Source organism: Streptomyces sp. NBC_01515, assembly GCF_045040345.1.
In the GTDB taxonomy this organism is placed as follows: Bacteria; Actinomycetota; Actinomycetes; order Streptomycetales; family Streptomycetaceae; genus Streptomyces.
Window position 1 is genome coordinate 10,965,047 of sequence record NZ_CP109416.1, and the last position, 115,343, is coordinate 11,080,389.

Annotated in this window: 103 protein-coding genes and 8 pseudogenes (2 of these 111 running past the window's edge); 58 read left to right on the forward strand and 53 right to left on the reverse strand. The window is 68.3% G+C overall.

All coding sequences use genetic code 11. From position 1 onward, the window contains the following. Positions 1 to 3,454: the 5' portion of a LamG-like jellyroll fold domain-containing protein gene (locus OG407_RS48435; RefSeq protein ID WP_405867748.1), read on the reverse strand. It extends 206 nt beyond the left edge of the window; only the first 3,454 of its 3,660 coding nucleotides appear in the window; it begins with the start codon at positions 3,452 to 3,454; its stop codon lies beyond the left edge, outside the window. A gap of 369 nt (positions 3,455 to 3,823) precedes the next feature. Here OG407_RS48435 and OG407_RS48440 point away from each other — a divergent pair, with 369 nt between their 5' ends. From OG407_RS48440 to OG407_RS48465, 6 genes are all read left to right on the forward strand, one after another. Beyond that, positions 3,824 to 4,852, forward strand: coding sequence for a LacI family DNA-binding transcriptional regulator (locus OG407_RS48440; protein WP_405867750.1), 1,029 nt, complete (start codon positions 3,824 to 3,826; stop codon positions 4,850 to 4,852). Between the two features lie 159 nt (positions 4,853 to 5,011). After that, positions 5,012 to 6,259, forward strand: a complete 1,248-nt coding sequence (locus tag OG407_RS48445) for an extracellular solute-binding protein (protein WP_405867752.1) — start codon at positions 5,012 to 5,014, stop codon at positions 6,257 to 6,259. A gap of 20 nt (positions 6,260 to 6,279) precedes the next feature. Next, positions 6,280 to 7,251, forward strand: a complete 972-nt coding sequence (locus OG407_RS48450) for a carbohydrate ABC transporter permease (RefSeq protein ID WP_405867754.1) — start codon at positions 6,280 to 6,282, stop codon at positions 7,249 to 7,251. Continuing rightward, a complete protein-coding gene (locus tag OG407_RS48455; protein WP_403604715.1) occupies positions 7,248 to 8,087 on the forward strand; it encodes a carbohydrate ABC transporter permease in 840 nt (279 codons plus the stop codon). The genes OG407_RS48450 and OG407_RS48455 overlap by 4 nt, the downstream gene beginning before the upstream one ends. 85 nt (positions 8,088 to 8,172) lie before the next feature. Further along, positions 8,173 to 9,927 (forward strand): amylo-alpha-1,6-glucosidase, encoded by a 1,755-nt coding sequence (locus OG407_RS48460; RefSeq protein WP_405867756.1) that lies wholly within the window; start codon positions 8,173 to 8,175, stop codon positions 9,925 to 9,927. A gap of 128 nt (positions 9,928 to 10,055) precedes the next feature. Beyond that, positions 10,056 to 11,849 (forward strand): RICIN domain-containing protein, encoded by a 1,794-nt coding sequence (locus OG407_RS48465; protein WP_405867758.1) that lies wholly within the window; start codon positions 10,056 to 10,058, stop codon positions 11,847 to 11,849. 82 nt (positions 11,850 to 11,931) lie between these two features. Here the strand turns inward: OG407_RS48465 and OG407_RS48470 are convergent, their stop codons facing one another. Together OG407_RS48470 and OG407_RS48475 are read right to left on the reverse strand one after the other, a co-directional pair. After that, a complete protein-coding gene (locus OG407_RS48470) occupies positions 11,932 to 12,237 on the reverse strand; it encodes a zinc-binding dehydrogenase (protein ID WP_405867760.1) in 306 nt (101 codons plus the stop codon). Positions 12,238 to 12,578: 341 nt separating this feature from the next. Beyond that, positions 12,579 to 12,794, reverse strand: a pseudogene (locus OG407_RS48475) (hypothetical protein); the annotation flags it as partial. Here OG407_RS48475 and OG407_RS48480 point away from each other — a divergent pair. The 3 genes and pseudogenes from OG407_RS48480 (at position 12,795) to OG407_RS48490 (ending at position 13,460) form a co-directional block, all read left to right on the forward strand. Further along, a complete protein-coding gene (locus OG407_RS48480) occupies positions 12,795 to 13,031 on the forward strand; it encodes a hypothetical protein (RefSeq protein ID WP_405867762.1) in 237 nt (78 codons plus the stop codon). Positions 13,032 to 13,050: 19 nt separating this feature from the next. Beyond that, a pseudogene (locus OG407_RS48485) lies at positions 13,051 to 13,140 on the forward strand (IS5/IS1182 family transposase); the annotation flags it as partial. Between the two features lie 137 nt (positions 13,141 to 13,277). Next, positions 13,278 to 13,460 (forward strand): hypothetical protein, encoded by a 183-nt coding sequence (locus tag OG407_RS48490; protein WP_405867764.1) that lies wholly within the window; start codon positions 13,278 to 13,280, stop codon positions 13,458 to 13,460. A 320-nt stretch (positions 13,461 to 13,780) separates the two neighbouring features. Here the strand turns inward: OG407_RS48490 and OG407_RS48495 are convergent. Beyond that, positions 13,781 to 14,598, reverse strand: a protein-coding gene (locus OG407_RS48495) for an IS5 family transposase (RefSeq protein ID WP_405867766.1) whose coding sequence is annotated in 2 segments (ribosomal slippage) — positions 13,781 to 14,250 and positions 14,250 to 14,598 — 819 coding nt in all. Because the reading frame shifts where the segments join, the coding sequence is not laid out codon by codon here. A 62-nt stretch (positions 14,599 to 14,660) separates the two neighbouring features. Between OG407_RS48495 and OG407_RS48500 the strand changes: the two genes are divergently transcribed. Together OG407_RS48500 and OG407_RS48505 are read left to right on the forward strand one after the other, a co-directional pair. Continuing rightward, a protein-coding gene (locus tag OG407_RS48500) for an IS5 family transposase (protein ID WP_405867768.1) occupies positions 14,661 to 15,505 on the forward strand; the annotation gives its coding sequence in 2 pieces (ribosomal slippage) (positions 14,661 to 15,030 and positions 15,030 to 15,505; 846 coding nt in all). Between the two features lie 94 nt (positions 15,506 to 15,599). Then, positions 15,600 to 15,803: pseudogene (locus OG407_RS48505) on the forward strand (DUF4158 domain-containing protein); the annotation flags it as partial. 89 nt (positions 15,804 to 15,892) lie between these two features. Here OG407_RS48505 and OG407_RS48510 read toward each other — a convergent pair. The 5 genes from OG407_RS48510 to OG407_RS48530 form a co-directional block, all read right to left on the reverse strand. Next, positions 15,893 to 16,042 carry a hypothetical protein gene (locus tag OG407_RS48510; protein ID WP_405867770.1) on the reverse strand — a complete coding sequence of 50 codons (150 nt, stop codon included), beginning with the start codon at positions 16,040 to 16,042 and terminating at the stop codon, positions 15,893 to 15,895. Positions 16,043 to 16,422: 380 nt separating this feature from the next. Next, positions 16,423 to 17,160, reverse strand: coding sequence for an NADPH-dependent F420 reductase (locus OG407_RS48515; RefSeq protein ID WP_405867772.1), 738 nt, complete (start codon positions 17,158 to 17,160; stop codon positions 16,423 to 16,425). Between the two features lie 104 nt (positions 17,161 to 17,264). Beyond that, positions 17,265 to 17,858 carry a TetR/AcrR family transcriptional regulator gene (locus OG407_RS48520; protein WP_405867774.1) on the reverse strand — a complete coding sequence of 198 codons (594 nt, stop codon included), beginning with the start codon at positions 17,856 to 17,858 and terminating at the stop codon, positions 17,265 to 17,267. A gap of 208 nt (positions 17,859 to 18,066) precedes the next feature. Next, positions 18,067 to 18,906 carry a helix-turn-helix transcriptional regulator gene (locus OG407_RS48525; RefSeq protein ID WP_405867776.1) on the reverse strand — a complete coding sequence of 280 codons (840 nt, stop codon included), beginning with the start codon at positions 18,904 to 18,906 and terminating at the stop codon, positions 18,067 to 18,069. A 508-nt stretch (positions 18,907 to 19,414) separates the two neighbouring features. Further along, a complete protein-coding gene (locus OG407_RS48530; protein WP_405867778.1) occupies positions 19,415 to 20,164 on the reverse strand; it encodes an SDR family oxidoreductase in 750 nt (249 codons plus the stop codon). A 745-nt stretch (positions 20,165 to 20,909) separates the two neighbouring features. Between OG407_RS48530 and OG407_RS48535 the strand changes: the two genes are divergently transcribed. After that, positions 20,910 to 21,284 carry a hypothetical protein gene (locus tag OG407_RS48535; RefSeq protein ID WP_405867780.1) on the forward strand — a complete coding sequence of 125 codons (375 nt, stop codon included), beginning with the start codon at positions 20,910 to 20,912 and terminating at the stop codon, positions 21,282 to 21,284. Between the two features lie 367 nt (positions 21,285 to 21,651). Continuing rightward, the gene (locus tag OG407_RS48540; RefSeq protein WP_405867782.1) at positions 21,652 to 22,092 is read left to right on the forward strand and encodes a hypothetical protein; all 441 of its coding nucleotides are present in this window, start codon (positions 21,652 to 21,654) and stop codon (positions 22,090 to 22,092) included. A gap of 36 nt (positions 22,093 to 22,128) precedes the next feature. On the opposite strand, the gene OG407_RS48545 is transcribed toward OG407_RS48540, so the two are convergent. Continuing rightward, on the reverse strand, positions 22,129 to 22,335 hold the full coding sequence (locus OG407_RS48545; RefSeq protein WP_405867784.1) for a hypothetical protein: 207 nt from the start codon (positions 22,333 to 22,335) through the stop codon (positions 22,129 to 22,131). 459 nt (positions 22,336 to 22,794) lie between these two features. Here OG407_RS48545 and OG407_RS48550 point away from each other — a divergent pair, with 459 nt between their 5' ends. Continuing rightward, a complete protein-coding gene (locus tag OG407_RS48550; protein ID WP_405867786.1) occupies positions 22,795 to 22,983 on the forward strand; it encodes a hypothetical protein in 189 nt (62 codons plus the stop codon). A gap of 17 nt (positions 22,984 to 23,000) precedes the next feature. On the opposite strand, the gene OG407_RS48555 is transcribed toward OG407_RS48550, so the two are convergent. Next, positions 23,001 to 23,243 carry an integrase core domain-containing protein gene (locus OG407_RS48555; protein ID WP_405867788.1) on the reverse strand — a complete coding sequence of 81 codons (243 nt, stop codon included), beginning with the start codon at positions 23,241 to 23,243 and terminating at the stop codon, positions 23,001 to 23,003. After that, positions 23,240 to 23,842: an IS3 family transposase gene (locus tag OG407_RS48560; RefSeq protein WP_405867790.1), complete on the reverse strand. Its 603-nt coding sequence runs from the start codon at positions 23,840 to 23,842 to the stop codon at positions 23,240 to 23,242. Before OG407_RS48560 ends, OG407_RS48555 begins: the two co-directional genes overlap by 4 nt. Positions 23,843 to 24,012: 170 nt before the next feature. Here OG407_RS48560 and OG407_RS48565 point away from each other — a divergent pair, with 170 nt between their 5' ends. Further along, a complete protein-coding gene (locus OG407_RS48565; RefSeq protein ID WP_405867792.1) occupies positions 24,013 to 24,186 on the forward strand; it encodes an ISAzo13-like element transposase-related protein in 174 nt (57 codons plus the stop codon). A 231-nt stretch (positions 24,187 to 24,417) separates the two neighbouring features. Here OG407_RS48565 and OG407_RS48570 read toward each other — a convergent pair whose 3' ends face one another. Continuing rightward, the gene (locus OG407_RS48570; protein ID WP_405867794.1) at positions 24,418 to 24,864 is read right to left on the reverse strand and encodes an RICIN domain-containing protein; all 447 of its coding nucleotides are present in this window, start codon (positions 24,862 to 24,864) and stop codon (positions 24,418 to 24,420) included. 84 nt (positions 24,865 to 24,948) lie between these two features. Further along, positions 24,949 to 25,716, reverse strand: a complete 768-nt coding sequence (locus tag OG407_RS48575) for a peptidoglycan DD-metalloendopeptidase family protein (RefSeq protein ID WP_405867796.1) — start codon at positions 25,714 to 25,716, stop codon at positions 24,949 to 24,951. A 162-nt stretch (positions 25,717 to 25,878) separates the two neighbouring features. Here OG407_RS48575 and OG407_RS48580 point away from each other — a divergent pair, with 162 nt between their 5' ends. Beyond that, positions 25,879 to 27,156 (forward strand): SH3 domain-containing protein, encoded by a 1,278-nt coding sequence (locus OG407_RS48580; RefSeq protein ID WP_405867798.1) that lies wholly within the window; start codon positions 25,879 to 25,881, stop codon positions 27,154 to 27,156. 105 nt (positions 27,157 to 27,261) lie between these two features. Further along, positions 27,262 to 28,155, forward strand: coding sequence for a M23 family metallopeptidase (locus tag OG407_RS48585; RefSeq protein WP_405867800.1), 894 nt, complete (start codon positions 27,262 to 27,264; stop codon positions 28,153 to 28,155). 43 nt (positions 28,156 to 28,198) lie between these two features. On the opposite strand, the gene OG407_RS48590 is transcribed toward OG407_RS48585, so the two are convergent. Beyond that, positions 28,199 to 29,617 carry a serine/threonine-protein kinase gene (locus OG407_RS48590; protein ID WP_405867802.1) on the reverse strand — a complete coding sequence of 473 codons (1,419 nt, stop codon included), beginning with the start codon at positions 29,615 to 29,617 and terminating at the stop codon, positions 28,199 to 28,201. Continuing rightward, entirely contained in the window at positions 29,614 to 30,399 is a 786-nt protein-coding gene (locus tag OG407_RS48595) for a serine/threonine protein kinase (RefSeq protein ID WP_405867804.1), read from the reverse strand. The genes OG407_RS48590 and OG407_RS48595 overlap by 4 nt, the downstream gene beginning before the upstream one ends. A gap of 1,201 nt (positions 30,400 to 31,600) precedes the next feature. Here OG407_RS48595 and OG407_RS48600 point away from each other — a divergent pair. The 12 genes and pseudogenes from OG407_RS48600 (at position 31,601) to OG407_RS48655 (ending at position 43,333) form a co-directional block, all read left to right on the forward strand. Then, a complete protein-coding gene (locus tag OG407_RS48600; protein WP_405867806.1) occupies positions 31,601 to 31,732 on the forward strand; it encodes a hypothetical protein in 132 nt (43 codons plus the stop codon). A 504-nt stretch (positions 31,733 to 32,236) separates the two neighbouring features. Beyond that, positions 32,237 to 32,512, forward strand: a complete 276-nt coding sequence (locus OG407_RS48605; RefSeq protein WP_405867808.1) for a hypothetical protein — start codon at positions 32,237 to 32,239, stop codon at positions 32,510 to 32,512. 88 nt (positions 32,513 to 32,600) lie between these two features. Then, entirely contained in the window at positions 32,601 to 33,290 is a 690-nt protein-coding gene (locus OG407_RS48610; RefSeq protein WP_405867810.1) for a restriction endonuclease, read from the forward strand. 49 nt (positions 33,291 to 33,339) lie between these two features. Further along, positions 33,340 to 33,450 (forward strand): annotated as a pseudogene (locus OG407_RS48615) (transposase); the annotation flags it as partial. 17 nt (positions 33,451 to 33,467) lie between these two features. Beyond that, positions 33,468 to 33,635: a hypothetical protein gene (locus OG407_RS48620; RefSeq protein ID WP_405869012.1), complete on the forward strand. Its 168-nt coding sequence runs from the start codon at positions 33,468 to 33,470 to the stop codon at positions 33,633 to 33,635. A 161-nt stretch (positions 33,636 to 33,796) separates the two neighbouring features. After that, positions 33,797 to 34,009 (forward strand): IS3 family transposase, encoded by a 213-nt coding sequence (locus OG407_RS48625; RefSeq protein WP_405867812.1) that lies wholly within the window; start codon positions 33,797 to 33,799, stop codon positions 34,007 to 34,009. A 4-nt stretch (positions 34,010 to 34,013) separates the two neighbouring features. Then, the gene (locus OG407_RS48630; protein ID WP_405867814.1) at positions 34,014 to 34,244 is read left to right on the forward strand and encodes a DDE-type integrase/transposase/recombinase; all 231 of its coding nucleotides are present in this window, start codon (positions 34,014 to 34,016) and stop codon (positions 34,242 to 34,244) included. Positions 34,245 to 35,298: 1,054 nt separating this feature from the next. Then, positions 35,299 to 37,491: a ThiF family adenylyltransferase gene (locus OG407_RS48635; protein WP_405867816.1), complete on the forward strand. Its 2,193-nt coding sequence runs from the start codon at positions 35,299 to 35,301 to the stop codon at positions 37,489 to 37,491. Beyond that, a complete protein-coding gene (locus OG407_RS48640) occupies positions 37,488 to 38,495 on the forward strand; it encodes a 3-oxoacyl-ACP synthase III family protein (RefSeq protein ID WP_405867818.1) in 1,008 nt (335 codons plus the stop codon). The genes OG407_RS48635 and OG407_RS48640 overlap by 4 nt, the downstream gene beginning before the upstream one ends. 441 nt (positions 38,496 to 38,936) lie before the next feature. Then, positions 38,937 to 39,539, forward strand: coding sequence for a type I-E CRISPR-associated protein Cas5/CasD (locus OG407_RS48645; RefSeq protein ID WP_405867820.1), 603 nt, complete (start codon positions 38,937 to 38,939; stop codon positions 39,537 to 39,539). Between the two features lie 64 nt (positions 39,540 to 39,603). Next, positions 39,604 to 40,671 (forward strand): hypothetical protein, encoded by a 1,068-nt coding sequence (locus tag OG407_RS48650; protein WP_405867822.1) that lies wholly within the window; start codon positions 39,604 to 39,606, stop codon positions 40,669 to 40,671. Continuing rightward, on the forward strand, positions 40,664 to 43,333 hold the full coding sequence (locus OG407_RS48655; RefSeq protein WP_405867824.1) for a lectin: 2,670 nt from the start codon (positions 40,664 to 40,666) through the stop codon (positions 43,331 to 43,333). Before OG407_RS48650 ends, OG407_RS48655 begins: the two co-directional genes overlap by 8 nt. Before the next feature lie 185 nt (positions 43,334 to 43,518). Here the strand turns inward: OG407_RS48655 and OG407_RS48660 are convergent, their stop codons facing one another. Next, positions 43,519 to 43,689 (reverse strand): hypothetical protein, encoded by a 171-nt coding sequence (locus OG407_RS48660; RefSeq protein WP_405867826.1) that lies wholly within the window; start codon positions 43,687 to 43,689, stop codon positions 43,519 to 43,521. 202 nt (positions 43,690 to 43,891) lie between these two features. Here OG407_RS48660 and OG407_RS48665 point away from each other — a divergent pair. After that, positions 43,892 to 44,349, forward strand: a pseudogene (locus OG407_RS48665) (transposase); the annotation flags it as partial. Positions 44,350 to 44,357: 8 nt separating this feature from the next. Here the strand turns inward: OG407_RS48665 and OG407_RS48670 are convergent. Continuing rightward, the gene (locus tag OG407_RS48670; protein WP_405867828.1) at positions 44,358 to 45,476 is read right to left on the reverse strand and encodes a fatty acid desaturase family protein; all 1,119 of its coding nucleotides are present in this window, start codon (positions 45,474 to 45,476) and stop codon (positions 44,358 to 44,360) included. A gap of 7 nt (positions 45,477 to 45,483) precedes the next feature. Further along, positions 45,484 to 46,539 (reverse strand): ferredoxin reductase, encoded by a 1,056-nt coding sequence (locus OG407_RS48675; protein WP_405867830.1) that lies wholly within the window; start codon positions 46,537 to 46,539, stop codon positions 45,484 to 45,486. An 86-nt stretch (positions 46,540 to 46,625) separates the two neighbouring features. Between OG407_RS48675 and OG407_RS48680 the strand changes: the two genes are divergently transcribed. Both OG407_RS48680 and OG407_RS48685 read left to right on the forward strand, forming a co-directional pair. Then, positions 46,626 to 47,765 (forward strand): PucR family transcriptional regulator, encoded by a 1,140-nt coding sequence (locus tag OG407_RS48680; protein ID WP_405867832.1) that lies wholly within the window; start codon positions 46,626 to 46,628, stop codon positions 47,763 to 47,765. Between the two features lie 431 nt (positions 47,766 to 48,196). Beyond that, a complete protein-coding gene (locus tag OG407_RS48685; protein WP_405867834.1) occupies positions 48,197 to 48,535 on the forward strand; it encodes a thioredoxin family protein in 339 nt (112 codons plus the stop codon). Positions 48,536 to 48,623: 88 nt separating this feature from the next. On the opposite strand, the pseudogene OG407_RS48690 reads toward OG407_RS48685, so the two are convergent. Beyond that, positions 48,624 to 49,054: pseudogene (locus tag OG407_RS48690) on the reverse strand (IS5 family transposase); the annotation flags it as partial. A 222-nt stretch (positions 49,055 to 49,276) separates the two neighbouring features. Here OG407_RS48690 and OG407_RS48695 point away from each other — a divergent pair. Both OG407_RS48695 and OG407_RS48700 read left to right on the forward strand, forming a co-directional pair. After that, the gene (locus tag OG407_RS48695; protein ID WP_405867836.1) at positions 49,277 to 51,244 is read left to right on the forward strand and encodes a PASTA domain-containing protein; all 1,968 of its coding nucleotides are present in this window, start codon (positions 49,277 to 49,279) and stop codon (positions 51,242 to 51,244) included. Positions 51,245 to 51,584: 340 nt separating this feature from the next. Then, the gene (locus OG407_RS48700; protein WP_405867838.1) at positions 51,585 to 52,496 is read left to right on the forward strand and encodes a DUF2993 domain-containing protein; all 912 of its coding nucleotides are present in this window, start codon (positions 51,585 to 51,587) and stop codon (positions 52,494 to 52,496) included. 76 nt (positions 52,497 to 52,572) lie between these two features. Here the strand turns inward: OG407_RS48700 and OG407_RS48705 are convergent, their stop codons facing one another. The 5 genes from OG407_RS48705 to OG407_RS48725 all read right to left on the reverse strand — a co-directional run bounded on the left by OG407_RS48705 (position 52,573) and on the right by OG407_RS48725 (position 56,099). Continuing rightward, positions 52,573 to 53,190: a TetR/AcrR family transcriptional regulator gene (locus OG407_RS48705; protein ID WP_405868970.1), complete on the reverse strand. Its 618-nt coding sequence runs from the start codon at positions 53,188 to 53,190 to the stop codon at positions 52,573 to 52,575. A gap of 941 nt (positions 53,191 to 54,131) precedes the next feature. Then, positions 54,132 to 54,728, reverse strand: a complete 597-nt coding sequence (locus tag OG407_RS48710) for a PIN domain-containing protein (protein ID WP_405868972.1) — start codon at positions 54,726 to 54,728, stop codon at positions 54,132 to 54,134. Further along, positions 54,622 to 55,326 (reverse strand): hypothetical protein, encoded by a 705-nt coding sequence (locus OG407_RS48715; RefSeq protein ID WP_405867840.1) that lies wholly within the window; start codon positions 55,324 to 55,326, stop codon positions 54,622 to 54,624. Before OG407_RS48715 ends, OG407_RS48710 begins: the two co-directional genes overlap by 107 nt. A gap of 49 nt (positions 55,327 to 55,375) precedes the next feature. Continuing rightward, entirely contained in the window at positions 55,376 to 55,693 is a 318-nt protein-coding gene (locus OG407_RS48720) for a hypothetical protein (protein WP_405867842.1), read from the reverse strand. Positions 55,694 to 55,742: 49 nt separating this feature from the next. Beyond that, positions 55,743 to 56,099 (reverse strand): DoxX family protein, encoded by a 357-nt coding sequence (locus OG407_RS48725; protein WP_405867844.1) that lies wholly within the window; start codon positions 56,097 to 56,099, stop codon positions 55,743 to 55,745. Between the two features lie 1,333 nt (positions 56,100 to 57,432). Here OG407_RS48725 and OG407_RS48730 point away from each other — a divergent pair. Next, entirely contained in the window at positions 57,433 to 58,101 is a 669-nt protein-coding gene (locus tag OG407_RS48730; RefSeq protein ID WP_329351895.1) for a TetR/AcrR family transcriptional regulator C-terminal domain-containing protein, read from the forward strand. A 159-nt stretch (positions 58,102 to 58,260) separates the two neighbouring features. Here the strand turns inward: OG407_RS48730 and OG407_RS48735 are convergent, their stop codons facing one another. The 5 genes from OG407_RS48735 to OG407_RS48755 all read right to left on the reverse strand — a co-directional run bounded on the left by OG407_RS48735 (position 58,261) and on the right by OG407_RS48755 (position 63,494). Next, positions 58,261 to 59,067 (reverse strand): amidohydrolase family protein, encoded by an 807-nt coding sequence (locus OG407_RS48735; RefSeq protein ID WP_329351897.1) that lies wholly within the window; start codon positions 59,065 to 59,067, stop codon positions 58,261 to 58,263. A gap of 13 nt (positions 59,068 to 59,080) precedes the next feature. Next, a complete protein-coding gene (locus OG407_RS48740; RefSeq protein ID WP_405867847.1) occupies positions 59,081 to 60,259 on the reverse strand; it encodes an alpha/beta hydrolase in 1,179 nt (392 codons plus the stop codon). A gap of 488 nt (positions 60,260 to 60,747) precedes the next feature. Then, positions 60,748 to 61,356, reverse strand: a complete 609-nt coding sequence (locus OG407_RS48745; protein WP_405867849.1) for a TMEM175 family protein — start codon at positions 61,354 to 61,356, stop codon at positions 60,748 to 60,750. Positions 61,357 to 61,482: 126 nt separating this feature from the next. Continuing rightward, complete coding sequence (locus OG407_RS48750; RefSeq protein ID WP_405867851.1) at positions 61,483 to 62,985, reverse strand: FAD-dependent monooxygenase; 1,503 nt, start codon at positions 62,983 to 62,985, stop codon at positions 61,483 to 61,485. 263 nt (positions 62,986 to 63,248) lie between these two features. Next, positions 63,249 to 63,494, reverse strand: coding sequence for a hypothetical protein (locus OG407_RS48755; protein ID WP_405867853.1), 246 nt, complete (start codon positions 63,492 to 63,494; stop codon positions 63,249 to 63,251). Positions 63,495 to 63,783: 289 nt separating this feature from the next. On the opposite strand from OG407_RS48755, the gene OG407_RS48760 reads away from it, so the two are divergent. The 4 genes and pseudogenes from OG407_RS48760 to OG407_RS48775 all read left to right on the forward strand — a co-directional run bounded on the left by OG407_RS48760 (position 63,784) and on the right by OG407_RS48775 (position 67,866). Continuing rightward, the gene (locus OG407_RS48760) at positions 63,784 to 64,644 is read left to right on the forward strand and encodes a rhamnogalacturonan acetylesterase (protein WP_405867855.1); all 861 of its coding nucleotides are present in this window, start codon (positions 63,784 to 63,786) and stop codon (positions 64,642 to 64,644) included. Positions 64,645 to 64,711: 67 nt separating this feature from the next. After that, complete coding sequence (locus OG407_RS48765) at positions 64,712 to 65,752, forward strand: pectinesterase family protein (protein ID WP_405867857.1); 1,041 nt, start codon at positions 64,712 to 64,714, stop codon at positions 65,750 to 65,752. 245 nt (positions 65,753 to 65,997) lie between these two features. Further along, positions 65,998 to 66,868 (forward strand): annotated as a pseudogene (locus OG407_RS48770) (N-acetylneuraminate synthase family protein); the annotation flags it as partial. A gap of 548 nt (positions 66,869 to 67,416) precedes the next feature. Beyond that, on the forward strand, positions 67,417 to 67,866 hold the full coding sequence (locus OG407_RS48775) for a hypothetical protein (protein WP_405867859.1): 450 nt from the start codon (positions 67,417 to 67,419) through the stop codon (positions 67,864 to 67,866). Here the strand turns inward: OG407_RS48775 and OG407_RS48780 are convergent. From OG407_RS48780 to OG407_RS48795, 4 genes are all read right to left on the reverse strand, one after another. Next, positions 67,797 to 69,167 carry an MFS transporter gene (locus OG407_RS48780; RefSeq protein ID WP_405867861.1) on the reverse strand — a complete coding sequence of 457 codons (1,371 nt, stop codon included), beginning with the start codon at positions 69,165 to 69,167 and terminating at the stop codon, positions 67,797 to 67,799. The two genes, OG407_RS48775 and OG407_RS48780, sit on opposite strands and share 70 nt — an antisense overlap. 241 nt (positions 69,168 to 69,408) lie before the next feature. Then, positions 69,409 to 70,107 (reverse strand): TetR/AcrR family transcriptional regulator, encoded by a 699-nt coding sequence (locus OG407_RS48785; RefSeq protein WP_329351912.1) that lies wholly within the window; start codon positions 70,105 to 70,107, stop codon positions 69,409 to 69,411. 222 nt (positions 70,108 to 70,329) lie between these two features. Beyond that, positions 70,330 to 71,889 (reverse strand): carotenoid oxygenase family protein, encoded by a 1,560-nt coding sequence (locus tag OG407_RS48790; RefSeq protein WP_405867863.1) that lies wholly within the window; start codon positions 71,887 to 71,889, stop codon positions 70,330 to 70,332. A 105-nt stretch (positions 71,890 to 71,994) separates the two neighbouring features. Then, positions 71,995 to 73,458, reverse strand: coding sequence for a benzaldehyde dehydrogenase (locus OG407_RS48795; RefSeq protein ID WP_329351914.1), 1,464 nt, complete (start codon positions 73,456 to 73,458; stop codon positions 71,995 to 71,997). 184 nt (positions 73,459 to 73,642) lie between these two features. On the opposite strand from OG407_RS48795, the gene OG407_RS48800 reads away from it, so the two are divergent. The 3 genes from OG407_RS48800 to OG407_RS48810 all read left to right on the forward strand — a co-directional run bounded on the left by OG407_RS48800 (position 73,643) and on the right by OG407_RS48810 (position 76,570). Next, entirely contained in the window at positions 73,643 to 74,536 is an 894-nt protein-coding gene (locus OG407_RS48800) for a nuclear transport factor 2 family protein (RefSeq protein ID WP_405867865.1), read from the forward strand. A gap of 39 nt (positions 74,537 to 74,575) precedes the next feature. Further along, entirely contained in the window at positions 74,576 to 75,184 is a 609-nt protein-coding gene (locus OG407_RS48805; protein ID WP_329351917.1) for an NAD(P)H-dependent oxidoreductase, read from the forward strand. Between the two features lie 282 nt (positions 75,185 to 75,466). Beyond that, complete coding sequence (locus tag OG407_RS48810; protein ID WP_329351918.1) at positions 75,467 to 76,570, forward strand: FAD-dependent monooxygenase; 1,104 nt, start codon at positions 75,467 to 75,469, stop codon at positions 76,568 to 76,570. A gap of 125 nt (positions 76,571 to 76,695) precedes the next feature. On the opposite strand, the gene OG407_RS48815 is transcribed toward OG407_RS48810, so the two are convergent. Then, complete coding sequence (locus OG407_RS48815; protein WP_329351919.1) at positions 76,696 to 77,454, reverse strand: IclR family transcriptional regulator; 759 nt, start codon at positions 77,452 to 77,454, stop codon at positions 76,696 to 76,698. Between the two features lie 370 nt (positions 77,455 to 77,824). On the opposite strand from OG407_RS48815, the gene OG407_RS48820 reads away from it, so the two are divergent. After that, positions 77,825 to 79,267 carry a carotenoid oxygenase family protein gene (locus OG407_RS48820; RefSeq protein ID WP_329351921.1) on the forward strand — a complete coding sequence of 481 codons (1,443 nt, stop codon included), beginning with the start codon at positions 77,825 to 77,827 and terminating at the stop codon, positions 79,265 to 79,267. A 261-nt stretch (positions 79,268 to 79,528) separates the two neighbouring features. Here OG407_RS48820 and OG407_RS48825 read toward each other — a convergent pair whose 3' ends face one another. The 4 genes from OG407_RS48825 to OG407_RS48840 are packed head-to-tail and all read right to left on the reverse strand — an operon-like array spanning position 79,529 to position 83,523. Beyond that, positions 79,529 to 80,317 (reverse strand): IclR family transcriptional regulator, encoded by a 789-nt coding sequence (locus OG407_RS48825; protein WP_329351922.1) that lies wholly within the window; start codon positions 80,315 to 80,317, stop codon positions 79,529 to 79,531. Between the two features lie 43 nt (positions 80,318 to 80,360). Next, complete coding sequence (locus OG407_RS48830; RefSeq protein ID WP_405867869.1) at positions 80,361 to 81,203, reverse strand: fumarylacetoacetate hydrolase family protein; 843 nt, start codon at positions 81,201 to 81,203, stop codon at positions 80,361 to 80,363. After that, positions 81,200 to 82,984 (reverse strand): bifunctional 3-(3-hydroxy-phenyl)propionate/3-hydroxycinnamic acid hydroxylase, encoded by a 1,785-nt coding sequence (locus tag OG407_RS48835; RefSeq protein ID WP_329351925.1) that lies wholly within the window; start codon positions 82,982 to 82,984, stop codon positions 81,200 to 81,202. Before OG407_RS48835 ends, OG407_RS48830 begins: the two co-directional genes overlap by 4 nt. Before the next feature lie 44 nt (positions 82,985 to 83,028). Then, a complete protein-coding gene (locus tag OG407_RS48840) occupies positions 83,029 to 83,523 on the reverse strand; it encodes a VOC family protein (RefSeq protein WP_329351926.1) in 495 nt (164 codons plus the stop codon). A 575-nt stretch (positions 83,524 to 84,098) separates the two neighbouring features. Here OG407_RS48840 and OG407_RS48845 point away from each other — a divergent pair. The 3 genes from OG407_RS48845 to OG407_RS48855 all read left to right on the forward strand — a co-directional run bounded on the left by OG407_RS48845 (position 84,099) and on the right by OG407_RS48855 (position 89,406). After that, complete coding sequence (locus tag OG407_RS48845; RefSeq protein WP_405867872.1) at positions 84,099 to 85,337, forward strand: sensor histidine kinase; 1,239 nt, start codon at positions 84,099 to 84,101, stop codon at positions 85,335 to 85,337. Continuing rightward, positions 85,334 to 86,008: a response regulator transcription factor gene (locus tag OG407_RS48850; protein WP_329351929.1), complete on the forward strand. Its 675-nt coding sequence runs from the start codon at positions 85,334 to 85,336 to the stop codon at positions 86,006 to 86,008. Before OG407_RS48845 ends, OG407_RS48850 begins: the two co-directional genes overlap by 4 nt. A gap of 182 nt (positions 86,009 to 86,190) precedes the next feature. After that, positions 86,191 to 89,406: an efflux RND transporter permease subunit gene (locus OG407_RS48855; protein WP_405867874.1), complete on the forward strand. Its 3,216-nt coding sequence runs from the start codon at positions 86,191 to 86,193 to the stop codon at positions 89,404 to 89,406. A 519-nt stretch (positions 89,407 to 89,925) separates the two neighbouring features. On the opposite strand, the gene OG407_RS48860 is transcribed toward OG407_RS48855, so the two are convergent. From OG407_RS48860 to OG407_RS48895, 8 genes are all read right to left on the reverse strand, one after another. Beyond that, positions 89,926 to 91,110: an FAD-dependent monooxygenase gene (locus tag OG407_RS48860; RefSeq protein ID WP_405867876.1), complete on the reverse strand. Its 1,185-nt coding sequence runs from the start codon at positions 91,108 to 91,110 to the stop codon at positions 89,926 to 89,928. 29 nt (positions 91,111 to 91,139) lie between these two features. Further along, positions 91,140 to 92,060 (reverse strand): fumarylacetoacetate hydrolase family protein, encoded by a 921-nt coding sequence (locus OG407_RS48865; RefSeq protein WP_329351933.1) that lies wholly within the window; start codon positions 92,058 to 92,060, stop codon positions 91,140 to 91,142. A gap of 44 nt (positions 92,061 to 92,104) precedes the next feature. Beyond that, complete coding sequence (locus tag OG407_RS48870; protein WP_405867878.1) at positions 92,105 to 93,175, reverse strand: cupin domain-containing protein; 1,071 nt, start codon at positions 93,173 to 93,175, stop codon at positions 92,105 to 92,107. A gap of 118 nt (positions 93,176 to 93,293) precedes the next feature. Next, positions 93,294 to 94,196, reverse strand: coding sequence for a MarR family winged helix-turn-helix transcriptional regulator (locus OG407_RS48875; RefSeq protein ID WP_405867880.1), 903 nt, complete (start codon positions 94,194 to 94,196; stop codon positions 93,294 to 93,296). Positions 94,197 to 94,294: 98 nt separating this feature from the next. Next, positions 94,295 to 94,462: a hypothetical protein gene (locus OG407_RS48880; protein ID WP_329351939.1), complete on the reverse strand. Its 168-nt coding sequence runs from the start codon at positions 94,460 to 94,462 to the stop codon at positions 94,295 to 94,297. 377 nt (positions 94,463 to 94,839) lie between these two features. Next, positions 94,840 to 95,049 (reverse strand): hypothetical protein, encoded by a 210-nt coding sequence (locus tag OG407_RS48885; RefSeq protein WP_329351941.1) that lies wholly within the window; start codon positions 95,047 to 95,049, stop codon positions 94,840 to 94,842. Between the two features lie 96 nt (positions 95,050 to 95,145). Continuing rightward, the gene (locus OG407_RS48890) at positions 95,146 to 96,750 is read right to left on the reverse strand and encodes an MDR family MFS transporter (RefSeq protein ID WP_405867883.1); all 1,605 of its coding nucleotides are present in this window, start codon (positions 96,748 to 96,750) and stop codon (positions 95,146 to 95,148) included. 71 nt (positions 96,751 to 96,821) lie between these two features. Beyond that, positions 96,822 to 97,433, reverse strand: coding sequence for a TetR/AcrR family transcriptional regulator (locus OG407_RS48895; protein WP_405867885.1), 612 nt, complete (start codon positions 97,431 to 97,433; stop codon positions 96,822 to 96,824). 168 nt (positions 97,434 to 97,601) lie between these two features. On the opposite strand from OG407_RS48895, the gene OG407_RS48900 reads away from it, so the two are divergent. Continuing rightward, positions 97,602 to 97,805 carry a hypothetical protein gene (locus OG407_RS48900; protein ID WP_405867887.1) on the forward strand — a complete coding sequence of 68 codons (204 nt, stop codon included), beginning with the start codon at positions 97,602 to 97,604 and terminating at the stop codon, positions 97,803 to 97,805. 234 nt (positions 97,806 to 98,039) lie between these two features. Here the strand turns inward: OG407_RS48900 and OG407_RS48905 are convergent, their stop codons facing one another. Beyond that, positions 98,040 to 98,870 carry an IclR family transcriptional regulator gene (locus OG407_RS48905; RefSeq protein WP_329351948.1) on the reverse strand — a complete coding sequence of 277 codons (831 nt, stop codon included), beginning with the start codon at positions 98,868 to 98,870 and terminating at the stop codon, positions 98,040 to 98,042. 162 nt (positions 98,871 to 99,032) lie between these two features. On the opposite strand from OG407_RS48905, the gene OG407_RS48910 reads away from it, so the two are divergent. The 10 genes from OG407_RS48910 to OG407_RS48955 all read left to right on the forward strand — a co-directional run bounded on the left by OG407_RS48910 (position 99,033) and on the right by OG407_RS48955 (position 108,682). Next, the gene (locus tag OG407_RS48910) at positions 99,033 to 99,920 is read left to right on the forward strand and encodes an SDR family NAD(P)-dependent oxidoreductase (protein ID WP_405867889.1); all 888 of its coding nucleotides are present in this window, start codon (positions 99,033 to 99,035) and stop codon (positions 99,918 to 99,920) included. 1 nt (position 99,921) lies between these two features. Continuing rightward, entirely contained in the window at positions 99,922 to 100,815 is an 894-nt protein-coding gene (locus OG407_RS48915; RefSeq protein ID WP_329351950.1) for an SDR family NAD(P)-dependent oxidoreductase, read from the forward strand. A 111-nt stretch (positions 100,816 to 100,926) separates the two neighbouring features. Then, positions 100,927 to 102,045 carry an LLM class flavin-dependent oxidoreductase gene (locus OG407_RS48920; RefSeq protein WP_329351951.1) on the forward strand — a complete coding sequence of 373 codons (1,119 nt, stop codon included), beginning with the start codon at positions 100,927 to 100,929 and terminating at the stop codon, positions 102,043 to 102,045. Further along, the gene (locus tag OG407_RS48925; RefSeq protein ID WP_329351952.1) at positions 102,042 to 103,025 is read left to right on the forward strand and encodes an alpha/beta hydrolase fold domain-containing protein; all 984 of its coding nucleotides are present in this window, start codon (positions 102,042 to 102,044) and stop codon (positions 103,023 to 103,025) included. The genes OG407_RS48920 and OG407_RS48925 overlap by 4 nt, the downstream gene beginning before the upstream one ends. Positions 103,026 to 103,410: 385 nt before the next feature. Beyond that, positions 103,411 to 103,932: a flavin reductase family protein gene (locus OG407_RS48930; RefSeq protein ID WP_329351953.1), complete on the forward strand. Its 522-nt coding sequence runs from the start codon at positions 103,411 to 103,413 to the stop codon at positions 103,930 to 103,932. Between the two features lie 31 nt (positions 103,933 to 103,963). Then, positions 103,964 to 104,731: an IclR family transcriptional regulator gene (locus OG407_RS48935; RefSeq protein ID WP_405867893.1), complete on the forward strand. Its 768-nt coding sequence runs from the start codon at positions 103,964 to 103,966 to the stop codon at positions 104,729 to 104,731. A gap of 280 nt (positions 104,732 to 105,011) precedes the next feature. Next, entirely contained in the window at positions 105,012 to 106,265 is a 1,254-nt protein-coding gene (locus OG407_RS48940) for an acyl-CoA dehydrogenase family protein (RefSeq protein ID WP_405867895.1), read from the forward strand. A gap of 188 nt (positions 106,266 to 106,453) precedes the next feature. After that, positions 106,454 to 107,155 (forward strand): hypothetical protein, encoded by a 702-nt coding sequence (locus OG407_RS48945; protein WP_405867897.1) that lies wholly within the window; start codon positions 106,454 to 106,456, stop codon positions 107,153 to 107,155. A 145-nt stretch (positions 107,156 to 107,300) separates the two neighbouring features. Continuing rightward, positions 107,301 to 108,482, forward strand: a complete 1,182-nt coding sequence (locus tag OG407_RS48950; protein WP_329351957.1) for a cytochrome P450 — start codon at positions 107,301 to 107,303, stop codon at positions 108,480 to 108,482. A 5-nt stretch (positions 108,483 to 108,487) separates the two neighbouring features. Then, positions 108,488 to 108,682, forward strand: a complete 195-nt coding sequence (locus OG407_RS48955) for a ferredoxin (protein WP_329351958.1) — start codon at positions 108,488 to 108,490, stop codon at positions 108,680 to 108,682. Between the two features lie 87 nt (positions 108,683 to 108,769). On the opposite strand, the gene OG407_RS48960 is transcribed toward OG407_RS48955, so the two are convergent. The 5 genes and pseudogenes from OG407_RS48960 to OG407_RS48980 form a co-directional block, all read right to left on the reverse strand. Further along, positions 108,770 to 108,985: a hypothetical protein gene (locus OG407_RS48960; protein ID WP_329351959.1), complete on the reverse strand. Its 216-nt coding sequence runs from the start codon at positions 108,983 to 108,985 to the stop codon at positions 108,770 to 108,772. Positions 108,986 to 108,988: 3 nt separating this feature from the next. Then, positions 108,989 to 109,639: pseudogene (locus OG407_RS48965) on the reverse strand (ISAs1 family transposase); the annotation flags it as partial. Positions 109,640 to 109,937: 298 nt separating this feature from the next. Next, positions 109,938 to 110,852, reverse strand: coding sequence for a PDR/VanB family oxidoreductase (locus OG407_RS48970; protein ID WP_405867900.1), 915 nt, complete (start codon positions 110,850 to 110,852; stop codon positions 109,938 to 109,940). A gap of 301 nt (positions 110,853 to 111,153) precedes the next feature. Next, the gene (locus OG407_RS48975) at positions 111,154 to 112,233 is read right to left on the reverse strand and encodes an MFS transporter (protein WP_405867902.1); all 1,080 of its coding nucleotides are present in this window, start codon (positions 112,231 to 112,233) and stop codon (positions 111,154 to 111,156) included. Between the two features lie 239 nt (positions 112,234 to 112,472). Beyond that, a complete protein-coding gene (locus tag OG407_RS48980; RefSeq protein WP_329351962.1) occupies positions 112,473 to 113,912 on the reverse strand; it encodes a carotenoid oxygenase family protein in 1,440 nt (479 codons plus the stop codon). A gap of 249 nt (positions 113,913 to 114,161) precedes the next feature. On the opposite strand from OG407_RS48980, the gene OG407_RS48985 reads away from it, so the two are divergent. Further along, positions 114,162 to 115,343, forward strand: partial view of an aromatic ring-hydroxylating dioxygenase subunit alpha gene (locus tag OG407_RS48985; protein ID WP_405867904.1) — the 5' portion only. The gene runs 48 nt beyond the window's last position; only the first 1,182 of its 1,230 coding nucleotides appear in the window; it begins with the start codon at positions 114,162 to 114,164; its stop codon lies beyond the right edge, outside the window.

Sequence of the window (115,343 nt, forward strand, 5' to 3'; positions counted from 1 at the left end):
AGCTGTGGGGGAAGCCGACGCGCCGTGTCTCTCCTCCGTTGACGCCGATGTCGGCGTGGCGGGCGAGTGGGTCGGGGTTGTAGTGGGTCGCCTCGGCCTGCTCGGGGTTGGAGTATCGGATGCGCAGTGCGTACAGCTCGGTCCGGTCGGCGGTGACGGTGAATGTCGCGGTGTTGCCGTTGCCGGGCTCGCCTCCGATGCCGGTGATCGCTGTGCCGTCGGTGGCCAGGGAGAGCGGGGTGAGCGTGGCCGAGCCCGCGAGCCTCGCGTCCTGTGCCTCGTATGTGCGGGCCGGGAGCGCGCCCTCGGTCGGTGTGACTGTGAGGCGGTCGACGAGGGTGGCGGACGAACCTCCGGTCACCGTCACCTTGTTGACGCCGCCCGAGAGGGAGACCGCGATGCCGCGCTTGCTGTTGGCCAGGCGCAGGACGTCGTGCCCGTTGACGGAGAGGCGGGCGTTCGCGGCGCCGAGGGTGTTGACGCTGAGGGTGGCCTCGCGGTCGGTGGGGGAGTAGACCCAGAACGTGGCGGTCTGGTCCTTCTTGAGCTGGACAGCGCCCGAACCGGTGGCCGGGGTGCCGGCCTGTTTCGGCAGGTTGTAGACGGGACGCGCACCATCGGAAAGCCAGGCCAGCTCGCCCTCGTACACCTGCGCGTCGGCCGAGGCGTCCGGTAGGGACAAGGTGAGCCGGTCGACGATGGCGTCGCCCTTGGTGGCGCCCTTGCCGTCGAGGCTCTTCGCCGCGAGTGTCAGGGTGTGCTTGCCCTTGGTGAGCTTCACCTCGGTATCGGTGTGATCCCACACCACCCACTTGTAGCCCAGCGGCAGGTACAACTCCTGCTCACTGTCCGCCTTGCCGTCCACGCGCAGGAAGACGTTGGTCGGGCCCTGCTCCTTCACCTTGTCGAAGGTGTTGAGGGAGTTGGCGAAGACGCTCAGATCGTAGGTACCGTCCTGCGGCACATCGACGGTGGTGTCGAGGGTGACGTCCGATCCGGTGCGCAGGCCGCCCACGTCGTAGCCGCCGGAGGTGTAGAACTTCGACACGTCGCGGGGCGAGCCCTCCGGGCCGTTCCTGGAGTAGCCGGACCCGGTGTGGGCGGCGTCCTCAGCCTCGTACGAACCCTGCCAGCGCACGGGTGGCGACTGCGTCCTCTTCGCCTTTCCGGCAGGGCTGAGGACGATCTCGTAGGCCGAGGACTCCTTCAGCTTCGGCAGTGCGCCGTCGCCGAAGTCGACGACGACCGTGCCGTCGTCGGCGACCCTCAGGTTCTGCTCGGTGAGCAACTTCGGGCCGGGCGAGTCGCCCAGCTGCCCGGTCCACTCGATCTCCCGCACCCACGCGTGCACGCGGTCCCCGAAAAGCCTCTTCGGGATGTTGTCGAAGGTGATGTGGCCCTTGCCGGTGGAGCCGCCGAAGATCAGCCGGGCCTGTTTCTTCGTCCGGTCGAGCGTACCGACGCCCTGCATGGTGTAGTTCTCGCCGGGGAACGGCGGGGTCACCCTCACGGTGTGTCCGCTCATCGAGGCATACGAGTTCAGCAGCCACCACTGGCCGTTGCCGCGGTTGGACTGCACCGCGGAGTCGGAGAGGTTGCCGTCGATGTTCCAGTAGGCGATGTCGGCGTCCACCTTGGACTCCTCGATCGCGGACACCCACTGGATCATCTGGCCGGGAACGGAGGTGTGGTAGTTGAAGGCGTACTCGTTGATGTTGACCGGGAGCTGTGTGCCCTCACGAGAGGTGCCCTTGAACAGCTCCTTCTCCCACGCGCGGTAGGTGGCGACGCTCTCGCGCACTGCCTCCGGGTGGCTCAGTTCGTGCCAGGTGATGACGTCCGGGAGGGTGTCGGCGGCCAGTGCGTGCGTGAGGAAGCCCTTCACCTGGTCGTACAGGACGCTGGTGTTGGGGCCGGCGATGCGGGCGTCGGGCATCTTGCCCTTGATGAGCTTGTACGCGTCGTCCCAGGCGGCGAAGTAGGCGTCCGGGTCGGTGAGCCAGCTGACCTTGTCGTAGCTCCACTCGCCGGTGCCGAACATGTTGCCCTCGGGCTCGTTGAACGGCACGAAGACGATGTTGTCCTGGTACTTCCGCGGCAGCCGCAGGACCTGGTCGACCTGCTTGGCGATCTTCTCCTGGTAGAGCTTCAGCTTCTCCGCGGGGGTGTCGCCCGGCCACTGGTAGGGGAAGCCGCGGTGGATGTCCGTCATGTAGATGTACACGTCACCGTCGGTGGAGTCGGCCAGCGGTCCGACCACGTCCAGCGCGTCGGCACCGGGGTGTTGCGGGCCGTCCTGAGCCTTCGTGGAGACCGTGCGCAGGCCCATGCCCTCGATGAGGTTGTTGGTGGGGACGTCCGGTCCGTACACGCCGTAGAGAGTGCCGGAGGCGCCCCCGTGGAATGCGCCGGTGTCGGAGCCGAGGTCGACGGTGAGCTGTCCCTCCCGAACCACGGTGACGGTCGCCTTCACCACGTGACCGGACGCGGTTCCGGGCACGGTGAACGTGCCGGGCCGACTGTATTTGTCGGACGGTACGGCGTCCCAGGTGATGGGTGTGTCACGGTCGTATCCGTCGGAGAAGGTGGCGCGGACGGTGTCCGGGAGCGAGGGGGCGATTCCCGTCGTCGTACGGATATCGAAGGACGTCTGCGAGATCTCCTGGAGGGTGGGAAGCCCATCGACCGTGCCGGCCACCTGGTCGGCGCTGAGCGCCGTGTGCCACACGGTGAAGTCGTCGATCGCGCCCTTGAGCAGCGGGTCGGGGTAGAAGGACTTGCCTATGTAACCGGCCGACGTCGCCGAACCGTCCAGCAGTTCCTTGGCCTTCACGTCGGTCTCGGCGGAGGAGACCGGTACGCCGTCGAGGTAGGTGGTGACCCGGCCGGCCGAGGTGTCGAGTGTGACGGTGACGGTCCGCCACTGGTCCGCGGGAAGCATCGCGTAGCCGTGGACCTGTGCCTCGGCTCCGCCTCCGCCGGTGGTCACCGAAGTCTGCAGCAGCCCGCCGTTGTTGGACGGGGTGGTGAAGAGGTACTTCGTGGTGTCGGTCCCCAGATCGAAGATCCGCTGCCAGGGCGACGTGTCACTGCTCCACTTCACGCGGGCCGAGACGGTCAAGTCGGTCGCGTCGCCGAGCACTTCGCGGGGAAGGCGGACGTACGCCCCGTTCGAGGTGGGTGTCCCGCCGGGCAGGCCGAGCGCCTTTCCTCCGCCGGTGCCCACGACGGACTGGGCGGTGTCGCCGTTCACGAGGCTCGCCGTGAGGCCGTTGCCGGAGCTGTCGGTGATCGTCCCCGAGGCGAGGTCGTCCTGGTCGAAGGTGTAGCGGGCGGCGGGCCGGGGCGCCTCGGCCGCCTGCGCGGGGACTGCCGGTGCGGCCAGCAGGCCCGCGCCGAGCGCCAGGGCTGCGGCTGCGGCTCGGCGGCGGTGGGATCTGTGAGCGGATGGCATGGATTACGTCCTCATCCTTGAGGGGGGCACGGTGCCGGTTGACGCACGCCTCTCTTCCAGCCCCGGCCGGGCCGACGGCCGCCAGGGCGAGTACCGCGGGACAGGAGGGCGGCCGTACCGTGCGGAGGGCGGGGTGCAGGGAGTCGAACCGGTTCGGCGAAGCTAGCACCGAGGAAACCGGCCAGCAATCCCCCCGACATCCGGAACCTGCGCCGTGTACGGCGGGTTGCAGGGTCTTTGCGGAAACCGCGGTCCGAAGTGTTGACAGGTGCCGGGCTTGTTCCTACCTTCACTTCACGCGAACCGGTTCGACAGTTGGCTCCGGGTCGCGGTGTCTTCGAACCGGTTCGACCCAGCCAAGGAGTGCCTGTGAACATCGGTGAGATCGCCCGCCGGGCCGGTGTCTCGCGGAGCACCGTGTCCGTCGCGCTGAGCGGCAAGCGCCCGGTGTCGGAGGAGACCCGGCGGAAGATCCAGGACGTCATCGACGAGCTGGGCTACCGGCCCAACGCCAGTGCGCGCGCCCTGGCCAACGGCCGGACCAGCACGATCGGCCTGGTCTTCCCGCCGGCCGGCAACCACTACACCGGTATGCAGCTCGACTTCATCGGCAGCGTGGTGGAGGCGGCCGCCGCCCAGGACTACGACGTGCTGCTGTCTCCCAGTGGCGTCGACAGCGACCGTTCGTTCCAGCGGATGCTGGGGGAGCGGCGGGTCGACGGCGCGATCCTGATGGAGATCAGACTGGAGGACGACCGGGTCGATCACCTGGCCGCCCTCGGCTTCCCCTCCGTCGCCATCGGCCGGACCGCGCATCCCGAGGGCACCTGGTGGGTCGGCCTGGACCACACCGCGCTGGTGGCGGCATGCGTGCACCACCTCGCGGATCTCGGCCACCGCAGGGTCGCCTTCGTCAACCGTCCCGAGCAGTTGCTGCGGGCCGGATACGAGTCCGCCCACCGCGGGCTCGACGGCTTCACCAAGGCCGCGGCCGAACGCGGGCTCACCGTGCGGACGTACTGCTGCGGGGACGACGCCGCCTCCGGCCAGGCCTGTCTGGAGCAGATCCTGCACGACGACCCGGCCACCACGGCCCTGGTCACCCTCAACGAGGCCGCGCTCGGCGGCCTGTACCGCGGGCTGGCCCAGGCCGGCCGTCATGTACCGCGCGACTTCTCCGTCACCGGCGTCGTGGCCGGCCGGTGGGCGGAGACGGTGACGCCGCAGCTCACCGCGGCGGACGTACCGGCGGAGGAGATGGGCCGACACGCCGTCGACCTCCTCGTCGAGCGGCTCGATCACCCCGACGCACCGCCCCGACACCACCTGCTGGCCCCGCCCATCTCACTGCGCGCGAGCACAGGGCCCGGCACGCCGTCGTCCACCGAGGCCCGCTGACCCAGCCCCCTGACCCAGCCCAGCCCCGCACCACCTCCTCACCACGGATCACGGGCACCGCCGTCCCCTCATCGCCGCCGTGGCTGTCCGGCATGCCCGCTTCCCCCCGCCCGTCACCCTCCCTCGGCACACCCGTGCCCGAAAACGAAGGAACGCGCCATGCACAGCTCCCTCGGACGGCTCCGCCTCACCGTCGCGACCGTGACCGTCCTCGCCGTCGCGGGCACCGCCACCGCCTGTTCCTCCGGTTCCGGCAGCACCGGCACCAAGGCGGCGGACAGCGGCACTTACACCATCTGGGACCCGTACCCGCAGTTCGACAAGAGCTCCGCGTGGGCCAAGCTGCTCGACGCCTGCGGCACCAAGGCCGGGGTGAAGATCAAGCGGACCGCGTTCGACACCAGCGACCTGGCGAACAAGGCGCTGCTCGCCGCCCAGCAGGACAACTCCGCCGACGTCCTCATCGTCGACAACCCGGTGGTGTCGACCCTGGCCGAGGCCGGCGTCCTCACCACGACCGCCGACAACAAGCTGGACACCTCGAAGGTGAACCCCAACCTTCTCGCCGCCGGACAGGCGGGCGGCAAGACGTACGGCACACCGATCGGGGCCAACACCCTCGCCCTCTACTACAACAAGAAGGTGCTGAAGCAGGCCGGGGTGGACATAGCCACGGTCAAGGACTGGGCGTCGCTGACCGCCGCGCTGGCGAAGGTCAAGAAGGCCGGCAAGAAGGGCATCACGTTCTCCGCGATCGGCACGGAGGAGGGCACCTTCCAGTTCCTGCCCTGGTACTGGGGAGCGGGCGCCCAACTGACCGCCCTCGACTCGGACAAGGCCGTCTCCGCGCTGACGCTGTGGAAGGACTGGCTGAAGGACGGCTACGCCCCCAACTCGGTCCTCAACAACACCCAGACCACCAGCTGGCAGGAGTTCGCCACCGGCGACTACGCGTTCAGCGAGAACGGCACCTGGCAGCTCGCCAACGCCAAGAAGGCCGGCTTCGACTACGGCGTCATCCCCGTCCCCGCCGCCGACGGAGGCAACGCATCCGCCCCGACCGGCGGCGAGTTCGTCACCATCCCGGTCCAGGGCAAGACCGACCGCTACGCCACCTCCCAGAAGATCGTCACCTGCCTGACCAGCACCGACAACCTCCTCACCACCGACACCACACTGTCCTACGTGGCCCCCACCACCGAGGTCCAGGGCAAACAGGTCGCGGTGAACGCCGAGTTGAAGCCCTGGGTCGACGCGGTCAAGGCGGCCAAGGGACGCACCAGCGACGACCTGGGCACCAAGTACCCCAAGATCTCAGAGCAGTTGTGGAAGGCGGTCCAGTCCGCGCTCAGCGGCTCGAAGTCGCCGAAGGACGCGCTGTCCGCTGCTCAGTCGGCAGTCAAGTAACCAGAGACCAGGGCCGGTTGATGAGCCACATGACCCAACTGCCACACCGGCGGCCCGTGCGCCACCACAGCGGTGCGGCCCCCACCGCACCGCCCCGGGCACGGCGTCGCCCCACCTCCCAGCAGTGGGCCGCCTGGGGCTTCCTCACCCCGGTGACCCTCTACCTCGTCCTCTTCTACGCCTATCCCCTCTACCGCAACATCGACCTGAGCCTGCGCAACTACACGGTCCGGTCCTTCGTCCAGGGCGACGCACCCTTCACGGGTCTGGCCAACTACCGCACCGTCCTTGACGATCCGACCTTCGCCCCGGCCCTGCTGCACACCGTGGTCTTCACCTTCGTGTGCCTGTTCTTCCAGTACGCCATCGGCCTGGCCCTCGCGGTCTTCTTCAACCAGCGCTTCCGGCTCTCCGCGACCCTGCGGGCGCTCTTCCTCGTCCCCTGGCTGCTGCCGCTGATCGTCTCCGCGTCCACCTGGTCGTGGATGCTCAACAGCGACTCCGGTGTCGTCAACGCGGCCCTGCACGCCGTCGGCATCGGACCGGTCAACTGGCTGACCACACCGGGCTGGTCGCTCGCCTCGGTGATCATCGCGAACATCTGGATCGGCGTCCCGTTCAACCTGGTCGTCCTCCACAGCGGCCTCCAGTCGATCCCCGCGAGCCTCTACGAGGCCGCCGCCCTCGACGGCGCGAACGCCTGGCAGCGGTTCTGGCGGATCACCTTCCCGCTGCTGCGCCCGGTGTCCGCGATCACCCTCCTCCTCGGCCTCGTCTACACGCTCAAGGTCTTCGACATCATCTGGATCATGACCAAGGGCGGCCCGGCCGACTCCTCCACCACCTTCGCCACCTGGTCCTACCAGCTCGGGTTCGGCAACCTGCTGCCCGCCTTCGGCCCGGGAGCGGCCGTCGGCAACCTGCTCGTGGTCGCCGCCCTGGTGTTCGGACTGGTCTACGTCAGGGTCCAGCGGAAGCAGGCACTGTCATGAACGGCACCGTCACGAACCCACGCACCAACCGCACGTGGTGGCAGACGGCCATCGGTGTCCTGCTCACCGCGGTGATGCTCTTCCCCGTCTACTGGATGCTCAACGTGTCCTTCACCCGCGACCAGGACATGCGCAAGAGCCCGCCGGACCTGATCCCCGTCCACGGCACCCTGGAGGGCTACCGCGCCGTCCTGGACCAGCAGTTGCCCTACCTCGGCACCAGCCTCGTCATCGGTCTTGGCACGGTCGTACTGACGGTGGCCCTGGCCGCGCCGGCCGGCTACGCCCTGGCCAAACTCCGCCCACGCGGCGGCGGCGTCCTCAGCTTCCTCTTCCTGGTCGCCCAGATGATCCCCGGCATCATCATGGCGATGGGCTTCTACGCCATCTACCTCAGCCTCGGCCTGCTCCAGTCGGTGCCCGGCCTGATCGTCGCGGACTCCACACTGGCCGTGCCGTTCGCCGTGCTGATCTTCACCGCGTTCATGTCCGGCATCCCCGGCGAACTGCTCCAGGCCGCGAAGACGGACGGCGCCGGGCCCGTGCGTACCTTCCGGTCGATCGTGCTGCCGATGAGCCGCAACGCCGTCGTCACGGTGTCGCTGTTCGCGTTCCTGTGGTCCTGGTCCGACTTCGTCTTCGCCAGCACCCTCGCCAACGGCGGCGCCCACGAGCCGATCACCCTCGGCATCTACCACTACATCGGCAACAACAACCAACAGTGGAACGCCATCATGGCGACCGCCGTCGTGGCCTCGCTGCCCGCCACGGTGATCCTGGTCCTCGCCCAGCGCTACGTCGCCGCCGGCGTGACCGCAGGCGCCGTCAAGGACTGACGTCCCCCTGCTTCCCGCTCGCCCGTCGGCCGATCACTCCTGCCCACGTGCCGATCACCCCTGCTCCAGAAACGAGTCACGCTGCATGACCGCCGCCCCGTCCGGCCCGGCCTTCTCCGTCCACGACATCCCGTTCAGCACGAGCGGGTCATGGTTCGGCATCTCACCCGTGGTGGCGGAGAAGACGTACGCCGAAGACCTGCACCTCGTCTCGCACCAGAACGGCATGCACGCCGTGCTGCGCCTCGTCCCGCTCGACCCGGCCACCGGCGACCGCGCCGTCACCAGCCCGCACGCGACACCGAGCCTGCTCACCTGGACCGGCACCGAGGGCCGCATCGACCTCACCTACGAATCGCCGGACACCGTACGGCTGCGCGGTGCCGGGTTCGGCCTGCGCATCGGCGCGGCGGCGGCCGTACTGACCCCGTTCAGCGGCACCTACTTCTACCCCGAACCCGGCACGGGGGCTTATGTGTTCACCTCGTACGAGACGGGTCGGCGCTACCGCGTCAGCGTGCTGTCGGGAACCGTGACCGAGGCGTCCGGCACGCAGAGCCTGGGCAGCGCGGCGCGAGGTGTCACGATCGGCGCCGGGGGCGACGCGGCCTGGGAGGTCGCGGTCGAGGAGTACGAGACCGCGCGCCGCCCTTACGCCTCGTCGGCGCCCTTCAACCAGGTCGTGGACACCGCGCGCAACGCGTTCGATGCTTTCGCCGATTCGGTCGCACCTTGGCGTACGTCCGAGACGCCCGCCGCGGAACTCGCCGCTTACGTGCTGTGGTCCGCGACCGTCCGGCCGCTGGGCTTCGTCACCCGGCCCGCCGTGCTGATGTCGAAGCACTGGATGGACAAGGTGTGGAGCTGGGACCACTGCTTCAACTCCCTTGCCCTGGCTGCCAGAAGCCCCGCACTCGCCCTGGACCAGTTCTCGCTGCCCTTCGACCACCAGGACGAGACCGGCGCGCTGCCCGACTCGGTGACCCACTCGGAGGTCCTCCACAACTTCGTCAAGCCGCCCATCCACGGCTGGGCCCTGCGCCACCTGCGCCGACGGCTCCACAAGCCGCTCAGCCAGGCCGAGTTGACCGAGGTGTACGACCGGCTGGTCCGCTGGACGGACTTCTGGCTCACCATGCGGCGGGCACCCGGGTCCGCCCTCCCGTACTACCAGCACGGCAACGACAGCGGCTGGGACAACGCCACCACCTTCGACCCCGAACGCGTGATCGTCAGCGCCGACCTCGCCGCGTTTCTCGTCCTGCAACTGCGTGAACTCGCCGAGCTGGCGGGGGAGTTGGGGCTGCCGGACGACATGCGCAAGTGGACGCGGACGGCCGACGCGACCCAGGCGGCGCTGTTCGACGAGCTGTGGACCGGCGACCGGTTCGTCGCCCGCTCGGCACACAGCGGGGCCACGTGGAGCAGCTCCAGCCTGCTCGACCTGATGCCCGTCGTACTCGGCGAGCACCTGCCCGTCTACATCGGCGACGCGCTGGCCGACCGCATCGAGGCCCACCTCACCGCGCACGGCCTCGCCACCGAACTGCCCACCTCACCGCACTACTTGGACGACGGCTACTGGCGCGGCCCCATCTGGGCCCCGTCCACCGTCCTGATCGAGGACGGCCTGCGCCGCGCAGGCCACGAGCGCCTCGCGGACGAGATCAGCGCCCGTTTCCGTGCCCTGTGCGAGACCTCGGGCTTCGCCGAGAACTTCGACGCACTCACCGGCGCGGGCCTGCGCGACCGCGCCTACACCTGGACCGCCAGCAGCTACCTCCTCCTCGCCGAGGCCCACGAGCTGAGGCGTGCCGAGGCCACGGAGGCCGTCGGCTGACAGACCCCTGGGCGAGCCGCGCCCAGGAAAGTACCCCTTCGGGAGACCCGCACATGCGCATACCTCGCTTCCTTTCCCCAGCCGGACGCACCGGCAGACCACCCGTCCGGAGAGGCCGCAGGACCGCCGTGATCGCGGCGCTCCTCGCCTCCTTCGCCGCCGTCACCCTCCCCGCGACCACGGCCCACGCCGCCGACACCTCCGTCACCGTCGACTTCTCCACCGCCGGAGGCGCCCCCACGTACCACGCCTCGGGGATGATCTACGGGATGACGCCGGACGGCTCGCTGCCGCAGGACCACTTCTTCACCGACATCAAGTGGCACTTCATGCGAGCCGGCGGCGCCCAGCTCAACAGCGGCGGCTACGCCACCAGCCTCGCCGACTACCAGACCCGCTGGGCCTCAACTCTCGCCCAGTACAAGCGCGCCGCAGCCCTCGGCGGCACCTTCGTCCTCCTCCCGCACGACCTGTGGGGCGCCGACGGCACCACCAGTCAGGGCTGGCCCGGCGACAACGGTGACTGGACCCAGTTCGACGCCTTCGTCACCCAGCTCGTCAGTGACGTCAAGGCCAACAACATGACGGTCCAGTGGGACCTGTGGAACGAGCCCGACGGCAGCGGCTTCTGGGGCGCCTCACAGACGCAGTACCTGGCCATGTGGTCGCGCTTCTACGCCAAGGTGCGCGCCGCGTTCCCCGCCCAGCTCATCGTCGGCCCGAGCATCGCGGGCCAGCCCAACTCCTCCAACAGCTGGTGGACGACGTATCTGACGTACATCAAGGCGAACAACGTCGCGCCCGACATCTACAGCTGGCACGATGAACCCGGCGACCCGGTCACGGACGTGGGCCGCGCCAACTCCACGCTCGCGGCAGCCGGGTTGACCAACACCCGTGCCTACCAGATCAACGAGTACGCCACCCTGTCCATGCAGTCCCCGGGCGGCGGCGCCTGGTTCATCGGCCGCCTGGAACGGGCCGGCGCCGACGGCCTGCGCGGCAACTGGGCCTCCGGCACCGCGCTGCACGACAACGAGGCCAACCTGCTCACCAAGAACAGCGCGGGCCAGTACCTGCCGCTCGGCGAGTGGTTCATGTACCGCTACTACGGCTCCCAGACCGGCAACATCGTCAAGCTCACGCCGGGCACCGGCACCGACGGCCTGGCCACCAAGGACAACTCGGCAGGAAACGCGAAGGTGTTGCTCGGCAGCAGCGGCAACACCGGCACCGTCACCGTCAATCTGACGGGGCTCAACACCACGTCGGTCGTGGAGAACAGCCAGGTCCGCGCCGTCGTCCAGCGCGTCCCGTACAACAGCGGGGCCGCCGTGACCGGCCCGGAGACCATCTCCGACACCACTCTCACGGTCAGCGGCAACGCCGCCTCGGTGAGCCTGCCGTGGACGAACGCCAAGGACGGCTACACCGTCACGCTGCTGCCCCCGTCCAACACCACTGTCTCCACGGTCGCCGTGAGCCAGAACAGCGGCCAGTGCCTGGACGACACGAACCTCTCCACCGCCAACGGCACGCAGTACCAGCAGTACTACTGCGAGGGCGGCTACCAGCAGATGCTCGACCTCAAGCCGGTCACCGGCAAGACCAACACCTACACGGTGGTCGACGAGTTGAGCGGCAAGTGCCTGGACGTCTCCGGCGCCTCCACCACCGACGGCGCCGCAGTCATCCAGTACACCTGCAACGGCGCCACGAACCAGCAGTTCACCCTCAACCCCGTCACCGCACTCGGCAACAGCCACGACTACCAACTGGTCGCCGTCCACAGCGGCAAGTGCGTCGACGTCACCGGCGTCTCGACCACCGCCGGCGCGCTGATCCACCAGTGGACCTGCGACGCGGCGAGCGTACTGAGCACCAAGAAGAACCAGATCTGGCGCCTGATCGGCAAGAGCTGAAGTCCGCTCCAGGACCCCTCGTGAGGCAGGCCGAGGGGTCCTGGGGCGCCCAGGGCAGGAGTGCGATCTTGCCGCCGACGTGTCACGTACGGCTCAGGTCGAGTGCGACAGCTGCCACCGCGAGGGGGTTGATGTGCGAGATCTGGACCTGCAGTCGTCCCGGTTCGACCAGGGCGAGGACGTCGTGCAGGGCCTGGACCCCGCTCCCGCTTGCGCCGCCCGTGCGGACTTGGATACCCAGGTTGCCCGCGTCGAAAGCCACAAGGGTGACGACCCGTCCTGGGCCTTCCGCGAGGTCGATGGACGCCGGGATCTCTCCCCTGCCTGAGGCGTCGAGAACGGCGTTGACTCCCTCGGGGCGATCGCTCGTACCCGGTCGGCGAGGCACTCTCCGTACGTCACGGGGATACACCGAGTGAGCGCAGGCGTTCGTGGTTGTCCTGGTTCGCGGTGCCGATCACGCGCGCGTCCCGGGCCACGGCGAGTTGGGCGGCGAGCGCGCCCACGCCACCGGAAGCGGCATGGATCAGCAGGGTCTCGCCCTGGATGACCTTGAGGCGTTCGAGGACCGCCCAGGCGGTTCACCCGGAACCCGCGACCGTGCCGGCCATCTCCCAGGGAAGGCCGGCCGGCTTGGTGACCAGCGCGTCGGCGATCGCGGCCTCCGCGTACCGAGGACTTGCCACTGCCGGAGGCACCGGACACCGCCGCGCACCGGTGTTCGCCCACCAGCTTCCGGAGCGCCGCGACCATCCGGCCCCGACCGAAGAACAGTGCGCGGTCGTCCGGTTCGAAGCGGGCCAGGTCTCGGTGCGGCGAGGTCGTCTCATCCGCCACCGTGCGTGCCGCGTTCCAGGCGCCCTCCGCCGCCGCCCGAGCCTCGCGGCACCGCAGCTCCCACTCCGCCGGATCGCCGCCGCAGGCTCGTGCACACCCCTGAATCACGTGAGTGACGGCAGCCGCTCGTCGGCCGTGGCCTGGGACAACGTTGTTGCCGAGAACCTCGTCGCCTCCGCCATGGCCCGGTATGTCGGGCTGTCGGCGGCTCGGCGCGACTTCCACAACTCCACGGTCTGCGGGGTGTTGCGAGCGCGTGGCTACGTTGGGCTCGACGCCGACGAGGGCGGATTCAGTCGCTGGATCGACCGGGCTGAGGGTGAGGTCGTGGCGGATCCTCCGTGAGCGCGTTGAGACCCCTCGTCGCTGGGAACGCAGAGCCGACATCCACGAAGCGTTCCTCAGACTCGCCTGCTGTCTCATCGCCCACCGACAACTCAGGTCCCTGTGCTGATCCCGGGAAGCAACGGCTGGTGGCCGTCGCCTTGACGTCCTAGGCGCGTGCCATGATCCGGCTTCATGAGTGGACCTTCACTGTCGCCTGCCTGGGTGGCCGCGTGGATCAGCAGGGTCTCAGGCTCTCTGCAGACCATGACAGCAGAGTTCGAGCGCCGGCACGGGTTTCCCCCGGGCACCAAGCAGGTTCGGTCGGCCGACCCCGACGACCAGGCGGTGGCCCGCGCTCTGGCCGAAGTGGGTCTCGCCTCCGCCGACCTGGTCACCCTCTACGACAGCATCGACGACATCGCCTGGGCGGACGTCGGCAACGGCTAGTTCGTCGACCCGGTACCTGACGTCCTTCTGCGGCTCAGAGAGTATGGCGCTGTCGGTGATGGCACCTGTGAGGAGGCTCGTGGCCTGGTCATCGGCTCGAACGGTGGCGGACTGCGTTAGCTCACTGGCCCCAGCGGGGTGGTCCACCGGACGCGCACAGCATCACTGGACGAACCCGAACTCGACAGGGTGGCAGATGATCTACGGCACTTTCTGGAGCTGCTGGAGCAATCTCTGACACGGTTCGTGGCCAACGGGGAGCCGGGATATCTGTTGGCGCGGTTCCCGGTTCGTCCTTGTGCAAGCCCTTAGACCGTGTCCTATGTGGTGAGGCGGACGAACCGTTTGTAGCAGCAGAGGGCGGCGGCGAGACCGAGGAAGGCCAGGTAGTTGCGGGGATGGCGCTCGTAGCGGGGGCTGAGTCTGCGGTAGCCGGACAGCCACGACATCGTGCGCTCGATCACCCGTCTGCGGCGCCCCAACCGTTCGCTGGACTCGATGCCTTTGCGCGCGATCCGGACTCCGATGCGCTTGCCGCGCAGCCATTTCCGCAGACTGGCGTGGTCGTAGGCTTTGTCTGCGTGGAGGCGTTGGGGCTTGAAGTACCGGCCGCGGTGGGGGTCGTGTCTCGTTTGGTGACCGGCGATCATGGGCTTCAGCCCTTCGCTGTCGTGGACGTTGCCGGCCGAGACACCGACGAGGAGGGGCAGTCCGTTCGCGTCCGACAGGACGTGCATCTTGGAGCCCGGCTTGCCCCGGTCCACGGGGCTGGGACCTGTGTGTTCGCCCCTTTTTTAGCCCTGACGTGGGCGGTGTCGAGGACGACGCGGGTGACATCGATTAGCCCGGCGTCGTCGAGGCGGTGCAGCACGGCTTCGTGCAGGCGGCCCCAGACGCCGGCTCTCGACCAGATCAGGAACCGGCGGTGGGCGGTCGACTTCGATATCCCGAAGCACGGCGGCAGTGCGCGCCAGGCGCAGCCGCTGACCAGCACGTAGACGATGGCCGCGAACAGCGTCTCATCAGGTGTGTCCTGCGTTCCGCCGCCCTGCGGCCGCCCTCTCGACGGCGGGATCAGCGGCTTCGCGATCTCCCACAGCCCGTCCGGAACAATCCAACTCCACGTACCCCGCCCCATGACCAGTCCAACGAATGATCACCACATAGGACACGGTCTTAGAGGATGTCTCACGTGGTGTGATGTGCGTGCGGCATGATGCCGGTCGTGGGTGTGTCGATCTGTCGCAGCGGCTGGTTCCTGATGAACTGTGGGAGCTGGTCGTCCCGTTGCTGCCGTCGTTCGCTGCTCGTCCGCAGGGTGGTGGGACTGCTCCGTGTGATGAGCGGGCCGTGTTCACCGCGGTGGTGTACGTGCTGAGCAGCGGTTGTGCCTGGCGGCATCTGCCGCCGACGTTCGGTACGTCTCCCGCTACGGCGCATCGCCGGTTCGCGGTGTGGACCGAGGCGGGCCTGTGGCGTCGGCTGCACCGGGCGGTACTGGACGAACTCGGCGCCAGGGGCGAGGTGGACTGGACCTCGGCGATCGTCGACGCGGCCTCCGTCCGGGCGAAAAGGGGGGCACTCTGACCGGGCCGAATCCGGTCGATCGCGGCAAGAAGGGCAGCAAACTGCACGTCCTGTCCGACGCTCAGGGCATCCCGCTGGCTGTTGCGGTGTCCGGGGCGAACCTGCACGACAGCCAGGCGTTCAAGCCGCTGATCCTGGCGATACCCGCCATCCGCTCCAGACGCGGACCGCGACGACGGCGACCGGTCAAAATCCGGGCGGACAAGGCGTATTACTCTGCCGACCACCTGGCCTGGCTCCGCGGCCGCGGCCTGATCCCGCGGATCGCGCGGCCAGGAATCGAGTCCGGCGAACGGCTCGGCCGCCACCGCTGGAAGATCGAGCGGTCGATCTCCTGGCTGTTCGGCTACCGCCGGCTTACGGTCCGATACGAACGCAAGGGCAGCCACTTCCTCGCCTTCCTCGGCCTCGCGGCAGCCCTGACCTGCTACAAGAAGCTCGCAAAACTCACCACGTGAGACATCCTCTAAGCATTGGTCTTGGATCTCGGTTCGATCACTGCTGGGACTGGTGAGGTGTCTGTTGCCTAGCGTCACGAATTGTGGCAGTTGACTGTCTTTCAGGAGAGCAGAAGGCCGGTACGCATGCTTCGCCGGTGAGCCGTCCATTCAGGAGCTGGATGAGCTTTTCCGGTTGGACGTGGTGGCCTTGGAACAGGCCCGGGCCAAGCGCCGGTCTCATAGTCGGCTGGGCTGGGCGGTGCAGTGGGGCACCGTACGGATGCCGGGCACCTTCTTGTCAGCGCTGGCCGACATGCCGCCGGGGGTGGCGGGTTCGGCGCGTAGCAGCTGGAGATGGAGGCGAGATACGAGGGCGCGGGTCATCGCGTCAGCCCCCGTCCCTCCTCACATGGAAATTGCGCGGTTCAGGCGGACAAGCCGTTCCGCGTCCGGTTGCGTGCCGGCCCCGAAGCGTTCCTGGATCACGGCGAGCCCGAGGTCGCGCCGTTTCGGTGATCGCGCCGCGTCGGCCACTGCCAGTGCGTCCTCCAGCACGCCGCGGATGTCCGAGGGGGACAGGGCGGTGGGCAGGAACCGCCGGGGGAGCGTCGGGAGCGTGCTCTGTCGGTGGAGGGTGACGCGGTGCCGAGCAAGGCGGTTCCTCTCCGCGGCGCGCAGCCACCGCCACGGAGGCCGCGGCACAGCGCGGTACGGCAGGCCGTGCGGCGAGGCAGCTGACGTATGGGCCGGGCGCGGGACGCACCATTAGAGGGCGGGTAGCGGCAGGCATGCGGATGCTCGCAGGCAACGGCATGCCGAGACTGCGGGTCGCAGCGTGGGGGACCGTGCGCTCTTCGTGTTCGTCTTGTGTGTTCGTGGGCTGCCGGCGCCGCCGCTCTCGTGCCGTTGGGTGAGCGAGCGTCGCGTCGGGTGACTCAGCGGTGGGCGGCGCGGTTCATCTCGACGACGTCGTCGACGGTGGGGTTGGCAGGGAGGGCGGCGAAGCGTTCGGGGAGGCTGTCGCGGATGGCCGCGTCCTTGACGCGGTCGGCCGCGGCCAGGGCCGCCGGCAGCTCGTCGAGGGTCAGCTCGGTGCAGTAGGCGGGGCCGTTGGGCTGCTGGCGCCAGGAGTCGGCCAGCGTGCCGGCGTCGTAGGGGTCGAAGCCGGTGTCGTCCACCAGGCTCATGGCCACCTTCCGCGCCTCCTCGGAGTCGCCGGCGACGGGGATGGCGAGGCGGCCGGGTGTTCCGGCCGGAACACCCTTGGTCCGCTGGGTCTCTGCCAGCGCGGCGTTCCACGCCTTGACCACGGGGCGGCCGAGCAGCTCGGCGGTGTACACGCTCTCCACCTGGCCGTTGTCCACCGCCTCGATCGGCTCGGTGAGCATGCCGGGGTAGTAGTTCGCGGTGTCGATGACCACCGTCTCGGCAGGCACCGACGCGAACAGGTCCGCCAGCTGGCCCGCCACCCCGAACGGGATCGACAGGACAATGACGTCCCGGCCCTGGACGGCGTCGGCGAGGCCCGCCGCGCGGGCCCCGGACTCCAGCACCTCCGACCGGACGGCCTCGGGGCCGCGGGCGTCGGCCACCTGGACGTCGTGACCGGCCGTGCTGAGCTTGGCAGCGAGGTTCCCGCCGATGGCACCGGCGCCTATGACAGTAATTTTCATTATTTGTCCCTTGGGAGGTTGTGCCGCCCCTGAGGGCAGCGCGATGTGATGGCTGTGTGGTGGTACCGCCTGGCGTTGCGAGGCGGGGCAGGATGTCGGGCGGTTTACGCCTGGGTGTCCTGCTGGCGGTAGCCGCTCGCGATGAGCGTGCGGAGCCGGTCGAGCGGCTCCTCCTCGGTACCGGTGCCCTTGATCCAGGCAACGGAGCAGGCCGCGAGGAACAGGTCGTGCCCCCGCACCGACGCGCGCACGCGCCCCGCGAGCTGGGCGGCTCGCACGTACTGATCGGTGGCGGAGATGAGGATGCCGCAGGGGATCGTGAGCGGGTTGTCCGGCTTCTGTGCCCGGGCCGCGGCCATGAGCGGGTCGGGCAGCCCGCTGAAGGCGCTGAAGTACTCCTCCATCGCCCGCAGCCACTGGTCCAGCGCCTCGGCCGGGTCACCGAGTTGCTCGATGTCCGCCTGGCGGGCCACCAGCTCCTCGGAGCGGGTCTGCAGCACGGCCGCCAGCAGCGCCTCCCGGGTGGGGAAGTGCCGGTACAAAGTGGCGGGCCCGACGCCCGCCTCCTTGGCCACCGCCTCAAGGGAGGTGCCGACCCCGTGCCGCAGGAAGTGACGCTGTGCGGTCTCCAGAAGGGCGGCGCGGTTGCGCTGGACGTCCGCGCGGGGCTTGCGTCCCCGCAGTTCACCGGCGCTCATGCGCCCTCCTGCCTGCCCTGATCGTGCGGCCGCATCAAAACGGATGCTGCCTCCGTATGTATTCGAGAGTAAAACGGAGACAGCATCCGGTCAAATCGGCGGCCTGAGCGCGGAGCCCGGACAGAGCGGGGGCCGACATCATTGGCCGTAGGGTGCCCTTGTCCGGCCCCTCCCGCGCCGCGCCAGGTGCCCGGTCCCCGGTAGGACGTCAGGGGGTGAGCTGTTGTTGTCCGATGACGGAGAGCAGTTCGAGCTTGCTGTGGCTCTCCGTGCCGGGGCGAGTGGTCAGGACCACCAGGGTCTGGGCGCGGTTCTCGGTGAACAGGAGCTGCGCGTCGACGTCGATGCGGCCGAGTTCCGGATGGAGGACGGTCTTGCAGTCGTCGTAGCGTCGGGCGACCTCCTGAAGTTCCCACATGCGGACGAACTCGGGGCTGTGTTCCTGGAGTTCGGCGAGGATCCGGGCGGCCCGGGGGGTGTCGCTGCCGGCTGTCAGCGCGGCCCGCAGGCGCGCCGCCTGGGCGCGACCGTGGCGCTCGCGGCTCTCCTCGGGAACCATCAGACGTTCGGCCGGGTCCATGAACCAGCGGTAGTAGGCGCTGCGGGCCAGGCCGGTGTGGCGGGTCTGGTCGCCGAGCAGCGCGACGGCCAAGCAGTTCATCGCGAGGGTGTCGACCAGATCGGTCTGCACCATGGCCGGCGAGTCGTCCAGACGGTCCAGGACCCGCATCAGCGTCGGGCTGACATGTTCGGAGCGGTGGAAGCGGGCCGGGGCGTTGTGGCCGATGAGGACGAAGAGATGGTCGCGTTCGTCCAGGGTCAGCCGCAGTGCCCGGGCGAGAGCCGCGGTGATCTGGACGGAGGGCTGCGGAGCCCGCTGCTGTTCCAGCCGGGCGTAGTAGTCGGTGGACATGCCGGCGAGCTGCGCGACCTCCTCGCGGCGCAGCCCCTGCGTACGCCTGCGCGCCCCCTCGACCAGCCCGACGTCACGCGGGCGCAGTGCCTCACGTCGGTGGCGCAGGAATTCCGCCAGTTCCTTTTTGTCCATGTCCCCATCCTCGCCGCTTCCCGCCCGGCTATCCAGAGACCGCCGATCCATGGCTGAGCCCTCCTCTCCCACCCGCGCGAAGCCGCTCATGCGGCCGACGCCGAGAGCGCTTGCATCAAGACGTCCCAATAGTCACCTGACCTGCCTGACCCGCTGGGAATTGCGCCGACCGTCGGCGGCGCGCCGCAGGCCGTCGGTATGCAAGACGGCCCGCCGCGACGGTCCTGCGTCGAGGACGCCCGACACCTTGGACGCGCCCCGGGCCTCGTCGCCCGGCTGGCCGGCACGACGATGTTCGTTGTGTGACGGGCGCTCGCGTGCCCGTCGGCGCTCAGGACGGAGCCGGTCGCCTCCAGTGCGACGACCGGGGCGAAGCCGAAAACGCTTCCTTACCGTTCCGCGTCGTCGGTGAGGACCTTCCCGAGGCGATCCAGTTCGCGTTCGTCCATGACGTGGCCCCACAGTGCCCGCTCCCGTGCTGCTGCTCCGCGTCGGTCCCTATAGGTCGTCAGCTGCTGGTGATCATGGCGAGGACGTCGTCGTAGGAGCCGTTCGCCGTCGCGTCGCGGATGAACCTGGCGCGCTCGACGACAAGCTCCTTCGCGTCGGGCTTCTCGCGCAGCAGGTCGAGGGTCTCGCTGAGGAAGTCGTCCAACGGCATGGACTGGTCGCTGTCCTCCTGGCCCAGCAGGGTCGTGCGCACGCCCGGCGGGACCACCTCTATCACCTGGACGCCGGCGTCAGCACCGGCGAGTTGGCTGCGCAGGCTCTCGGAGAAGGAGTGCAGCGCGGCCTTGGTCGCGCTGTAGGTCGGGGTGCTCGCGTACGGTACGAACGCCAGCGCGGAGGTGACGTTCATGACGACCGCGTCGTCCTTGCCCACCAGCAGCGGCAGGAAGGCGTACGTCATCCGGATCGTGCCGAGCAGATTGGTCGCGACGTGATCCTCAGCGACCGGGAGTTCGGCCGGGTCGAGAAGGTTCTCCCGCAGCATGATGCCGGCGTTGTTGACCAGCACGTTCAGCTCGGGGTGGCTCGCCGCCACGGTCTCACGGGCCCGGGTAATCGAGTCGGGGTCCGCGACATCGAGGACGAGCCCGTCGATGCCCGGGTGCTCGGCCGTGATCTCGTCGAGGAGTTCCTTGCGCCGGCCGGCGACGACCACCTTGTTGCCGGCCTCGTGCAGACGCAGGGCCAGACCGAGGCCGATGCCCGAGGTGCCGCCGGTGATCAGGATCGTGTTTCCGGTCATCTTCATGAGGATCTTGCTCCTTCGGTACGGCGGGCCGGTGAGCGCCCGCAGCCTCGACCGTAGGAGCGCCCGCGCAGAGGCGGGAGAGGAAGGTTTATCCATGGATCGGCGGTCTCTGCCTGGCGGAGAGGTCCCACCCAGCGGATCCGGTGTCGCTTCGGCGTCGCGGCCTCAGAGGCCGGCCCTTGCCGCGCCCACGCCGGCTTCCCCTTCTGAATCAGGGAACTGAACGGTCCAACCATTCTGGGGCCCAAGCCCGTCGGACAACCCGCACAGACGCACATCCGCCGGGCCGTTCCTGGTCGGCGTCGGTGAAGAGTGCCTCCACGGTCGACCGCCGCATGTCAGCCCCGAAGGCGAAGCCTTTGGTGACGCCTTCGGCGGCACCACTGACGACAGCTGATACACGCTCGAATGCCCGGCGACCCCGGCGACCCCGGCGACCCGGGCGTCCGCGCAGACCCGGAGGTCGGTGCGGCTCGTTGACGATCACATGGTCCCACCATCCATGTGCGCCCTCATGTGGTGAAAGCCGGGCCGTCCGCGACGTGACAGCGCAACGTGCCGACGATGCTCGTTCTGGATATGGGAGCGGTGCCTGGCCAGAGACGATCCGCGAGGTGCGCCCCTTGCCCGGGTTCTACTCCGGCGCCGAGACCTGGTCCCCGGGTGAGCGCACAGCTGTGGAAGGACGCTCGAATGCGCCCTGTTCCGAGCTGAGCCCGTCCAACAGGAGGTCGCCGAGCAAGGCTTGACCCGACGGGTCGGCCAGCGGGCCGCTGCTCTGCACCTGACCGACGACGCTCGCACAGATGCTGAGGACCTGGTCCGCCGCGCCTACGCAGCGCGGTCCATCTACGCCCACGGGGCGTCACCGCCCGCCAAGGAGAAGGACCGGTTCCCCGAGAGCGACCTTCCGCGCCTGCATCAACTGACCTACCGGGTGCTACTGCGCTGGCTTGTGCTCTGGGCGCCAGATGAAAAGGACCAGACCCAACCGCACCAGCACCAACTACTGGACCGGTCTTTGATCTCCCGCCAGGCAGCCAGCAAGAAGATCGAGGGGCCGCTGCGCCGGTTCTACGCCGCTACGCCTTCCGCGGATCTGCCCGCCGACGCGTGCTGAGGTGAACCGCACGGGTTGGATGGGCTCCAGGGAAAGTACTGGGCTGGGTCGCAGTGATCGGATCACGCCCGTGGGATCTGCTGGCTGCAGTCGTTTCCCGACGAGTGCATCTGAGCGGTGAAGCCGGCCTTGCCCCTTGACCCGGATGCCGCTGCCCGCCCTGCTGCGCCGCCACGCTCACGGTGAAGGGCCGCCGGGCCCGTGTGGTCGGGCCGTCAGGCCGGTGGTGTCCCGGCCGGGGTGCCACCGTCGTGGAGCGGGCAGTCGAGAGATCTGGGTGTGGTGCCGGTGCCGGGGGTTGACAGGCCGCCCTGTTTCTCAAGCACCTGGTGTGCGGGGTGGTGGCCGGGCAGGCTAGTTTGCTCGGGTGAGTCTCCTTGATGATGTGGCCGAGCGTGACGGCTGGCGCTGCTGGGTGTGTGACGAACCGGTCGACCCCGGCGAGTCGGTGAACGACCCGCGGGGGCCCAGCGTCGACAGCAGGACCGCCGACCGCAAGGCCAAGGTCGCCGAGCGGCTCGCGCACCGTGGGTGCAACACCCGTAAGGGCGCGGTCAAGGTGGTCATCGCCTGGCCGGACCGCTTGTACGTGGTCGAACCCGCGCCGCTGATCACCGTTGCCGGGAGGCTGGAGCGCAAGGGGGGCCGCGAGATGGTGGGCCGTTGTCCGACCAGGCGGGACGCCCAAGAGGCGGCGGATTGGCTGGTGGATCGGTTCTCCCGACTGGTACCGGGGCTGCCGGTGACCGCCGATATCGAGGCGGGCGGTGGCCAGTTCCTCGTCATCCTGGCCACCGGCCGCCGCTGACCGCGGCGGCGGGACCGGAGCTCCGCTGGCTGGTGGCTAGCCGATCTTCTTCCAGGCCTTGCAGTCGGTGGTCTGGAACGCCTTGTCACCTGCTGCGATCTTGACGACGGCCGGGCCCTGGGCGTTGCCGTTGGCGATGATGGCGCTGCTCTCGCCGGTCGTGTCGCTCAAGCGTGCCCAGTAGCAGCCGTACGTGTTCTTGCCCTTGCTGCCGTAGGTGCCGGCCTGGATGTCTTTGCCCACCAGGAACGTTCCATCGCCGGGAATCCCTCCCTTGGGCGCGGCCTCCTGCTACGGCCCGGCACTAGCGCTGGGGGAAGTGGCACCCGCCTGTACGTCTACGCCCGTCGCGGTGGCGGTCACGGTCACCGTTGCGGAAGGAGAGTCCTTGGCCCCTTCAGACCCGACGATGTCGATCAGTACTCCCATCAGCCAGTCCGCCGAGGGCGACCGCGGTGTGAGTGATCCATCCGCGGAGGGATGAGGCACGGACGGCAGGGGACGGCGTGTGATTCGACGGCGGTCCCGGAGGCGGGCCTACGGGTCTGTTTCCGCTCATGTCCACAGAGTGCGCCTGCCTTCTGCGAGGTGCACGACGGCACTTCTTCGTCGCAGGCGACGGCAACGGCCACAGGCCCCGGCGCGCGGCTGGCGCCGCGAGCAGCCAGCTGCATGCTCGGGGCACCCATACCGTCCTGCTCCATGACCACCACCGACACGATCGCGGCCTTGACTCTGGCCATGGCGATCGTCGCTGCTGTTGCCGCTGTCGGATCCTGGAAGGCGGCGCCCGACTCCAACGATGCCGCAGCGACCCTGTCCCGGATCGAGCAGCAGCCCGCCTCGCCATCACCGAAACCCACGCCCCGGACTGACGGGGCTTTCCCCTGAGTCGTGGACACCGTTTGCTATGCGGCAACGGTGAGCGTAACCGTTGGCTGTTCGAAGGCGATCGGGCTGACCTCGCTGATCGCTGAATGCCTTCTCCTGGTGTTGTAGCGGCTGATCCAGCGGAAGACCGCGAGGCGAACCTCACGCACTCCTGGCCAGCGTTTCCTGCCTTGCAGGGTCTCCCGTTTCAGCGCCGCGTTGAAGCGCTTCGCAGCGGCGTCGTCCGCGCTTGTCCCGACCGCTCCGCGCGTACGGATCACGCGGAGTTCGTGGCATGCCTTCGCGAGTCCTTCGAGGCGTACTGGGCTCCGTTGCCGTTGTGGAAGACCGCCCCGGCCAGGTCGCCGCCGCGGGTGCGAGCTACGGCGGCGAGTGCGTCGGTGACCAGCTCGGTGCGCATGTGATCGGCGATCGCCCAGCCCGCCAGGCGCTTGCAGCAGAGGTTCAACACCGTGGCCAGGCAGAGGAATTGGCCGTCGCCCACGGGCGGGTCGGTGATGTCGCCGACGTCCTTGGTATTCGGTTCGCGCGCGGTGCCGTCGCGCTGCAGGAGGGCGGGGACCTGGGCCGCGTCCGGGGCGGGCACCGTGGTCGTGACCTTCGTGCGCAGGTGCACGCCGACGACGCCGGCCTCGCGCATTACGCGCTCGACGCGCTTGTGGTTGACCCGCCGTCCCTCGGCCCGCAGGTCGGCGGTGATGCGCGGGGAGCCGTAGGTGCCGTCCCATCCGGTGTGGATCTCGCGGATCTTCGCGGTCAGCTCGGCATCGGAGAGGGCCCGCCCGGTACGGGCGCCTGCGGCCCGCCACCGGTAGTAGCCGGAGCGGGGGACTGCCCCGACCCGGCACAGCCGCTCCACCCCGAAGGAGTTGGGGGATGGCGGGATCGCGGCCGTGGTCAGGCCGGCGGAGATCTCGGAGTCGACCGTCCCACGAGGGCGTGAGGAACTCGCAAGCGGAGCAGGGATGTTGAGGCGGGTGCGCAGCTGGCGGCGGGCGCAAGTCGACCGCCGAGTGTGACCCTGGTCCGGTGGCGGCTCTTGAGGTGTTGATCCGGCCGCGTGAGGTGGGTGATCCGGTGTCCCCGCTGCGCTGGACCACTGCCTCGTTGCGGGATCTGTCCCGGGAGTTGACCGATGCCGGCCATCCGGTCGGTGCCCCGGTGATCGGCGGCCTCCTACGTGCGATGGGCTCCAGCCTGTAGCGCATGGCCAAGACGCGGGTCGGCAGTCAGGTGCCTGACCTGGACGCCCGGTTCCGGCACATCAACACCGTCGCCGAACGCTTCCTGGCGCGGGGCCTGCCGGTGGTGAGCGGGGATGCGAAACAGTGTGCGTGTGCCGGATGCCGCGCTCCCACACCGGCGCGCTCCGGTGCCGCCGTCGGACAACGGTGGCACCGGAGCGCGTGGGGGATCGGGATGGGCGGGCAGGTGTCAGAACCAGCTCTGGTTCTGACCGGAGTTGCACGTCCAGGTGCGGAAGCCGGCGTTGCTGTCGTCGATGCAGCGGTTGGTCGCCTGGTTCCTGAGCTCGATGGTGTTGTCTCCCCACTTGTGCACGAGCCAGCTCTGGTTGGTGCTGGAGTCGCAGGACGCGGTCTTGAACCCCTGGTCGCTGTCGAACATGCAGCGGTTGGTGAAGGCGTTCTTCAACTGCACGGTGCCGTCGCCCCACTTGTGGACGATCCAGTTCTGCGGGGTGGAGCCGTTGCAGTCCCAGGTGCGGAAGCCGGCGTCGGTGTCGTCGATGCAACGGTTGGTCGCCTGGTTCTTGAACGTGTTCACGGCGTCGGCCGCCGAGGCTGTCGCGGCGGGCAGCAGTGCGATGGCGGCGGCGGTGACGCCGAGCGCCGCGACGCGGGTCAGGACGGAGACGGACATGGGTGTTCCCTTCGGTGGGGTGGTGGTGCCCCGCGGCAGAGCGCGGCGGGGGAGTCTGGTGTGGGCGGTCGGGCCGGGGAGCGGTCAGCCGCACTGGCGCGCGACGTTGCCCTTGTCGTCGCCCTTGAGGTAGATCGCGCTGACGTAGCCCACGCCCCCGGAGTTCAGGGGGAGTTCGATCCACTTGTCGTTGCTGTAGCCCTCGGCCGTGACGAGCTGGCCGGTCTTCCAGCAGTTCGCCGGGTAGTTCTCGTTGGGGTACACCTTGCTGACGGCGTCACAGCTGGTGGCCGCGCAGGAGCGGACGTTGGCCTCCGCCCAGGCGGTCACGGTGGCGCTCTGCCCACCGCCGCCGCCGGGCGTGCAGGGCAGGTTCACCCCGCGGTCGCGCAGATACGGCACCGGGTCGATGCCGCGCACCGTGGTGGACGTGCCGATCCTGACCCGCAAATGCAGGTGCGGCCCCGTCGCCTCGCCCTCGCTGCCCATCAGGGCGATGCGCTGACCTGCCTGGACATACTGGCCGACGACGACGTCCCGCTGGTACATGTGCCCGTACTCGGTCACCGTGCCGTCGTCGTGCAGGATGCGGATCCACTGCCCGTAACCGCTGGCGGGACCCGAGTTGATGACCTCGCCGGCGCCCACGGCGTAGATGGGCGTGCCCTGGGCGTTGGCGATGTCGACGCCGTCGTGGCTGTCGCTGTACCCCTGGGTGATGACCCCGGCGGTCGGGCACGAGGCGGCGAACGCGGCCGCGGTGGACGGTGCCGCGGCGGCGGGCAGGGCCGCCGTCAACGGCAGCAGGACGGCAGCGGCCGTGACGAGTCCGGCGTACGGGAACAGGCGCACGAGGCTTCCTCTCCGGTGAGTTCTGGTGGACGGCACGGAAGCTATCCGCGCCCCCGGGCCGGCGGCATCCGGAACGTTCCGGAATGACGGAACGGCGCGCGGGCCGATAGGGCTGTGGACCGACAACCGCACTGTTTTCACGACCAGTTGGAGAGATGCGACATGCGATCCACCACCAGGAGACTGATACGGGGCCTGTGCGCCCTGCTGGTTCTGGGCGGGCTGCCGCCGGTCGCCGCCGCTGCCGCCGACGGCCCCGGCCACGAACGCCCCGCCGCCCGGCCGACGACCGACTGGCGCATCGATCTCGCCGCCGCGTCGGCCGATCAGCACAACATCGGCCATCGCGGGAACGGCGCGCTGACCATCGCCGACCGCCGCGCCCGCACCACGTCCGCTCCCGGCAGGGCGTTCGCCGTGTACACCGCCCCGGCCCGCAGCCTCGGGCGGCAGGCCGACGCGCTTACCGTCCGCCCAAGGGCCCACGTGCCGGCGGGAACTCAGGTGGTGACCGAGGTGAGGGGAAGCGATCACCCCGGACGGTGGACGCAGTGGACCACCCCGGATCGCGCCGGTCGGCTACGGCTGGCTCAGGCCGTCTCCGTCGTCCAGGTGCGGCTGACCCTGCTCGGCAGCCGCACCGCCGGCCCCGTGGTCTCGGCCGTCTCCGTCCACGCCGACCTTGCGCAGCCTGCTCCCCGGGCACCCCGCGCGCTGACGGCGGCCTCGCCGACGTACCGGATCTTCGCCACCCGGGAGGGCCTGGCCGGGCAGACCACCGCCAACGGCCATGTCATCCAGCAGCGCGACCACTTCGTCGCGCTGCCGTCCCGGCGGATGCTCGCCTCCAACGGCGGCCAGGAGTACCAGGTGCGGTTGTGCTACCAGCGCACGGGACGCTGCGAGACGGCACCGGTGTGGGACGTCGGCCCCTGGAACACCCAGGACGACTACTGGAACCCCTCCGCGCAGCGGCAGATGTGGCGTGACCTGCCGCAGGGCACGCCCGAGGCGCAGGCGGCCTACCAGTCCGGCTACAACGGCGGCCTGGACGAGTTCGGGCGCGGGGTCGCCAATCCGGCCGGCATCGACGTGGCCGACGGCACCTTCTGGGACGGCCTGGGGATGACGGACAACGACTGGGTGGACGTGACCTTCCAGCCGTCCGGCGACACCGGCGGGCAGACGAGCGTCACGGCGTGGACGGAGGCCAACGTCCGCTCCTGCGCCTCCACCTCCTGCGGCGGGGTCAGCAAGGTGTACGCGAACCAGAGCTACCCGGCGAACTGCTGGAAGACCGGCCAGGTCGTCACGGCCGAGGGCTACACCAGCGACAAGTGGATCGAACTGCCCCTGAGCGCGGGCGGTGTCGGCTACGTCAGCGGCATCTACCTCAAGGGGGATGCGACCGGCGGTGTGACACGCCAGTGCGGAACCTGAGCCGTCCCGTGCCGGCAGCCACCCCGTAACGTGCCGGAGTCCCTTCCGAGCCGCGGTACGGCACCGTCGTTGCCTGCACACCGAGGCGAAGAGAGGGCGAGGACCATGAGGTTGAGGCCGAGGGGAAGAACGGGTTGGGCGGCGGCACTGTCGGCGCTGCTGATGACGGCGGGACTGTGCGCGAGCGCACCGGCCGCGTCGGCGGCGCCCACCGCCCGCCCCGACTTCCGGCTGCCGTTCCCCTGCGGGCAGACCTGGCAGCTGCAGACGTACCTGGGCCACGAGCCCGACGACAAGAAGCTCGACATGTACCACGTCGACGGCCCGACCCTGGGCGCCACCGTCACCGCGTCCGCCGCCGGGACGGTCACGGAGTTCTTCGAGCCCGGCGGCATCGAGATCAACCACGGTGGCGGCTGGTTCAGCGTCTACCTGCACATGGACCGCATCGACGTACACCTGGGCCAGCAGGTCGCGTCGGGGGAACCGGTCGGGCGGCTGGGGCTGGTCGGTACGGAGGAGGCGCATCTGCACTACGAGCAGCTGTACGACACGAACGGCGACAACGACGGCGAGACGGACGAGATGGTCCACCCGGTGCTCCAGGGCACCGAGTACCGGCTCACGCCCGACGGCCCCTTCCCCCGCGTCACCAGCACCAACGCCTGCGACGGCGGGGGAGAACAGCCGGCTCGGTACTGGGTGGACACCTTCGCCGACGCCACCGGCTATCCGGACGCCGACTGCGTGAACGGCGGCACACCGCGGTGCGCCGCTCAGGGCACGCTGCGCAAGGGCACCAACTACGTCCTGTGCAGGAAGTGGGGCGACGAGGTGCGGGTCGGCACGGCGTACAACCACTGGTGGCTGCTGACCGACCTCGACGAGGTCACGCCGGGCGGCCGGGGACGGGCGTACGTCTCCGCCTACTACCTCGACCGATGGGGCAACGACGAGGCGAAGGACAACGACGGCCGGGACATCCCCGCGTGCACCTGAACCGGCCGGCGGCGGAGGCACCGGCCGGCCGGATCGGGAGGGCTCACCGGCACGTGGGCAGGGCAGGCCGGTCCTTCGTGCGCACAGCGGGGAACCACGCGGTGGAGCCGGACGCGCCGGCCGGCAACCGGACGCGATACCACTGGGTGGAACGGTGACCGAACTCGTCGGTCACCGGCAGCCCTTGAGGCAACCGGCACTGCGCCGTGAGGACGTCTCCGTGCCACACGCGGGTGGCCACCACGTTGTCGACGGTGTACGGCGACAGGGGGTCGATCGCCAGACCGAGGCTGCACTGCTGATCGCGGTCGGCCGCATGGGCCCGGCAGGTCGGCTCCACGTTGTACACCGTGATGGGGGAGGGTCCGGCGGTCTCGGAGACGTTCTCGGCATGAACCGGGTCGTCCCGCGTCGCACCGTCGTCCGCGACGTACACCCATACGGCGGCCGTCGCCGCACACAAGGCGGTGGCCACCGCGGTGCCGAGGACGAGCCGTCGGCGGCGCTGACCGCCGCGCGCACGCGCCGCACCTGTGCCACCGGCCGCAGCGCCTTGACCTTGGGCCGATGCGCCGATGCGGGCCAGCAGGCCTCCCGCTGTGCAGGCGGCGCGTGCCTCATGAGTGGGGGCGAGGCAGTCGGTGGCCAGATCGCGCCAGAACCGCGGCACGGCGGGATCCAGCCGCAGCGACGCCCGTCCGCCGGCGTACTCCTGCGCCGCGGCTCCCCGCGCGGCCGGGGTCGCGCCGGGGAAGGGTGAGGTGCCGCCGGTGAACATCTGGTGGACCATGATGCCGAGCGCCCAGATGTCGGCGCTCGGCCGTGTCTGCACGCCGCGTTCGCCCAGCGGGGCCTTCCAGCGTTCGGGCGGTAGATAGTCGGGCGTGCCCAGGGGCGGGATCCACGCATGCGTGCCGTGGGTGCCGTCGAGTTCCGCGGCCAGCCCGAAATCCGACAGGCGAACCGATCCGTCCGCCATCAGGAGAACGTTGTCGGGCTTGAGATCGCCGTGCACCCAGCCCAGGCCGTGCAGATGGGCCAGGCCTTCGCAGATCTGCGTCAGGATCCGGTCGGCCTGACCCTCCGTCAACTCGCCTTCAGCGCCGATGAGTTGGCGCAGACTGTGCTCGGCGCGCTCCATCACCAACACGATCGCGCCGTCGAGTTCGGGATGGTCCGGTTCGTTCAGTACGAGTGAGTCGAGCACCCGGATCAGACGGGGATGCCGTGTCCGGCGCCCGAACTCGCTCTCGCGGTGGGCGGACTCCAGCAGCCCACGCGCCTGCCGAGGGGCGAGTCCGGACGTGGGCAGGAACTTCAACGCGACGAGGGTCGGCCCGTCCGTCTCGCGCACGCTCCGGCCCTCGTAGACCCACCCCCAGCCCCCGTCCGCGATCGGCTCCCCGACCTCCCAGTCGCCGACCCGATAGCCGGTCGGAACACGCTCGGCCTTCCCGCTCACCGGGCTGCCGCCTGCGCCTGTGTGCCGTGGCAGGCGGCCGCCGAACGTGACGGAAGCAGCCCCAGATGGGTCTCGCCGACCAGCCCGAACCGCAGGGCGATGCCGACCAGTGCCTCGCGCTTGCCGTTGCGGCGGGCGCCCCGGCCCGCGTCACGCTGCTCCGGCAGGACGATGCGGAGTTTCTCCTCGGCGAGGTAGTCGATGTGCGCACTCACCCCGCGGGCGGTCAGGCGCGCGCACTGCGGAAGCGGCCGCAGGCGTTCGACGATCTCGGGTGTGGTGGGAACAGCCAGTGCGGACTCGTCGCGCAGTCGCGGCTCGCACAGGGCGACCAGGACCAGGAAGTACGTGGCGGTCTCGTCCAGCGAGTAAGCGGTGAGGGTCTGGGTGCCGCGACGGCCGCCGGCGGGCCCATGAGGGTCCAGGTAGGCGTGGTCGGGGGCGAAGACCTGGAAGCTCACCACGTGGTCCCGCGTGGGCAGGACCACGCGCGCGAACTCGAAGGGAATGGGTGCCGCCAGGCGGCGCGGTGGCACCCGCAGGTACTCGCCCGCGCCCTCCGGGTTCTCCACCAGATAGCTTTGTGTGGCGCTGTGGTTGCTCAGCAGCCAGTGGTCCTCGCTCACCCGGATCTCCCCGGCCAACCGTGACACCGCCGGATCGTCCAGCCGCAACTCCACGGCGACCGTGTCCGAGCCGCGGCCGAAGCGGGCGACCTCGCCCGCGCCGAGCCGTAGCGTCTGCGGCGGGTCCTGTGGCAGATGGATCAGTACGCCGCTCATCGTCCCCCGATTCCGGCCGCGGCCAGCTTTCCCGCGCAGGCCGACTGCTTTTTGCCAACCCCCACTTCCCGGTCCCCATTCCGGGCAGTTCGTCTTTCAGATAAGGCAGGCACACAAGCGCTGGTCATTGCGCACACCCTCTTTACCCCGATTACTTCCATTTTTTCGCATGCAGGTCGAAGGAGCACACGAGCCCCATTGAATAACACCCCTGACGGAGTGCGGAGGTTGCCTGCGCGAGGACTTTTGCACAAAGGTCATCAAGTAAGCATCCGAGTAGTCGCCGACCGGTGATCTGCCCTGTATGCCCACCGGCGCTTGAACCCGGGGAGAGTGCTCGGCGCCGGTCGCGCACCGCGTTCGGGAAGGAGGCGTGTGGCTCGCGCGGCTGCTGCCAGAGTTGTCGGGTAGGTGCGAGTGCCGCGGCGCCTCCGGTCGAGAGGCGTCGGGGCAGGCGAATCCTGCTTCCAGCACGACGGTCGCGTCGGCCAGGAGCTCGCCGACCCCGCGTTCGCGCGTGAGGTGCGCCGGCTGTGCGACCGCATCAGGGCCGTCCTGTTCCTCGTCGAAGTGCGCACCGGGCTTCGCCTGGACCTCGGAGAGAGCTGGAGCCGCTGGGGGTGCGCCCGGACCTGAGAGGGTTCAGCAAGGCTCTTGGAACCTGCTGTGCCATCTCTGCCGCCACCGGTAGGGACCCTCTCCGCGACGCGGTTGGGTCCATCTTCGTCACCGGCTCCTTCTGGTTCCCGGCGGTGGCGATGGCGGCGTGGCTTGCCGCTGTCGCCCGGGAATCGGGCCGCTTGCCGACATCCATCGGGGAAGCGCGGGGGCCGGCTGCACGGACACGGCGCGCAGTGGAATGGTCAGTGAGGCAAGTCCCGGTTGGTCGACGACGTCGCCTGTCAACGGGTACGGCTAGCGGAGAACCGGCGCGACATTACGGGCGACGCCCGCCAGTGGGCCCTGCAGGCAGCTGAGGCGGAACAAAGCGTGCGTGAGGCCGGGCTCGTCCCTGAAGGGCGTTTCCGGGGGAGCGAGGCCCCTGGACTGTCCGGTGCAGACGGCGGACGTGCCGCCGGATCAGCCGCATCCGCTACGCGGACTTCATCGCCGGTGCCGGCGGCTGTCGAGCCTGCGCCGGGCACGCCGCCTGACCCGAGCTCTTGCCTTCGTGCTCTGAAGGAACCCCAAGGAGGGCCTTTTGAAGAGGATCTGGGTCTGGCTCCGCCGCCGCTCGCAGACGATGCTCTCCAGCGCCCTGCGCGGCGCCGCTAACGCCTCCCGGGCCGGCGTCGGCGGCCTGATGTTCTGGTGGATTCAGCACAAGCTGTAGCGGCCTGGTCCCGAGCAGGCCGTGCTGTCGACGGACGGCCACCCGTCGGGGATTAGCCACGTGGCGGCGGTTCTTGGGCCGCATGAGACAGACGGCCAGACGCCTGTCCGGAAAACGCGAGCCCCTCAGCTCTCCCTCTGTCACGAGGCTGAAGACCTTGCCCTCGAAGAAGTCGGTGCATCCCAGGTGGGTCTCCAGCTGGTACGAGTCCAGGAACGCCGTGCCCTCCTTCGAGCGCGGCTCGTACCCATCGTCCCGCAGGTTCCAGCCGCTGCCTGTACGGAAGGTGCAGACCGCGAACTCCCGTCGGGCGCAGCTGAGTTCAGCTGATTCGATACGCCGCGTCATAGAGAGTGCCTGGTCGCTGCTGTCCGCCAGCGGTGCGCTGGACTTGCTTGCGCCCGGATTGCATTGCTTCTGGCGGTCGACTCGTGACGGGTTGTCAGTGTCGGGTGATGTCCTTGTCCAGCAGGCAGGCGTGGTGATCGGGAGGGAGCAGCACGTATGCCGTGGGTCGAGGAGCATGAGCGCGGCGGCACGAAGGTGCGCCGGTACTTCCGGTGGGCGCCTGGAGCGCGGCGGGACTTGTCGGTCCTGGTTCTGCTGGGGATCGCGGTCGCGGGCTACGGCGGCACGACCAGTGCATCTGGCGGCGGAAGTTCGGGGCCGGTGCCCCGGCCGCGATCGACGGCCACCTACCCAGTGCACTTCGAGGGCTGGAACGACCCGAAGCCCGCGCCGCGGCCGACGGTCTCGTACCCGATCCGGTTCGACCGGTGAGCACGGCGGTCTCGGGGTGAGGACCTCTTGCCGGGGCCGAACAGGGTTTTCACACTGCGGTTCACGGGCGGGGAGAGCAGGGGGAGCGATGGCAGCACGACGACGGCGCCGACGCTTGAAGAAGCGGACGCGCAGGCAACTACAGGGCTGGGGTGCCGTGGCTGCGGTGGCCGCTGCGATCTGGGTGGCCGGGAACTGGGCGGCGGTGTGGCCCGTCCTTGTGACGGTGCTGGCCATGTCCGTGGCGGGCGGGGCCGGCTGGGGACTGTGGCGAGCCCACCGCCTTGCGGTCGGCCAGGACCAGCGGTGGCGCGTGCAGGAGGAGGCGAAGGCGCGGGAGCTGTCGATGACCGAGGTTGACGCATTGTCCTGGCAGGATTTCGAGCACTATGTCGCCGAGTTGTGCCGCCGGGACGGCTGCACGCAGGTTGTCGTCAGCGGCAAGAGCGGCGACTTGGGCGCCGACGTCGTCGGCTATCTCGCCGACGGCCGCAAACTGGTCGCTCAATGCAAGAAGTACGCGCCGCACCGCAGCGTTTCCTCGCAGGACATGCAGAAGTTCGTCGGCACCGCCCGCCTCGAACACGGCGCGGACGTCGCCCTGTTCGTCACCACCTGCCGCACGTTCACAAAGGCCGCGCTCGGCCTGGCGGTGCGTCAGGACATCGTGGCCATACATCGGGACCTGCTCGGATCGTGGGTCAAGGGGGCTCGTCTGGAGACGCTGATCCCGTTGAACGGGCGCGGAGACGGCACGAGACGGCGCTCGCCCGCCTGACCTTTCCCTCGTAGCGTTGAGGCCTTGACTGCAGAGGAAGTTGAGAGCCATGGCGGAGAAGCGACGGACGTGCGATGCCGAGTTCCGTGAAGGGGCTGTGCGGATCGTGACCGAGACGGGGAAGGCGATTGCTCAGGTCGCGGAGGACCTCGGGATCAGGGGGACCACCCTGGGCAGTTGGCTGGCGCGGGCGCGGAAGTCCGGCGGGACGGAACGCTCGCCGAGGTGGAGCGCGAGGAGCTCGCCCGGATGCGTCGGGAGAGCGTGGAGAAGTCCAGGCGGATCAAGGAACTTGAGATGGAGCGTGATGTCTTCAAGCGTGCCATGGCTTTTTGGGTGAAGTGACCGAGAAGGAACCGGAGGCGCTCGTCGCCTTCATCGGTAGCCAGAGGGCCGAGCACAACATCCCTTACCGTGTCGCCTGCTGAGTGCTCCAGGTGAGCGAGGCGTGGTTCTACAAGTGGCGCCGGTGTCCCGCTTCGCCGACGAAGCGCAAGGTCAGGCGCATGGAGCTGGGAGAGCGGGTCACGTACTTCTTCCGCCTCTCGGGCGACACCTACGGTTCGCCGAGGATCACTCTGGACCTGTGGGCACAGGGCTGGAAGGTATCGGTGAACATGGTCGCGGAGATCATGGCCGGCCTTGGGCTGCGAGGCCCGCAAGCCCCCGCGCCGGACGAAGTAACTGCCCCGGCAGGGCAAGCGGAAGGCATCTCCTGACCTGGTGCATCGACGTTTCGTCGTCGCGCGCGACGTGCTCTGGTACGGCGACATGACCGAGATGGAGACCGGCGAGGACAAGATCTACCTGGCCACGGTCATTGACGCGTTCTCGCGCCGCTGCCTCGGCTGCGCCATGGGCGCCCGCCACGACGTGGCCCTGGCCGGGGCATCGTTGCAGATGGCGGCCGCGACCCGGGGGCAGCGGGCTGGACGGCACGATCTTTCACAGTGACAGGAGCAGCGAGGGTGGATTCAACTGGTCGTCGCAACACTTTGATCTCGGAGGTGTGCGACGTGGCCACGGCGGACTGGAGTTTGAAGACCAGCGATGTTCCGGAGGGTCGGCGTCGGCAGTGGCGCGCTGATCAAGGTCGAGTACATCCACCGCCGCCGGTTCACGTCCCGTACCGCGGCCCGTCTGAACATTGCCACCTGGATCACCGGGTTCTACAACCCGGGCCGAAGGCACAGCGCGGCTGGCGGGCTGCCGCCGGAGGAGTTCGAACGGATCATCAGCCAGGAATACCGGGTGATCTGCGGCAGGCCCCTACATCAAGGGGCCTGCCGACGCCCCGCTGATGATGGGGGAGGAGGCCTACCTCGTTGGCTCATGACACCCGCGCTTGATGCTCGACGACGTGGAAGGCCGCAACGACGGCGACTGAGCGTAGTGGACCCGACAGGCGCAATGCGCAGGTGGGCGTAGAGATGTTCCGAGCGGCCCTGGTAGCGGTACCTGACCGTGGTGCCGGGTGGCACCGGGCTCACCCGGCCGGGTCCGATGGGCTGCGCTGGGCCCTCGACAGTCAGTTCTGCTTCATATCTGTCGAGGTGAAGGTGTCACAGCTCAGGGAGCCTGAAGACATCTGTCCGGTTGGCGACTTCGTGCACGCCGACTCCGATGTTCACCACGACGGGTGGTTCGCCGAGGTGGATCTCTCTCACGCACGGTGAAAAATGACCAGCAGTTGCCACGGCCCGTCTTCGTCACGCCGCAGCCGCCACCGCGAAGCGAAGACCACCGGCGTCGCGTCTTCATCCCGCGCTCAGCGACCCGCACCACCACAGGCAACGCTCCACTCCACCATCGTGATCGTGTCGTCACCACGCTGTGAGCCCAGCACCGTCCGGCTTCGGAAAGCCAAGATCGATGTCTGTCATTGCGGCGCGCAACCGATCAAGGGGGCGCTCGTTGTGATCTCGGCGGCGCTGGATGCGACCTGCCGGAACACTGCCGGGCGATGTGCGTGAGCCGAAGAGGGTTGCTGGTCATGAAGAGCGTTCCGATGACTGAGGGCGTGCCGTGGCACGTGTCCGCGTTCCGTCTCGGGGGAGCGGAGTCGGCTGAGGCGGAGCTGGTCGGCGGGGTTCGGGAGCTGAGGGCGAGGATCCTGTTCGACCGGGGCCGTCGCCCCGACTTCCGGACGTCCGGCGGCGGGTACGCCGATGATCAGGACCTGGACTTCGGTGCCTGGCACTTCATCGGGCGGCGGGAGGCGGGCGGCCCGCCGCTGGGGTATGTGAGGTTGTCGACGCCCGAGACGGGCGAGTTGTTCCAGACCCGGGCCTATCTGGGTGCGGAGCGCTTCGAGGAGTGCCTGCGGGAGCACGGCCTCGGCACGGCGGAAACGTTTGAGCACAGCCGTCTGGTGGTGGAGCACCAGGCGCGCAAGCTGGGTCTGGGGATCCATCTGAACGCCTTCGCCATCGCGGCCGCGCGCTGTCTGGGCGCCAAGGCGATGATCGGGACTTCGGGTACTGCCGACGGGCAGGACCGGTTCCACGAGCGGTTCGGCTTCCGTCCCGTGGCGGGCACGCGCCGGTTCGTCGAGCGGTACACCGAGGACGTGGTGATCATGCTGTATCGATCCGCCCTGCCCGCAGGCGAGTTCGCCGGGCTGGTCGAGCACCTGGAGGATGCCTTCCCGGCTGCCGTCGTCTCCGCGGAGCAGGCCGGACTCGACCGTGGCCTCGGGGCGGACCGGCCGCAGCGGGAGGGGGCCCGTCCTCCTGCCGTTGCGCTCAGGGCCGCAGCAAGGCGCGGTGACGCCGCTTCCCGTGAGGGCTGGCGGCCCGTGCTCCTCGACCTGGCGCGCGAGCAGGACCGGCTCGGTGTGCAGGACCTGCTCGATTCGGGTGAGGTGCGCGAGGTCATGGACACCATCGAGGACCAGCTGAAAGAACTGGTCACCAGTCGTGAGCCCCGGCTGCGTTCCTCGCCGGAGGCAGTGGAGCGGGCCGTGGCCGAGCAGCTGGACGGGGCCGGCCGGGACGAGTACGGAACATGGGCCTGGTACCCGTGGTCGGGACGGCTGGTGCATCTGCTGCCGCGCGAGGAGTTCCGGCTGGTGCGCACCGATCGCAACCGTGGGCGGATCGACCGCGCCCAGCAGCTCCGGCTGCTGGGGCGCCGGGTGGGCATCATCGGCCTCTCGGTCGGCAGCAGTGCTGCCCTGACCTTCGCGATGGAGGGCATCGGAGGATCGTTCAAGCTCGCCGACTTCGATTCCCTCAGCGTCTCCAACCTGAACCGGCTGCGGGCCGGCGTGCATCATCTCGGCCTGAACAAGTGTGTGCTCGCGGCCCGTCAGATGCTGGAACTCGACCCCTGGCTGGACATCGAGATCTACCAGGGCGGTCTGACGGACGACACGATGGAAGAGTTCTTCTCCGGTGGTGCGGGTCCCATCGACCTCCTCGTCGAGGAGTGCGACACCCCGTATGTGAAGCTCGCCGCCCGTGAGCGGGCCCGGGCGCTCGGCGTCCCCGTCGTGATGGACGCGAACGACCGGGGCTTGCTCGACGTCGAGCGGTTCGACCTCGAACCCGACCGGCCCCTCCTGCACGGCCTGCTCGGCGAGACCACCTCCGCCGACCTGGCAGACCTCACCCACCAGGAGATGGTCGACGTCATCCTCACCATGGTCGACCGGGAACGCATCAGCCCGGAACTGACCGCTTCCATCACCCAGATCGGCACCACGCTCAGCAGCTGGCCGCAGCTCGCCTCGGGCGTCGCGCTCGGCGGGGCACTGACCGCCGAGGCCGGCCGCCGCATCCTGCTGGGCCAGCCCCGCCCGTCCGGACGCTTCTACACCGACCTGGAAGTCCTCACCGCCGCGGACCGGAACACGCTCGCCCCACCCGACTCCGGGCAACCACTGACCCTCGTCGCGGAGGCAATGTCCTCCCGGCCCCAAGCAAGGAACTCCCACATGACCACAGTCACTGACATTCTGACCCGGATGACCGCCCTCGTCGCAGCCGTCGCCGAGCTCCCGGCCGACGAGCTCGCGCCGCAGAGCCGACTCGTCGAGGACCTCGACCTGGACTCGCTCCAGGTCGTGGAGATCGCGGTGCGGGCCGAGGAACTGTTCCAGACACCCGTCGACGACTCGCTGCTCGCCGGGCCGGAGACCACCGTAGCGGGGTGCGCTGCTGTGGTGGAGGAGTCGATGGCCCAGGCGGTCCGCCCATGAGCGGCCAGGCATCGGCGCCTGCCGCGTGGGGCATTCACGGGCTGGGCGTGCACATCCCGGACCGCTGCGTCCCCAACGCGGAGATCGCCGAGCAGTACGGGGTGGAGCCCGCATGGATCGAGCGCATGACCGGCATCACCCAGCGCCGCTGTGCGGAGCCGGCTCAGGCCACGTCCGACCTCGCGCTGGCAGCCGCCGAGCAGGCGCTCGCGGATGCTCAGCTGTCTGCCCGGGACATCGACGTCATCCTGCTGGCCACGAGTACACCCGACCAGCTCGCGGTCGCCACGGCCTGCCGGGTGCAGCACCGGCTCGGCGCGGACCGGGCCTGGGCCACCGATATCGGCGGAGCGTGCGCCGGATTCCTCTACGCCCTGAAGCTGGCCCGCGACGTCCTGGCGGCGTCCTGCCCCGGGGGCCGGGCGCTGGTCATCGGGGCTGAGATGTTCTCCAAGTTCCAGAACCCCGGCGACCGCTCCACCGGGGTGCTGTTCGCCGACGGCGCGGGCGCGGTCGTCGTGGGTCCCACACCTGCGGGGGAGGGAATCCTGTGCAGCGCGCAGGGATCGGATGGCGGACTGGCCGACATCGTCGGGATCCGCGCCGGAGGCAGCGCCCGTCCGGCCAGTGAGCTCACCGTCGCCGAAGGCGGGCACTACCTGCACATGAACGGGAAAGCCGTCGCGGCCTACTTCCACGAGGTCTTCCCGCAGATCATCGAGAGGCTCACCCGGCTGTCCGGCCTGAACCTGGACCAGATCGACCTGGTCATCCCGCATCAGGCCAACGCGCGCATGCTGCGCACCCTGGGCGCCGAACTAGGCATCTCCATGTCCCAACTCGTGGTCACCGCCGACACGTTCGGCAACACCGGGGCGGCTTCGATCCCCATGGCCATGCACGCGGCACGGTCCCAGGGAAGGCTCAAGCCGCAGAGCACCGTCCTGCACGCCGCCGTCGGCGCGGGGATGAGCTGGGCGGGTTCTGTACAACGCTGGCTGTGACCCCACACCGCCGGCGAGCAGGATCCCCAGCGTCCGGCGCCGTGACCAGGGGCGTCCGCCAGCCAGTTCGCCGGCGCACCGTACGCCCGGCCCACAGCTGTGGCACGGCGGAGAGCTCTGACCCGCTGCTTTCCCCCCCGTAGCGGCGGGCCAGAGCCGCGCTCAGCGGGCTCTGCGTTCTTGATCGGGTTGATCGAGCCATTCGAGGGTTGGAACAGGGCGTCGAACTCGTTGTCATTAAGGAGCTGTTGGGCCATGCCCACATCGGCGTGACCGCGACTGTGTACGCCAACGTCCGACTCTGCCTCCAACGCGACGCCATCGACCTCCTTGGTCGCGCCCTCCGCGACCCCAACCAGTCCGCCACCCGACCCGACGACGGCGACGAACCATCGCTTTGCGCAACACCCGTCCACTGACGTTGCCGTCAACTACCCGGGATTGCCCGGCATCCCCAGTCATCACGACCTGGTCTTCACCTTGCGCATCGACCTGCCCGGCACCCGCCACCGCGACCTCCAGACCGCAGGCGGCGGACACCCCCGCGGCACGGGCCTGCGCGCCGCCGTCGGCGAATACCGCAGCCAGAACACATCGACGCTCGTCACCTACCGCGACTACCTCGCCGGAGCAGTCTTCACCGTGGCGGTGCAAGGCCCCCCGCCGCTGCTGCAAAACATCGCCGACACCCTGGCCGAGCCGCACTTCTCTTCCTACCTCGGCAAACGCAACTGCCTGCCCGACGAACCCCTGATCATCCACACCGATATGCCAGACCCGGTGGCCGTGCTGCACACCGCGGTACCGCTGAGCCTTCCGCGTCCACCTGCTCCAGGTGCCACCCACGTCCCGGTCACCTTTGTCCATGAACACCCACCGGCACCCGGCGACGCCCAGTGCGGAGGGTGCGACCGTCACTCAACTCGCCTGGCCTGCGGTGTGTTCGCCCCACACTTTCGACGGGGCGGGGCGGACCTCATGAGGTTTCTTCCGCATCACGGCTGTACGGCGTTGGCGCGACGGCAAGTTGTTACCGGGGCGTAGCGGAGGGACATCTGTCCCCTCTAGGCTCTGCGCGACCACCGAGCACTGCGGGAAAGAGGCTGGCATGGGCATGATCCATCGGCGACTGAGGATTGCGCTCCTGTCCGTCTCGGCCCTGTTGCTCGGTGCCGTCGCGTTGCCCACCGCGCACGCCGCCGACGTCAACGGGCAGACGCTGGCGGGCGTGTCCGGGAGCGGCATCCACAACACGTACGACGACAAGTCCACATACACCTACCTGGGCAACGCCCTGGACACGGGTACCTCCCTGGTCGAACTTGACACCTGGCACAACGTGTTCAACGGGAAGTGGGACGTGAGCCACAGCAACCCGCTGGGCAGCGACGACAACTGCGTTCAGGCGAGCACGGCTGCCGACCTCTACACCGGCAACCGCAACCAGAACCTCGACAGCTGCCTCGACGACATCCGGATCTGGCTCCAGGCTCACCCGACGAGCCACCCGGTCATGGTCAAGATCGAGATGAAGAATGGGTTCTACGACACCCTCGGCATGAATCCGACCGAGTTCGACGGCTACGTCAAGGCACACCTCGGCAGCGTCCTCTACACCCCTGCCGACCTGCTCACCAAGAGTGACGGGACGCGGTACCCGGACCTGGACACCGCCGCCAAGGCGAACAACTGGGCGAACTACGGCTCTCTCGCGGGCCGGGCGATCGTGGATATCATCCCCGGTACCTTCGAGCAGGCGGTCAGCCCCGCCTCCTCGTGGTCGGACGTCGTCTACGCCCAGCACCTCAAGGACCTCGCCGCCGCGGGGAACATCGGCCAGGCGGCGGTCTTCCCCAGCGTCCTCGGCGCCCAGGCCGCCGACCCGCGCAAACGCTACAGCGACACCACGCTGCGCCCCTGGTTCGTGGTGTTCGACGCGGACGCCGCCGCCTGGGTCGGTGACGGCAACACCGAGTGGTACGACACCAACCACTTTCTGACGGTCGTCACCGACGCATACGGCGTCTCACCCGCGCTCAGTTCCTCCGCCCCGTCGCTGGCCGATGCCCAGGCGCGGATCGCCCAACTCGCCGCGGACGGAGCCTCGTACGTCTCCAGCGACTGGATCACCGCCCCGGCCGACGGTGTGCTCGGGGAGGTGCTCACCCGTGGCTGACGCCCTGCGCCCTCGCGCGCTGCCGCGTGTCCTGGCCGTCGGGGTCGCGGCCCTGGCGCTCGCGGTGTCCGGCCAACTGGGCGGCACGGCACGGGCGGCAGCCGGGACCGATCCCGTGTCGCTGGTCAACACCTACGTCGGCACCGGTGGCAACGGCGACTTCAGCGCCGGGAACACTTTCCCGGGTGCCGACGTGCCGCACGGCATGCTCCAGTGGTCCCCCGACACCACGTCACGTCCCAAGGGCGGCGGCTACAACTACTCCGACTCGGCCGTCTCGGGCTTCAGCCTCACTCATGTCTCCGGCGTCGGCTGCGACGCGGCCGGAGATCTGCCGATTCTGCCCGTGGTCGGCTCGCTCGGCTCGGACCCGGCATCCACGACGGAGTCGTTCTCGCATTCCGACGAGACCGCTTCGCCAGGCTCCTACGCCGTCAGCCTGGGCAACAGCACCAGCGTCGCGCTGACCACCAGCACACACGCCGGCATCGGCCAGTTCACCTTCCCGTCCACCAAGCAGGCGAGCCTGCTCCTGAAGGTGCAGGACACGCAGACGCCGTACACCTCCGCGACGCTCGACCTGAGCGGCGGCAACACCGTGACCGGGTCGATCACCAGCACCGGCTTCTGCGAGGACACCACCCCGATCACGCTCCACTACGCGATCACCTTCGACCATCCCTTCACCGCCACCGGCACCTTCACGGGGGGCGAGTACCTGACCTTCGACACCACGAGCAGCAGAACCGTGGAGGCCCGGGTCGGCATCTCCTACACCTCGGTGCCGGAGGCCGCGGCCAACCGCGACGCCGAGGTGACCGGGAAGACCTTCACGGCCGTCAAGTCGGCGGCGTCCTCGGCATGGAGCTCCGAGCTGTCCAAGATCGCCGTCACCGGCGGAACCTCCGACCAGCAGCACGTCTTCTACACCGCGCTCTACCACGCTTCGCTCTTCCCCTCCGTCATCAGCGACGCCGACGGCTCCTACCGGGGCTTCGACGGCGCGGTGCACACGGTGGGCAGCGGGCATTCGGCGAAGTACGCCGACTTCTCCACCTGGGACACCTACCGCTCACAGGCCCAACTCACCACTCTGCTTGACCCGTCGGTGGCGTCCGACATGGCGCAGTCGATCGTCGACGACTACCAGCAGGGCGGCACGCTCACCAAGTGGGGCATGGAGACCGCCGAGACCCACATCATGGTGGGCGACTCGGCCGTACCGCTGCTCGCCGGCTACTACGCCTTCGGTGCCCGCGACTTCGACACGTCGACGGCCCTGTCCGCCATGGTGAAAGAGCAGACGACCGACACCGACGTCACCCCCGGCGTGACGTACCTGGACTCCTTCGGCTACCTGCCCACCAACTCGCTCTACGGCTGCTGCCACGAGTACGCCACCACCTCCACCCAACTCGAGTACGACACCGACGACTTCGCCCTGTCGGTGCTCGCGGGCGCGCTCGGCGACACCGCGACGCAGAAGAAGTTCCAGGACCGGGCGCAGGACTGGGAGAACATCTACAACTCGTCCTCCGGCTACATTCAGCCCCTGCACTCCAACGGCCGCTGGATGGACGGGTTCAACGCCAAACTGCTCAGCGGTACGTCGAGCAACGACTTCGCCGAGGGCGACGCCTTCACCTACACGCCGATGATCCCCTTCAACCTCGCCAAGCTGGCGTCCCTGGAGGGCGGCACCTCGTCCCTGGCGTCGTACCTGGACAGTGTGCTCGGCGGCTTCCAGGGCCTGGGCAGCGTCATCGGTACCCAGTCCAACATGGGCAACGAGCCCAGTATCGGGCTGCCCTGGGAGTACGACTGGGTGGGCAAGCCGTACAAGGCGCAGTCCACCGTGCGGGCGGTCCAGGACCAGCTGTGGACCAACACCGCAGGTGGGCTGCCCGGCAACGACGACCTCGGCGAGATGAGCGCCTGGTACGTGTGGTCCGCTCTCGGCCTCTACCCGGAGATCCCGGGCACCGCCGACCTGGCCGTCGGCAGCCCGATGTTCACCTCCGCGGTCGTCACGGCCGGCGGACACACGCTCACCGTCAACGCCCCCGCGGCGGCGGACGGTTCGCCGTATGTCCAGTCGCTCAGCCTCAACGGCAGCTCCTGGAACAAGGCGTACGTACCGGCCTCGTACCTCGCCAGTTCCTCGGAACTGGTCTTCACCCTCTCCTCGTCCGCCAACACGTCCTGGGCCGCCACCCCTTCGGCGGCACCGCCGTCCTACGACGGCACCCCGGGCACCGGAGTGGCCCAGCCCAGCGGCACGCTCACCCAGACCGCCACCGGCAAGTGCGTCGACGACGCCGGCTCGGGCACCTCGAACGGCACCGCCATCCAGATCTACACCTGCAACGGCACCGCCGCGCAGACCTGGAAGGTCGTCCCGGACGGCACCCTCCAGCTGCTCAACGACTGCATGGACGTGACGGCCGGCGCGACCACGTCCGGTACCAGGGTCCAACTGCACACCTGCAACGGCACCCAGGCCGAGCAGTGGCAGGCGTACTCGTCCGGCGAGATCGTCAACCCGGTCTCAGGTCTGTGCCTCACCGACTCCAGCAATGGCGCGACGAACAAGACCCAGTTGACCATCGCCACCTGCACGGGGAGCGCTGGGCAGCGTTGGACGCCTCCGACGTCCGCGTGACGGGCATCGCAGAAGTGCCCGGAGATCGTCCGACGTGGTGAGCGGCCCGACTGGCGGACCTCGTGCGGCACTACCGGCCTGATGTGGCCGTCACTGCCCACCGCCGCCGTGGACCTGGCGGCGGCCCGAGAGCAGCAGGCCGCCGCCGAGACACGCGCCGAGTCGGCCGACGCCTCGCTCGCCGCTCAGCGTGCCGTCTCGACCAGCTGCGTTCCTCCGCCGCCTACCAGGCCATCGAGCAACTGGCCGACCTGGAACGCATGGTGCGCACTGGCGAGCAGACCGCCCGGCAGGCGTCCGACGAACGCGAACGCTGCACGGCTGCCACCGGCCGTGCCCGCACCGAGGCCGAACACGCCGCCCGGCTAGCCGCCGCACTTGGCGCTGCCGTCTCCCGGGACGCCGCAGCCGTCGCCGATCACGCACACACCGCCGGCCTTCCCTGGACCCCGGCGGACGCCGAGTCCGCCCGCATCGCAGACCGCCCCGCCCCGCCGCGCTGGCCGCGGCCCGCCACAAGGGCGTCCGGTCGGTGCGAGATGCTCAGAAGGCGGCACCCTCAACGAGCAGATCTCCGAGATCGCCAGGCTCATCGAGGGCCGGTTTCGCGAACACGAACTCGCCGACACCGTCCTGAGCGTCCCGGGCATCGGCACCGTCCTGGGCGCCGAGTTCGTCGCCGCTGTCGGCGGCAGGCTGGACGACTTCGACTCCCCGGACGTCCTGGCGGCCTATGCCGACGTCGCCCCCGCACCTCGTGACTCCGGCAAGGTCAGCGGCAACCTCCACCGGCCGATCGCCTACCACCGAAGACTCCAGCGCGCCTTCTGCACCTCCGCCCTGGTCAGCGTCCGCTGCGACCCGAACTCGCGGAAGTACTACGACCGCAGACGTGCCGAGGGCAAAAGCACGTTCAAGCCGTGCTCGCCCTCGCCCGCCGACGCGTCAACGTCCTGTGGGCTCTGATCCCTGACCGACGGTGTTACGAAGGGCCCCCAGCGACTACGGCAGCTTGACAACAGGATCAGGCCGCGACGAGCTCCTGCTCGCGGTCCGGCGTCGTGACCTTGGGCTTCTTGTTCGGCAGCGAGAGCCGGAAGACCTTGTGCCACGCGGAGAGCACCTGCTTGGGCAGCGGCCCGGTGACGTACTCCAGCTCGTACTTCTCGAACAGCGCGCGCACCTTCACCGCGACCTCGGCGTACCGGTTGCTCGGCAGGTCCGGGAACAGGTGGTGCTCGATCTGGTGCGACAGGTTGCCGGTCATGAAGTGCATGGCCCTGCTGCCGCTGATGTTCGCCGAGCCCATCATCTGGCGCAGGTACCACTGGCCGCGGGTCTCGCCCTTGATCGACCGGCGCTCGAAGACCTGCACGCCCTCGGGGAAGTGCCCGCACATGATCACCGAGTGGGTCCAGATGTTGCGGACCAGGTTCGCGGTGAACGTGGCGCCGAGCGTGGGGAGGAATGACGGGCCCGACAGCAGCGGGTGGATCACGTAGTCCTTGAGCACCTGCTTGCGGATCTTGCGGCCCACGGCCTTGGCCCGCTCGCGGAACTCCGGGTTCTTGCGGCGACGCTTCTGCAGGTTCTTGCCGAGCTCCAGGTCGTACGCCGCGATGCCGTACTCGAAGAAGCAGGCGTTGATGAAGTTCCACAGCGGCTGGCCGAGGTGGAACGGGTGCCACCTCTGGTCCTCGTCGACGCGCATGATGCCGTAGCCGAGGTCGTTGTCCTTGCCGATCACGTTGGTGTACGTGTGGTGCAGCTCGTTGTGCGAGTGCTTCCACTGCTCGGACGGCGAGACGTGATCCCACTCCCAGGTGGTGGAGTGGATCTTCGGGTCCCGCATCCAGTCCCACTGGCCGTGCAGGATGTTGTGGCCGATCTCCATGTTGTCCATGATCTTCGCCACGGACAGACCGGCGGTGCCGACCAGCCACGCGGGCGGGAAGAGCGAGAACAGCAGCACGCCCCTGCTGACCAGTTCGAGCTTGCGCTGCGCCGAGATGACCTTGCGGATGTAGGCGGCGTCCTTCTCGCCGCGGCCGGCGATCACCTCGTCGCGGATCGCGTCCAGCTCGCGGCCGAGCTCCTCGATCTGCTCCGCGGTCAGGTGGGCGGTGGGGTCGGTGGCGGTCAAGGTGCTCCTACCGTTCGATGTCGCAGGGGCCCGCCGCGGCGGACACGCAGGTCTGGATGAGGACGCCCGGCTCGGCCTCGGTGATCTCGCCGGTGCGCAGGTCGCGGACGGCGCCCGCCTTGAGCGGCGTGACGCAGCCGAAGCAGATGCCCATGCGGCACCCGGAAGGCATGAGCACGCCGGCCTCCTCGCCGATGTCCAGCAACGGCGTGGCGCCGTCCGCGTCGACGGTCGTGCCGGTGGCGCTGAACGTGACCTCGCCTCCTTCGCCGGCGACGACGATGCCGGGGCGGAAGCGTTCGGTGTGCAGGCGCTCTTGTACGCCGTAGTCGGTCCAGTGCTTCTCGGCGGCGTCGAGCAGGCCCGCGGGCCCGCAGGCCCAGGTCTCGCGCTCGGCCCAGTCGGGCACGAGTTCGTCGAGACGGGCGATGTCGAGCTGGCCGTCCGTGTCGGTGTGCACCTCGGTGAGCCGCAGCTTCTTGTCCGCGACCAGGCCGTGCAGTTCGTCGCGGAAGATCACGTCTTGCGGCTGTGGCGCGCAGTGGACCATGACGACGTCGTCGAACTCGGTGTCGCGCAGCATGCCCATCACCGGCGTGATGCCGCTGCCGGCCGTCAGGTAGAGCACCTTGGCGGGCTTGGCCTGCGGCAGCACGAAGTCACCGGTCGCCTGGTCGAGCTGGATCAGCGTGCCCGGTTTCGTTCTGCGGACCAGATGGTTGCTGACCTTGCCGTCCGGGATCGCCTTCACGGTGATCGTGACGCGTCCGTCCTGACGGTCTGTCGGTGAGGTGACCGAGTAGGCACGCCACAGGCGCACTCCGTCGACGTCGACCCCGATCCGCACGTACTGACCGGCCGTGTGGCCGCGCCAGCCACGCCCCGGCCTGATCACGATGGTCGCGGCGTCACCCGTCTCGGGGTGCACGGCCTCGATGCGCCCACGCAGGTCAGCGCCCGCACGCAGCGGGCTGACCAGGTCGAGGTAGTCCGACGGCAGCAGCGGCGTCGTGACCATCTCCAGCAGTTTCCACGCCCTGCTGCGAAGGGCTGTACTCGTCATGACTCCAGCCTGCTGCGCCGCAAGGCGTAAAGTCCTGACCGCAGGACGTAAATCTGGTCGGCTGAATTGTTCGCAGGGAACAAAACATGGGGCATGCAGTTCGGAGGGCCAGCGAACTGGCCCTGGATGAGACGACGGTCACCGCACTTCGGGCCGCGCTGAAGACCACCGCTGACGAGGTCGTCGAGGCGATCATCGACGAGGTCCCTCCCTACGCCAACGCCCTTTCGGGCCGCATGGGCGCCACCATGCGCCGAGCCGTCCGCACCGCCCTGGGGCACTACCTGGACCTCGCGAGCGGGAACGCCACGGGCGGCGACGCCGGTGACGCGGCCTACGAGCTGGGCCGCGGCGAGGTGCGTGACGGCCGTTCGATGGACGCCCTGCTCAGCGCCTACCGCGTCGGCGCCCGCGTGGCCTGGCGATGCCTGGCAGCGGGTGCCGTACCCGCAGGTCTGCCCGCCGCCGAGGTCGCCAAGTTCGCCGAGCTGACCTTCGCCTACATCGACGAACTCTCCGCCGCGAGCGCCGCGGGCCACGCCGACGAACTGACCGCCCGGGGCAGGGACCAGGAGCGCCATCTGGAACACCTGGCCCGCGACCTCCTCGCCGGCGCGAGCCCGGACGTGCTGCTGGCCTCTGTTCAACGGGCCGGTTGGCAGCCTCCGGTTTCGCTGACCGCGGTCCTGCTGCCCGCCGCCCAGGCCCGGCCCGCCTACCGCGCGCTCGACCCGGGCACCCTCGTCCTCGACGATCTGCCGGACGCCACCGGTGTGCTGCTCGTCCCCGATGCCGACCGGTCACATCTCTTGCGGCAGCTGACCGACCGCACCGCCGTGGTCGGCCCGGCCCGGCCATGGACTCGTGCGTCCGCCTCGTACGCACGAGCCGTACGCGCGCGCTCCCTCTCCTCCGATATCCGCGACACCGAGGACCACCTGCCCGAGCTGGTGCTGAGCGCCGACGTGGACGCGTTCGCAGACCTGCGTGCCCGAGCCCTCGCACCGTTGCGAACCTTGCCTGTCGCGACCGCACGGCGGCTGGAGGAGACGCTGCGGGAGTGGCTGCTGCACCAGGGCAGGCGGGACGAGGTGGCGGCGGCGTTGTTCGTCCATCCCCAGACGGTCCGGTACCGGATGTCGCAGCTGCGGGAGCTGTTTCCGGATCTCGCATCGCCGCACCGGGTCCTTGAACTGACGCTGGCGGTCGGTCTTCGGGCCGGCTGACGCGTACGTCGACCGTCCACGACCGCGTCCGCGAGCGGTCCAGGCATCGTGCCTCGGGTTCGGTGCCGTCAGCTGGCTCGTACGGCCCGGGGAAGGGCGGTATCGGCCGGCTGCGACCAGGGTTTGGCGCGCAGACCGGACAAGGCCTCGGTAAGCCCGTCGGGGGCGCTGCGCCCTGGAAAACAGCTTTCATGTCGTCGTGGAGGGCACTGTCCTGGCACGAGCTGGCCCACGGGCGCGCGGAGGGGCTGCAGTTGGGTGGCCGGCGGGGCGGCCGGGCCGCTCGCGCCGGGGACCACCGTGGTTCTGACGGCCCCGCGCCTGCCTTCCGACAGGCCAACGGGACGACCGACCGGGCCGGACCGGCACTCCGCGCGAGGGATGATGGGGACGGAATGACGGAATGACGGAATGTGAGGTCAGGAGCTTCTATGGCGCAGCGGGTGCACCGACCCCGTGAGGACGCGGAGTTCAATTTCATCCTCGGGATGAGCGGAGTTCCGGTCCTCGCATACTTCACCGGGACATGGCCCAAGGCGATCGAGCCCTGCCGGGTGATGGACCTCGTCGTGGGTGGCATCGCCGACGACTACACGGGCCGCCTGACGGCCGTCCGCGCCGACATCACCCGTTGTCCGGCAGCGACCGAGCGATACCGGATCACCGGAGCCCCGTCCTACGTCCTGCTGAAGGAGGGAGAGGCGGTGGCGCACGGCACGGGGCCCATGACCACCGCCGAGGTACGGAAGTTCCTGGACGGCCACCTCTGAGCGGCCGCTGCGGCACATGGCCGCGACGCCCGTCACGTCTCGTCTCGGGGAGGTGGAGAGCACGGAGGGCCGGCCCTAAGACCGTGTCCTACGTGGTGAGGCGGACGAGGCGTTGTAGCAGCAGAGGGCGGCGGCGAGTCCGAGAAATGCCAGGTAGTCGCGGGGATTGCGCTCGTAGCGGGGGCTGAGTCTGCGGTAGCCGGACAGCCACGACATCGTGCGCTCGATCACCCGTCTGCGGCGCCCCAACCGTTCGCTGGACTCGATGCCTTTGCGCGCGATCCGGACTCCGATGCGCTTGCCGCGCAGCCATTTGCGCAGGCTGGCGCGGTCGTAGGCCTTGTCTGCGTGGAGGCGCTGGGGCTTGAAGTAGCGGCCTCGGTGGGGGTCGTGTCTCGTTTGGTGACCGGCGATCATGGGCTTCAGCCCTTCGCTGTCGTGGGTGTTACCGGCTGAGATGCCGACGAGGAGGGGCAGTCCGTTCGCGTCCGACAGGACGTGCATCTTGGAGCCCGGCTTTGCCGGGGTGGAGTCGTCTGCTGCTGTTGTGTCGTCCAGGCGGAGCCCAGCGTGTCGGCCGGAGTGTGAACCGTGATGGGCGTCTCATGCTCTGTTCCCTCACCGGGCAGCATAATTGCCCGCAAGCGTGCAAGTATCTTTCTTGTGTTCCTGGCTGCATGGGCGGCGCGGCTGTCGCGTCAGACCCCGGCCCTGACTTCCAACCCTCTGTGGAGAAGCGCAGTGAATCTCGGCGAACCAGACGACCTGACGCTTCCCCAACGGGGTCACCCGGTGGCCCTCATCGATGGCCGGTACGAGCTGCGCTACCTGCTCGGCTCCGGCGGTATGGCCGAGGTGCATCTCGCGCACGATCTCCGGCTCGACCGCAGGGTGGCCGTGAAGACCCTGCGTGGCGACCTCGCCCACGAACCGGCGCTTCAGGAACGGTTCCGGAGGGAGGCGCAGTCCACCGCTTCGCTGAACCATCCCGCTATCGCCGCGGTGTATGACACGGGGGAGGGCGTGGCTTACGGCGGGTCCCAATTGCCGTACCTCGTGATGGAGTACGTCGACGGGACCACCCTGCGCGACGCCCTGCACTCCGGGCCGCCGATGAGCGCCGAACGGGCCCTTGAGGTGACGGCCGGAGTTCTTCGGGCACTGGCCCACTCCCATCAGCACGGCATCGTGCACCGGGACATCAAACCGGCCAACGTCATGCTGAACTGGGCCGGAGACGTCAAGGTCATGGACTTCGGGATCGCCCGGGACGCCCGGGACGTCGGCATGACGCAGACGTCGGTCGTGATCGGGACCGCCCAGTACCTCTCGCCGGAACAAGCGATGGGACGAGAGACCGACGCGCGGTCCGACCTGTACTCCATCGGCTGCCTGCTGTTCGAACTGCTGACCTTCCGCACGCCGTTCACCGGCGAGACGCCGATGTCGGTGATGTATCAGCACATCCAGGAAGTCCCGCGCCCGCCGAGCCTCTACAACCCCGAGGTCGGTCCCCAGGTGGACGTGATCGTCCTGCGCGCCCTGGAGAAGGATCCCGGGTACCGCTATCAGTCCGCCGAGCAGATGCTCGCCGACATCGAGGCGTACCTCGGTACGGGCCTGCTCATGTCGGGGGCCGAACCCCCGCCGGTGGAGGGCGACTTCCCGTACGACGATGCCGACCCGGAGAAGGAGAGCGGCCGGCGCACGGGAACCGCCGCGCTGATCACGGCGGGCGTCGCCGTCGTCGTCCTGGCGCTGGTATTGGGCTGGTTCATGTTCGGTCGTGGTACCGCCGACAACGGCAAGACCGACGTACCCGACCTTGTGGGCCAGACCCTGAAGGAGGCGCGGCATACCGCGGAGAACGTCGGCCTCACCGTCACCGTAGACAAGCGGGAGCCGTGCGCCAACCAGCCGAGCGGCCACATCTGCGAGCAGAGCCCCGGGGAAGGGGAACTCGCCAAGGGCGAGGCGGTCTCGGTCACCGTGTCCATCGGGTCACCCAAGGTCGAGGTGCCGGACGTCACGGACAAGGACGAGGACGACGCGTCCCGGATCCTGGACGAGAAGGGATTCAAGGTGAAGCTGCGGCACGTCGCATCCGACACCGAGGATCCCGGAACCGTCCTCAAGCAGGACCCGGAAGGCGGTGAGAAGGCCGCGAAGGGCACCGAAATCACCCTCACGGTGGCCAAGGAGGCAAAGAAGGCCACGGTCCCGGACCTCACGGGTGCGACCGTGAGCGAGGCCCGGAAGCTGCTGGCCGCACAGGACCTGAAACTGGGCAGTACGACCGAGGTCGAGAGTGACGCCGAGTCGGGGACCGTGGTGGGACAGAGTGTCGCTTCCGGCGCCGAGGTCGAGCCGGGTACGGCGATCGGCGTGAAGATCGCCAAGGCCGTGCAGACCGTGCAGATCCCCACCGACATCGTCGGCAAGACCCTTGCCGAGGTCCAGGACGAACTGGATGCGCTCGGCCTCAAGGTCACCGTCGCCACCGGATACTCCCAGGCGTCCGACGCGGTGGTGACGTCGATCACTCCAGCTGCGGGGAGCGAGGTGGAGGCGGGAAGCACCGTGGCCGTCGTCACTCAGGACGCCGGCACCGACCAGTCGGACGGGGACACGACGACGGGCGGAGACCCGAGCGGTGGCACGGAGACCACGGCGCCTCAGTTGCTGCCGATCCTCCCGATCCCGAGATGACGCCCGGCCGGGTGGACGCCCGTAGGCGACGTGCGGCTCCCAGGTGCCGGAACGCCGGCAGATCGCACCCCGGAGACGGCCGCCGGCATCCTCGCCGAGGGCCGGCGCCAGGGCGCCTTCCACACCGCTGCCCCGCCCGGGCCGCTCAGCGGTGCCATCGAGGCCCACCTGCCGGCCCTCCTGGCCATGGTCGACTCCGGGATCTGGACCGACACCGCCACCGCCGCACTGATCGCTGACGGAGTCGACAGTGCCACCGCCGCCGCGGTCCGCCGTCTGCACGGAACAAGGCCGCTCCACTCGTCCCACTCACCAACCCCACTGAAGGAGGGCACCGCCCTTGTCCGCGTCCCAGCACAAGCACGACGACGGCTCGCAGTACGAGCCGTACTACCCCTCTTGTGACCCCTACGGATACGGCTACGGCTCTGGGGACGAGGCCACCCCGTACGAACCGTTGGAACCGGACGAATCGCCCGAGCCCCGGCAGAGTCTGCGGCGCCCCCTCGCTGTCGCCACCGCCGCTCTCGTCGCGCTGGCCGCCCTTCCCGTTGCCGTCGACCGGGTCGTGGCGGCACGCATAGAGTCACGCACGGCCAAGGCGTTCCAGGAGGGTATGGACACACCTCTGCCCCCGCAGGTCCACGTCCGAGGCTTCCCCGTCCTGACCCAGGCGGCCTCCGGAACCCTGCGCCACGTGGACATCACCGCTCACGACATACCGGCCCAGGGGACCACCCGCCCACTGCCGGTAACCGAACTCTCCCTCCAGCTACGGGGGTTGACGAAGTCCGACGACGACAGTGAGGCACGGGCCTGCAGCGCTGAGGCAACCGCCTTCCTGTCCTACGCGGACGTGTCGAACGCCCTTGGGCTGGAGATCTCCCAGGGCAGCCGCCCGGGTCAGGTGAGTGCGGTGGTCCTCATCCCCCTCGGGAAACAGGTCACTGTGACGTCGACCGTCACGGCGGCCTCAGACAATCGCATCGCCTTCAAGGACTTCAACGTCACGGCCGGTGCGCTGCCCGCGCCCGGGAGCGCGGTGCTGGACAAGGTCTTCGAGCAGCCGATCCAGCTGTGGAACATCCCCCACGGCCTGCACCTGCGCTCGGTCACCACCACGGCCGACGGCCTGACCGCACACCTCTCGGGCCGGTCGGTCACCTTCCGCCCCGATGATGCCCCGCAGGACAGTGCCGGAGGATCCAGCGCTGTGGTTCGGAGCGTTTCGACTCCCCAGCTCGGCCAGTGACGTTCGTTGCTCCTCCCGCATGAGCTGTGCGTGCAGTTCGACGGAATCGAGCCCGCCGTGCTGTGGTGTCGACCACTCAGCCCACGTCGGGCACTGGTCGACGAGCGACCTCATGGGCGTCGTTCGGTGGTACGCCCAGCATCCGCAGGACCATCTCGGCGAGATCGGCCGCGGCCTCGTCACCGTCCAGTTCGGGGCGGGCGAATCGCAGCTCCACCAAGGACAGAAGGGTCCCGCCCAGCGCGGAGAGGGCGACGACCGGTTCGACGGCGGTGAAGCGGCCTGAGGCGATGCCGACCTGAAGATCGCGCAGCGCGCGGCTCGCCAGGCTGCTGTCCGAGTAGAGGTGGCCGAGGCGGCGCCGACGCAGCACCTGCATGAGCTCCGGGTGGGAGTCGGCCATGCGGGCGCTGAGCGGGAAGCCGGCCGTGACGAGTTCCGCGGGGTCGTCGATCCCGCTCAGCCGCTCGTCGAAAGCCTGGCCGAACTCCTCCAGGGCGTCCACCACCGCTGCCTCGAACAGCTCCGTCTTGGACTCGAAGTGGTTGTAGAAGGAGCCGAAGCCGACGTCGGCACGTTCGGCGATCGCCTGGATGCTGGCGCTGGTGTCCCCGGTCTCGGCGAGTATCTGCCGAGCGGCGCGGACGAGCGCTCCTCCGCGTCCAGCAGGTGGGGGCCCGGCTCGCTGTTCCAGAAGGCGTTCGCGAGGGTGACCCGCGAGCCGTTTGAGAAGCCGTCCGGATGATAGATCCCGATGTTGAGCAGGAGGCGCTTGCGGGCTGGCCAGGGCTGGTCCACCTCGGTCACCACGGTGCCCAGGTCCCCGGCGCCCACCCGCTGGACGGTCTCTTCGATCACCTTGGCCCGCACATCGCGCTTGATGATGAGGGGTTGGGAGTAGGGCATGAGGTGTACGAGGACGGGTGGTTCGATCCCGGCGAGCGCGTCTTCGAGTTCGTCGTGCAGGTCGCGGAGGTCGCGGAGGTCGTCCAGGCGGCGGGCCTTGACCTCGGTGCCGAGGTTTATCTCGCGCAGCACGAGATCCGGTTCGGTTGAGCTGTTGCGCCGGCCGAAGTCGAACGGGACGCCGGAGCGCGCGAGCATGGCGCCGGCGACGAGTTCGGCCCGCACAATCAGCAGGTCGTCAGGGGCGCGGGCCCCGCAGAAGTCGCCCCGCACACTGTCGATCCGCTGGGGCCGTGCCTTCTCCAAGGCCTCGATGATGTTCTCGAAGGCCGCAGAAAAGGCCGAGGCCACGCTGTTCGAGGCACCGTCCCTGATGGCCTGGTCGACGTAGTCATGCAGCGGGTGCTCCTGCGGGGTCTTGTCCATCCACGACCGCAGGAAAGGGAATGACGTACCCACGTGATGTCCTTCGGGGCTGTGCCGGGCGGATGCGGTCACGCCTGCAGCACGGCCAGCGTACGCACGGGCGCGATGACCCGCACCGGATTTCCGAGAGCCCGGCGGGAGGCACTCTCGCCCTGCGACATCCTCCGGGTCCTGCCGCCGCGCTTCGCCGGGCACCTGTTCACCTACCGCGAGCAGTGCGCCACCGGTCATCAGATGCAACGCATCGCCATGGACACAGCGATCGAGGCCGGGCGACGTGAGCAGGAGTTTCAGGGGGCGGTTCTAGCTGACGCCTCCGGGCTCCGCAGAGGCCGTGATGGCCGCCAGGTACTCGGTCTTCTCCTGAGCACCGATCCGCTCGATCCTGTACTTCTCAGGCAGCTTGCCGGCTTCCAGGCCCCAGGCGAGTGCCCGGGCCCGCATGCCGTTGTCCCCCGTCAACACGGTGACCGGGGTCGGCGCGATGGCCTGCTTCAGCTGGCAGGCCCGGGCCACGATCTCATCGTCGTTGTTCGGCAGCCGCACATGACCTGGCTCATCGAGCAGCACTTCAACCCTCGCGCCACCGGCCACTGCATGCCCGTCGTACTGTTCGGCGAGCGTCTGCTCCAGGAGGGCGAAGACGCCTCGGGCCCGCTTGCGGATGGTGTCGCTGGTGGCGTACGACTTCTTGTCGATCTCGTCGACCACGACGTGTGGGATCACCACCACCGCGCCCTTGCCGTACAGATTGGTCCAGGGGATCTTGTCGTAGCGGGAGAAGTGCAGGAGGTCATTGGTGTCCAGGACGACAGTCCGGCCTCGGTGGTGTTTGTGCTCCTCCTGGAGCTGACGCAGCCAGTTCCAGGAAGTAGGTCCGCAACTCCTGCAGTTCGAGATTCAGCAGCTGTGCCTGGCGCCGCGCGGTGAAGTCGCCGTACACGATGTTGGAGTAGCGCTCGCCGCGCATCCGTGCCGGGATGGATCGGTCGGCGAACACTTCCGACAACTCGGTAGTGGCGGTGAGCGTCCACTGGTCGTACTGGTACACGGTATGGCGCAGAGTTTGGATCTTCTCGCTGCGTACCGAGGCGTCTTCTTCGCCACCGTGCAGCAGATGCGGCACGGCATTCTGCACAGCGGTGAGCCCCTGGTCCGTCAGGACCGCCAGGTACCTGGTCGCCTCGTCGCAGGTCGTACTGGGTCTCAACAGCATCAGTCTCTCCTTCGGCGCGGAGGCTGCGGGTCCGTCACCTGCCAGCTCCCGCCCGCATCGTGACAGACCCACGATCGGAAAATGTGGTCCGGCCATGCAGAGGCAGAACCAGGCATCCGGAAGCATCGGCAGACTGCGCAGCACGACCTTCGATTGGAGGAGGTCGGCTTCGCCGGCATCGAGCACCTGGAGTTCGGTCTGTTGGCGGTTGCCCGAGCGGCCCGCGAGCCCGGACCAGGCGTTGGTCCGGGCTCGCTCGTGTACCACCGTGGGGCCAGTCACAGCGTCGGCGGCTATCTGCCCATCAGCTTGTTGAGCAGGCCAACGACGATCACGCCGACGCCGACTGCCGCTCCGACCCAGGAACGGGGCGACGCCGATACATGCGGTCCAGGCCGCCGAACCACTGCTCCAGCCATGTTGGCCGGGTGGCCAGCACCAGCGTGCACGACATCAGGTACGCGGCGAACTCGCCGATGAAGTAGACGGTGCTGATGCCGTCCGAGCGGAGCCAGTCCCAGGCGATGCAGAGGACATCGGCTCCGGCCGCCACTGCCGGCGGGCCGGCGTGGTGCTTCTTCAGACGCACGTCCATGGGGGCACATGCGATCCGGACGGCGTAGAACGCCATCGCGATCAGAAGGGGCACAGCTGGCCTCTAAAGGATCTGGAAGGGTTGTGAGCGCGTCGTCCCAGGCTCATCCGGTCGCGCCCAGGTGGGCGGCCAAGTAGACGATGACGAGCACTGCCGTCACGACTGCGGCGGCGTACTTCTGAGGCCCGTCGCCCCGGCGCACGTGGATGATGACAGCGCCGACGAGCAGGGCCAGCAGCCCGGTACCGGCGGCGGTACCGAGGATCGGTACCGCCAGACCGAGCAGCACCCCGGCTGCGGCGGCGACCTCCAGCGCCCCGATGCGTCGGTAGGCCGTGGTGGACATGCCGGACTCGGCGGCCAGCGCTCGCATCGGAGCCAGGGCCAACAGCTTGGCCAGGCCAAGCGGAGCGAAGAACACCGCGAGGAGCACGGCAAGGACGATCGATACGACGTTCATGATGTCTCCGGCACTCGGTGTCGAAGGTTCTTGTTCATCCGACTTCCTGACGAGGGGAGTAGTGCCGACCAGGTCATCGCGCTGTCGTCGGCGGCCACCGTGGTCTCGGCAGCTTCGCCCTGCGTAGGAGCGTGCAGCTCATTTCGGCCGCCTCGGCGTCGGCGAGGGGTTCGGTATCCATTCTAACGGATACGTCGTGACCGTTAAAGGGGTGTGCCGGGTGGCCTCGCGAGCGTTGCCTCAGAGGGGTCCCGCGGCCACGAGGTGCGTAGGCGGTGCCGGGCAACACCCGACGCCTCCTGTCGCGGCCCTTCCGGCCTGCGGGTTCACGACAGTCGTCGCTCACTGGCCGTTGGCCCGCAGGCGTGCCCGCGCGCTCAAGTGTCTGATCGCCGGCCCGGTCATCGAGCGTTGGGTGTAGCGGGGCATGGTTCTTCCTGGGTGATGCCAGGCAGCCGCTGGTTGCTCCTGCGTGCTCGCGCCGTCGCATCGGCCCGTCAGGCAAGTCGATCCTCTTCGGTGTCGGACCAATGTCGAGCCGACCACCCGTGTCCGGCGATGCGGTCGTTGTCGAAGCGGATGCGAGGTGCTCCGCGGCGGGCCGGCTGGACGTCATGGTGATCACTTAGGTGCCGCGCGGGAGGATGCGGCTCGTTTCGGTCACCTCGACGGGACCGAGAGGGTTCGGCGCCCTCGCTTTCTGTCGGTGAACGCTGCCCCGAGCCACTGTCACTGCCAGTGCCGCGTCGGCAGCGGCCTCGTAGGCGACAGCTCACGTAAAGGTGGTTGGGCCACCAGGCCAGGGGGAGGGATCCGGAGTCGTCGATGAAAGCGCGGGCCAGATGGGACAGCCACAGGTTGTGCACAGGGGCGTAGCCACGCAGGGGCGGTGAACGCTCGTTCTCTGTCGATGCTCTGGCGTGGGGTGAGTTCGTCCTCGGCTTGTGGGCATCGGCAGGGCTTGGGCGGCCCTGAATCCGTTGTGATCGTTCGCTGTGACGAAGCGCGGCCAGTGGTGGACCTTCCGGGTCACGTCGTGGACGATCACGGATGCGCCGGTGCGGTAGCACTAAAGGCGGGGGGCTTCGTCGTTCTCGCGTGAGACCGTTCGCATCAGTTCCTGATACTGCGGCCAGGTGCCTGGTGGGCGTGACCGCAGCGACATGTAACGGATACGATGACACCGATAATCATGTTTCTGAACATGCCCGACAATCGGTCCGGCTGAGAGGGTGATCGCTTCATGGCTTCGGAGATGCCGCCGGCGCCGGGTAGTCCGGCCTGGTGGGCGAGTCGAACACCGGCCCCCGCGTACCGGCGCGGACGTCCCCCGATGGACGTCGGGCGGATCGTCGACACCGCCCTGAAACTGATCGACGAAGTCGGGATCCAGGCGCTGACCCTGCGTATGCTCGCCGATGCTCTGGAATCGGGCACAGCGACGCTCTACCGGCATTTCAACGGCAAGGACGAACTCCTCGCATTCGTCGCCGACAGAATGCTGGGCGAGGTTCGCGTAAACCCCGAGGAGTTGGACGGCCTGTCCTGGCGGGAAGCCGTGACCGTGTCGGCGGAGACGCTCTACGACACGCTGGGCCGGCACCCCAACGCGCTTTCCCTGCTGGCGGCCCAGGTTCCCGTCGGCCCCAACGGTCTCCGCGCCAGGGAACGGCTCATCACCCTGTTCCTGAGTCACGGCTTCTCGGTCGGTCTGGCTGCCCGCGCCTTCACGGCCATCGGCCACTATGTGATCGGCTTCGCCATCCAGCAGCACGGCCCCGGGACGCCACGCCCCGAGGACCAAGTACGTCTGCGGGACTACTACAACTCCCTTGATCCTGCCGCCTATCCGGCCACGACGGCCGCGTCCCACGAGCTGACCTCGGTACCGCCGCACGAGGAGTTCCGGTTCGGGTTGGACCTGCTCCTCGACGGGTTGGAACAGGTCAGGCTCAACCTGTCGCAGCAGGCCGAAGAAGCGACGGGGCACCGAGTCACGTAGCGCGGGCCCTGATCGGTTACTGGTCTCGTGGGCCTCGCGGCTCGGCGTGTGCGGATGTGCGACATCGTTGCGGTGCTGGTCTCAAGCCGGCGAAGACCGTTGCCCGGAGGGGCAACCTTCCCTCCGGGCAACGGTGTCGCGATGGCTTCCCGGGCTGCCTCAGTGCCAGCCGATCCAGTCGGCCAAGGCACGGCCCATGACCAGCTCCAGGTCGTGGCCGTGCAACCAGGGCAGTTCGTCGGTGAACATCGTTACCGCCTCGCGCCACGAGCAGTGCAGACGCGTGATGTCGGTGCCCCAGAACATCCGCTGGGGGCCGTACGTGTCGAAGACCTGCCGCAGCACACCATGGGTGCCGGCGAACGGGTAAGCGTCCGTCGCCATGCTCGGTACGGCCGTCGCCTTGACCGCGATGTTGGGGTGGCGCGCGAGGCTGAGCAGGGTGTCGAGATGAGCGATCGCTTCGGGCAGCTTCTCGAAGGGGCTGACCCCGAGGTGGTCGATCAGTAGTCGCATGTTCGGGTATCGGGCGGCGATGTCACCGACGGCGGGCAAGTACGGGGGCATCACCATGACCCCCATGGGGATGCCGCGCCGGTCGGCGGCCGCCCACAGCCAGTCGAGCCCGCCCGAGGCGAGGCGGTCGGCCAATTCGGGCGCGGCCAGCATGAAGCGCAGGCCCAGCATGCCGGGTTTGTCGAGCCACGCATCGACAAGGGACTCGTCCGCGGCCTCGTCGAGGGGGAACCAGCCGAGGGTCGCGAATCGCTCGGGGTACTGTTTCGCCGCCTCTACGGCGTAGTCGTTCGCGCCGGCGTCCCAGATCGCCGGACAGTTGACGGCGCGGTCCACGCCCGCCTCGTCCATGTCGCGCAGGGCTGAGTCGACGGTGTACGGCGCGCGCCAGTGGTGCGGCGGTGCGCTCTCGCCCGCCCAGAGGTGGATCTGTGCGTCGGTTATCTGCACGGGGCTCTCCTCCTCAGTTCGTGAATTCAGGGCTCGGAAGTCCGCACAAGCGAGCCGTCATCCAGTCGGCGATGAGTGCGTCGCGGTCGTGTTTGTGGTTGTAGACGCAGTGGTTGCCGTCGGAGAAGACGACCATCTGCTTGTCGTCCGTGGGTGCGCCCTGCAGAAGGATCTGTGCGAGGTCCATCGAGATCATGGGGTCCTGGCCGCCCTGCACAACCAGCAGCGGGTAGCCGGCGTTGGGCCCGTCGGCGAGTGGGTTGACGGTCTTCCATACGTCCACCGCCCGGTCCGGGTCTCCGGTTCCGCAGGTGGCCACCATCTTCGAGAAGAAGGTCCCCATGCTCGGCGGCACCAGCCATGGGGCGTGGATGCCGCCGTTGTCGACACACGCTCGGATCCGGGTGTCGTGTGCCGCGACCGCCATGGCGACGCTGCCGCCCATGCTGTTGCCGATGAAGCCGATCGGGCGGCCCGGAGAGCGCTCGTCGAGGTGGTCGACAGCTCGCTCGTACGCGTCGCGCCACTTGGTGGTGAGGTAGTGCTCGTGCGTGAGCCGGGTTTCGCCCTGCCCCGGGCCGTCGAGCAGTAGCGCGTCGATACCCCGTGCCGCGAGTGCCTCGCCGAGGCTGTCGAAATCCATGGCCCAGCCTTCGACGCCGCCGATGACGATGGCCGAACCGACCGCGGTGTCGCCCGCAGGGACGAGCCAACCCGCCAGAGGGCCGCAGTCGGTATCGATCGTGACGCGCTCGCGGTCACCACTCGACTCGGTGGCCTGTGCGTACAGTTCCGCGGCCCGCGCGAAGATCGCCCGGCGCTCGGTGGAGTCGGTCAGCGTCATCATCTGGCTCATGCGCAGCAGGGCGGAGGCACGGCGCAGGTACGCGACTCGCGTGGGCCTCCCGGTTGTTCCCACAGCGCCCTTGACGCGGCGCAAGCACACCTCCGCCAACTCCGAGGCGACCGGGAGCCAGTCGTGTCCCTCTATCACGCGGCCACGCAACTCGACGGCGTCCGCGTAGTCGACGCCGTAGCCGGTCATACGCTCCAACGAGAACTGGCGCAGTGCGGCCTGCGATTCGACCGAAAGCTTCGATGTGGCCTCGTCCGTCTCCGTGCGGCTCCCTGTGAACGCCAGGGTCACCACGGGGGCCGAGAGGCCGTCGGCGACCTCCTGCTGTGCTGACATTCCTGAAGCTCCTCCTGTTCGGCCTGGCGCAAAGGGGTGTGCCAGGGAGGCTGTCCGGTGAGCTGCGGCAGCGTGGGATGTGACTCCTCGGGGGTACGCAACCCGACCATGAGCTGGAATCCGGCGCCGTTGGGGAGAGAGCACAGCATCAGGACGTGGTCCGTCCCGAACGGGCAGCCCATAATTTCGAATACAGCGTATCCGTAATGCTGGGTCGGCACAACGGACGAAGGCAGCCAAGGCGCTAGGACGGCCCGGTCGGACAGACCGACCGATCGTGGTCCGACGTCCTCGACCACCTCGTGGCGCAATGGGTGACACGCGCGGGGTGATCGCAGTACTGCGGCGGGGCGTCGAACGACGTGGCGACTGACGCGTGCACGACGACGAACTCCGGTGGCCAGGGTTTCGGCGTCGCCGACGAAGGCGCCGCGCTCCCGTGCTTGGTTCCGGTCGCTGCCGATTCAGGGACGCGCACTGCCCGGCGACTACTCACGGTCCGGACGTGCCCCTGGGTGGGTTGCCCACCGGGCGGCCAGTGCGGTGAGCGTGAATACCACTGCCCAGCTGTACTTGGCGCCGCTGAGGCTGACGAAGGCGATCGGGATCGACAACAGGAACGCGACGGTCGGGAAGGCAAGGAACAACTGGAGACGCCGCGTGACTTCGGGCTCGGCGTCAGGCCGCAACAGGCCACGGGACCAACAGTGGTTCACCGTGTTGATCAGAGTCAGCCCGGTGCCCCCGACGACGGTGGCGTAGAGGACTCTCGTCGCGAACGGGACAAGAATGATCCCCGACAGCCGGCTGAAGGTGAGCCACGGCAGCCGAGGACTGAACCCGCCGATGCGGCCGAACAACCACTTGTGCGCCACCCGGAATGTGGCAATGACCGCGAAGCTCAGCAGAAAGGTCGCATGGTCCGGGAGGTGCTCCCGGAACGCCCGCCACACGTCGTCGTCGCTTGCCCCGTGAGGCGTCGGAAGCTCCAGCGCGAGAAGGGTCAGGGCGATCGCGACGACCGCGTCACTGAAGAAGACCAGCCGCTCGTTGTCGGCCCTGGCGTTGCCGCCGAGAGCGCCATTCACCTCTGCCATGCCGACTTCCTGGTGTTGTCGTGCGGGTTCGAGCCGCGCGCCGAGACCAGGACCTCCAGGGGACGGGCAGGGCTCGACGCGACAACCCCGTTGCTGGGAACGTCACTTCGCTGAGCGCGAGGCGAGTCACCTCGGTGTGAACGCCTTGGCCGCGGCTGAGAAGGAGTCGGCCCAGTCGGTCGTGATGATGGTGCCGATGTAACCGTCGGGCCGAACCAGGACCAGTGCGTCGCCGTCCACGCCGTAGATGTCGGCCAGTCGACCGGTGTCATCGGTGATGCGGTCACTGTCGATGCCGTGCCCGCCGCGGACGGCGTAGCGGCGCAGTTCGGCACCTTCGGCCGGCCACATCAGGTTCGCCAGGGCCTCAGTGGCGTTGGGGCCGAAGGCCAGCAGGGTGAAGTGCGGCCCTCGGTAGATGTCGAAGAGCCGCCTGGTGCCGGGTGCGGTGCACGGCGCGTCCGGTGCCCGGTCGCCCACATGCAGGGTCTTGGTGGCCGGGGCGTCGGCGGGGGCGAGCGGGCCGCCCGTATAGGAGAGCCCGAGCTGTCGCTCCTCGTCGCCGCGCTTGAGGCCGGCGACCCTGTGCTTGCTGAGGCTCTGGTAGAGCTCGCTGGACTTGCCGAGCACACCGGCAGCGATCGGGAGCCGCTCGGCCTCATAGCTGTCGAGCAGGCTGTCCGGCGCACCGGCGATCACCTGAGCGAGCTTCCAGCCCAGGTTGTAGGCGTCCTGCACACCGGTGTTGAGCCCCTGCGCGCCGGCGGGCGTGTGTACGTGGGCGGCGTCGCCCGCCAGGAAGGCCCGGCCCACGCGGTAGTGCTCGACGAGCCGTACGTTGGGCCGGAACGCAGACGTCCAGGTGATGTCGCGGAGCTTGAGACCGGTGAGCGCGTGGAACCGGTCGGCCAGGGCGGCATGTTCGAGGTCCGGAGTGTCGCCCGTCTTCAGCCTGATCATCACCTGGAACTGGTCGGAGTGCGGCAGCGGGCACGCTCCCGCGGACGCGCGGGGCCACATGTGCCATCGGTCGCGCGACAGGCCGTCGATCGTGCAGTCGATGATGAGCGTCTTGTCGGTGTCGTCCGTGTCCCCGACGAATCCGAGACCGGTGGCCATTCGGACGGCGCTCGCGCCTCCGTCGGCGCCGACGAGGTACTTGCTGCGCACCCGCTCGCCGGTGGAGAGCGTTGTCGTGACGCCGTCGGCGCCCTGCTCGAAGCTGGCCAGGGCGACCCCGTACTCGATGTCCAGACCGAGGCGGGCGAGAAGGCGGTGCAGGATGGCGTCGGTGCGGTGCTGCGGCAGCAGCAGGATGTTCGGGTAGGGGACGTCCGGGGTCGGCTTGCTCCGCTGCTGCATCTTCCACGGCGCTGTGACAGGTCCGAGGTGGAGTCCGGCCAGCGGGTAGGGGCCGCCCTCCGCATGTGCCTCATGCAGAACGCCGAGGTCCTCGAACACTTCCTGTGTGCGGGGCTGGATCCCCTTGGCGCGGGAGCCCTCGAAGGCGTGCGGAGACTTGTCGACGACGCGGACTCGAAGCCCGCGCCGCAGGAGGTCGGCCGCCAGGGTGGAGCCCGTCGGGCCGGCGCCGGCGACGAGGACGTCGATGTCCTGAAATTCGGTCATGGTGATCGACCTCAATCGATTCTCTGGAAGAAGGCGGCGAACGGCCGCACTTTGCTACGGGGTGCTCGAACTGGTTTTTCGGGGTGGGACCTGTGTGGGAGCGCGTTCGTATCCGACGGCAAGTTCTGATCCTGCTGCGTCTCGCGAACCCGCAGTCGAACCCCTTGGGTATTGGCCGCGGTGTAGACAAATTCTTATTGGATACAACGTAGCCGTTTATCGAGGATGGGGCAAGCCGGGCGAGGTGAGCGCCGCGTGGTGCGTCATGCGGCTGGATGGCGAAGCCGTTCACCTTGTGGCCGGTGGCGGGGAGTGCCCAGGCGGTCGCGGGCCGGGACGGTGGTGCCGATGTCCCGCCACGGTAGGTGCACGGCGCCGAGCGGCCGGTCGGCCCGCCCGTGGTCGCCGTGGCAGGTGGTGATCCAGGCGAGCAGGTCGGGTTTCGGCGCTGTCCCGCCACAGTCGCTGAAGCTCTTCTCGATCTCCAGGGCGTTCCGGACCGGCTCCAAGGTCGCCTCCAGGGAGCGGGGCGAAGAAAGGCCGGCCTCCGGCCCGTCGCGCGGACCGAGTGCGGCCGACTCGCATACCTGATGCTGCGTCAGGCATCGAACCCCGTGGCGCACGGCTACGTGTTGGTCGGTAGGGGAATGGGGCGCGCGGGCTCACGCGTCGGCTTGAGCCTGAAGTGGAAAATCTTCATCCCCGGGCATGGCAAATTTCGCGCGACAGGCTGCCCATCGGCCGAACGAAACGATGTCCGCTCCCGCCGCACGGCGGCCTGTCGAAAGGAGTGTGACCGTGAGCCATAGACCTCGTTGGCATGCTGTTCCGCGCCCCTGGCGCGCGCTGTTGGCCCTGGCGGTGTGCTTGGGTGCGCTGCCGCTCGTCATGTTGGGCCGCAGTACGACCGACGCTTATGCCGCGACCCCGGTGCACGTGTACGTCGCAGGCGACTCGACCGCGTCGACCTACACCACCAGTCAGGCGCCCCGGACCGGTTGGGGGCAGGCACTGCCCGTCTTCCTCAACTCCAGCGCGGTGGTCGTGAACGTCGCCAAGTCGGGTGCCAGTTCAAAGAGTTTCATCGACCTCGGCCGGCTCGACCACATCCTCGGCCTCATCACCAAAGGTGACTACCTCCTCATCTCGTTCGGGCACAACGACGAAAAATCCGACGACCCCACTCGCTACACGATCCCGGCGACGACGTACAGGTCCTACCTGTCGCAGTACATCGACAAGGCGCGGGCCAAGGGAGCGAACCCGGTCCTCATCACGCCGGTCGAGCGACGCCGCTTCAACAGCGCCGGCGTCATCACGCCCAGTCATGGCGCGTATCCGGCCGCGATGATCGAACTCGCCACGGCCAAAGGTGTGCCGCTGATCGACCTGACTGCATCGAGTACGCGGCTGTGGAACGCGCAGGGGGTCGAGGGCACCAAGAACTACTTCATGATCCTGTCAGCCGGGGAGTACCCCAACTACCCGGACGGAATCGCGGACAACACCCACTTCCAGGCGTACGGCGCGATCCAGGTTGCCCGCCTGATCGCCCGCTCGCTCAGCAGCGGAGCCGTCATCCCCGCGGCCGACTTCCAGAAACTCGACGACGCGATCCCCACCAGCGCGATCGTCTGGCCCACCACCGCACCCTACTGAGGGCCCGTCGCCCCTTCGGCTCATCCGTCTGCCGCGCCTCGGCCCGGCCAAGAGAAAGCAGCCCCACATGCCCCTTCTTGCCAGACGCGTCGCCGGCCGCCGATTCACGAGCGCCCGCGCCGCTGTCGCCGCCTTGGTCACCGTGGCCACAGCCGTCACCGTCGGCACCGTTGGCACCGACAATGCCGCTGCCGCCACCACGATCACGGTCGCCGCCGATGGGTCGGGCAACTACACCACTATCCAGGCAGCCGTCGCTGCCGCCTCCACAGGAACCGTCATCACCATCAAGGCCGGCACCTATCAGGGGCAGGTGTCCATTCCGTCGAGCAAGTCCGGCATCACCCTGCAGGGTGCCACGGGCACCTCGACCGACATCGTGATCACCGGCAGTGCCCCGGCCTCCACCGACGGGACGGCCGGCAGCGCCACCGTGCTGAACCTGGCCGCGAACACCACGATCAAGGGCCTCACGATCGCCAACACCTACGCTGCCCACGACAGTCAGGCCCTGGCTCTGTACGCAGGCGGCGACCGGCAGTTCTACCGTAACGTTCGGTTGCTCGGCTACCAGGACACCTTCCTGTCCTGGGGCGGCACGGGCAGTTCCCAGGTCCGCCAGTACGTTTACAAGAGCTACATTGAGGGAGCCGTCGACTTCATCTACGGCAACGGGGCTCTGGTGATCGACAGTTCGACAATCCGCTCGCTCGACCGCGCCAGCACCAACAACGGGTACATCACCGCGGCGGCCACCAACACCAGCAACAAGTACGGCATCCTGATCACCCGGTCGACACTGCTGAGCGCCGCCGCCTCGCAGACGGTGGCGCTGGGCCGCTGTTGGCACGCTGGCGGCGCCGCGGACGCGACAGGCCAGGTGCTCGTCCGGGACTCCACGCTCGGCGGCCACATCCGGCAGGCCGGCGCCTGGCAGGACATGGGCGGCTTCTCCTGGAAGACCTGCCGGTTCTCGGAGTACAACAACACCGGTTCCGGTGTCACCCAGGGAACCAGCGACCGACCGCAGATGAGCGCCTCGACGGCCGCGAGCTACACCGCCCAAAACTACCTGGCCGGCAATGACGGCTGGAACCCGGTGCCGTAAGAGAACCGGCTGCGGCGAAGCGGCCACCGGCGAGTCATCGGTGTGGAGGGCTTCCGGTCTGTCGGTCTGTCCGGGACGAGTCCGACGGGTACCCGTACATCGTCGTCCGGAAGAAGGAAGAAGGGCGTGATCGTCTCCGGCGGTTACAACGTGTATCCGCGCGAGATCGAGAAAGCCCTGCACGAGCGTCTTCTGTCGCCCTGGCCGTGGTGGTACCGCGGCCAGGGCACGTAGGCCTGCGTGAAATGAGCCAGGTTCAGGCGAACGTGGGTGTCCGCACTCGCAAGATCGGTGACCGGTTGGTCGGTCCCGGTCACCCGGTGTGCGTCGTCGGTGAGATCGGTATCAACCACAACGGCTCCTGGTGGATGCCTTCGCGCTCATTGACGCGGCGGCGGAGGTGGGTTGCGACGCGGTCAAGTTCCAGAAGCGCACCCCGGAGATGTGTACCCCGCGCGACCAGTGGGACATCGAGCGGGACACCCCGTGCGGGCGCATGACGTACCTCGATTACCGTCACCGCGTCGAGTTCGACGAGGACGACGGCGAGTAAAGGCATCGACTGGTTCGCCTCGCCGTGGGACGCGCCCAGTGTGGGGTTACTGGAGCGCTTCGAGAACGTCAGGGCGCACAAGGTGGCCTCCGCCTCGCTGACGGACGACGAGTTTCTTCGCACTCTGCGGGCCACCGGCAAGACGATTGCCTTGTCCACGGGCATGTCCACTCCGCAGCAGATTCGGCACGCCGTGGAGGTGCTCGGTTCGGCCAACATCCTTCTCTGCCATGCCGTTTCGACCTACCCGGCTCCCGCCGGTGAGCTCAACCCGAGTGTTCTGGGCACGCTGGCCGGCTGGCACCCGAACGTGCCGATCGGCTACTCCGGCCACGAGATCGGCCTGCGTACCACGCTCGCCGCCGGCGCCCTCGGCGCCTGTCGTCGAGCGGCACATCACTCTCGACCGTTCCAACTGGGGTTCGGACCAGTCGGCGTCGGTGGAGCCGCACGGCCTGGTCCGTCTGGTGCGAGACACTCGGCTCATCGAGGAGGCGCTGGGCGACGGGGTGAAGCGGGTCTACGACTCCGAACTCGGCCCGGTGAAGAAGCTGCGGCGCGTGCGACCTACGGACGCCGCACTGCCGTCGTACCATGAGCGGCACCCTCGCGCTCGTCGAGTCTCCCGCGCCCCGATGCTGAACCTGCTGGAGTGGGCACTCGGAGAGCGCGACGGGGAACCGGACCCGGCCCGCTGCGATGGCCTGGTCGTCAGTCTGTACGACGTCCGCAGGATCCCGTTCCGCCTCACCCGTGCCGTGACCACGCTGGCGCCGAAACTGGCCGGGGCTGGACGGCTCGTCGTAGGCGACCCGTTCTCGCGGATCATCCAGCGGCTGTTGCCGCTGTCGCGGGCCCGGGACAGCATCCTGGTGGACGAAGGCATCGCCGCTCTGGAACTCTCCGGGGAACTCCTCGCCGGCCGCCCCTTGGTCCACCGGCATTGCACGGCGGTGCGTGTCCCGTCCGCAGCGGCCTGGGCAGGCCGCCGGATGACGCCGGGCGGCGGCCGCTGTCCAGAAGTGTTCTCTTGCGTGACAGCGGCCTGCAACTACCGCCTGGCGGGATCGCGTCCAGGAACACCTACTCCTGGTCCCGGCAACGCTTCGGTTTGCCCGAGGTCCGCCCCGGCACCGATGTGATCGGTACGTCACTCGCGGGGACGGGACTGATCGACCCGGCCCGGTACGTCGACGAAGTCGCCTTGCTGGCCCGCGGATGGAACGCCGAGCGTTACTACGCCCACCGCCGGGAGCCCCCGGAGAAACTGCGCATGCTCGCCGAGCAGTCGGAGATGGATATCGTACGACCCGAACTGCCCCTGGAACTGGAGCTGTTGCGAGGTCCAGTGGCCGAGTGCCTGATCAGCCTGCCGTCCCTCGTGCAGCACACCCTGCCGTTCGTGCCGGCCGGGGCCGGGGTGGAGATCATGGTGTGCGCGTACGGCACCGGCTGGCTGAGCCGGACGCGTCCGAGCGGTCAGGCGGGACTTCATCCCGTGGTCAACGCCCGGTCCGGCTGTTGCTCGCCGGTGTCCGCGACGTCGCCGTCGGCCGGATAGCGCGGCAGCAGGAAGAGCAGGCCAAGGGTGAGTGCCCCCGCCAGGCTCGCGACGACCAGTGCGGTGCCGTATCCGCCCGTTCTCTCGGCCGATGCCTGCGTCAGGATTGGGAGAAGGCCGATGCCGACGAAGATGACGATTCCCAGGGACAGGCCCTGGAGCTGGGCGAACGCCCGCAGCCCGAAGTAGCGGGCCACCAGGTACGGGCCGACCGTGGATTCCGCACCCGTCATGAGTCCCAGGAGTGCCATGGAGAAGTAGAGCGGCCACACGCTGCCGTTGGCGACGAAGATCGAGACCGTGCCGACCAGGAGGCACACCGAGTACGGGACGAAATCGCGGGCGCTCGTCGACCGGTCAAGAGTGAAACCTGCGAGGAACTGCCCGACGATCGATGCCACGAGCAGGACCGACACCGCCAGTGACACGGTGGTCGCCGAGTAGCCGCGTTCGTCGAAGAGCGACACGGCGTTCAGGCGGACGCTCATCGCCACGCCGGCCGACAGGGTCAGGATGACGACCATGAGCAGCCAGGCGCGAGTGCGCAGGGCCTTGCCGAGCGGCATGCCCGCTGCCTCCGGTGCCAGCGGAAGGCTCGGTCCGGGCTGGTTCTCGGCTGTCTGCGCCGCCCGCTTCGGCTCGGTGAGCAGGAGCACCTGGGCGGGGAAGACGATCAGCAGGACGCTCGCGCCGAGCACCATGTAGGTCGCCCGCCAGCCGATTCCGTCGATGGACAGCTGGGACAGGGGCGAGAGCACGGCGCCGCCCAGACTGGACGCGACGCCGATGAGCAGTGAGTAGCCCGACGCACGGTGGCGGGGAAACCATTGCGAGACGACCTTGTAGACGACGCCGAGGATGGCGATGTACCCGGCGAGATTGGCCACCAGCAGGGCCAGGACCAGTTGCACGGTGCTCGGACCGACGATGCCGACCGCGCCGGTTCCGAGCGCGTACACGGCGACACCCGGTATGGCGATGACCCGGGCGCCCCAGCGGTCGACGCAGCGGCCGGCGAACGGCAGGGCGAACGGGGCCATGATGGTCGGGATGCTGAAGGCGGTCAGGGTCTTCGACTGCGACCAGCCGAAGTCGCTGGACATGGGCTCGACGATGAATGTGACCGTCGTGCCCAGGGCTACCGGGCTGAGGATCATGGCGAGCACGCAGGCGACTGCGGCTTTCCATGCCGCTGCTGGATAGTGCCGGAGGTCGGAAAGGTACTCCCGCAACGAGATTTTGGTGGGGCGGGGAGGCTTGTCGACCAGGAGGGGATCGGGGCTGGGCCGGGTAGGGGACATCGGCGTCCTTCCTCGCGCGGGCACGGCGTCGTCGCCGTGCGGCCAGGCGTCGCGGCCGACTGTGAACGGCTCGCAGGCTGCGGTGAGCACCGCAGCTTTTGAACTGTACGGTGCAGTGCAGTGTCCGGGTCAAGGTCCCTGCGTCAGGCAATCTGATGCGGAGGTGACCAGGGGCCGCCCGGCGTTCGTCGGACCCGGCCGGGGAGGAGGGGAAGACCGGACGGGCGCGAGGTGGAGAGGATCAGGTGGTCCCGCTCGGTGTCCAGGGGAAGATGTGGGTCAGGGCGGGGGTGTCGGGCAGGTCGCCGGCGTCCAGGGCGCGCAGGGCGCGAAGGAAGAGCGCCGTCGTCCAGCGGGCGTGTGCCAGGAGCCGTGCGGAGCCCTGGTCGGCCTCGGGGTCCAACAGGGCGTCCATCTGGAGTCCGGCCGCGGCCATGCGCGTGAAAAGCACGGCGTACGCACTCGCGTCGGGCAGCGTGTAGCCGTGTCGGTGCGCGTCCTCCTGGAGCGTGGTGGCGACCACGTCGATGACATGAGGGCTGCCGAGCGAGTGGAGGGCCGCAGTCAGCTCGGGGCGCCGGACGGTCTCGGTGGCCATCACCCGGACGAGGGCCAGGTACTGCGGCGAGGTGGTCGCCTCCAGGAGCTTGAGGATGATGCGTACCAGCCGTTCCTCCGGGTCGTCGACGGACGAGAGCATCGCCTGGTCGAGGTCGAAGTCGAGGTAGGAAGCACCTCGTTCGATCACCGACCGAAAGAGCTCCACCTTGTCGCCGAAGTGCGCGTAGACGGTTGTCTTCGACACGCCGGCCTGCGCAGCCACCGCGTCCATCGAGGTCTGGTCGAACCCACGGGCGAGGAAGACCTCGACGGCCGCGTCGAGAATGATCTCCCGCTTGCCCCGTGGAGCTCCTGTGCGAGGACATCCCTTGACAGCCATCTCTCCCCTTCCGGTGCGCCGGACCTTGCGACGCCTGGCATCCGCCCGTTGATCCCGCGCGGAACATTACCGTGCGGTCGCATTCGTACTGCACGGTACAGTCTGCCGCGTTGCGGGACCCCGGAAGGGGAGGAGACAGGCATTCTGCCTCATGATTCCGATGCGAGGCGGCGGATCTCTCCGTCGCCGCGCACCTAGCCTCGTGGGGTGTGCTTTCCGGTGTCAGGCGGTGTCGCCTGGCAGGTTGGTGACGGCGCGGTCCAGGGTCGCGCGGTCGGCCCAGTTGCCGTGGAAGCCGAAGGGGACGCGGCTCGGGAGCCTGACCCGGGCGAGCGGGATGCGGCGCAGGTCGGCGGCGTCGTGGATGAGCAGCTCGGTCAGCCCTGTGAGGCGGTTCCACCACAGGGTCAGCAGGTAGCCGTCGTCCTCGGAGGTGGCGTTCTCGCGGGCCACGAAGACGGGTTCGCCGGGGCTGGTCAGAGCCTCGGGGCCCTCGACCACGGTGGTGGCGTCGCGCAGGTAGTCGTGCTTGGCCAGACCGTCGCTCATGGTGTCCGCGGCCAGCGAGCGCGTGGTGACGAAGTAGCCGTAGCGGTGCTCCCGGCCCGTGTAGGAGTCGTTGATCCTCGGGAATTCACCGGCGACGCCGCCGGTCATCTCCTCCGTCGCCTTGCCGGTCGCCAGGTCGACGCGCCAGCGGTGGGGAAGGGACGGCGGGAACCAGGAGTGCGAGGTGACCGGCGTGTCGAGCCGGTCGGCCGGAGTGCCCAGGCGGGTGATGCGGTGCCCGTCGACAACGACCTGCCCGTCGCGCTCGTAGGCGTTGTAGAAGTGGGTATTGGCCCAGTGGCCGCCCACCTCGTGCCAGGTGACGGCGTGGGTGCGGCGGTCCATGAGCACGATCTGTACTCCGTGCGGGAGCGATGCCTCGTCCCAGACGACCCCCGGTTTGCCCTGCATGATGTGGTCGAGCCGGAACTGGGCCGGGGTGACGAAGAAGATCGCGTAGTTGTCGCTGACGGCGAAGTCGTGCATCAGCACGGGGACCTTGATGTCGAGGCTGTGGCTGTCGACGACCTGCCCGGTCTTCACGTCCGCCCGGTACCAGGTGATGACAGGCCCGGTCGCGGCGAAGAAGAGCATGTCGCCGCTGTCGGGGTCGGTCTTGAAGTGGGCCGTGCACAGCACGTCGATGCCGCCGTGGAAGTCGTGACTGCCGTACGTCTCCAGGGTCTCGGGATGCATCGCGTACGGGAGACCGCCCTCGTAGTAGACGAGCAGGTGGTCGTCGAAGACGCCGACGTTGGTGTTGGCGACGTTCTTCGCGGGTGGGGCGCCCTGGGGGAGCGGACCTGGGGTGCCGCCGTTGGCGAATCCGCTGTAGACGGCCTCGCCCTGCTCCACCTCGAACTTCATGGAATCGGTCGTCACCCAGCGGGTGCGGTAGGCGGCGCGGCCGTCGCGCAGATAGATGCCGCACACCATGCCGTCGCCCTCCCACCAGTGGTAGCGGTCGGCGTCGCGCGGCTGGAATCGGGGGTTGGACGAGATCCGGAACAACGCTCCGGCGAGATCGGCGGGGATCTCCCCGTCCACCTCCAGGTCGTAGGCCTCGTTCTCCTCGGTCCAGGGGGTGAAGGGGCCGTTCAGGAACTTGTTGCCGGGCGCCCAGTCGGTGGCGTCCTGCGCCAGCCGTGGCGCCGGCGGCCGGGCTGCGGCACGCGGGGCGATCGTCATCGGGTCGGGCGGGACCAGACCCGGTCTGGGGGTGACTGAGGTCATCGGAGTGCTCCAGGTACACGTGGGCAGGGCGGTCAGTGGCGATGGATGCCGACCTGACGGGTTGCCGGCTTCCCTGGCCTGGCCACCAGGCCAGGGAGGCCTCGCTCAGAACGGATAGCTGGGGATCTCGTTGCGGATCGTGACCCACTGCTGTTCGGTGAACGCCTCGATGTTGGCGACGGTACCCCCGTGACGGGAGCCGTTGCCGGAGTCGCCGACCCCGCCGAACGGGACGGTCGCCTCGTCGTTCACGGTCTGGTCGTTGATGTGCACCAGCCCGGACGGGATACGGTCGGCCAGTGCCAGGCCCTTGCCCACGTCGCGGGTCAGGATGCCGAGGGAGAGCCCGTACCCGGTGTCCGAGGCCAGCCGGGCGGCCTCGTCGAGATCGTGGAAGGCCACCACGGGCGCCACCGGGCCGAAGATCTCGTCCGCGTAGGCGCGGGCGGTGAGCGGCACCTCGGCCAGGACGGTGGGTCGGTAGAACAGGCCTTCGTGGGTGCCTCCCGCAGCGAGCCGTGCACCGGCGGCCAAGCTGTCGGAGACGATGGCGTGGGCGGCCTGCAACTGGCGTTCGTCGATCATGGGCCCCATGAGGACCGTGCCCGTCATCGGATCGCCCACGGGCAGCGCGTCGGCGTGCTCGGCGAGGCGGGCGGTGTACTCCTCGGCGACCGAGGCGTGCACGAGGTGGCGGCTGGAGGCCATGCAGATCTGCCCGGAGTGGTGGAAGGAGCCGAACGCGCCCGCGGACACTGCTTTGTCCAGGTCGGCGTCGTCCAGGACGATCAGCGCCGAGTTCCCGCCCAGCTCCAGGTGCACCCGCTTCAACCGCTGCGCGGCTGCCGTCGCGATGGCCTTCCCTGCCGCGGTGGACCCGGTGAAGGCGATGACGGGGACCCGCGGGTCGTCCACCAGGGCCGCACCGACGTCGGCGCCACCGGGTAGGACGTGCAGGAGACCGTCCGGAAGTCCAGCTTCCTCGAAGACACGTGCGATGGTGACGCCTCCGCAGATCGCGGTGCGCGGATCGGGCTTGAGGACGACCGCGTTGCCGAGGGCCAGCGCCGGGGCCACCGCCCGCATGGCCAGCACCAGCGGCGCGTTGAACGGGGAGATGACCCCTACGATGCCCACCGGGCGTCGCCGCGAGAACGAGAGGCGGTCCTCGACGGACCGAAGCACTTCGCCGAAGGGAGCCGCGGCGAGCGACGCGGCCTCGTAGCACTCCTCGGCCGCGCCGTTCGACGTCTGGATGTCCGCGAACGGCCGCAGAGCGCCCGACTCGCGCACGATCCACTCCGCGATCTCCGGGCGGTTCTTCTCGAACAGGGCCGCGGCGCGCCGCAGGACCTGCGCCCGCTCGATGTACGGGAGCGCCGCCCATATGCGCTGCGCGTGCTCCGCGTGCGTCACGGCCCGGTCGAGATCGGCGGGCGTGGCCGCACCGACACGGCCCAGCGTCTTGCCGGTCGCCGGCTCGGTGGAGTCGTACGGCTCGCCGGAGCCCTTGATCCATCCCCCCGAGAAGATCCGACCCTGCCAGTCGGCTGCGTCCAGAAAAGTCATGATGTTCCGTTCCATGCGGCTGAAGTGGGAGGGCCGACGACGGCTCGGCGCTCCCGCGGGTTGACTGCACTGTACCGTCCAGTTTAGATTTTCGAGGGTGCTGACGCCAGAGGTGTCGCGCACCACGAGACCCGACCGGGTCGCCCCGTCCCAGGCGACGGGATCAACAGAAGGGGGTGCCCTCATGGCCACCTCACTCGACCCGGAGATCAGTGCCGGCAAGCGGCTGGTCACCGGCTTCCTGACGGACGTCATCGCCGCGCGCAGCCCCGGCCGGGTGGGGGACTACGTCTCCCCGGACCTCGTTCAGCACGGCGCCGACGTGACGGACGGTGCTGACGCGTTCGCCGAGCATCTGCGCCGGGAGTTCGAGCGCGAGGACGCGGAGCGGACGGAGGGGGGCGCCGCGACCGACGCGTCCGTCCCGCAGGAGCCCGTCTTCGTCGTGGCGGAGAAGGACCTCGTCTGCGTCTGCGTGTACCTGCCGCAGCCGGACCCGCACACCCCCGGAGCCACCGTCGACCACTACGCGTTCACCACTTATCGGATCCGCGACGGGCGGATCTCCGAGCGATGGCCGTCCATCAACAAGGTCGCACCGCCTCGGCGGCCCGCGCCGGGCACCCCGTCGCGGACGGTCTCTGTATCGACATCCCCGGAGATCGACACTGAGGCGAACAAGCGGCTTGTGCGCGACTTCTACCGCTGTGTGTTCGACGCGCAGAATCCGGACGCGGTCAAGGACTTCGTCGCCGAGGACTACCACCAGCACGTCGCCCACTACCCGACCGGTCGGGCGGGGATGGAGGAGTTCGTGCGCACCATCTTCCCGAACGGCCCGGTGCCGACGCCGCCCGAGCAACTCGGTCCGCCGGGGCTGCTCCTGGCCGAGGGCGACATCGTGGTCCTCGCCGGACTGCTGCCCCAGCCCGAGCCCGACGGCAGCGGTGCCATGTACCCCTACTACGTCTATGACGCCTACCGGGTGCGCGGAGCGCTGCTGGCGGAGCACTGGAGCGGCATCACCATGGCGGCTCCGCCCAAGCACCCCGGACCTCCTCCCGTGCACCCGTCCTGACTCCTCGATCGCATACCCACGGACAAGAAAGGCCCCCCAGTGCCGAAACTTCACGTCGTCATCGGCAGTACCCGTCCTGGCCGTCTGGGACTTCCCATCGGACAGTGGGCGGCGGAAGCCGCCGGCAGTCACGGCGGCTTCGATGTCGAACTCGTCGACCTGGCCGAGGTCGGGCTCCCGCTGCTGGATGAGCCCATACCGCCGCGGATGGGGCACTACACCCAGGAGCACACCCGTGCGTGGAGTGCCACGGTGGAGGAGGCCGATGCCTTCGTCTTCGTGACGCCCGAGCACAACTACGGCCCACCTGCCTCGCTGCTCAATGCCCTTTCCTTCCTGCACCGGGAGTGGCTGTACAAGCCGGCCGCGTTCGTCAGCTACGGCGGTGCGGGGGCAGGGCTGCGCTCGGTGCAGGTTCTCAAGCAGGTCCTGACAACCCTGAAGGTGATGCCGGTTCCGGAGGGCGTGGCGATCCCGTTCGTCTTCCAGCTGGTGCAGGACGGAGCCTTCCGGCCCAGCCCGCAGCACGAGACGGAATCCACGGCCATGTTCGACGAGCTGCTGCGGTGGACCGACGCTCTGCAGAACCTGCGCAAGGACCCGCCGGCGCCGACTTTCGCGATGCCGCCGGCGCCCTTGGCTCCGTAGCTCCGGAGCCGACGGACGGTGTTGACGGCTCGGCCGCTGCCGTATGCGTGCTGCCCGGAGCGTCATCAACCCTCCTGCTCTTCATGTCCCGATTTGCAGGACGTATGCAGCGATTAATAGGACACTCGCTTGCGGGGCGTTAGATGTCAAGAGGGCGAAGGCGGGCGCTGGGGGCTCGCGATGGCGGGTCCCCGGACCGTGGTGTCCGACGCTCACGTGGCCGGAACGAACCGGCGGCCCGCCCCGCCGGCGGGACCTGACACAACCGAACTGGAGAAGCGCGTGACCACTGGACGAACAGCAGCCACCGTCGCCGTCGTCGGAGCGGGTATCGGCGGGCTCGCAGCCGCGATCAGTCTGCGTCGGGAGGGCTTCCGGGTCGAGCTGTACGAACAGGCTTCCAGCATGCGGGAAAACGGGACGGTCATAGGGAACCGGTCGCGGACGGTGGACATAATCCACAGTTGGGGGCTCAGGGACGCCTACGAACCGCTCACACTCCAGATCCGCACTATTCGGATGGTCAGTGGCGAGACGGGGGAGTACCTCGGTGAGATCGAACTACTCGACGAGGACGAGGATCCGGCGGACGCCCGACACCATGTCATCCGCCGCCAGGACCTGCAGCGGTTGCTGGCCTCGCAGCTTCCCGCCGAGTCGATCCATCTGTCGCACAGGTGCGAGACCATCGTCGACCACGGGAACCGGGTCGAGATCCGTTTCACCGACGGAAGCGTCGCCCACGCCGATGCCGTCGTCGGCGCCGACGGCATCCACTCGGTGGTCCGCCGGTTGCTTCATTCCGACAGGCCCGTCTACTGCGGCATGCACAGCTATCCCGGTGTGGTGGAGGCGGACCGAGTGCGTGATCTGATGCCGGAAGGTGCCACGTCCCTCATGTGGCAGCGTACGCAGGGGGTCGGCGCCTTCATCGCGATGACCGCACACCAAGGCAAGTACGTGGGCTTCGACGCGGTACTGCCCGTCGCCGAGGCCGGCGACGACTCATGGCGGACCACCATTCCGCGCGACGAACTGGTGGAAAAACTGGACGGGTTCCACCCCGACGTGCTGGAGATCGTGCGGCGCAGCACCGACACCGAGGTGATCGCGTTCGGCATGCATGATCGCGAGCCGATCCATGACTGGACCAGCAACCGCATCACTCTGCTCGGCGACGCCGCGCACCCGATGCTGCCGGCCGAGGGGCAGGGTGCCAACCTGGCCATCCAGGACGGCGCCGCCCTCGGTGAGTTCCTCCGCGGTGCCGACGCCGACGGCATCCCCGCCGCACTACGCCGCTACAGCGACGCGCGTGCCCCGATTGCGGCTGCGATCCAGCAGAGGTCACGGGATCTTTCTCCGTTCAGCCGGTTGCAGAACTGACCGGCACGCAGCGCGGCCCCAGGGTGGCCCGGCAACGTGGCCAACAGGTCGCGTCGCCGGGCCGCCTTCGACATGGGCCGACGCGGCGTGCCTACCCTCGCCAGGCGCGGGTGGAGGCACGCGGCTCAGGGAGAGAGGTGACGGCCGCGAAGCTCCCGCTGGATGAGTGCGGCCGCGTCGACCAGTGGGCCTACGACCTCCACGATCTCCGATCTGGTGGACAGTCGGGGGGCGGCGGCGACGACGCTGACCGACGCGACCGATTCGCCGCTCGCTGTCATGATCGGCGCACTGAGCCCGTTGACCCCGCGCTCGCTCTCGCCGATCGATGTGCCCCAGCCACGCGTTCGGATCGTGTCCAACTGGCACATGAGGGTGCCCCAGTGAGTGATCGTGCGGTTGGTGGCCCGTGCCAGGCTGCGTCCGGGATACCGATGGGCCAGATCCGTCGGAGAGCAGAATGCGAGCATGACCTTGCCGCCCGCTGCGGAGTGCGCGGGGACAACCCTGCCCAGGCGCGAGGCGAGCGGGCGCGTACCGCCGCCCTCCAGGGATGCGACGAACCGTACCGAACGGCCTTCGAGGATCCCCACGCTGGTGGTGAGCTCCAACTGCGCCCGCAGGTTGCTGAGGATCGGCGCGACCATGTCGTGCACGCTCGCGACCGAGGCCATTCGCAACGCCACCTCGTGCAGGGCCGGACCTGCGACATAGCGACTGCCGGAATGTTCCTGGCGCACGTAGCCGGCGGCTGTGCAGTTGGCCAGGACGCGGTGTGCGGTGGAGCGCGGTATCTGAAGCTCGCTCGCCAGCTCGGCCAACGCCACACCGCCGCGCTGTGCGACGAGTTGAACGGCTCGGAGTGCCATTTGTCCCGAGTTCACGTCGAATCCCTCCTTGGCGGCAGGGGCGCTGGAACACCCTACGGATCGAGCCGCTAAGAGCGATGGTCCGGGTGTCGTGTCCCTGGTCGGAGCTTGACGGTCATGGGATGGACGGTTCCGTCCTTCGGTACGCCACGCTACGCTAATGTTGCAGTGACTGCAGTATTTGCATGTCATGCAATCAACTGTACGGTTGCACTGAGGGTGTGGAGATTCGAGCCCACTCGCGGCACATGTGCTGTCTCAGCCCCCGCCGCGAGCTCCTCGGAATGCCGCGCGCTGGCGTGGCCCCTGGTCGCGATGTCCAGGCGTGAAGCCGCGCCCTTCGCCAGACAACCGAGGACTCATAGGAGAAAGCGAGAAGGCGCGTATGTGGGACACGGACAACATGTTTCTCAACGGCCCGTTCGCGCCGTGGCGCGAGGAAGGTGAGGCCTTCGACCTGGAAATCGAGGGCGAGCTGCCGCGCGAGCTCAACGGCGTTCTGTACCGAACCGGGTCGAACCAACACTTTCGGCCGCCGGACCCCGACCGCTACCACTGGTTCGAAGGCACCGGCATGATCCACGCGGTCTTCATCCGTGACGGCCGCGCCACCTACCGCAACCGCTACGTCCGCACCGAGGCGCTCAAGCTGGAGATGCGGGAAGGAGGGCCAGTGCTGGGGGGCATGATGCGCGGCGGCGACCTCGCGGACCTGCCTGAAGGCGCGCCCATGTTCAGGGATCCCGCCAACACTCACGTGACCCTCTTCAACGACCGACTGTTGGTCTTCTCCGCGGACCTGCCGCACGAACTGCGGCCCGACACCCTGGAGACCGTGGGCAGGTACGACTTCCATGGCGGTCTCACCAGCCCGGGGCCGGGGCCGATGGGACTCACGCCGCACTTCAGGATCGATCCGGGCAACGGCGACTTGCTCTTCTTCGTCTCCATGGGCAACGACATGACCTGGTATCGGGCTGACCGGTCCGGCAAGCTGTGCGACGTCCACCACTTCGACATGGGTGTCCCGAGCTGGATCCACGACTACGTGGTGACTCCCGACTACGCGATCTTCCTGATCTACCCGATGTTCTTCCGGATAGAGAACGCCGTGAACGGACTGCCACCCCTGATCTGGGACACGGACACGCTCGAAACCTGCCGCTTCGCGGTGCTCAACCGTCACACCGGCGCGGTTCAGTGGATCGACGCCCCCGACGCCTTCGCCCCGACCCACTTCTTCAACGCCTACCAGGACGGCTCGAAGGTCATTGTCGACGGCGAGCGCGTTCCCACCATGGGCACACTCTTGCAGGACGTCGACTCGTCGGCGTCAGCCAAGGAAGACATGAAGGCCGGCACCGTGTGGCGGTGGGAACTGGACCTCGAACGCGGCGTCGTCGGCGGTGGCGCGGTCACTGACGTGGGTTCCGGGTTCCCGCGGATCAACGACCAGCTTGCCGGCCTGCGGCACAACTTCGGCTACTTCGCCAGCAACCGCGGCCTCAACGAGTGGATCACCGACGGTGTGGCCAAGGTCGACTTCACCAGCGGGAAAACCGAGGTGCAGTCGCTCGACGGTGTGGTCACTTCGCCCAACGAACCGGTGTTCGTGCCGCGCGAGGGCGCCACGGCAGAGGACGACGGCTGGATCCTGACGATCTGGTGGGACCCGACCACCGACCGCAGCGAGGTGGTCATCCAGGACGCCCGGGACTTCACCGCGGCACCGGTCGCGCGGATCAAGCTCAACCACCGGGTGCCGCTGGGCTTCCACGGAAGCTGGGCCTCCGCCGCCGAACTGGATGCCGCAGTCCGTCAGGGCTGACCGGAGTGACTCTCGCCCCGGGGCCGGGGCTGGACGGAGGACCGCATCACGGAGACAGCCGAGGGCCATCAGGACCGCAGTCGGCGGTCCTGATGGCCCTCGCGCTGAGGCCGACGTCCGTCGGCGGAGGATGCGGAGCTGCCACGCAGTTGAGAGGTGCGGCAGCCACTTGGTGGTCCGGTCCCGACCGACGACCCGACCAGGCCTCTGGCCCGTCGGCCGCGCAGGCGCGAGGGGCCTCCGCAGGCCTGGCCACGGGTGTCAGCCTCCGACAGTGATCAGCCGGTCGCCGATCTCCTGTGCCGTCTCCCTGACCTTCCGGGCAAGCTCCGCCTCGGCCTCGGGGAACACGCGGGAGGCCAGGGCCGCGATGCTGACCGCTGCCACCACTTGCTGCTGCTCGTCCCGGACGGGAGCGGCGATGCCCAACACCTCGGGGTCGAGCTCGCCACGGGTGACCGCATAGCCGGCCCGCCGGATGTGGGTCAGCCGCTTCATAAGGGTGTCGACGTCCGTGAGGGTGGCGGGAGTGAAACGGCGCAGGTCCGTGGATTCCAGAAGCTGCCTGGCCTCTTCTTCGGGCAGCCAGGCCAGCAGGACGAGCGCCGCCGCGCCGGCGTTGAGGGGGAGTGTGCTGCCCCGCTCGTAGGAGATGCGCACGGCACCCGTCGCGGCTTCCGCCCGGTCGACGCACACGACGAGTTCCCCGGTTCGCCGTGTCAACAGAACCGTCTCGCCCGCGTCGTCGGCGAGCGCCGCCATCACCGGAAGCGCGACTTCCGACAGGCCGTAGCTGCGTCGCGCCAATCGGGCGATCTCCAGGACGCGCAGCCCGAGACGGAAGCCGCCGCCCGGAGCCTCTTCCAGGAAGCGGCTGCTCACGAGGCTCTGCACGTAGCGGTAGGCGGTTGAGCGGGCTACGCCGAGCCGTTCGGCGACGGCGCTGCCGGAGATGACGAGCTGGGTGTCCGTGAACATGAGGAGAATGTCCAAAGCTCGGTCGGCCGTGGAGTTGCGCTCACGGTAGCTGGGGGACCCTGATCCTGACATGCGAGACACCTTAACTTGTCGGAGACCGCGGCGCGCCCCTGCCTCACAACTCTTCTCTGGCCACGATGTTGCGCAGTTCGCCCACCCCTTCGACGACGGTGACGAGTTCCTGCCCCGGCTGGAGGAAGACCTTGGGATCACGGCCGGCACCCACACCTCCGGGGGTGCCCGTGGCGATCAGGTCGCCGGGCTGCAGCGTGATGATGGTGCTGACGTACGCGATGATCGAGGCGACGTCAAAGAGCAGGTCCGACGTGTTGGACTTCTGCATGGTGTGACCGTCGACGCTGCAACTGATCGCCAACCCCGAGGCGCCGCGCGGCAGTTCGTCCGGGGTGACGAGCGAGGGACCCACCGGAGTGGTGGATTCGAAGGTCTTGCCGGACAGGAACTCGCGAGTGCGGTGCTGCCAGTCCCGGACGGTGACGTCGTTGACGACGGTGTACCCGCCGACGTAGGCCAGAGCCTTGTCCGCGGTCACATGACGTGTGCGGTGGCCGATCACGACCCCGAGTTCCGCCTCCCAGTCAAGTTTGTCGCTGACCGCCGGCATGACCACGTTGTCGTTGGCGCCGACGAGGGAGCCGTCGTACTTGGCGAAGAGGGTCGGATGGGCCGGGGTCAGACGGCCCATCTCCTTTATGTGCGTGGCGTAGTTGAGGCCCAGGCACACGATCTTGTTCGGGTGAGGGATGACTGGAGCGAGCGAGGCGGTGCCGAGGGGGATGCGCTCACCGCCCTCGGCGGCTGCCCGTTCGGGCCAGTCGTCGCCGCTCGCCAGGAGCTCGCCGACGTCGGAGTACGGCAGCAGCACGAGCTCGTCTCCTTCCAGGCGTGCTGCGGCGGTACCGCGCTGGTTGGGCAGGCGGACTGTGCTGAGCCTCATCGGGGCCCTCCTTGAGTCTGGGGAACACTCTTGGTGCCGGGTCCGGCGACGGGGCGATCGGGTTGGGCCGTTTGCTGACCGGCGTTCTTATGACCGATCCATGTGGAGTGTTCCGTCGGCGGAACACATGGGTCAGCGCTCGGCCGCGGCGCGAACCGGCCCAGGCTGTGAGAGACGCGGTCACTCTGGTCGGGCTCGAACACGGCGGCGATCAGCCGGTCAGGGCGCACGAGCACGAAGCGGCCGTCAAGTCCGCCGAAGGCGGCGTCCAGTCGGCCGTCGGCGTCGGCTATGCCGGTGCGTCCAGGATGGTCACGAGGGGCGCGGTCGTTGAGGACGACGTCCACGCGGGTACCGGCAGGGAGACCGGCGCGGGCGGCGGCGGCCCAGTCGGCGTCGGTGAGACCTACACCCAGCAGGCTCCAGCCACGGCCCAGTACGTCGTCGAGCCAGGTGACCCGGTGGTGCGGGCCGTGGAGGACACGAGGCTGCGGAAGCGCTCTGCCGATCGGCGACTGGGCCTGGCCGTCCAGGGGGGCCACCGCGCCCGAGCGTATGCGGATGTTCGGCCGGTAGCGCATCTCGGTGAGGTACCGGCGTCCCCAGGGCGTGTGCATGGCGATGCGTACCAGCAGATCGCGGAGGTGTGCCCGGAGACGGCTGGTCGTCATCACGATGAGGCCGAGCCGGACGGAGAGGTTGATCACCGCTTGAGCGTGTGGGCGGCGCTCACTGTCGTAGGTGTCGAGCAGTGCGTCCGATGCCCGTCCGCCCAGGACGTCGGCGATCTTCCAGCAGAGGTTTGCCGCGTCCCGCACGCCGGAGTTGAGTCCCTGACCGGCGAACGGCGGCATCATGTGTGCGGCGTCGCCCAGGAGGAAGCAGCGTCCGTCGCGCAGGCGATCGGCCAGCAGTGCGTGGAACGTGTACGTCACGGAGCGCTCGACCTGGTCCGGGGTGATCTCGCGGTACGGCCGCAGCAGTTCGCGCACCAGCTCGAACGGTGGCGGATCACCGGGCTTTCCCTCCCCGGGGTGCAGCAGGAACTCGTAGCGGCACCGTCCGGCGCCGCCCGGGACGATGACCGTGGGACGGCGTGGTTCTCCGCGGTGCATGCCGTAGCGCTGGTCGTGCGGATCCCCCAGGGTGTCGGCGACCAGCCACATGTCGGGGAAGGATTCCCCCTGCATGGGGATGGACAGCAGCTCCCGGACGGTGCTGCGGCCGCCATCGCAGCCCAGGACGTACGAGACGTCCAGGTACTCGGTGGGTCCCTTCTCCTGGCTCGGCCCCACTCCGACCCTGACGTGGTCGTCGTGTTGCTCCAGTGAGAACAGCTCTGTGGCGAAGCGGGTATCGACGCCGGAGCGACGCCGCAGCTCCTCAAGCAGCACCCGTTCAAGGTCGGGCTGGGCGAAGGAATTCTTGAACGGGTGCCCGAAGCGCTGGTCGCCGGGGCCGCGGGCGTGCACAAGGCCCCGGCCGTCGGCGCCGAAGTACTTCGTTCCGGTACCGGGCACGATGATTGGGTAGACCGCGTCTGAGACGCCGGCTGATTGCAGGGTGCGCAGCGATTCGTCGTCCAGGCTGATGGCCTTTGCATCGTCGCTGGTGGTCGGATTGCGCTCGACGAGCAGGACGCGTACGCCGAGCGAGCCGAGGAGATGGGCCGCCGTGAGTCCCGTGGGACCGGCGCCGACCACGAGGACGTCGGCTTTCATCGGGCCGGCGGAGGGGGGTCTGTGCCGGGGGTCCTCGTGCGGTGTCAGTGGCTCGCTCATGGGCGGGACTCCATTGGTCTACGGCGAGTGCGGGGCAGGGTGGGCTAGTGGACCGGCTGGTATGCGGGGCCGCCCTCGGTCAGCAGCCGCTCCGCATCGGCGAGGATGTCGGCGGGGTCCTGGTCGAGGTTGAGGGACTTGCGGAACGGCTGCGGTACGTCGCGATCCACCCGCAGGTACACCTCGTTGCGGTTGCCCTCCGGGTCGAAGAAGTAGATGCCGATCGCGTTGCCGTGGGTGACTTCCTGCTGCACCTTGATGCCCTCGGTACGGAACCGGTGGTGGAATTCGACGATCGACTCCAGGGAGTCCACCCGCCACGAGACCTGATGGGTGAGCTTGGCGCCGGGGGCGGCCGTCCGGCCGAGCTGGAGAACGAACTCGTGGTGCTCCTCCTCGGGGCGTGCGGAGAGGAAGACGATGCCTCGTGCGGCGTCCTCGTCGGTGACCGTCAGGCCCAGGACCCGCGTGTAGAAGTCGCGCATCGTGGCAAGGTCGTCAACCCAGAAGCCGGTGTGACCGAGACCAGTGATCGCCATTATCTGTCCCTCTTCTCAGGATTAGAGTTTCGCTTTATAGGACTATAGGCAAGCGATGGTGAGGGCGTCTACCGACAGCAGCGTGAGATGTCCAGACTTGCGTCGGCGAACCCTGCCTTTATGTCCTGCCATGTAGGATTAGATCTGCAAAATAGAACAAATCGCTGCGGTGTGCTCCTCGGCACCTCCTGAGGGCCGGATCTCCTCCGGCGAGTGGATCCATGGTTCGGGGGGACTGTCCGTCGATCGAACCGGCGACGGCGAGGAACTGGCCGGACTGGGCGAGGCACGCAGGGCGACGTCGCCACAGTCGTCGAACGGGCTGTGCAGGTCGGCAACTTCGGCAGCGGCTCCCGCCGTGGGGTGCTACCGCCAACATGGATGCCTTCACGGAGCAGCAGCGGGTCACGCTGTGCGGCGAACTCCCGCGTCGTTCCTTCTGGTGTCCTTCTTCGCGGCCTTCAGAGACGACGGCAGTGCTAGGGCCCGTGTCCATCGCCTACCGCGATCGCGGTAGTGGTCAATGCCACGTTCAGGCGACGAGCGAGGGCTACACCGGTGCCTACGCTGCAACCATGACAACCAGTGGCCGATGGGGCCGGGTGACTTACCACGCCCGCAAGGCAGGGCGTGTTCGACTGCGCGAGCCAGCCCTCATAGGTGGCGTGATCGTTGTGTCCATACTGTCCGCGTTTGGCGATCCGGTCGCCGGGGGCCTACGACGACCGGGTGCCCTGGGTATCGCCTTCGCGGTCGCGTATGGCACGGTCCTACTGGCCCGGCGGCGTGCGCCGATGATGACAGTCGCCGGCCTGTCGGCCCTGACCTTTGTCCATCAGGCGTGTGGTGGCACCCCCACGCCCGCACTACCTGCCCTCATGGTCAGCTTGTACGGTCTGGCGCTTCGCATGGGACGGCGACCGGCGCTGATCGTCGCCGCTCTCGTCGCCACCAGCACGGTCGTGGCAGCGACGCTCTTTCAACCGGGGCCGGTGTTGGGGCCGCAGCGGGTGGGCGCCGTGGCGTGGATCGGGCTGGCCACCGCGGTCGGCGACGCCGTCCGTAACCGTCGCGCCTACGTGCGGGCACTGGAGGAACGAGCCGATCGCGCCGAACGGACCCGTGAGGAGGAGGCCGCCCGCCGGGTGGCAGCTGAACGGATGCGTATCGCGCGCGAGTTGCATGACGTTGTCGCCCACGAACTGACCCTCATCAATGCGCAGGCCGGGATCGGCGTTCATATAGGACGGAACGACCCGTTCCAGATGGCCGAGCTGCTCACCGCCATCCGCGACGGGTCGAAGGGAGCACTCGGCGAGCTGCGCGCCATCGTGGGGCTCCTCGCGCAACCGGAGGAGGCTGCGGCACCGCTGGAGCCCGCTCCCGGGCTGGGCAGGCTCGACGATCTGGTGCTCTCGTTCGAGCGGGCAGGCCTAACGGTGGAGGTCCTCCGTCAGGGCGAGGGACATTTCATCCCCGCGGCCGTGGACGTGACCGGCTACCGGATCATTCAGGAGGCACTGACCAACGTGCGCAAACACGCCGGGGTGGACACCGCACGAATCGGAATCGACTTCCGCCATGATTCCTTGTCCATCACGGTGGACAACGAAGGGCTCGGCGGACGACGTCCACCGAACGGGGGCGGGACGGGCCGCGGCCTGGTCGGGATCCGGGAGCGGGTGGCGGCCGTCGGCGGCATCGCCGAGATCGGTATACGACCGCAGGGCGGGTTCTCTGTGGTGGCCCGGCTGCCACTGAGTCGAACCGTGAGTGCGCAACCCGTGGGCGAGGAACACAAGGACCTCCCATGACGATTCGCGTCCTGCTGGCCGACGACCAGGCCCTGCTGCGTGGCATGCTGCGGCGGCTCCTCGACAACACGCCCGGCATGGAGGTGGTGGGTGAGGCAGCGGATGGTGCCGAAGCCGTCGCCCTGGCGGGTGCACACCACCCCGACGTGGTCCTGATGGACATCCGGATGCCCGGCACGGACGGCATCGAAGCGACCCGGACGATCACCGCAGATCCGAACCTCACCGGGGTGAAGGTGTTGATCCTCACGACGTTCGAGGTCGACGAGTATGTCGCTGAGGCGATCGGCGCCGGAGCCCGGGGGTTCATCGGCAAGGGCACCGATCCGGAGGAGCTTCTGGACGCCATCGAGACGGTTGGCGCGGGCCGGCCCCTCCTGTCGCCGGCCGCGACGGCCGCCCTCATGGCCCGCTTCCGGGTGGGATCGACCCGGACCTGGGACACGGAGACGCGGCTGCTGGAGGAATTGACACCGCGGGAGCGGGAAGTGCTGACGCTGCTGGCGACCGGGCTGACCAATGACGACATCTCCGAGCGATTGGGGCTCAGCCGACACACGGTCAAGACGCACCTCAACCGTGCCATGGCCAAGCTCGGCGTCAGCGAGCGCGCTCAACTTGTGACCATCGCCTTCGAGAGCGGTCTGGTACGGCCCGGCGAGACACCGTGAGTCTCCGCGGACGCGGTACTCGACCCGCCGGATAACGCGACCGCGGTACGCGGAAACCACCGCGGCCGGGCGACGACGGCCGACGGGGCAGGCGGGCAGGGTGGGACACACCGTCCCGGGAACCCCATGGCCCGGGGCGGTTCCTCTTCTTCCGTCCCACCGCAGAAGTGAGACCCTCCAGAATGTCCTGGCTGTCCAGGCTGAGCCTCGCTAATCGCAAGCTGGCCGCCCTCATCGCATTGATCGTCATCGCCCTGGCGACCTACGCAGTGCCGTCCCTCAAGCAGCAGCTGCTGCCCGACCTGTCCTTTCCCGCGATCACCGTGACCGCCACCTATCAGGGCGCGTCCCCCGACGTTGTCGAGGACCAAGTCGCCAAGCCCATCGAGGACGCGGTGAAGAGCGTCGACTCGGTGCAGTCGATGACCTCCACCTCGCGGACGGGCTCGGCGACAGTGCTCCTGCAGTTCGACTTCGGCGTCGACACCGACACGAAGGCGAGCGAGGTGCAGCAGGCCCTCGACAAGGGCACCGTGAACCTCCCGGACGGCGTCGACCCCCAGGTCGTCACCGGCGGCACCGGCGACCAGGCCACCATCACTTTGGCCGCGACCTCCGACGCGGACCAGCAGCAGCTCGCCGATGACCTGTCGGACAAGGTCGAACCTGAGCTGAAGACCGTCGACGGCGTGAACCAGGTCACCGTGTCCGGAGAAACTGACCAGGTCGTTTCCATCACGCCCGACTCCGACAAGCTTGAGGAAGCGGGCCTGACCGTTCAGTCGATCAAGACTGCGCTGACCTCGAACGGCAGCACGGGCGCCGGCGGCTCCGTCGACTCCGACGGCAAGAGCCTGAGCATTGAAGTCGGTGGTTCCATCACCTCGGTGCGGCAGGTCGAGGACCTGTGGCTGACCGCGTCGTCCGGGTCGGGTGCCAGTGCTGCGTCCGGCTTGGGCTCAGCCCTCACGGGAGCCGTCGGAAGCACCGGCACAACGTCCGCCGGCTCGGGTTCGCAGGACCCGGTGCAGCTCAAGGACGTTGCCTCGGTGAAGGTCCAGGACGCCGAGGCGACGACACTGACGCGGACCAACGGCCAGGCCAGCCTGGGTATTTCCGTCACCATGGACCACGGCGGCAGCTCGGTCTCCATCTCCGACGACGTCCGTGCCAAGATCCCTGGCCTGGAGAAGTCCCTCGGCCACAACGCGAAGCTCACGGTCATCTCCGACAACGGTCCGCAGGTGAGCAAGTCGGTGAACGGCCTCGTCGAGGAGGGCGCCCTCGGGCTGCTCATGGCGATCCTCATCATCGTCCTGTTCCTTCGTTCGATCCGTTCCACACTGGTGACGGCGGTTTCCATCCCCCTGTCCCTGCTCATCGCGCTCATCTCGCTGTGGTACGAGGACTACTCGCTCAACGTCCTCACGCTGGGCGCCCTGACCATGGCCGTCGGCCGGGTCGTGGACGACTCGATCGTGGTCCTGGAAAACATCAAACGCCACCTCGGATACGGCGAGGAGAAGCGCGCCGCCATTCTCACCGGGGTACGCGAGGTATCGGCCGCAGTCACGTCCTCCACACTCACCACGGTCGCGGTTTTCCTGCCGATCGGCCTGGTGAGTGGCATCGTGGGCGAACTGTTCTCCTCGTTCTCCGTCACGGTGACCGTCGCGATGCTCGCCTCGCTGGTGGTGTCCCTGACCATCGTGCCCGTCTTGGCTTACTGGTTCCTCAAACCCCCCAAGGAGGCTGTGGGCAAGGACCCGGAACAGTTCCGCGCGCTCGTCGAGGACGAGGAGCGCAACGGACGTCTGCAGCGCATGTACGTGCCTGTCATCGAATGGGCCACCCGGCGCCGGAAGACCGTTCTCGGCCTCGCCGCGGTGCTGCTCGTGGTGACGTTCAGCATGGTCTCCGGGCTGAAGACCAGCTTCCTCGGCGATTCGGGGTCGGATTCCCTCAGCGTTACCCAGACGATGCCGGCCGGGACCAGCTTGAACGGGACCAACCAGGCCGCGAAGAAGGTGGAGGGCGTGCTGTCCGGTGCGGACGGCGTCGACTCTTATCAGGTCACGATCGGCTCGTCGGGCGGCTTCATCGCATCGACCTCGGTGTCGGACAGCGCCACCTACAGCATCGCCCTGACGGACAGCGCCGACTCCTCCACGGTGGAGGACACCCTGCGTGAGAAGTTCGACAAGCTCAAGGGTGTGGGCGACCTGACTTTCAGCGCGAACACCGGCTTCGGCACCAGCAGCGATGTTGAGGTCACTCTCAAGGGCGACGACGACGCGGCACTGAGCAAGGCCACTGCCAGCGTCGTTAAGGCGCTGAAGACGGTCGACCAGGTCACCGCGGTCACGAGCGACCTCTCCCAGGAGGCACCTCAGATCACCGTGCGGCCTAAGGGCGAGGAGACGTCAAAGTTCGGGCTGACCGAAACGAGCATCGCTTCGTCGGTTGCCGAGGCCGTCCAGGGTTCCACGGTCACCCAGATCACCGTCGACGGCACGCAACGCGATGTGGTGCTCAAAACGACCTCCAACGCCCCGAACTCCGTCAGCGAACTGCGCGCGCTGAAGATCTCCACGTCTTCCGGTGATGTTCGGCTGGACAAGGTCGCGACAGTCACGCAGACCGAAGAGCCCGTCGAGCGTGCCCGTGTCGACGGCACCGAGTCCGTCACCGTCTCGGGGACCCCGGTCGGAGACAACACCGGCGCCGCGAGCACAGCGGTTGAGGACGCGGTGAAGAAGACGGCCCTCCCCTCGGGCGTCACCTACGAGATGGGCGGTGTCACCTCCAGCCAGAACGACGCCTTCAGCCAGCTCGCCCTGGCGATCGTGGCGGCCATCGCCATCGTTTTCCTGGTGCTGGTCGCGGTGTTCCGCAGCATCCGCCAGACCCTGATCCTGCTGGTGTCGATCCCCTTCGCCGCCACGGGTGCCATCGCTCTGCTGCGAGCCACCGACACCCCGTTGGGCGTCGCGGCCCTGATCGGCCTGCTCATGCTCATCGGCATCGTGGTGACCAATGCCATCGTGCTGATGGACTTGATCAACCAGTACAGGGCCCGGGGCATGGGCATAGAGGAGGCGGTCCGAGAGGGCGGCAGCCGTAGGCTGCGGCCCATCCTGATGACGGCGCTCGCCACCATATTCGCGCTGGCTCCGATGGCACTCGGTATCACCGGCTCGGGCGGCTTCATCTCCAAGCCCCTCGCCGTGGTCGTCATCGGCGGACTGTTCAGCTCCACCCTGCTGACGCTCATCCTGATCCCGACCCTCTACACGATGGTCGAGACCCGGCGGGAGCGCCGAGCCGACCGCCGGGCCAGGCGGAAGCAGGCCCCAACTCCCAAGACCGAGGAGGCAGTGCTCCAGCCACAGGCCTGACAAAGGCGGCCTGACACGGGCTCGACTCCGGATCCGCCGGAGACTGAATGTACGGTCGGCCGCATGCCAACGGAAGGCATGCGGCCGACGCGTGGGCCAGGGGTTGCCGGGGATGATGATCAGGGCTCGCGGGGGCGTTGTAAACGCGCGCCCCCGCCTGGCTTAAATGGTGCCGTCCGCCAGGCCTGCCGAGGTCCCGCGAGCACGAAGCCGGCCAACACGTCGGTCTTGAACTGCTTCAGCTCCTCCGTCGAGACCGGACCACGGAACCCGCGCAGGTCGTGAAGGCTGCCCGAGCCTCCTCGCCTTTGCCCCGATCGCAGATCGATCGGACGGCGTGAGAACGCTTTAAGAGTCCTGAAGCTACGTCACCGGATCAAAGAGCACTCCAGGGAGGCCGAACACCCTGGCGACGGGGGACAAGGACTCAGCAAGGCTCAGGGGAACTCACGGGATGTCACACCGCGCTTCGTCCCAGGTCGGGCAAGGCCCCGGTACTGGTGTGGAGATCTGACGAGGTCACACGGCGGCCGGGAGGTACAGCCAGTCCGTGTGGGTGTAGTCGTCGTCGGCGCGACTGGTGAGGATGTGGTTGCGCAAGGTTCTGCCGATGCCGTCTGTGTGCCAGATCTCGCCCCAGCTCCGGGCGGTGGTCTGGCACTGGGCGGCCCGGGGCACCCGCTCCTGCTCGTACGCGGCGAGGACCTTGGCGTAGTCGTCACCATGTTCTGCGAATCCGCGCCCAAGGGCCTCGGCGTCCTCCAGGGCCTGACAGGCGCCCTGCCCCAGGTACTGGAGCATGGGGTGGGCCGCGTCACCGAGGAGGGCTACCCTGCCGATGGTCCAGCGGTCGAGAGGTTCGCGGTCGTACGTCTTCGCGTGCCGGCCGCGGTCGACGAGTGCCACGCCGCGGCGCACTTCGCCGCACGCGGTGGCGAAGCGGGCATCCAGTTCCGCGGGGCCGCCCCAGTCCTCTTCGCCCCGCTGGAAGGCGTCGCTGCGGAACACGGCGACGGTGTTGTACAGCTCGCCACGTCGGATCGGGTACTGGATCATGTGCATTCCGGGCCCGATCCACAGCACCACGTTGTCGCCGTCGATACTCGCACCGATGTCGTCCACCGGCATGGTGCCGCGGTAGGCGGCATACCCGGAACACACCGGATCGTCGTCGGAAAGCAGTTTGCGCACACGGGAGTTGAGACCATCTGCGCCGATCACGGCGTCCGCTTCGTAGATGCATCCGTCGGCGCACTCGACACGCACGACGCCGCTGCTGAGTTCATGGACGTCGGTGACCGTCCTGCCGTTCTCCAGGGCGATCAGGTCGCTGGCACGGCAGGCGTCGAGCAGGATGTCGAGCAGGTCGCTGCGGTGCATCACCGCGTACGGCGCCTGGTAGCGCTTGCGGAAGGCGGGACCGAGGTCGAGTGAGGTCAGGTACGTCCCGGTGACGGCGTCCATGAAGATGCCGCGCTCAGGGAAGACGGCGATCTCCTCAATGCGCTCGTACAGGCCCAGGTTCGTGAGGACCCGGACGGCGTTGGGGCCGACCTGGAGGCCGGCGCCGATCTCGGTGAAGGCGGGGGCGCGCTCCAGCAGGCGGACCGGCCGCCCGGCGCGGGCGGCGGCGAGAGCCGTGGCCATGCCGCCGATGCCGCCGCCGATGACGAGCAGCCCCGCTCGTTGAGTATGGGTGGTCATGGGTCTCCGTAAGTCTCAGAGGTCGCAGGTCACTTGCTGCGCTCGGGGGCAGGCGGCGGCACGGGCCCGCGGCTCGCCCCTCCGGTCGGGCAGGGCACAGCGCCCTCGCTGGTCACTTCCACGGACAGGCGCCCGATGCCACCCACGGTCAGCTCGACACTGTCGCCGTCCGCGATCGGGGCGACGCCGGCAGGGGTGCCCGTCGTGACCACGTCACCGGGCTCCAGCACGGTGACGGTGGAGGCGTACGCGAGGAAGCGCGCCGCCGACCAGATCAGGTCCCGGGTGTTGGCCTTCTGCCGAAGCTCGCCGTTGACGGTCAGCTCCAGCTCCACGTCCTCGGGCGAGCCGAGTTCGTCCGGGGTGACGATCCACGGCCCCAGCGGGGTGAAGGTGTCGAAGGACTTGCGGGTGGAGCGGTCCTCGCCGCCACGCATGGTGATGTCCATCAGGCCCGTGTAGCCGAAGACATGGTCCAGGGCCACTTCCGGGGTGATGTGGCTGGCGCGGCGGCCGACGATGAGCGCGAACTCCGCCTCGTGGTCGAAGCGCCGGTCCGTGTAGGGCAGGCGGACCGTGCCACCGGGGTCGAGGATCGAGGACGGCGACTTGAGGAAGAAGCCGAGCGCGCTGATATGGGAGGCGACGTTCATCTCGGACTGGTGGTCGCGGTAGTTCACCGGCGCCGCGACGATTTTCGTCGGGTCGGTGACGGGGGCCAGCAGCCGGACGTCGTCCAGCGGACGTCCCACACCCTGGCCCAGTTCGGCGACCAGCTTCTCCAGCAGCGGCCGTACCGCGGTGAAGTGAGTGATCAGCCTCCGGGTGAGGCTGTGGGGGGCCCGGTACGGGGACGCGGCGAGTTGAGCGGTGATCTGGTCGGTGACGTCGAGGACGCGGTCGTGGACGACGACGCCAATACGGTCGTCGTCGAAGCGTGCGATGCGCATGGGGTCTCCTGGCTGGTCAGCGGTGGGCGTGGGGGAGAGGTGGCTCAGTCGCCCCTGGTCTCGGTCCGGTACAGGGCCAGGGCCTCCAGGACGGGGGTGTCGCTGACCGAGAAGAGGTCCATTGGCTCGTCCGCGAACACACGTACAGAGGTCCACGAGGGGATCGCGACCAGATCGCCGGGGGCGAGGGAGTGCAGGACGCCGTCCAACTCGACGGCGCCCGCGCCGCGGAAAACCGCGACCAGCGCCGAACCGGTGTGCCGCTCTGCCGGGGCGGTGTGCCCGGGCAGATAGCGGTGCATCTCGCACCGCATGGTGGGCATCACGTCCCGCCCATTAGTGGGATCGGCGAAGCGGACGTGCGCGTGCCCTGTCCGCTCGGCGCCCGTGCCCGCCTCTGCGAGCTGCCCTGCGAGGGCCCGGTCGGTGTCCGCCCACTGGTAGCGCAGCAGCGGGGAGTGGGCAGGGGCGGGCGCGGAGGCACCGCCGGGCAGCAGGCCCGGCCCGCCGCCGAACCGGATCTCCGACGTGGAGCGTTCGGCGGTCCCCGACGGGGCCGGACGTCCTTCGCCCGGTTCGAAGAACATCGCGTCCAACGCCTCGACGAGTGGCAGGTCCAGCGCGTCGAACCAGGTCATCGGCGTGTCACCGGGGTTGTGGTGCTCGTGCCAGGTCCAGCTCGGGGTGAGGATCAGGTCTCCGGCGGACATGTGCAGCGGGTCGCCGTTAACCAGTGTCCACACGCCCTCGCCGTCCAGTACGAAGCGCAGCGCGGCCGGTGTGTGGCGGTGGGCGGGGGCGGTCTCGCCGGGGCCGAGGTACTGCACGGCGCCCCACAGCGTGGCGGTCGCATAGGGAGCGCCGCCGAGTCCGGGGTTGCTCAGCGACAGCACCCTGCGGTCGCCGCCCCGGTCGATGGGGACCAGCTCGCCGGCCCGCTTGCCCAGCTCGCGCAGTTCCTCGCCGCGCCAGCGGTAGGGCACGGCCTGGACCTTCGGGGCAGGGGTGAGCAGTCCGCTCAGCTCCCACAGAGGCTGGAGGTCCTTGTCCGCGATGTCATCGTAAAAGGTGTTCAGGGAGGCGTCGTCGGGTGCGTCGAAACGACGTGTTGCCATTTTCGCTCCTCTTTCCTTGGTCTCTTACGGTCCTTGTGGGAAAACGAAGGAGACCGCCATATAGTTCGTGCAGTGACTAATTGAGGAGAAGGGTCGCACCCCGCTCCCGCTCAGAGCCCTATGCCTGGCTCATTCGTCCGAGCAGGCCGAGCAGTTCGTCGAGTTCGTCCGCTCGAAGGTCCTGCGTCAGCCTGCGCTGGACGTCCAGGACGGCGGGCATCACCTTGTACAGCACCTGGAGTCCTTCGTCCGTCAGGGTGAGCAGCTTGCGACGACCGTCGTGCGGGTCCGTCGTGCGCCGCACCTCACCGCGAGAGACGAGTCGCTTGACGATCTCCCCCGTCGGCGCCTTGGCCAGGGCCACGCGCGCGGCGAGCGTCGTTTGGTCTATGCCCGGCTCACGGGCGAGCCGGTAGAGCACGCCGTACTGCGGAGAGGTCAGTCGTGTCCCCACGGCATCCGTCCAGTACCGGGTGTGCTGCTGCTGGGCGACCCGGATCAGGTGTCCGGGGATGTGCGAGGGGTCGGCGGGCAGGCCGATCAGCACCACCGCGGGTGCTGTGGAGATCCAGGCGCCGGGAGCGACACCGGCGACCGTCCGCATGAGGTGCAGGAACCGGCCGGCCTCCTCCGGGCTCAGAGCCGCGCTGAGATGCAGTTGTACCTGGGCGACCCACGGGGCCAGATCCAGAAACGCGGCTCTGCCCTCGTCGGTGAGCCGGAGCGCATTGCGGCGGGCGTCGTCGGCGGCCCGCTCGCGGGCGACCAGGCCTGCCTGATCCATCCGGGTCACGAGCTCCGCGACGGTGGCCTTGTCCAGGCTCAGCGCCTCGCAGAGGGTGCGCTGGTCGATACCCGGACGCATCCGCAGGCGATGCAGTACGGCGAACTGCGGCGAGGTGTACCCGTCGGGCACCAGTTCCTGCCACAGTCGGTTGTGGACCTGCTGCGCCGTGCGCACCAGACCGCCCGCGGCGAAGACCGCCTCGTCCGGGATCGCGCCTGCCGGACCGGGTACCACTGCCCCACACCCTTCTGTCCCGCGCTCGCCGACTGCGACGCCTACGTGAGCGGCAGGGTAGCGGGCCGGCCACGGGGAGAGCCGGGTGGTCGGACGCGTCATGGCGCGACCGCCCGTGGTGTACGACGTTCGGGGTCGGTCGTCCGGGCCAGGGTCCGCGGCCCCAGTTCCTCGCTGCGCGCCGCCGCGTGCCAGCCGCTGGCGGGCCAGCCGAGATTGGCGAACGAGTCGACAGCCTGGACTGGTAGCGCTGCGGTATGAGACATGGAGCGCCTCCTTGCCGTGTGTCGTCGTCGGGACACGGCCGCGCATTCACGATACGACAGTTCGTGCCATTACAACTATTGGTGGGCTGCGCTGCAAGTACGTCAACCCCGGGAACCTGGTGAAGAAAGGGTCGGGGGAATTCGGTACCGGCCGTATAGCAGGCCGTCGCATCTTTGGACTGCGGGGCCGGTCCCCTCGTCGGCGGCCCGCCTCGTCGTGGGCCTCCCAGGGTGTCCACCGGAGACTTCCCTTCACGCCCGCGCACAACGCGTTCGCCGTCCCCGATGAGCACATGGCTCCCATCGACTGCACATCCCGCTGCCAGCCCGGCTGAGCGGATCCCTTCACGGTGAAAGTGGCTGATGATGGAGCTGCGTTACGACACCTTCTTCGTCGGCGGAACGTGGACGACACCCAGCACGGAGCGCGCGATCGTGCCGGTCATGCCAGCACCGAGGAGCCGCTGGGCCGAGTGCCCGAAGGTGCCGAGGGAGACATCGACGCGCCGTGGCCGCCGCCCGTCGCGGGTCCGGCGAGCCAGGTGGTTTGAGGCGTTGGTACACCCGCCGAGAGCCTGCGTGGCCAAGCCCTGTTCGTGGTTGGTGACTTCGACGGTGCGGGCCGGACCATCGGGTTGCGGCGATGGGTCGGCTCTCGACCGGCCTACGGACCGGCGGAGGTGTTAGGTGCGGGTGGCCGTCCTGTCGCTTTCTTGTGACTGTGGTGGGACGGCCGAGAGGCTGGCGCTCATGTCGGAGTTGGTGAGGGCGAGTTCCTTCTGCGGGAGGACGAGGGCCAGCAGGACGCCGACGACCAACAGGGCGGCTACGTACCCGAAGATCGGGGTCAGTGCGTGCTGGTATGCGTCGATCACGGAGTCCTGGAGCTGTTCCGGCAGCGAGTGCACCAGTGAAGGTGTGAGGGAGTTGCTGTCGCCCAGGCCACTGACGGAGCTACTCGCCAGCCGGGCGGAGAGCTGGTCCGTGAGCCGTTGGGCGAAGGCCGCTCCGACGACCGCTGTGCCGATCGTGGCGCCGATCTCGCGGAAGAAGTTGTTGGCGGAAGTGGCTGTGCCTACCGCGCTTGTGGGGAACGCGTTCTGCACGGCCAGGACCAGGTTCTGTATGACCAGGCCGACGCCGGCGCCCAGCAGGAAGGTGTATCCGGAGACCACCGTCACTGGAGTGTCGACGTCCATCGTGGACAGCAGTACGGCGGTGATGGTCACCAGAAGTGAGCCGATGATCGGGTAGATCTTGTAGCGTCCGGTTCGACTGATCAACAGCCCGGAGGGGATGGCGGTGCCCATGAGGCCGAGGATCATGGGGACGAGCAGCAGGCCGGACTCGGTTGCGGAGACGCCGTACACCATCTGCAGGTAGGTGGGCAGATAGGCGACGACCACGAACATTCCGACGCCGACCACGATCAGGCCCGTCAGCGTGGCGATGTTGAAGATCCGGCTGCGGAACAGCCACAACGGGACGATCGGCTCCGCGGCGCGGCTCTGCGAGGAGAAGAACAGAATCCAGGCAACGACGGCGCCGGCGGCCAGGCCGAGGACCAGCGGGTCCGTCCAGCCGTATTGGTTGCCGCCCCAGTCCGCCACCAGCACCGTGGCGGCGACGGCGACGGCCATCAGGGTGATGCCGAGATAGTCGATGGTGACCTTGCCGGACTTGCGCGGCGTGCGTAGGGCGAAGGCGCATACCGCGAGGGCGGCGGCGCCCACCGGCAGATTGATCCAGAAGCACCACCGCCAGGAGACGGTGTCGGTGAACCAGCCGCCGAGAAGCGGCCCGCCCACGGAGGAGAGGCCGAACACCGCGCCGAGCGGGGCCATGAACCGCGCACGTTCCCGCGGTGGAACGAGCTCGGCGATGATCGCCTGAGAAGTGATCATCAGACCGCCGCCGCCCAGCCCTTGAACAGCTCGACCGATGATCAGCATGGTCATGCTGGACGCGGCTCCGGCGAGTATCGATCCGGCGATGAAAACACCGATGCCGCCGAGGAGGAGTGCCTTACGGCCGATCAGATCCCCGAAACGGCCGTACAGGGGCATGCCGATCGTGGCGGCCATGATGTAAGCGGTGGTGACCCACGCCATGTGGTCCAGGCCGTGCAGTTCGCCGACGACGGTGGGCAGTGCGGTGGAGACGATCGTCTGGTCGAGAGAGGCGAGCAGCATGGTCGTCATCAGGCTGGCGAACAGCAGGCCGAAGCGCTGGGGCAGGGCCGAGGAGTCAGGCTGCTCTGCCTTCGTAGTGGGGGAGGGGTCGGTCACAAGATGCTCCAGAGGGGTGATGTCGTGGTGGCGGCCGAGGCATGGGGAACCGACGAGGAGCCATCCCGGGGTCAGGAGCCGAGGAGGGAGCGCAGCAAGGCCATCACGCGCTCCACGTGCGGCATCGGGCTGTCGTCCTGCTCCTTGTGGCCGTCGGCAACCCAGCTCTCCATACCGGTCCTGAGGGCGGTCATCGCCAGGGCGGCGATCAGGCGAGGTGACTCGTCCTGCGGCCGTTCCCCCGTGCGTGTTGCCACGGTTTCGGCCAAGTACTGCTCGAACGCCCCGAAGCTCGCCAACAGCGCGGCCAGTACGGGTGGGTACTCGCGGGCCAGCGAGAAGGTGGCGGAGAACTCGTCTCGCTGTGGTGGCTGCTCGGCCATGTCCCGCAAGAGCAGCGCGGTCAGTTCCGCCAGGACTTCGCGGGGGTGCGCGGGGCCGGCGGCGGTGAAGGCCTCGACCTCGTCGTCCGGCAGCTTCGGAGGCGCCTGGACGACGGCCGCCTCCTTGTTCGGGAAGTAGTTGAAGAAGGTGCGATGAGAGACGTCGGCCTCAGTGGTGATCATCTCTACGGTGACCTTGTCGAAGCCGTGTTCTGTCGCCAAGCGCAGTGCGGCGGCCCGGATCTCCTGCCGCGTTTCACGGCGCCTGCGCTCACGCAGTCCTTCTTTCCTACGAGTCATGCACTCCATGATTGCAGTCTGTGCATATTTTCTCAATATGCATTCTTTGCAGAAAGTGCAATATTTGGTCATCGCGATGCTGCGCGAAGGCTGCGCCGCGGTTTTGTTCGGCGGCGGTTTCCCGCCTCGGACGGCAGCACGCGCCTGTGCGATTCTCGGTACTACGTCATGCGCTTCGCGATCCGGCTCAAGGGGCGGGGCAGCACGGACCGGGACGACGCGTCGGCGTCTGCCGGCTTCCGCGAGGTGGGCCCTCCCCGCTTCTCCGTGACGGCAGCGGTCGCCCCCTCGCCGGTGTCGTCGGAGGACGAGTTCTCTTTCGGGTTGGATCTCGACCTGCGCGGACTGCGGCAGCTGAGGGATGGCGAGTAACGGCGGGTTGGAGTGCCGGAGGGTGAGGGGGTCTTGACGGGGCCGTCGCGTCGTAGGGGCGGGGCAGACGATCGGACCGCTGCTGCGGCGAACATGCTGTCGCAGCGATCGGCGTCCCCGACGAGGAAGCGGTCGCAATCGATGTCAAGGCGCTGTGGGATCTGGCGAGTTCACCTGGGCGCGGCCCACTGCGATGGGCGGGTGATGGGTCGGTGTTCGCGGTGCCGCTCCCCGTCACGGGGGGCTCTGTGCGCTGCCTGAGTCGGTTTCGGACAGCATGTCGACCGAGGACAAGGACACGGCCTGCTCGCGTGCAGTGTTGAGCGCGGTGGTGATGTCTCGCTCGCGGTCCTGGAAGCGAATGGTGGGCATCGGGACACCAAGCGCTGCCAGAGTGCCGTACGGATCCTGGACAGCGATGGCGCTGGCGGAGATCCCGGGAGTGCTTTCTTCCCGATCGAAGGCGATACCGGTACGCCGAACCTTCGCGAGTTCGTCCAGAAATGCCGCCCGGTGCGTGATCGTCGCCGGTGTGAAGCGCGTCAGTCGGGCAGGTAGGACGCGCGCGACCTCGGCGTCGCTCAACTTGGCGAGGAGGGCTTTGCCGTTGGCCGTGCAGTGCAGCGGAATGGTGGTTCCCACCACCGACACGGCACGCAGGAGGTGTTGGCCCTCGATTGAATCGATGATCCGCAGTCGTCCGGGTTCCATGACCGCGAGGTCGACGGTTTCCCCAAGTGTCTGGGCGAGATGCTCCATCGCTGGTCTGAGATGTGCACGGACATCAGGTCGGCCGGCTTCGGCCACCCGCACCAGCTCGGGACCGATACGTACGCGACCGGTGGTTGACGCGGCGACGAGCACACCCTCGACCTCCATGGCGGAGACCAGTCGGTGAACCGTCGAGCGCGGCAGCCCGGTGTTTTCGGCGAGTTGGGAGAGGCTGAGTCCCTCCCGTTCTCCGGCGAGCGCCCGGAGCACCGCCACGGCGCGTCCGATGATCTTGATTCCGGCGTCGCCGCCGTCCCGCGAGGCGGGTTCCACATCTGAACTGTTGGACGTCACGTGCTCAGCATAGCGACCGTTGTACGGGACGGTGCTGTCCCGTGGCATGGGTATCGACGCTTGACGACTCCGACTTCCTCGGCTTCACTTGTCCTGCAACACGGCATGGCTGTCCGAATATGCAGGACACGGTGAGGCGCTTGGCGAGGAGGTCATGCACAGATGAGGGATGTTGCAGGCAAGGTGGCGCTCATCACCGGAGCGGGCAGTGGCATCGGTCTCGGGATGGCGCAAGCGTTCGCGGAAAGCGGGATGAAGGTCGTCGTCACTGACGCCCGCGAGGATCATCTGGGCCACGCCCGTGAGTTCCTGAGCCCGACCGGCCACTCCTTTCACTTCATCCGTCTGGACGTCACCGATCGTGCCGGTTGGCTGCAGGCGGCGGATGAGGCCGAACGTATGTTCGGGCATGTCCACCTCCTGGCGAACAACGCAGGGATCAGCGCGTTCGGACGTATCGCCGAAGCGAACTATGACGACTGGGACCGAGTCCTCGGGGTCGACCTGGGAGGGGTGGTCAACGGTGTGCAGACCTTCCTGGGCAGGATGCTCGCGCACGGCCAGGGCGGACACATCATCTCCACGGCGTCGATGGCGGCGCTGACACCCTTGAGTAACTCCGGGATCTACTCGGTGGCCAAGCGCGGGGTGCTGGGCATGATGGAGGCGCTGCGCGCCGAGCTGCTCGATTCCGGCATCGGCGTGTCGGTCCTCTGTCCCGGACTGACGCGCACCGACACCTGGGGGAGCCGCCCCCAATTCCCGGCGAACGGGGAGGGCGGCCCGCCGATGGACGCAGGGATGGATGCGTTCGAGCTCGGGCGGCGTGTGCTTGAGGGGGTCCGCCGCAACGATATGTACGTGCTTACCCACGCCGAGTTCGGCGACGAGATCGCACGGTATTTCGAGCCCCTGCTCGTGGCCTGTGACGCCGCACCCGATCGAGCGATGGCGATGCCGGGCGGCGGACCGCCGCCCGGCATGGACGGCGCGGTCTACATGTTGGAGTGGCGAACCGGAAATCGCGGTCCGGCCGGGAGAGGGGCCTGAGGTGCGGGACTTCTCCGGGAAGGTCGCGTTCATCACCGGTGGCGCGTCCGGCATAGGCATCGGCATGGCGAAGGCTTTTTGCCAAGCGGGCATGAAAGTAGTCGTCGCGGATATCAGGGACGACCATCTGGCGGCGGCCGAGGAGACTCTGGCGCGATCGGGATCGGAGTTTCACCTGGTCAAACTGGACGTGGCCGATCGCGAGGCCTGGTCCCGTGCGGCTGATGAGGCCGAGCGGGTCTTCTCCCGGATCCACGTGTTGTGCAACAACGCGGGAATCGGCGTCCTCACCTCCATCGCACAGGCGACCTATGAAGACTGGGACTGGTTGCTGGGCGTCAATCTCGGTGGGGTGATCAACGGTGTCACCACCGTCCTGCCGCGCATCCGAGCGCACGGGGAGGCCGGCCATGTGATGGCTACGGCCTCGTCCGGCGGTATCGCGGTGGCCAGTCACGGCGGTGTTTATTCGACCACCAAATTCGGTGTCGTCGCGATGATGGAATGTCTGCGCGAGGACTTGTCAGCCGAGGGTATCGGCGTCACGGTGCTCTGCCCTGCGGCGGTCAATACGAATATTCACGATCACGCCGACATGCGACCGGAGCGATACCGCGGAGCCGGTGCCGAACTCGGGCCTCACGGCATCGGCATGGATCCCGACATGGTGAAGGGCATGCTCGCCTTCGGTAGAGATCCGTTGGACGTCGGTCGACAGGTATTGCACGCCATCCGTCACGACGAACCCTACGTTTTCACCGAACGCATGAACAAGGCGCAGATCGAGCTCCGGCGGGAGGCGATCCTCGCCTCGATGCCCGATGAGGAACCCGACCTCAAACGTCTCGCGGCCGATATGGCGATGCGCCGTGCCATTACCGAATTGCTCGGCTGAGCAGCGACTCACACTCCTTCTTTTCGGCCTGGCTCTCATTCTGCTCATTTTGAGCTTTCAGATCCCGTGAACGTCAACCAATTTCCTGGAGGAATCACTATGCACGTCGGAATGGCCACAGGAGTTCAGCATTACGGTCTGGATTGCGAGGAGGCCGACTTCTCGGACAAGCAGTTCGTACGCGAGGAGCTTGAGCGGTGGGTGCTCGCGGAGGAGTTGGGCCTGGACTCAGTGTGGATCACTGAGCACCACTTCACCCGCCACTCCCTCGCGCCGGACCCCCTGATGTACCTGTCCTACCTCGCCGGCCGCACCCGGCGGATCCGGCTCGGCACCCAGGTGCTCGTCCTGCCCTGGCACGATCCGGTCCGGGTGGCCGAGCAGATCATTCTGCTCGACCACGTGTCCAACGGTCGCGCGATCATCGGATTCGGGCGGGGCATGGCGCCGCGGGAGTACCGGGGGCTGCGGATCGACCAGGCAACGTCGCGAGAGCGCTACGACGAGATGCTGGAGCTCGTCGTGCAGGGACTGCGGACGGGTGTTATGGAGGGCGGTGAGCTCTTCCAACAGCCGCGGGTGGAGCTGCGCCCCCGGCCGAGCCACTCCTTCGAAGGCCGGTTGTTCGGGGCCTTCGGCTCACCCAGTTCTCAGCAGCAGGCGGGCAAACTGGGTATGGGACAGCTGGTGACCAGCACGCTTCCGTTCCCGCTGCCCCCAGGCGGTTTTCCGAAGGACGCCTACCTGGAAGCATGGCGGGAATCGCAGGGCCCCGACAGCCAGCCTCCGGCACCTTTCGCATCGAGCGTCGTCGTCGTCGACGAGAGCGCGGACCGCGCGCAGGAGATCGCCCGCCAGTACGGCGGCAACTCGCTCCGCGTCGGCATCTGGCACTACGAGCAGCGCGGCCGTCCCGCCTTTGGGCCCATGCCGCCGATGGAGACCGATGAGGACGTCGAGCGGGCGGTGGACGGCTTCGTCTCGCAGATCATCGCGGGCACACCGGACCAGGTGCTGAAGCGTCTGGAGGAGGTGCGGGACCAGAACCAGCCGCAGGGGCTGTTCCCGCAGCTGTTCTTCGGCGGGATGCCCAACGACGAGTCGGTGCGCAACATGCGGTGTTTCGCCGAGCACTGCGTGCCGGAGATCAAGAGCTGGCCCGCGCCCAGCAGCATCGACGTGGACGCCACGGAATCCTCGGCGGTCGCCGGCGGCGAGGGGTCCCGGTGACGACGCCCGGACCGGACCAGGAGAACGGGCTCGACGTGACGTTGTTCCGAGCGGATGCGATCACGCCCGAGACGGCTAAGTTCAACCAGGAGTTCCGGGAGCTGCTGAAGGATGTGCCCGGTCCTGGGGCGGGCGGTGGTCCTCCGATGCCTCCCGTGGAGCCTTCGGAGCGTGCGCGCGTCATCCGGATCACGGGACAGGGTGGTCACGAACTGGCTCTGCGGGTGATCGCTCCCGACCGGCCCAAGGGCGTCTACCTGCACTTCCACGGCGGGGGTTTCGTCGGGGGCAGCGCGGCGCAGTCGGACCAACTGCTGGAGCGGATCGCGCGGAACACCGACCTCGCCTGCATCGACGTGGACTACCGGCTGGCACCCGCGCACCCTCACCCTGCGGCATGGGACGACGCCGAATCCGCGGCGTTGTGGCTCATCGATAACGCCCGGTCGGAGTTCGGCACCGACGCGCTCGCGATCGGCGGCGAGTCGGCGGGTGCGACTCTCGCGGCCTCCGTCCTGGTCCGGCTGCGTGAGCGGCGCGGGTCCACCGGGTTCCAGGCGGCGAATCTGGTCTTCGGGAACTATGACCTCTCGATGACCCCGAGCCAGACGCTGCTGGGCGTCGACGCGATACCGGTTTCCACCGACATCATCCAGGCGTGTACCGGTGCGGTCGCGCCCCGGAGCGAACAACGCCAGGATCCGGATCTGTCGCCCCTGTTCGCGGATCTGCGGGATCTCCCGGCGGCGTTGTTCACAGTGGGCACCCTGGATCCGTTCCTGGACGACTCGTTGTTCATGCATGTCCGCTGGCTCGCAGCCGGCAGCCCGGCCGAGCTGGCCGTCTATCCCGGCGGCACGCATGCCTTCACGGGCTTCCCCATCCCGCTCGCGGATCAGGCGAACGATCGCATCGACGGCTTTCTCCGCCGGGTCGGGCGAGGATCAGCCGAGCCCCCCAGGGGAGTGCGTTCCCGGTGAAGAAGTCCCTGTCGACGAGCCCGGGGCAGCCGTCGGCGAGCGCCATCGCCTGCCTGCCCGGCGGAACAGCCCCCACGCTCATCGCGGTGAGCGTGGGCCTGATCCCTGTCGGGCCTGCCGGACCGAACTCGCCCGGGCATGAGGCAGGGCCCGACGACAGGGGCTCGACGTCTTCCCCGTTCGGGCGTGGGCATCGGCCGTGGCGAAAGGGCGTCAGCAGCCGCAGTCCCTCGGCCCGGATCCTGACGCACGGACTGCCCTCGTGCTCGGTCCCAGTCCGGCGTCTTCCCAGGAGTCCGTGCGGCGGAGGCGCTCGCCGCGCGGACGCAGGTCCCGCCATGCAGGTCGATACCGAGTTTGAACACGCTCACCCGGAGGCGATGTGATGACGACCCCTTCCGCGACGAGCCCTTCCGATCTCGACTCCCTGTCGCGGACGTTCCGCGACGTCATGGCCGGAGTCGCCTCACCGGTGACGGTCGTGACGGGAATCCAGGGGGGAGTGCCGCACGGCACGACGGTCAGCGCGTTCATGTCCCTGTCAGTGGCTCCCCCGATGGTGCTCGTCTCCCTGGACCGGACGAGCGAACTGCTCAGCATCGTGCGCCTGTCCGGCCGCATCGGCGTCAACGTGCTGGGTTCGACGCACTCCGACGTCGCCCTGCGCTTCGCCCGCAAGGGCGGAGCCGCCAAGTTCGCGGACACGCGATGGACGCTTGACCACGCACTGCCGCGGCTGCCGACCGCGCTCGGCTGGCTGGCATGTGAGGTCGAGTCGATGGTCGAGGGCGGGGACCACGTGGTGCTGCTGGGCAAGGTGCTGCACGCCGACCACTGCGACGGCGCGCCCTTGACCTACTACGCGCGGAGGTTCGGCACCCACAGAGCTTTGGACGACGACGCCTGATCGGAGCGGAACCGGAGTGAACTCCGCGCAGATGACCCTTAGGGCCGTTCAGCTCGTCGCGCAACGTGGTGGTGTCGCGGTCACCGAACTGGCGAGCGAGCTTCAGGTGGCCCGGTCGACCGCACACCGCGTCCTGGCCAACTGCGTGGCCACCGGCTACGTGCGCCAGGAGCACTCCGGCGGTCGCTACGTCGCAGGCCCCGCACTGTACGAGGTGCCTCTGCGGATGTCCTCGGCCGTGGCCATCCACGATGTGGTCGCGCCGATCCTGACCGAGCTGCGCACCGAGCTGGACCTCACCACCAGTATCGGGGTTCTCGAAGGTCGTTCGGTGCGGTTCGCGTCGTTCGAAGGACACGGCGCCCAGCCGCTCGGCTCGCGGCTGGGCCAGGTGCGCCCGGCGCACTCCGTCGCCGGCGGCAAGGCGATGCTCGCGTTCTGTTCTTCGGACGAGTTGGCCCGCCGCTATCCCGGGCGGGACCTCACTCCGGTCACCGAACGCACGATCACCGAGTGGGACGAGTTCCTGCATGAGTTGCGCATGGTGCGAACACGCGGGTGGGCCACGTCTGTCGGCGAGAGCGAGCCCGTGGTCAACTCGGTGGGCGTGCCGATCATGACGGCGAGCGGTGACTCGGTCGCAGCCATCAGCGTCGCCGCCTACGCCCCTCGTCTGGGCACGGACTCAGAGGTCCTGCAGGTAGTGCGCCCACTCGTCGGCGCGGCCTCCCGCCTGCAATGGCTGCTGTACAGCAGCCGACTCCCGGCGCCGCAGTTGCCGCACGACGGATCCGTCTGATTCCGCAGCGGTCCTGGCGGTCGGGGGACCGGGTAGTCCGTCGTTTCGTCCACGTTCTGGTTCCGTCACCGGCGGGTGTCACGCCAGGCGGCACACCCGTGCTCGCGGTCGTTCGCCCACGGAGTTCCACATAGAGGAACGCGGTTGCGGTTGCCTTGCTGAGCACGCGGGGTCCGAGTGTGATCGACCCATACCGCGCGGCCGGCGGAACGGATCAGTGGGAGCGGACACGCAAGGTGTGTGGTCCCCCTGCCATCGAGATGTAAGCACGAGGAGAACGATGACGACTAACACAGATGTCAAGATCGCGCCGCCGGAGCCGGACCTGCTACCGGAGGACCTCATCCGCCGGGCCCGCGAATTGCGGCCGTACCTCTTGGAGGAGCAGGCGGCGACCGAGGAGCGCGGGACCTATTCCCAGGAAACCCACGAGCTGTTCCGCGAGGCGGGCTTCTATCGCACTTTCCTGCCCCGCCGTTTCGGTGGCTATGAGTTCGGCCTTCCCACGTTCGTCCGCACGATCATGGAGATCGCTCGCGGATGCCCGAGCAGCGCCTGGTGCCTTGCACTGGCGTCCGGGCACGCGCTGCAACTGGGGAGTTGGTTCTCCGAGTCGGCGCAGATCGAGGCGCTCTCCCCGAACGGCGACTTCGGCGCGCCGTTGCGCGGTATTCCGCACGGCACCGCGGAACGGGTGGACGACGGGTGGCGTATCGAGGGAACCTGGGACTACTGTTCCGGATCGTCGTACGCGTCGCATGCGATGCTCATGGTGCGCATGGTGGACGGCTCCGACGGTCTACCGCAGATCAAGCTCGCGCTCGTACCCCGCGCTGACTGGACGTCCCTCGGCGACTGGCGGGGCCGCGCCTTCGGCATGGGCGGCAGCGGATCGGACAGCATCCGGGTCGACGGGGCCGTGATACCTGATCATTTCGTTGTCGATGCCCAGATCGCGTTCACCTCCGAGGTCGAAACCCTCGGATACCAGTTGCACGGCAATCCGTTGTACACCGCGAAGGCGTTCGTGGTGTGGCCCCTGGAGATCACGGCGGTGCTGGTCGGCACCGCACGTGCCGCGCTCGACGAGCACGAGCGCCTCCTGCGCACCAAGATGGCGTTCGCCACGCCGTTGCCCGGCTCCCCGCCCGGACCTCCCGCGCCCCTCCACACCGATCAGGACCAGCAGCGCTGGTTCGGCCTGGCCAGTGGCCGGGTCGCCGCGGCCGAAAGCCTCTTGGTGGCTCTGAGCGAGCAGGTGATGCGAGATTGCCAAGAGGTGACGGACGGAGTCAAGAAATACACCTTTGCGGAGGGGATCGAGTTCGGCCTGGCCCGGCAGCAGGCCCTCAACCTGGGCTGGGAAGCGGTGGATCTGCTGTACCAGGCATCGAGCACCAGCGAGGGCGGGCGTAAAGGCTCACGCATGAACCGCTACTACCGCGACTACTCGATAACCCGCACGAACCTCCTCGTCAATGAAGACAAAATGGCCGCGATGTACTCCCAGCAGTACTTCGCGGCGAACCCGTAAGCGGCTGAGGGAAAGCACCCCGCAGGCATGACGGCCGGAGAAAAGCCGGATCGATCCGCCAAACCGTTGCGGATCTTTCGCAACGTCTGGTGCACCCCTCATCGAGACCCTCGACGTCGGGGCGGCGACATGTGCTTGCTGAATTCTTCCATCAGAGATCCGACCCCCGCAACGAAGGTGTTGTGACTATGACCGATCGCACCACACGCGACCAACTGGAGCGCAACAGGCAGGCCGCCGGTGAATTCCACCGGGAGCTGGAGCCGGAGTTCATCCTGGCCGAGGACGACCTGGTGACGACCTGTTACTACGTGCCCCAACCGGAGCCGGAGAACCCGGCGGCCAGTTACGACTGCTACGCCTTCGACACGTACCGGTTCCAGGACGGGCAGGTCGTGGAGCACTGGTCCAGCGACAACAAGATTGCCCCCCTGACATGGCAACGAGCGAGGCCGAAGGCGCACCAACTGATCGACCCGGGCCCGCCGGTGAGCAAGGAACAAATAGAGGCCAACAAGCGCCTCGTCATTGATTCCTACCGATACGTCTTCGACGCCGAGAACCCGGCGGCGATCAAGGACTTCTTCGCCGAGGACTACCAGCATCACTACCCGCAGTTCCCGCCCGGGCGCACCGGATTCGACATGTTCGTGAACATGCTGTTCCCCGACGGGCCCCGTCCGGTACAGCCGGAACTGCTCCGGCCACCCACGATCCTGATGGCCGAGGGAGACATGCTCATCTACGTGGCCGACCGGCCTCAACCGGAGCTGGACGATCCGACCAGCAAATTCACCTTCCTCATCTACAACGCCTTCAAAATCCGGGATGGCATGCTCGCCGAACACTGGAGCGGAGTGAACATGGCCGCCCCACCCAACCTGGACTGACAGCCCCAGGCAGGAGGACCTGGCGCGGCGCCCCGTGGCGCCGGGCCAGGTCACGATCGCCGGCCCCCCGACACGGGATAGAGCCGGCGCAACAACCCCGGGTTGTCGTCGCCCGGCCACCATCCCTGCGGATCGGAGTGGAACCATGAGCACCACGCCAGTCATGCCCGTCGTCCGGAAGTGCCCCTACGTACCGCCGGAGGAACACGTCCGGCTGCGCGAGGAGGAACCCGTCGCCCACGTCACGTTCCGCAACGGCATGACGGGGTGGGTACTCACCCGGTACGAGGACATCCGTAGGATGCTGACCGACCCCCGCTTCAGCTCTGACCTGCGCAAACCGAACTTCCCCCTGCTGCAGCCCGGTGGGCCGCCTCCGGGCGACTTCAGGCCCTCGCTGATCGCCATGGACCCGCCTGAGCACGGGGAGGCCCGCAGGGCGGTGCTCGGTGAGTTCACCGTCAAGCGGCTGGCCGCGCTGCGCCCGCGCATCCAGGAGATCGTCGACCGGTACATCGACGCGATGCTGGCCGGTCCGCGCCCGGTCGACCTCGTGGAGGCGCTGGCGCTACCCGTGCCGTCCCTAGTCATCTGCGAGCTGCTCGGCGTGTCCTACGACGACCGGGACTTCTTCCAGTCCAGGGCCACCACGATTCTGCACACCGCCACCCCTCTCGACGAAAGGATGAACGCCAACATCGAACTCTTCACCTTCCTGGACGAGTTGATCACCAGGAAGGAACAGGAGCCGGGCGATGACCTGCTGACCAGGCAGCTCGAAAAGACCACGAACCGCGGGGAGTTGATCGCGCTGGCCGCCCTGCTACTCGTCGCCGGGCACGAGACCACCGCGAACATGATCTCCTTGGGCACGATGACCCTGCTTGAGCACCCCGACGCGTTGGCCGCGATCCGCGAGGAGCCGGCCAGGACGCCCGGCGCGATCGAGGAACTGCTGCGGTACTTCACCATCGCCGAGTCCGCAGCCGCCCGCCTGGCGACGGAGGACATCGAGATCGGCGGCGTGACCATCCGGGCAGGAGATGGCGTCGTGGCGTTGTCCAACACCGGCAACCACGATCCGGCCCGCTTCGACAAGCCCGACGAGTTCGACATCGAGCGCGAGGACGCCCGGCACCACATCGCCTTCGGATACGGCGCACACCAGTGCCTCGGGCAGAACCTGGCCCGACTGGAACTGCAGATCGTCTTCGGCACGCTCTTGCGGCGGATCCCCGCCCTGCGCCTGGCCACCCCGTTCGACGAACTGCGGTTCAAGGACACGGCCGGCGTCTATGGCCTCCACGAGCTGCCGGTCACCTGGTAGGGGAGATGACGCGGATAATCGCCGATCTCGATCGCTGCGTCGGGACCGGGCAGTGTGTCATGACGGCCCCGGAGGTGTTCGACCAGAGCGATGACGACGGAACCGTCATGGTGCTCGAAGGCCACCTCGCCGACCCGGCGAAACTCCTCGCGGCAGCGAGCCTGTGCCCGGGACAAGCGCTCTCGGGGATAGAGGACTGAAGCCGACCGCACCGCAAGCGAACTTCACGCCTGGCCAACGGGCGTTCAGGGCGATTGCAAAGTCTGATGGCCTTGGGGCGACGCTGGTCAGCTGAGTCCGAGGAGGGTCAGCGGCCGCTCGAAGGGGCGGAGGGACATCTCGCGGAGTCCGGCTGCGATATTGGTGTGGCCAGCAGTGCGGAGTTGGTTGATCGCAAAGCTGCGGAGGGTGGCCATGTTCTCCGGTCCGTGTCCGGTGCGGACCTTGGAGGCGTCTTCGCGGAAGGCGGTGTCCCGCACGAAATGGAGCCGGTTTTCAATCACCCACTATGACCTCACGGCCTTCGCGATCTGTTCGGGGGAGCCCTGTCGGCTGGTCAGGTCGGTGATGACGTAGACGGTCTCGCGGATGCGTCTGCCGGTCCTGGCCGAGGTGCGGTGCCGCACGATCTTCGCGGCCTGGGCGGCGTGCGGGAAGTCGACGCCGAGGTCGGTGACGGTCAAGGCCTGCACCACGCGGGTCTCCAGGCGTCCGTGGCCGGTGGAGCGGTCGTAGAACTTCGCTGTCGCCTCACCCCAGGGCAGGGCCCGAAGCTGGTCGTACAGGCCCTTCTGGTTCTTCTTCACGGTGAACGCGTAGTGCGCCTTCTTGGCCTGGACGAGGAAGCGGGCGTGGTCACGCTGTGTGTGGAGAGCGTCGACGGTCACCGTCACCCCGGTCAGGTCGTAAGGCTCCAGCAGGGCGGCGAAGCAGGTGATTTCATTTGTTTTGTCCGGTACCCGCAACTGGGTGACGGTCTGGCCGGTGCTGGTCATCGCAGACAGTAGATGGGCTGCCGGAGTCGCGCCACGGCACGACATGGACGGAGTCTTGATCGACTGGTGCGCACCGCTTTGCGCGGCTGGAGAGACCCCGGACGGCGTACCGACCGGAATGGACTGTCCGCCGGCGTAGATACCGAAGGGGCATGGTTCGAGAGTGTCAACGGTCATTGAGATGCCCAGGTGGGTGGCCGTTGGATGAGCCAATTCCGGTGGCCATCAGCCTGGACTCAACTGGCCGCACACCTGGACTTTGCCACGGCCGCCGTCAGAGGGCGCGTTCAATGCAGGGGGCGTACAGCATCCCGATCGGTAGCGGTGGCTGTCTCCAGCGACTCCACTAGGCACCCAACTCGCCGATCCGCGCCTACCTGGGGAAACACCATGTCAAGGCGGTCATCTTCGAGAAGGGGGGCAGCCGGTATGGGGTGATCGACCTGTACCGGACCCACTTCTAGAGGTCGAGGGTCAGCCGCGGGGTCCGTGACCGGGAGACGCAGACCATCAGGGTCTCACCGGTGGCCCGCTCCTGTGGTGTCAAGATGCTGTCGCGGTGGTCGGCATCGCCGGCGAGAAGGCGGGTTTCGCAGGTGCCGCAGATGCCCTCGGTACAGGAGTACGGAACTTCCACGCCCGCGGCCAGCAGAGCCGTCAGGATCGACTCGTCCGCAGAGACGGGCAAGATCCTGCGGGAGTGGGCGAGTTCGATCTCGAAGGCGTTGTAGGCGCCCGTGTTCGTCACGCACGGAGTGAAGCGCTCGATGCGCAACGACTCCGCGGGGACGAGGGACTCGACCGCCTCAAGCAGTGCAGAGGGGCCACAGGCGTAGACGAGTTCGCCCGGGCGCAGGTCCGTGAGGTGGCCCCGCAGATCGAGGATGCCCTCGTGGAGGAGAACGCGACCAGCGGGATGACGGGACGTCAGCTCCTCTGTGAAGGCCATGGTGTCTCGGGAGCGACCGCCGTAGAGCAGTGTCCACGGTGCTGGGGAGGCGGCGTCGAGCATGGGGAGAATCGGTGTGATGCCGATGCCGCCGGCTATGAAGCGGTAGGCGGGCGCGACGTCCAGAGGGAAGTGGTTGCGGGGGCCACGGGCCTGTACCCGTGTTCCGGGCTGGAGGACCCTGTGAACGAATTCGGATCCGCCCCGCCCCGCAGGCTCGCGCAGTACAGCGATGCGCCATGAATGTGTGTCGCCGCCGCACAGGGAGTACTGGCGTTCCAGACCGGCTGTGAGCCCGAGGTCGATGTGGGCACCAGGTTCCCAGGCGGGAAGTGGAGAGCCGTCGTAGGCACGCAGGACCAGGGATACGACGCCGAGCGCTTCCTGGCGGCGATCGGCGACGACGAGGTCGAGCATGTCGGTCATGGAACGAATCCTTTGGTGGACGTCGGCGGTCGAGCGCCGGATCATCAGTGCGGTCGTGGGATGACAGGAGGGCTGAGAGAAGGCCCGGTTTTGCCCACCTGGCTGGAGTCACAACCGGTTGGAGAATGAACTCTCACAGGAAGCCGTTCGCTCGGTCATGGCACGGTGGACTGTGGGCTATTGGGCGAAACTCCCTTAGCTGATTCCCCTGGTCACGGACACCGGTGCGCAGGGAAGCTGCCGTCTGGCCATCCGGGTACATCTGGACTGATCGCCCGAGTGGGGCGCCGAGATCTCACCGTCACCCTTCGGAGCCAGGGCGCAGCGGCTGTGGCACCGGTGCGATGTGACCGTCTGCCTGGGCTTTGGGGCGGGGAAGGGCTTCGAACACGCCTGGCGCCACACTGAGCGCAAGTGCCCGGCAGTAGCCGTCGACGATCCACACACCGATCAGCATCAGGACGAAAGCGGTGTTGTCGCCGGGGGCGACGAGGTTCAGTACCGTGATCAAGATCGTGATGAAGGTAGGCGGGTAGATCAGGACGAATGCGGCGGTGGCCCGAACGGTCCCCGAGAGGGAAGTAGGTGTCTCGGTCCGGTGGATCGCGAGGCCTGCCGCGGCGAAGATCGCTATGAACGCGCCTGCGTTCAGTACTGCGTTGAAGCGCAGGTCAGTGGATGTGAGTCCGGTAAGGCCTGACCAGGCAATCAGGTTCGCTCCGATCAGGCCGATGCCCGTCCACATGGCCATGCGCGGGATCGGATTGAGGTGCCCCGCCTCATGACCAGCCAATCCGGACATGCCGGTGCCGCCTGGCAGCAGCCACAGGGACAGGGCAAGGGCGATGATCCCCACGCCCGCCCCCACGGCCGTCAGGAGACGCCAAGCGCCCTCGACCGGCAGTCTGGTCACGATGGACTGGGCGATGATCGCCGCGGCCGGCATTCCGAACAGCACGGTTCCGAGCGCGCGCTTGGATCTGGTGGTGGCGTCCTTGGCGAAGCTCAGGATCAGGGGCATGGCGACGCCCATGCCGATCCCCGCGAGCATCCTGAGAAACCCCAGTTGCCAAGGGATGACGGCGACCGCGCAGGCCCCGGACCAGAGCGTGAGCCACAGGACAGCAGCGAGCGTCGCATTCCTGCGCCCGAGGCGCCGAGCCAGCGGCCCAGCGGCGGCGGCCCCTGCTGGCATTCCCAGGTAGACCATGCTCCCGATCAGACCCGCATCGCTGGGTGACAGGTGCCAGCCGGGCTCGGCGAGCAGGGATTTAAGGAAGTTGGGGAAGACGACGAGCTGGAAACTCTGTGCGGCCACGAGGACCACTCCGAGCAGAGCCAAACTGCGGCCTACCGGGGGTGTGACGGTGCCGGACGACATTGTCGGGCCTCCAAGCGGAGAAGGGGAGAGGGACGACCGGCAAGGGAACGGAACCAGGACCTGGTGAAGATCTCTCGCGGTCCGGAGGCGTATTTGCCGTGTACCGAGAAGGCACGCAGGACCACAACGTCGGTGGGCCAGGTGTCTGCGAGGAAGCTGCTTGGGGGGAACCGAACGGGGACATCCGTGGGCCGACGGGGGCGCTTCGTCACCGCGTCGGCCCACTCACTCGCCGGGTCTCAGACGGCGTCGAGGGCGGCGTCGAGTTCAGCGGCATCGGACCAACTGCCGTGGAATCCCAGGGGGACACGATGGTTCAGCTTGATGCGGGCGACAGGGGACGCTGTGAAGTCCTGCGCCTCCTGAACGACGACCTCGCTGCGGTCGGTGGCCGGGTCCCACCAGATCGACAGCAACCAGCCGTCGTCCTCGGCCGTGGCACCGGGGCGGGGCACGAACTGGGGTTCGCTGGGCGACGTCAGTGAACCGTCAAGTGTCTGAATCCACGTGTCGCCGGTGAGGTAGTCGTGCTTGGCCAAGCCATCGGTGAACCAGTCGCCGGCGCCTCGGGTGGTGGCGTAGTAGCCGTACCGGTGGGAGAGGCCGGTCCGCTGATCATTGATCTGTGGGAACTCGCCGAGGATATCGGTGACTTGACTGTCTTTCATCGTCCCGGTCGCGAGGTCGAGCTCCCAGCGCCAGGGGGTGGCGACCATCTTCTTGAACCACCAGTTCCAGTCTCCGCCCGGGGGCGGTGACTCCAGTTCCTTCCAGGTGGGGCCGAAACGGTCGACGCGGTGCCCGTCGATGACGATCCTGGTGCCGTCCTGGTAGGCATTGAGGAAGTGGGTCGGGGCGTAAGCGTCGGGGGCCTCGAACCAGTGGACCTTGCCGGTCCTGCGATGCAGGGCGGCCCATCGGCAGGTCTCCAGCGTCTCCGGTTCCCAGACAGACGACGGTCGGCCCTGGAGCATGCTCTCGATACGGACCATCGTCGGGTTGACCAGGAAGATCGCGTAGTCGGTGGTGACGACGTAGTCATGAGTGAACGTGGGGACGCCCAGATCGACCGAGTGACGGTCCACGACCTTCCCGTGGCGGTCGGCCCGATACCACGTGACCGCACCGTCGATGTTGCTGAAGAAGAGCAGATCCCCGTTGGCCGGATCGACCTTGAAGTGAGCGGTCGTGGGACCGGCGATCGCGCCGCAGAAGTCGTAGCGCTGATTGACCGTCTCCAGCGTGTCCGGCCGCAACTCGTGCGGCACGTCCCCCTCGCAGAAGGCCAGCAGGCGGTTGTCGTAGAGGGCCACGTGCGTGTTGGCGGGGTTCTTCGGGAACGTGTCGGCGGGCAGCGGGGTGTCCCTGCCGTTCATGAAACCGCCGAAGATCGCCCGGCCCTGCTGCTTCTCCAACTGCAGGCCGGCGGTCTCCACGTAGCGGTTGCGATAGGTCGCCCGGCCGTCGCGCAGGAAGACGGCGTGGACCATGCCGTCCCCCTCGAACCAGTGATACCGGCTCGGGTCCTCCGGGCGATAGAACTGGCTGGGGCCGATGCGGTACATCGCACCGTGCAACTCGTCCGGGAGTCGGCCCTCGATCTCCAGATCGAAGGCTTCGCCCTGCTCACGCCAGGGAGCGTAAGGCCCGTCGAGAAACATGTTCACGGGGTTCGGCATGGACACCCCTCCTTACCGTTAACGATCGATGTCCTGAATATCAGGAGCGTATTCTATAAGTCGGGACTGTATGTCGACCGTATAGCCGCAACTTGGGGAGGTCAAGCTGGGTGCAGGTCGAAGACTTGAGGGGTGTGAGGTTGGCTCGGTGAAGTGTGGGTGCGATTGGGGAGCACCCCTTGTCAGGCGCTGGTTTTTGGGCCTACGGTCCCTAATAACAGGACTACCGTCCTAACTTATGGAGACCTTATGGCTGATGCACCTGTCCGTCTCGCTTCCGCGGCCCCCGGCGGGCCTACGCCGCCCAATCCGTTCGCGGGCCTGCGGGATGTCGTGTCCGTCAAGGACAAACTGACGGCGGAGTACCACGACGCCGTCGTCGAGAAGGTCTTCCGCCCGTCGTGGTACCTCGTCGGAAACGTCAACGACCTTCCAAAGCAGGGCAGTTACTTCGTCCTGGACGTGCCCACCTTCAACATCTCGGTACTCGTCCAGCGTGGCCGGGACGGGGAGGTGCGCGCGTTCCACAACGTGTGCCGACACCGCGGAAAGAAGGTGATCCCCACGGCCTGCGGATTCGCTGAGGGGACCTCACCGGCGCACACGTGCTGGTTCCACGGCTGGTCGTACACCGGCGAGGGAACCCTGCGTTCAGTCCCGGACGAGCAGCAGTTCCGCTCCGTCGACAAATCCCGCCTCGGCCTGGTGCCGATTCACACCGAGGTCCGGTACGGGCTGATCTACGCCAACTTCAGCGAACAACCCGAGCCGCTCGACGACTGGCTGGGGGAACTCGCCGAGGGCTTCGACGGCTACTACAGCGAGATGGAGAAAATCAGCTGCTTCTCCATCGACGTCCGGGCCAACTGGAACATCGCCATGGACTCGTTCTCGGAGGGCTACCACACCGTCTTCCTGCACCGCCGCACCCAGCCGAAACTGGCCGGCGCGAACAACCCGCTGCGGCACAAGCCCGTGATCGACATGTACGACCGCCACATCCGCACCAGCACCCCGGCCAACCCCGACTACGTCAGCCCGCCCGTTGAGGACGCCCTGTACAACCTCGGGCGCAAGCTCACCCCGGCGGTCGAGACCGACTTCTCCATGCTGCCGCCGGCGGTGAACCGCACCGGCCACCGCCCGTGGTTCTTCGACATCGTGTGGCAGTTCCCCAACGTGGCCGTTCTCAACGGCTCGCACTGGTACAGCACCGTCACGGTCTGGCCGATCGACCGCAACCACTCCCGCCTGGTCTTCGACAGCTACGCCCGCAAGGCCCGGCACGCCGGCGACCGCCTGGCCCAGGCGTACACGCGGGCCCTGCAGTACACGGTGGCCAGGGAGGACCTGGCCGCCATGGAGGACGTGCAGCGCGGCCTGGAGTCGGGCGCCATCGGCGAGATCTACCTCTCCCTGCAGGAGTTCGCA

Coding starts and splice junctions, on each gene's coding strand:
- OG407_RS48445 (WP_405867752.1), top strand. CDS start 5,012: ATGCACAGCTCCCTCGGACGGCTCCGCCTCACCGTCGCGACCGTGACC.
- OG407_RS48450 (WP_405867754.1), top strand. CDS start 6,280: ATGAGCCACATGACCCAACTGCCACACCGGCGGCCCGTGCGCCACCAC.
- OG407_RS48455 (WP_403604715.1), top strand. CDS start 7,248: ATGAACGGCACCGTCACGAACCCACGCACCAACCGCACGTGGTGGCAG.
- OG407_RS48460 (WP_405867756.1), top strand. CDS start 8,173: ATGACCGCCGCCCCGTCCGGCCCGGCCTTCTCCGTCCACGACATCCCG.
- OG407_RS48490 (WP_405867764.1), top strand. CDS start 13,278: ATGACAGCAGAGTTCGAGCGCCGGCACGGGTTTCCCCCGGGCACCAAG.
- OG407_RS48515 (WP_405867772.1), bottom strand. CDS start 17,160: ATGAAAATTACTGTCATAGGCGCCGGTGCCATCGGCGGGAACCTCGCT.
- OG407_RS48520 (WP_405867774.1), bottom strand. CDS start 17,858: ATGAGCGCCGGTGAACTGCGGGGACGCAAGCCCCGCGCGGACGTCCAG.
- OG407_RS48525 (WP_405867776.1), bottom strand. CDS start 18,906: ATGGACAAAAAGGAACTGGCGGAATTCCTGCGCCACCGACGTGAGGCA.
- OG407_RS48530 (WP_405867778.1), bottom strand. CDS start 20,164: ATGAAGATGACCGGAAACACGATCCTGATCACCGGCGGCACCTCGGGC.
- OG407_RS48550 (WP_405867786.1), top strand. CDS start 22,795: ATGACCACCACCGACACGATCGCGGCCTTGACTCTGGCCATGGCGATC.
- OG407_RS48570 (WP_405867794.1), bottom strand. CDS start 24,864: ATGTCCGTCTCCGTCCTGACCCGCGTCGCGGCGCTCGGCGTCACCGCC.
- OG407_RS48580 (WP_405867798.1), top strand. CDS start 25,879: ATGCGATCCACCACCAGGAGACTGATACGGGGCCTGTGCGCCCTGCTG.
- OG407_RS48585 (WP_405867800.1), top strand. CDS start 27,262: ATGAGGTTGAGGCCGAGGGGAAGAACGGGTTGGGCGGCGGCACTGTCG.
- OG407_RS48595 (WP_405867804.1), bottom strand. CDS start 30,399: ATGAGCGGCGTACTGATCCATCTGCCACAGGACCCGCCGCAGACGCTA.
- OG407_RS48605 (WP_405867808.1), top strand. CDS start 32,237: ATGCCGTGGGTCGAGGAGCATGAGCGCGGCGGCACGAAGGTGCGCCGG.
- OG407_RS48610 (WP_405867810.1), top strand. CDS start 32,601: ATGGCAGCACGACGACGGCGCCGACGCTTGAAGAAGCGGACGCGCAGG.
- OG407_RS48625 (WP_405867812.1), top strand. CDS start 33,797: ATGGAGCTGGGAGAGCGGGTCACGTACTTCTTCCGCCTCTCGGGCGAC.
- OG407_RS48635 (WP_405867816.1), top strand. CDS start 35,299: ATGACTGAGGGCGTGCCGTGGCACGTGTCCGCGTTCCGTCTCGGGGGA.
- OG407_RS48640 (WP_405867818.1), top strand. CDS start 37,488: ATGAGCGGCCAGGCATCGGCGCCTGCCGCGTGGGGCATTCACGGGCTG.
- OG407_RS48650 (WP_405867822.1), top strand. CDS start 39,604: ATGGGCATGATCCATCGGCGACTGAGGATTGCGCTCCTGTCCGTCTCG.
- OG407_RS48675 (WP_405867830.1), bottom strand. CDS start 46,539: ATGACGAGTACAGCCCTTCGCAGCAGGGCGTGGAAACTGCTGGAGATG.
- OG407_RS48680 (WP_405867832.1), top strand. CDS start 46,626: ATGGGGCATGCAGTTCGGAGGGCCAGCGAACTGGCCCTGGATGAGACG.
- OG407_RS48685 (WP_405867834.1), top strand. CDS start 48,197: ATGGCGCAGCGGGTGCACCGACCCCGTGAGGACGCGGAGTTCAATTTC.
- OG407_RS48725 (WP_405867844.1), bottom strand. CDS start 56,099: ATGAACGTCGTATCGATCGTCCTTGCCGTGCTCCTCGCGGTGTTCTTC.
- OG407_RS48730 (WP_329351895.1), top strand. CDS start 57,433: ATGGACGTCGGGCGGATCGTCGACACCGCCCTGAAACTGATCGACGAA.
- OG407_RS48740 (WP_405867847.1), bottom strand. CDS start 60,259: ATGTCAGCACAGCAGGAGGTCGCCGACGGCCTCTCGGCCCCCGTGGTG.
- OG407_RS48745 (WP_405867849.1), bottom strand. CDS start 61,356: ATGGCAGAGGTGAATGGCGCTCTCGGCGGCAACGCCAGGGCCGACAAC.
- OG407_RS48750 (WP_405867851.1), bottom strand. CDS start 62,985: ATGACCGAATTTCAGGACATCGACGTCCTCGTCGCCGGCGCCGGCCCG.
- OG407_RS48765 (WP_405867857.1), top strand. CDS start 64,712: ATGCCCCTTCTTGCCAGACGCGTCGCCGGCCGCCGATTCACGAGCGCC.
- OG407_RS48780 (WP_405867861.1), bottom strand. CDS start 69,167: ATGTCCCCTACCCGGCCCAGCCCCGATCCCCTCCTGGTCGACAAGCCT.
- OG407_RS48785 (WP_329351912.1), bottom strand. CDS start 70,107: ATGGCTGTCAAGGGATGTCCTCGCACAGGAGCTCCACGGGGCAAGCGG.
- OG407_RS48790 (WP_405867863.1), bottom strand. CDS start 71,889: ATGACCTCAGTCACCCCCAGACCGGGTCTGGTCCCGCCCGACCCGATG.
- OG407_RS48795 (WP_329351914.1), bottom strand. CDS start 73,458: ATGACTTTTCTGGACGCAGCCGACTGGCAGGGTCGGATCTTCTCGGGG.
- OG407_RS48800 (WP_405867865.1), top strand. CDS start 73,643: ATGGCCACCTCACTCGACCCGGAGATCAGTGCCGGCAAGCGGCTGGTC.
- OG407_RS48820 (WP_329351921.1), top strand. CDS start 77,825: ATGTGGGACACGGACAACATGTTTCTCAACGGCCCGTTCGCGCCGTGG.
- OG407_RS48825 (WP_329351922.1), bottom strand. CDS start 80,317: ATGTCAGGATCAGGGTCCCCCAGCTACCGTGAGCGCAACTCCACGGCC.
- OG407_RS48830 (WP_405867869.1), bottom strand. CDS start 81,203: ATGAGGCTCAGCACAGTCCGCCTGCCCAACCAGCGCGGTACCGCCGCA.
- OG407_RS48835 (WP_329351925.1), bottom strand. CDS start 82,984: ATGAGCGAGCCACTGACACCGCACGAGGACCCCCGGCACAGACCCCCC.
- OG407_RS48840 (WP_329351926.1), bottom strand. CDS start 83,523: ATGGCGATCACTGGTCTCGGTCACACCGGCTTCTGGGTTGACGACCTT.
- OG407_RS48845 (WP_405867872.1), top strand. CDS start 84,099: ATGACAACCAGTGGCCGATGGGGCCGGGTGACTTACCACGCCCGCAAG.
- OG407_RS48850 (WP_329351929.1), top strand. CDS start 85,334: ATGACGATTCGCGTCCTGCTGGCCGACGACCAGGCCCTGCTGCGTGGC.
- OG407_RS48855 (WP_405867874.1), top strand. CDS start 86,191: ATGTCCTGGCTGTCCAGGCTGAGCCTCGCTAATCGCAAGCTGGCCGCC.
- OG407_RS48860 (WP_405867876.1), bottom strand. CDS start 91,110: ATGACCACCCATACTCAACGAGCGGGGCTGCTCGTCATCGGCGGCGGC.
- OG407_RS48865 (WP_329351933.1), bottom strand. CDS start 92,060: ATGCGCATCGCACGCTTCGACGACGACCGTATTGGCGTCGTCGTCCAC.
- OG407_RS48870 (WP_405867878.1), bottom strand. CDS start 93,175: ATGGCAACACGTCGTTTCGACGCACCCGACGACGCCTCCCTGAACACC.
- OG407_RS48880 (WP_329351939.1), bottom strand. CDS start 94,462: ATGTCTCATACCGCAGCGCTACCAGTCCAGGCTGTCGACTCGTTCGCC.
- OG407_RS48895 (WP_405867885.1), bottom strand. CDS start 97,433: ATGACTCGTAGGAAAGAAGGACTGCGTGAGCGCAGGCGCCGTGAAACG.
- OG407_RS48900 (WP_405867887.1), top strand. CDS start 97,602: ATGCGCTTCGCGATCCGGCTCAAGGGGCGGGGCAGCACGGACCGGGAC.
- OG407_RS48910 (WP_405867889.1), top strand. CDS start 99,033: ATGAGGGATGTTGCAGGCAAGGTGGCGCTCATCACCGGAGCGGGCAGT.
- OG407_RS48920 (WP_329351951.1), top strand. CDS start 100,927: ATGGCCACAGGAGTTCAGCATTACGGTCTGGATTGCGAGGAGGCCGAC.
- OG407_RS48930 (WP_329351953.1), top strand. CDS start 103,411: ATGACGACCCCTTCCGCGACGAGCCCTTCCGATCTCGACTCCCTGTCG.
- OG407_RS48935 (WP_405867893.1), top strand. CDS start 103,964: ATGACCCTTAGGGCCGTTCAGCTCGTCGCGCAACGTGGTGGTGTCGCG.
- OG407_RS48940 (WP_405867895.1), top strand. CDS start 105,012: ATGACGACTAACACAGATGTCAAGATCGCGCCGCCGGAGCCGGACCTG.
- OG407_RS48945 (WP_405867897.1), top strand. CDS start 106,454: ATGACCGATCGCACCACACGCGACCAACTGGAGCGCAACAGGCAGGCC.
- OG407_RS48950 (WP_329351957.1), top strand. CDS start 107,301: ATGAGCACCACGCCAGTCATGCCCGTCGTCCGGAAGTGCCCCTACGTA.
- OG407_RS48955 (WP_329351958.1), top strand. CDS start 108,488: ATGACGCGGATAATCGCCGATCTCGATCGCTGCGTCGGGACCGGGCAG.
- OG407_RS48970 (WP_405867900.1), bottom strand. CDS start 110,852: ATGACCGACATGCTCGACCTCGTCGTCGCCGATCGCCGCCAGGAAGCG.
- OG407_RS48975 (WP_405867902.1), bottom strand. CDS start 112,233: ATGTCGTCCGGCACCGTCACACCCCCGGTAGGCCGCAGTTTGGCTCTG.
- OG407_RS48980 (WP_329351962.1), bottom strand. CDS start 113,912: ATGCCGAACCCCGTGAACATGTTTCTCGACGGGCCTTACGCTCCCTGG.